Origin of the sequence: Brevibacterium linens, from assembly GCF_003999335.1 — a bacterium.
Taxonomy (GTDB): Bacteria; Actinomycetota; Actinomycetes; order Actinomycetales; family Brevibacteriaceae; genus Brevibacterium; species Brevibacterium linens.
The window spans coordinates 401,310-516,652 of the sequence record NZ_CP026734.1 but is presented as its reverse complement, the minus strand read 5'-3'; the positions used below and the strand labels follow the sequence as shown (position 1 = coordinate 516,652).

The 115,343-nt window shown below is 63.3% G+C and carries 88 protein-coding genes, 1 pseudogene and 2 riboswitches (2 of these 91 cut by a window edge); of the genes and pseudogenes, 36 read left to right on the top strand and 53 right to left on the bottom strand.

Annotated features, from left to right (window positions below; genetic code table 11):
* Positions 1–246, bottom strand: the 5' portion of a protein-coding gene (locus tag CXR29_RS02145; RefSeq protein ID WP_127363755.1) for a hypothetical protein. Its footprint begins 603 nt before the window's first position; the window shows 246 of its 849 coding nt (coding positions 1–246); its start codon is at positions 244–246; its stop codon lies off the left edge, out of view.
* Between the two features lie 1,521 nt (positions 247–1,767).
* Between CXR29_RS02145 and CXR29_RS02140 the strand changes: the two genes are divergently transcribed.
* The 3 genes from CXR29_RS02140 to CXR29_RS02130 all read left to right on the top strand — a co-directional run bounded on the left by CXR29_RS02140 (position 1,768) and on the right by CXR29_RS02130 (position 8,468).
* Positions 1,768–3,006 (top strand): hypothetical protein, encoded by a 1,239-nt coding sequence (locus tag CXR29_RS02140; RefSeq protein ID WP_127363754.1) that lies wholly within the window; start codon positions 1,768–1,770, stop codon positions 3,004–3,006.
* 432 nt (positions 3,007–3,438) lie between these two features.
* A complete protein-coding gene (locus CXR29_RS02135; protein WP_127363753.1) occupies positions 3,439–4,719 on the top strand; it encodes an ISL3 family transposase in 1,281 nt (426 codons plus the stop codon).
* 74 nt (positions 4,720–4,793) lie between these two features.
* Positions 4,794–8,468, top strand: coding sequence for a bifunctional glycosyltransferase/CDP-glycerol:glycerophosphate glycerophosphotransferase (locus CXR29_RS02130; protein WP_127363752.1), 3,675 nt, complete (start codon positions 4,794–4,796; stop codon positions 8,466–8,468).
* Between the two features lie 89 nt (positions 8,469–8,557).
* Here the strand turns inward: CXR29_RS02130 and CXR29_RS02125 are convergent, their stop codons facing one another.
* The 8 genes from CXR29_RS02125 to CXR29_RS02090 are packed head-to-tail and all read right to left on the bottom strand — an operon-like array spanning position 8,558 to position 21,089.
* Positions 8,558–12,076 carry a bifunctional glycosyltransferase/CDP-glycerol:glycerophosphate glycerophosphotransferase gene (locus CXR29_RS02125; RefSeq protein ID WP_127363751.1) on the bottom strand — a complete coding sequence of 1,173 codons (3,519 nt, stop codon included), beginning with the start codon at positions 12,074–12,076 and terminating at the stop codon, positions 8,558–8,560.
* Positions 12,073–12,954 (bottom strand): DUF6270 domain-containing protein, encoded by an 882-nt coding sequence (locus CXR29_RS02120; protein WP_277601927.1) that lies wholly within the window; start codon positions 12,952–12,954, stop codon positions 12,073–12,075. Before CXR29_RS02120 ends, CXR29_RS02125 begins: the two co-directional genes overlap by 4 nt.
* The gene (locus CXR29_RS02115; RefSeq protein ID WP_127363749.1) at positions 12,951–14,261 is read right to left on the bottom strand and encodes an ABC transporter ATP-binding protein; all 1,311 of its coding nucleotides are present in this window, start codon (positions 14,259–14,261) and stop codon (positions 12,951–12,953) included. Before CXR29_RS02115 ends, CXR29_RS02120 begins: the two co-directional genes overlap by 4 nt.
* Positions 14,248–15,144: an ABC transporter permease gene (locus CXR29_RS02110; protein WP_164742751.1), complete on the bottom strand. Its 897-nt coding sequence runs from the start codon at positions 15,142–15,144 to the stop codon at positions 14,248–14,250. The genes CXR29_RS02115 and CXR29_RS02110 overlap by 14 nt, the downstream gene beginning before the upstream one ends.
* Complete coding sequence (locus tag CXR29_RS02105) at positions 15,141–16,877, bottom strand: glycosyltransferase family 4 protein (RefSeq protein ID WP_127363747.1); 1,737 nt, start codon at positions 16,875–16,877, stop codon at positions 15,141–15,143. Before CXR29_RS02105 ends, CXR29_RS02110 begins: the two co-directional genes overlap by 4 nt.
* The gene (locus tag CXR29_RS02100; RefSeq protein ID WP_127363746.1) at positions 16,874–18,199 is read right to left on the bottom strand and encodes a glycosyltransferase family 4 protein; all 1,326 of its coding nucleotides are present in this window, start codon (positions 18,197–18,199) and stop codon (positions 16,874–16,876) included. The genes CXR29_RS02105 and CXR29_RS02100 overlap by 4 nt, the downstream gene beginning before the upstream one ends.
* On the bottom strand, positions 18,196–19,233 hold the full coding sequence (locus CXR29_RS02095) for an MraY family glycosyltransferase (protein ID WP_127363745.1): 1,038 nt from the start codon (positions 19,231–19,233) through the stop codon (positions 18,196–18,198). Before CXR29_RS02095 ends, CXR29_RS02100 begins: the two co-directional genes overlap by 4 nt.
* On the bottom strand, positions 19,233–21,089 hold the full coding sequence (locus CXR29_RS02090; protein ID WP_127363744.1) for a polysaccharide biosynthesis protein: 1,857 nt from the start codon (positions 21,087–21,089) through the stop codon (positions 19,233–19,235). Before CXR29_RS02090 ends, CXR29_RS02095 begins: the two co-directional genes overlap by 1 nt.
* 335 nt (positions 21,090–21,424) lie before the next feature.
* Between CXR29_RS02090 and CXR29_RS02085 the strand changes: the two genes are divergently transcribed.
* Positions 21,425–23,317 (top strand): glycosyltransferase family protein, encoded by a 1,893-nt coding sequence (locus CXR29_RS02085; RefSeq protein WP_241241548.1) that lies wholly within the window; start codon positions 21,425–21,427, stop codon positions 23,315–23,317.
* Positions 23,318–23,344: 27 nt separating this feature from the next.
* On the opposite strand, the gene CXR29_RS02080 is transcribed toward CXR29_RS02085, so the two are convergent.
* The 3 genes from CXR29_RS02080 to wecB all read right to left on the bottom strand — a co-directional run bounded on the left by CXR29_RS02080 (position 23,345) and on the right by wecB (position 28,057).
* Entirely contained in the window at positions 23,345–24,568 is a 1,224-nt protein-coding gene (locus CXR29_RS02080) for a glycosyltransferase (RefSeq protein WP_127363743.1), read from the bottom strand.
* Positions 24,568–26,793, bottom strand: coding sequence for a glycosyltransferase family protein (locus CXR29_RS02075; RefSeq protein WP_127363742.1), 2,226 nt, complete (start codon positions 26,791–26,793; stop codon positions 24,568–24,570). The genes CXR29_RS02080 and CXR29_RS02075 overlap by 1 nt, the downstream gene beginning before the upstream one ends.
* A gap of 112 nt (positions 26,794–26,905) precedes the next feature.
* Positions 26,906–28,057 (bottom strand): non-hydrolyzing UDP-N-acetylglucosamine 2-epimerase, encoded by a 1,152-nt coding sequence (gene wecB / locus CXR29_RS02070; RefSeq protein WP_241241547.1) that lies wholly within the window; start codon positions 28,055–28,057, stop codon positions 26,906–26,908.
* A gap of 160 nt (positions 28,058–28,217) precedes the next feature.
* Between wecB and wecC the strand changes: the two genes are divergently transcribed.
* From wecC to CXR29_RS02035, 8 genes and pseudogenes are all read left to right on the top strand, one after another.
* Complete coding sequence (gene wecC, locus CXR29_RS02065) at positions 28,218–29,477, top strand: UDP-N-acetyl-D-mannosamine dehydrogenase (RefSeq protein ID WP_127363741.1); 1,260 nt, start codon at positions 28,218–28,220, stop codon at positions 29,475–29,477.
* 85 nt (positions 29,478–29,562) lie between these two features.
* Positions 29,563–30,465 (top strand): UTP--glucose-1-phosphate uridylyltransferase GalU, encoded by a 903-nt coding sequence (gene galU / locus CXR29_RS02060; RefSeq protein ID WP_127363740.1) that lies wholly within the window; start codon positions 29,563–29,565, stop codon positions 30,463–30,465.
* A 249-nt stretch (positions 30,466–30,714) separates the two neighbouring features.
* On the top strand, positions 30,715–31,080 hold the full coding sequence (locus CXR29_RS17435; protein ID WP_206516249.1) for an acetyl-coenzyme A synthetase N-terminal domain-containing protein: 366 nt from the start codon (positions 30,715–30,717) through the stop codon (positions 31,078–31,080).
* Between the two features lie 6 nt (positions 31,081–31,086).
* A complete protein-coding gene (locus CXR29_RS17430; RefSeq protein ID WP_277601933.1) occupies positions 31,087–31,806 on the top strand; it encodes an AMP-binding protein in 720 nt (239 codons plus the stop codon).
* Positions 31,728–31,922, top strand: coding sequence for a universal stress protein (locus CXR29_RS17975; protein ID WP_420897585.1), 195 nt, complete (start codon positions 31,728–31,730; stop codon positions 31,920–31,922). The genes CXR29_RS17430 and CXR29_RS17975 overlap by 79 nt, the downstream gene beginning before the upstream one ends.
* A gap of 125 nt (positions 31,923–32,047) precedes the next feature.
* Positions 32,048–32,998, top strand: a complete 951-nt coding sequence (locus CXR29_RS02045; RefSeq protein WP_127363739.1) for a universal stress protein — start codon at positions 32,048–32,050, stop codon at positions 32,996–32,998.
* A gap of 24 nt (positions 32,999–33,022) precedes the next feature.
* Positions 33,023–33,416 (top strand): annotated as a pseudogene (locus tag CXR29_RS17970) (universal stress protein); the annotation flags it as partial.
* 9 nt (positions 33,417–33,425) lie between these two features.
* Positions 33,426–33,980 carry a universal stress protein gene (locus CXR29_RS02035; RefSeq protein ID WP_420897594.1) on the top strand — a complete coding sequence of 185 codons (555 nt, stop codon included), beginning with the start codon at positions 33,426–33,428 and terminating at the stop codon, positions 33,978–33,980.
* On the opposite strand, the gene CXR29_RS02030 is transcribed toward CXR29_RS02035, so the two are convergent.
* Entirely contained in the window at positions 33,900–35,048 is a 1,149-nt protein-coding gene (locus CXR29_RS02030; protein WP_127363737.1) for an amino acid permease, read from the bottom strand. The two genes, CXR29_RS02035 and CXR29_RS02030, sit on opposite strands and share 81 nt — an antisense overlap.
* A 267-nt stretch (positions 35,049–35,315) precedes the next feature.
* Between CXR29_RS02030 and CXR29_RS02025 the strand changes: the two genes are divergently transcribed.
* A complete protein-coding gene (locus tag CXR29_RS02025; RefSeq protein ID WP_101555652.1) occupies positions 35,316–35,843 on the top strand; it encodes a hypothetical protein in 528 nt (175 codons plus the stop codon).
* A 99-nt stretch (positions 35,844–35,942) separates the two neighbouring features.
* Here CXR29_RS02025 and CXR29_RS02020 read toward each other — a convergent pair whose 3' ends face one another.
* From CXR29_RS02020 to CXR29_RS01975, 10 genes are all read right to left on the bottom strand, one after another.
* Positions 35,943–36,431: a PIN domain-containing protein gene (locus CXR29_RS02020; protein ID WP_127363736.1), complete on the bottom strand. Its 489-nt coding sequence runs from the start codon at positions 36,429–36,431 to the stop codon at positions 35,943–35,945.
* Positions 36,432–36,574: 143 nt separating this feature from the next.
* On the bottom strand, positions 36,575–37,012 hold the full coding sequence (locus CXR29_RS02015; RefSeq protein ID WP_101555654.1) for a helix-turn-helix domain-containing protein: 438 nt from the start codon (positions 37,010–37,012) through the stop codon (positions 36,575–36,577).
* Positions 37,013–37,317: 305 nt separating this feature from the next.
* The gene (locus CXR29_RS02010) at positions 37,318–38,724 is read right to left on the bottom strand and encodes an FAD-dependent oxidoreductase (protein WP_127363735.1); all 1,407 of its coding nucleotides are present in this window, start codon (positions 38,722–38,724) and stop codon (positions 37,318–37,320) included.
* Positions 38,725–38,796: 72 nt separating this feature from the next.
* Positions 38,797–39,123, bottom strand: a complete 327-nt coding sequence (fdxA, locus tag CXR29_RS02005; protein ID WP_127363734.1) for a ferredoxin — start codon at positions 39,121–39,123, stop codon at positions 38,797–38,799.
* The gene (cobA, locus tag CXR29_RS02000; protein WP_127363733.1) at positions 39,120–39,932 is read right to left on the bottom strand and encodes a uroporphyrinogen-III C-methyltransferase; all 813 of its coding nucleotides are present in this window, start codon (positions 39,930–39,932) and stop codon (positions 39,120–39,122) included. The genes fdxA and cobA overlap by 4 nt, the downstream gene beginning before the upstream one ends.
* On the bottom strand, positions 39,929–41,308 hold the full coding sequence (locus CXR29_RS01995) for a sulfate adenylyltransferase subunit 1 (protein WP_127363732.1): 1,380 nt from the start codon (positions 41,306–41,308) through the stop codon (positions 39,929–39,931). Before CXR29_RS01995 ends, cobA begins: the two co-directional genes overlap by 4 nt.
* Positions 41,308–42,273, bottom strand: coding sequence for a sulfate adenylyltransferase subunit CysD (gene cysD / locus CXR29_RS01990; protein ID WP_101596827.1), 966 nt, complete (start codon positions 42,271–42,273; stop codon positions 41,308–41,310). Before cysD ends, CXR29_RS01995 begins: the two co-directional genes overlap by 1 nt.
* A complete protein-coding gene (locus CXR29_RS01985) occupies positions 42,270–43,070 on the bottom strand; it encodes a phosphoadenylyl-sulfate reductase (RefSeq protein WP_127363731.1) in 801 nt (266 codons plus the stop codon). The genes cysD and CXR29_RS01985 overlap by 4 nt, the downstream gene beginning before the upstream one ends.
* The gene (locus CXR29_RS01980) at positions 43,067–44,794 is read right to left on the bottom strand and encodes a nitrite/sulfite reductase (RefSeq protein ID WP_127363730.1); all 1,728 of its coding nucleotides are present in this window, start codon (positions 44,792–44,794) and stop codon (positions 43,067–43,069) included. The genes CXR29_RS01985 and CXR29_RS01980 overlap by 4 nt, the downstream gene beginning before the upstream one ends.
* 128 nt (positions 44,795–44,922) lie before the next feature.
* Entirely contained in the window at positions 44,923–45,798 is an 876-nt protein-coding gene (locus tag CXR29_RS01975) for a sirohydrochlorin chelatase (protein ID WP_127363729.1), read from the bottom strand.
* A gap of 395 nt (positions 45,799–46,193) precedes the next feature.
* On the opposite strand from CXR29_RS01975, the gene CXR29_RS01970 reads away from it, so the two are divergent.
* Complete coding sequence (locus CXR29_RS01970; RefSeq protein ID WP_127363728.1) at positions 46,194–47,102, top strand: sulfite exporter TauE/SafE family protein; 909 nt, start codon at positions 46,194–46,196, stop codon at positions 47,100–47,102.
* A gap of 75 nt (positions 47,103–47,177) precedes the next feature.
* Here the strand turns inward: CXR29_RS01970 and CXR29_RS01965 are convergent, their stop codons facing one another.
* Positions 47,178–48,449 carry an MFS transporter gene (locus CXR29_RS01965; RefSeq protein ID WP_127363727.1) on the bottom strand — a complete coding sequence of 424 codons (1,272 nt, stop codon included), beginning with the start codon at positions 48,447–48,449 and terminating at the stop codon, positions 47,178–47,180.
* A 684-nt stretch (positions 48,450–49,133) separates the two neighbouring features.
* Here CXR29_RS01965 and CXR29_RS01960 point away from each other — a divergent pair.
* Complete coding sequence (locus tag CXR29_RS01960) at positions 49,134–52,688, top strand: SIR2 family protein (RefSeq protein WP_127363726.1); 3,555 nt, start codon at positions 49,134–49,136, stop codon at positions 52,686–52,688.
* 41 nt (positions 52,689–52,729) lie between these two features.
* On the top strand, positions 52,730–55,258 hold the full coding sequence (locus CXR29_RS01955) for an excinuclease ABC subunit UvrA (RefSeq protein WP_127363725.1): 2,529 nt from the start codon (positions 52,730–52,732) through the stop codon (positions 55,256–55,258).
* An 81-nt stretch (positions 55,259–55,339) separates the two neighbouring features.
* Here CXR29_RS01955 and CXR29_RS01950 read toward each other — a convergent pair whose 3' ends face one another.
* From CXR29_RS01950 to CXR29_RS17885, 6 genes are all read right to left on the bottom strand, one after another.
* Positions 55,340–55,684, bottom strand: coding sequence for a hypothetical protein (locus tag CXR29_RS01950; RefSeq protein ID WP_101555665.1), 345 nt, complete (start codon positions 55,682–55,684; stop codon positions 55,340–55,342).
* 50 nt (positions 55,685–55,734) lie between these two features.
* Entirely contained in the window at positions 55,735–56,550 is an 816-nt protein-coding gene (locus CXR29_RS01945) for an ABC transporter ATP-binding protein (RefSeq protein WP_101555666.1), read from the bottom strand.
* Positions 56,543–57,400 carry an ABC transporter permease gene (locus CXR29_RS01940; protein ID WP_101555667.1) on the bottom strand — a complete coding sequence of 286 codons (858 nt, stop codon included), beginning with the start codon at positions 57,398–57,400 and terminating at the stop codon, positions 56,543–56,545. Before CXR29_RS01940 ends, CXR29_RS01945 begins: the two co-directional genes overlap by 8 nt.
* Positions 57,401–57,471: 71 nt before the next feature.
* A complete protein-coding gene (locus CXR29_RS01935) occupies positions 57,472–58,776 on the bottom strand; it encodes an FAD-dependent oxidoreductase (RefSeq protein WP_127363724.1) in 1,305 nt (434 codons plus the stop codon).
* 210 nt (positions 58,777–58,986) lie between these two features.
* A complete protein-coding gene (locus CXR29_RS01930) occupies positions 58,987–59,772 on the bottom strand; it encodes an acetoin reductase (RefSeq protein WP_101555668.1) in 786 nt (261 codons plus the stop codon).
* A gap of 280 nt (positions 59,773–60,052) precedes the next feature.
* The gene (locus CXR29_RS17885; protein WP_338142534.1) at positions 60,053–61,024 is read right to left on the bottom strand and encodes a pyridoxamine 5'-phosphate oxidase family protein; all 972 of its coding nucleotides are present in this window, start codon (positions 61,022–61,024) and stop codon (positions 60,053–60,055) included.
* Between the two features lie 305 nt (positions 61,025–61,329).
* On the opposite strand from CXR29_RS17885, the gene CXR29_RS01920 reads away from it, so the two are divergent.
* From CXR29_RS01920 to CXR29_RS01905, 4 genes are all read left to right on the top strand, one after another.
* Positions 61,330–61,659, top strand: a complete 330-nt coding sequence (locus tag CXR29_RS01920) for a rhodanese-like domain-containing protein (protein ID WP_101596644.1) — start codon at positions 61,330–61,332, stop codon at positions 61,657–61,659.
* 233 nt (positions 61,660–61,892) lie between these two features.
* Entirely contained in the window at positions 61,893–62,189 is a 297-nt protein-coding gene (locus tag CXR29_RS01915; protein WP_101596645.1) for a hypothetical protein, read from the top strand.
* A 119-nt stretch (positions 62,190–62,308) separates the two neighbouring features.
* Positions 62,309–63,949: a phosphoglucomutase (alpha-D-glucose-1,6-bisphosphate-dependent) gene (gene pgm, locus CXR29_RS01910; protein ID WP_101596647.1), complete on the top strand. Its 1,641-nt coding sequence runs from the start codon at positions 62,309–62,311 to the stop codon at positions 63,947–63,949.
* Between the two features lie 550 nt (positions 63,950–64,499).
* The gene (locus tag CXR29_RS01905; protein ID WP_101596648.1) at positions 64,500–64,970 is read left to right on the top strand and encodes a hypothetical protein; all 471 of its coding nucleotides are present in this window, start codon (positions 64,500–64,502) and stop codon (positions 64,968–64,970) included.
* Between the two features lie 175 nt (positions 64,971–65,145).
* Here the strand turns inward: CXR29_RS01905 and CXR29_RS01900 are convergent, their stop codons facing one another.
* The gene (locus CXR29_RS01900) at positions 65,146–66,189 is read right to left on the bottom strand and encodes an LCP family protein (RefSeq protein WP_127363723.1); all 1,044 of its coding nucleotides are present in this window, start codon (positions 66,187–66,189) and stop codon (positions 65,146–65,148) included.
* Positions 66,190–66,511: 322 nt separating this feature from the next.
* Between CXR29_RS01900 and CXR29_RS01895 the strand changes: the two genes are divergently transcribed.
* The 3 genes from CXR29_RS01895 (at position 66,512) to CXR29_RS01885 (ending at position 69,112) form a co-directional block, all read left to right on the top strand.
* Positions 66,512–67,753: an MFS transporter gene (locus tag CXR29_RS01895; RefSeq protein WP_127363722.1), complete on the top strand. Its 1,242-nt coding sequence runs from the start codon at positions 66,512–66,514 to the stop codon at positions 67,751–67,753.
* A gap of 574 nt (positions 67,754–68,327) precedes the next feature.
* Positions 68,328–68,540, top strand: a complete 213-nt coding sequence (locus CXR29_RS01890) for a helix-turn-helix transcriptional regulator (RefSeq protein ID WP_025776737.1) — start codon at positions 68,328–68,330, stop codon at positions 68,538–68,540.
* Complete coding sequence (locus CXR29_RS01885) at positions 68,537–69,112, top strand: hypothetical protein (protein ID WP_127363721.1); 576 nt, start codon at positions 68,537–68,539, stop codon at positions 69,110–69,112. The genes CXR29_RS01890 and CXR29_RS01885 overlap by 4 nt, the downstream gene beginning before the upstream one ends.
* Positions 69,113–69,237: 125 nt before the next feature.
* Here the strand turns inward: CXR29_RS01885 and dld are convergent, their stop codons facing one another.
* From dld to CXR29_RS01860, 5 genes are all read right to left on the bottom strand, one after another.
* Positions 69,238–70,944, bottom strand: a complete 1,707-nt coding sequence (gene dld, locus CXR29_RS01880) for a D-lactate dehydrogenase (RefSeq protein WP_127363720.1) — start codon at positions 70,942–70,944, stop codon at positions 69,238–69,240.
* Between the two features lie 146 nt (positions 70,945–71,090).
* On the bottom strand, positions 71,091–72,158 hold the full coding sequence (locus CXR29_RS01875; protein WP_127363719.1) for an IS110 family RNA-guided transposase: 1,068 nt from the start codon (positions 72,156–72,158) through the stop codon (positions 71,091–71,093).
* 308 nt (positions 72,159–72,466) lie between these two features.
* Positions 72,467–73,825 (bottom strand): MFS transporter, encoded by a 1,359-nt coding sequence (locus CXR29_RS01870; RefSeq protein ID WP_240812008.1) that lies wholly within the window; start codon positions 73,823–73,825, stop codon positions 72,467–72,469.
* Between the two features lie 8 nt (positions 73,826–73,833).
* On the bottom strand, positions 73,834–74,505 hold the full coding sequence (locus CXR29_RS01865) for a GntR family transcriptional regulator (RefSeq protein WP_164742749.1): 672 nt from the start codon (positions 74,503–74,505) through the stop codon (positions 73,834–73,836).
* Between the two features lie 114 nt (positions 74,506–74,619).
* Positions 74,620–76,377 (bottom strand): FAD-dependent oxidoreductase, encoded by a 1,758-nt coding sequence (locus CXR29_RS01860; RefSeq protein WP_098731160.1) that lies wholly within the window; start codon positions 76,375–76,377, stop codon positions 74,620–74,622.
* A gap of 103 nt (positions 76,378–76,480) precedes the next feature.
* Here CXR29_RS01860 and CXR29_RS01855 point away from each other — a divergent pair, with 103 nt between their 5' ends.
* Entirely contained in the window at positions 76,481–77,434 is a 954-nt protein-coding gene (locus CXR29_RS01855) for a LysR family transcriptional regulator (RefSeq protein WP_127363717.1), read from the top strand.
* A gap of 10 nt (positions 77,435–77,444) precedes the next feature.
* Here the strand turns inward: CXR29_RS01855 and CXR29_RS01850 are convergent, their stop codons facing one another.
* Entirely contained in the window at positions 77,445–78,431 is a 987-nt protein-coding gene (locus CXR29_RS01850) for an LLM class flavin-dependent oxidoreductase (protein ID WP_101595794.1), read from the bottom strand.
* A 202-nt stretch (positions 78,432–78,633) separates the two neighbouring features.
* Between CXR29_RS01850 and CXR29_RS01845 the strand changes: the two genes are divergently transcribed.
* Entirely contained in the window at positions 78,634–79,842 is a 1,209-nt protein-coding gene (locus CXR29_RS01845) for a PQQ-dependent sugar dehydrogenase (protein ID WP_127363716.1), read from the top strand.
* Between the two features lie 158 nt (positions 79,843–80,000).
* On the opposite strand, the gene CXR29_RS01840 is transcribed toward CXR29_RS01845, so the two are convergent.
* Positions 80,001–80,648, bottom strand: a complete 648-nt coding sequence (locus tag CXR29_RS01840) for a copper resistance CopC family protein (RefSeq protein ID WP_241241546.1) — start codon at positions 80,646–80,648, stop codon at positions 80,001–80,003.
* A gap of 65 nt (positions 80,649–80,713) precedes the next feature.
* A complete protein-coding gene (locus CXR29_RS01835; RefSeq protein ID WP_127363715.1) occupies positions 80,714–81,229 on the bottom strand; it encodes a low molecular weight protein-tyrosine-phosphatase in 516 nt (171 codons plus the stop codon).
* Between the two features lie 52 nt (positions 81,230–81,281).
* Between CXR29_RS01835 and CXR29_RS01830 the strand changes: the two genes are divergently transcribed.
* Entirely contained in the window at positions 81,282–83,252 is a 1,971-nt protein-coding gene (locus CXR29_RS01830; RefSeq protein ID WP_127363714.1) for a M13 family metallopeptidase, read from the top strand.
* A 108-nt stretch (positions 83,253–83,360) separates the two neighbouring features.
* Here CXR29_RS01830 and CXR29_RS01825 read toward each other — a convergent pair whose 3' ends face one another.
* On the bottom strand, positions 83,361–85,100 hold the full coding sequence (locus CXR29_RS01825) for a DUF1684 domain-containing protein (RefSeq protein ID WP_241241545.1): 1,740 nt from the start codon (positions 85,098–85,100) through the stop codon (positions 83,361–83,363).
* Between the two features lie 134 nt (positions 85,101–85,234).
* Here CXR29_RS01825 and CXR29_RS01820 point away from each other — a divergent pair, with 134 nt between their 5' ends.
* The 4 genes from CXR29_RS01820 (at position 85,235) to CXR29_RS01805 (ending at position 91,208) form a co-directional block, all read left to right on the top strand.
* A complete protein-coding gene (locus CXR29_RS01820; RefSeq protein ID WP_127363713.1) occupies positions 85,235–86,539 on the top strand; it encodes a M18 family aminopeptidase in 1,305 nt (434 codons plus the stop codon).
* 74 nt (positions 86,540–86,613) lie between these two features.
* Positions 86,614–86,722, top strand: a riboswitch (TPP riboswitch).
* Positions 86,718–88,541 (top strand): phosphomethylpyrimidine synthase ThiC, encoded by a 1,824-nt coding sequence (thiC, locus tag CXR29_RS01815; RefSeq protein WP_127363712.1) that lies wholly within the window; start codon positions 86,718–86,720, stop codon positions 88,539–88,541. Its footprint overlaps the riboswitch before it by 5 nt.
* 98 nt (positions 88,542–88,639) lie before the next feature.
* A complete protein-coding gene (locus tag CXR29_RS01810; protein WP_127363711.1) occupies positions 88,640–89,431 on the top strand; it encodes an amidohydrolase family protein in 792 nt (263 codons plus the stop codon).
* A 31-nt stretch (positions 89,432–89,462) separates the two neighbouring features.
* Positions 89,463–91,208: an ABC-ATPase domain-containing protein gene (locus CXR29_RS01805; protein WP_127363710.1), complete on the top strand. Its 1,746-nt coding sequence runs from the start codon at positions 89,463–89,465 to the stop codon at positions 91,206–91,208.
* A 10-nt stretch (positions 91,209–91,218) separates the two neighbouring features.
* Here CXR29_RS01805 and CXR29_RS01800 read toward each other — a convergent pair whose 3' ends face one another.
* Positions 91,219–93,690 (bottom strand): thioredoxin domain-containing protein, encoded by a 2,472-nt coding sequence (locus CXR29_RS01800; protein WP_127363709.1) that lies wholly within the window; start codon positions 93,688–93,690, stop codon positions 91,219–91,221.
* A 189-nt stretch (positions 93,691–93,879) separates the two neighbouring features.
* Here CXR29_RS01800 and CXR29_RS01795 point away from each other — a divergent pair, with 189 nt between their 5' ends.
* Positions 93,880–94,341 (top strand): pyridoxamine 5'-phosphate oxidase family protein, encoded by a 462-nt coding sequence (locus CXR29_RS01795; RefSeq protein ID WP_127363708.1) that lies wholly within the window; start codon positions 93,880–93,882, stop codon positions 94,339–94,341.
* Positions 94,342–94,365: 24 nt separating this feature from the next.
* On the opposite strand, the gene CXR29_RS01790 is transcribed toward CXR29_RS01795, so the two are convergent.
* Positions 94,366–95,226: a glycerophosphodiester phosphodiesterase gene (locus CXR29_RS01790; RefSeq protein ID WP_101554811.1), complete on the bottom strand. Its 861-nt coding sequence runs from the start codon at positions 95,224–95,226 to the stop codon at positions 94,366–94,368.
* Positions 95,227–95,566: 340 nt separating this feature from the next.
* Here CXR29_RS01790 and CXR29_RS01785 point away from each other — a divergent pair, with 340 nt between their 5' ends.
* On the top strand, positions 95,567–97,060 hold the full coding sequence (locus CXR29_RS01785) for an alanine/glycine:cation symporter family protein (RefSeq protein ID WP_101554810.1): 1,494 nt from the start codon (positions 95,567–95,569) through the stop codon (positions 97,058–97,060).
* Positions 97,061–97,201: 141 nt separating this feature from the next.
* Here the strand turns inward: CXR29_RS01785 and thpD are convergent, their stop codons facing one another.
* The 10 genes from thpD to CXR29_RS01735 all read right to left on the bottom strand — a co-directional run bounded on the left by thpD (position 97,202) and on the right by CXR29_RS01735 (position 110,131).
* Positions 97,202–98,110 (bottom strand): ectoine hydroxylase, encoded by a 909-nt coding sequence (gene thpD / locus CXR29_RS01780; RefSeq protein WP_101554834.1) that lies wholly within the window; start codon positions 98,108–98,110, stop codon positions 97,202–97,204.
* 204 nt (positions 98,111–98,314) lie between these two features.
* Positions 98,315–99,028 (bottom strand): hypothetical protein, encoded by a 714-nt coding sequence (locus tag CXR29_RS01775; RefSeq protein ID WP_127363707.1) that lies wholly within the window; start codon positions 99,026–99,028, stop codon positions 98,315–98,317.
* 264 nt (positions 99,029–99,292) lie between these two features.
* On the bottom strand, positions 99,293–99,700 hold the full coding sequence (locus CXR29_RS01770; protein ID WP_101554808.1) for an ectoine synthase: 408 nt from the start codon (positions 99,698–99,700) through the stop codon (positions 99,293–99,295).
* A gap of 171 nt (positions 99,701–99,871) precedes the next feature.
* Entirely contained in the window at positions 99,872–101,176 is a 1,305-nt protein-coding gene (gene ectB / locus CXR29_RS01765) for a diaminobutyrate--2-oxoglutarate transaminase (RefSeq protein ID WP_101554807.1), read from the bottom strand.
* A 162-nt stretch (positions 101,177–101,338) separates the two neighbouring features.
* On the bottom strand, positions 101,339–101,833 hold the full coding sequence (ectA, locus tag CXR29_RS01760) for a diaminobutyrate acetyltransferase (protein ID WP_025778552.1): 495 nt from the start codon (positions 101,831–101,833) through the stop codon (positions 101,339–101,341).
* A gap of 516 nt (positions 101,834–102,349) precedes the next feature.
* Complete coding sequence (locus tag CXR29_RS01755; protein ID WP_127363706.1) at positions 102,350–103,834, bottom strand: L-serine ammonia-lyase; 1,485 nt, start codon at positions 103,832–103,834, stop codon at positions 102,350–102,352.
* A 232-nt stretch (positions 103,835–104,066) separates the two neighbouring features.
* Positions 104,067–104,465: a glycine cleavage system protein GcvH gene (gcvH, locus tag CXR29_RS01750; protein ID WP_025778548.1), complete on the bottom strand. Its 399-nt coding sequence runs from the start codon at positions 104,463–104,465 to the stop codon at positions 104,067–104,069.
* Between the two features lie 113 nt (positions 104,466–104,578).
* Positions 104,579–105,841 carry an aminomethyl transferase family protein gene (locus CXR29_RS01745; RefSeq protein WP_127363705.1) on the bottom strand — a complete coding sequence of 421 codons (1,263 nt, stop codon included), beginning with the start codon at positions 105,839–105,841 and terminating at the stop codon, positions 104,579–104,581.
* Complete coding sequence (gene gcvP, locus CXR29_RS01740) at positions 105,841–108,774, bottom strand: aminomethyl-transferring glycine dehydrogenase (RefSeq protein WP_127363704.1); 2,934 nt, start codon at positions 108,772–108,774, stop codon at positions 105,841–105,843. The genes CXR29_RS01745 and gcvP overlap by 1 nt, the downstream gene beginning before the upstream one ends.
* Positions 108,775–108,873: 99 nt before the next feature.
* Positions 108,874–108,988: riboswitch (glycine riboswitch) on the bottom strand.
* Between the two features lie 324 nt (positions 108,989–109,312).
* Positions 109,313–110,131 carry an SDR family oxidoreductase gene (locus CXR29_RS01735; RefSeq protein WP_101595822.1) on the bottom strand — a complete coding sequence of 273 codons (819 nt, stop codon included), beginning with the start codon at positions 110,129–110,131 and terminating at the stop codon, positions 109,313–109,315.
* 165 nt (positions 110,132–110,296) lie between these two features.
* Between CXR29_RS01735 and CXR29_RS01730 the strand changes: the two genes are divergently transcribed.
* The 4 genes from CXR29_RS01730 to fabG all read left to right on the top strand — a co-directional run bounded on the left by CXR29_RS01730 (position 110,297) and on the right by fabG (position 114,750).
* Positions 110,297–111,025 carry a DUF1990 family protein gene (locus CXR29_RS01730; protein WP_101595824.1) on the top strand — a complete coding sequence of 243 codons (729 nt, stop codon included), beginning with the start codon at positions 110,297–110,299 and terminating at the stop codon, positions 111,023–111,025.
* 235 nt (positions 111,026–111,260) lie between these two features.
* Positions 111,261–112,496 carry a CaiB/BaiF CoA transferase family protein gene (locus CXR29_RS01725; protein WP_127363703.1) on the top strand — a complete coding sequence of 412 codons (1,236 nt, stop codon included), beginning with the start codon at positions 111,261–111,263 and terminating at the stop codon, positions 112,494–112,496.
* A gap of 152 nt (positions 112,497–112,648) precedes the next feature.
* A complete protein-coding gene (locus CXR29_RS01720; RefSeq protein WP_127363702.1) occupies positions 112,649–113,812 on the top strand; it encodes an acyl-CoA dehydrogenase family protein in 1,164 nt (387 codons plus the stop codon).
* A 128-nt stretch (positions 113,813–113,940) separates the two neighbouring features.
* A complete protein-coding gene (gene fabG / locus CXR29_RS01715) occupies positions 113,941–114,750 on the top strand; it encodes a 3-oxoacyl-ACP reductase FabG (protein ID WP_127363701.1) in 810 nt (269 codons plus the stop codon).
* 109 nt (positions 114,751–114,859) lie between these two features.
* Here the strand turns inward: fabG and CXR29_RS01710 are convergent, their stop codons facing one another.
* Positions 114,860–115,343, bottom strand: the end of a protein-coding gene (locus tag CXR29_RS01710; protein ID WP_127363700.1) for an acyltransferase family protein. Its footprint extends 830 nt past the window's final position; only the last 484 of its 1,314 coding nucleotides appear in the window; the start codon falls outside the window, past its right edge; its stop codon occupies positions 114,860–114,862.

Genomic DNA, 115,343 nt, shown 5'->3' with positions numbered 1-115,343 from the left:
AACGTCGGGTTCGATAAGCCAAATAAAATCGAAATCGACCGCCTCACTCACTGCCAGATAACAATAATCACCACAACGCCACCCGACATCCGCACCTGGGCTAAAAAGGTAGTTTCGGTCCATGAAGCTCTCATTCATGGCAATCACATTATAATCACTATTCCATGAATACTGCTTATCCGAAGTCTCGTCGGCAACAATGAAGATGTTCTCAGCCGAAAATGCTTCACGAACCCAGCTATACATTCGGTCCACCGACGGACCAGGCCGGTGTGAACGGATGGCAACTACACTACGAGAAGGATTCTCAACGAGATCGGAACTACGATCTACCTGGTGCTGCAAGACAGAACTTCCTCTACATTATCAATCAATTCCTGATGCGAACCATTGCGTAATAGTTCAATTATATCACGGCTACTATAATACACTCTCATCCAAAAAGATGACTAGGCCGCACAACTGCGAGACTTGATGGATTGAAGAAATCTGTGGCCTTGCACCAAGGACATTTCCACTCAATAAACGTTACTCCTCTCCCCATCGTCAGACTCGAAACCGTGATAAGCAGAAAGGTGTCAAATTCGCGTCAGACGGAGCAGCGCAACCAATACAATTGACACGGACACTGAAGCTCTTACAATATTCGGGTTCGACAGCACACTCATTTTATATAATCATATAAATAAGTGACTCATTGAGATGAGTAGAAGTCAATTCTGTCACCAGCGAAGATAAAGCAGCAGCTCGAAACCTAGAATCTGCTCTAGGGTCACGGAAAACCAACTGACCATCGAATTGGCCAAGGCACAGATTTGCAATTCTGAAGACATACCAGACGTGAGGTACGCAAACTTCAGAACATTCCGACCAGTGCAGCTGCACTATATGAAGACTGGCTCTACGCCGATGATGCCCATACAACACTTCCGTACAAGCAATCCGACAGCTACGCAGCAACTGGAGAATCAAAGCCAATCTACGGTTGTTCCGTCTTCACGCCCCATACCGACTTTGGCTTCGACACCATCACCGAAACGCATTGCAAAGCTATCCCGCTGGTTCGATATTTCCCAGGCACTCAATGCGCTTATGCCTGACGTACCGCACCACGCGTCGCGCCTTCGGATGCCGACACGTGCCCACAGAGGACCTCTGCTCAGTGTCAGAATCCCGTGCTGACACGACGCCATGCACGCTTCAGGATTTTCCGCTTGAAACTCAATCCCGCTCGCTGTGGATGTGTAGCAGCCTGCCTGGACAAATTCCTTCGACCGGGAATTTTGCCTGCAGAGAATTTGATCTGCAGTTGGAAGCCCGTCCAATCGACGACTGCGGTCGAGTTCAGACCTAGGCATAAACTTGCTTACCAATCGTGGGCGACAAGTTGTTTCCCTTACCCGATGAGCGCCCAAACACGTGGTCGTTGCGGCGTGACCAGAGATGACAAACGAAATAAGCTGTCTAGGCGAGCCGGACGGCGGCAGCGCCCCCAGATCAGACCAGTGCGTCGGATACACGACCTCCACAATAACTACCTGCTCAAATTGCCAGTTTCAGCGGATGCACCAGCCAGCCACCCCCTGACCAGAGGCCCCCAAGAGGATCTAAATCATGAAAGTTCCCAACTCCACCGATGGGCGCGCGAAGGCCTCGAACTCCAGCAGTCCTAGACTCGGTCGGACAGACTTCAGTTAATATACTGACCGAAGAGGAGGCAAGGACTACACCGACGAACCTGTATCATGCTGAACTAGAACTCTTGGCGTGTTCACGAAACGGGCTGCTTTGACGGCGCAATACGTCCAGACTCTCACCAGATACGGCCGTATTAATATGATGGAGACAGACGATATGTGGGGCGCCATTGACGACGCGAGTTCCGCCTTAATTAGCCTTCATTTGGCCCTTGTCGAACGACTTGCTGACTATACATGGCAGAGAATACAAATTTGGAACAGCACAATAAGCGTTCACGAATTCATAGTTTGCGGAGCAAGTTTGGCTTTTGACCTCAAAGAAGGCGCCGAAGGCTACCAATTGACTCTGGTTGTAAGAAAACGGGAACTCACAGACGCAATTAAAGAATCGCTCAAACTTGAAAACAAGCATTACACCATCAATTCAAAGCAACCGAATCGTCTGGAGCTAAAGACATACGAACGTGCGAAGACTGGACTGGCGCGCGATGTTGCGGAGCACATCCGAGACTATAGAAATGCCATTGCAAGGGCTTTCACTGATACGCAAATATGGCACGACCTGGAAACCGGACTGACTCTATCTTACACTACGAAACCTGAGCGCCGTGAGTCGCCCTACCTTGTGTTCATGTTCACGTCGATAAGAACAAAACCCCATTGGATAGATTTTGACGGCCCGAATGGATCGGGCCTGCAAAACATTCGAGCCCGAATTGTATTTGTGAACGATGACCTAGCAGAAGAATATACATATAATTTTGCAAACGACGGTAAGACTAGTCCTGCCAAGGCGACTCTGAATTTCATACAATCCTACATATCTGAAAATGAGTACGCACGCGAAAAAGTCATTCTCGCAGGCATGTCGAAAGGCGGAACAAGCGCAATTCTTGCGGGCTCCCATCTCAGTGGATGCACGATACTTACGCTAGCGCCCCAACTTGCACCCGGCAAATACCTAGAAGACTCTAATCGAATCACCCTATTGAATCAAATGGCAAGCCGCCAGGCAACCAATAAGTCAAACGACATCGATTCGCTATTTTGGAACTATCTAGATAACTCTGAGATCGCCAGCGGCAGGCAGTCAGTGTACGTTCTTACATCGGATTACGATCCTCATTGCACATCTGGTCTCGAACGATTTAGACGGCTGATATCAGAATACAAACGCAGCACTTTATACGTGCATCAAACATCAGAAACGCAAGCTTCCTCGCATCTAAAAACCGTGCATCATATGATGCCACTGTTTGTATTTTTACTCGGAAGTTTAACGATGGGTCTTCGGCCACGATTTTGAGCCCAGATTCTGCCGCAGCAATATGCAATGGAAAAGTGATACCCATCGCGTTCAATGTCGGGCCCGCTCTTCAGAAAAATCGATAGCATGGAACCCATAACGGGTTAGAAAACATACACTAATATCCAGATTAACGACGAGCCCCAACTCCGAGCAAGGCAACAACGCTCACGGTACGATTCTGGGTCCTGTGTACACATCATTCTTCGAAATGCCCGCAGTCAACAACGGGGGCGACGCGGAGGACACCGAGGTAAACTACCGTTGCACAAAGTTGGCGCTAGGGCACATAGCAACATCGCATCTGGCTCCTGATATTAGGCTCTTCATAGATAGGGCGGTGGGGAAGAGTTGAATCCGGCGTCGATGACAACGGGACCCTGGGTGCAATGATGTAGGTGTTCAAGACTCCATCACGACCCAAGGTCCCTCGTGTACGACTTTACCCCGCCCTGCCTCGATACCACACTCTCCCTGCCGGAACTCGGACTCACCGCGATCGGGCAACACCACACTGGTCGGCATCTGACCGTGCTGTGCCTGATCACCGACAACGACAGGTCCTGCCCTGTCTGCCGTCAACGCGGACTCGTCCGGGCCACCAGGATCCGCAAACTCGTTCATCCCCCGATCGGCCTGACCGCGGTGACCTTGGCTATTCGCATCCGCACCTACACCTGCCCTTCCTGCCACCAGCGCTGGTCCCAAACACCCCAGCGAGCCTGCGCCGGCAGATCGAAACTCTCGACGACAGCACGCTTGTGGGCATTGAAGTCCGTGGTCATCGACAAGATGAGCATCCACGTCATCGCTAAGAACCTCTCCACCTCCTGGAACACTGTGTGCACGGCTGTACTCGACCTCGGCCGATCTCTGCTCATCGCTGATGCCACCCGGTTCGAGGGTGTATCCACAATCGGTGTCGATGAGCACTGCTGGTCCCACCGCGGCATCGACAGGTGGGTGACTGTCATCGTCGACCTCACCCACCGGCCAGCACGCCTGCTCGACATCGCCCCCGGCCGCTCCGCCGACGTCTTCGCCGACTGGTTGAACAACCAGCCCGATGCTTTCCGTGACGGCATCGAGCATGTCGCTATGGATGCCTTCGCCGGCTATAAGAAAGCTGCCACTGACGTAGTGCCTGATGCCACCACGGTCATGGACCCCTTCCACGTTGTCGCCCTCGTCGGCACGAAGCTCGATGAGACGAGGAGGCGGCTACAAACAGAGCTGCACGGTCGCAGGGGACGGTCGGGTGATGACCTGTACGGGATCCGCAAAACGGTTCGCACCCGCGTCGGTTTGCTTACCGGCAAGCAGAAGCACCGCCTCAACTCGGTCTTCGCCGCCGACAATCATGCTGCCCTGTTGGTGTGTTGGCAGTTCTATCAAGACACGATCGCCGCCTATGCTGCCCCACCGAGCAAAGGTAAGAAGCTCATGAACCGACTCATCGACACCCTGACAGGAACGATTCCTGATGAGCTCAAAGAACTCCGGAGCCTGAGGACAACCTTCCAACGTCGTCGGGCCGATATCCTGGCCTACTTCGATCATCCTGGAACCTCGAACGGGCCAACCGAAGCGATCAACGGCAGACTCGAACATCTGCGCGGTATCGCACTGGGGTTCCGCAACCGGGGCAACTACCTGATCCGTTCTCTGCTCCACGCTGGAGGACTGGGACCTCTTCTACAGCCCTATTTATGAAGAGCCTGATATTATTGTTCGCGGAGAGTCAATGCACCCGCAGGATCCAACACGACAATGGAGAAACATAACTTATGTCCGCGAAAACAACTATTGCAAAAGGTATTCGGAGACTAGGCTTGGGTCCAATTGTCGATTCTCCGGCACTCCGCCGCCTCACCAGAACGCCGATATACAGTGAAAACGAACAAACTTCGACGGATTCTGGTCGCATGGTCGAACATCAGGGGCCGGTCCTTACCGTGGTAGTTCCTGCATATAATGTCGAGAAATACCTTAAGGCCTGCCTCGATTCGATCCTTAGTCAGTCCTACTCTAATTTGGACGTGCTTGTCGTCGATGACGGGTCAGTAGATCGCACCGCTGATGTTGCGGATTCCTTCGCTGCGAAACATAAGCGGCTTCGGGTGATTCACCAGGCCAACGCCGGTCTGGGCGCGGCCCGAAACGTAGGATTGCAACATTCGACAAGTGAATTCATTACGTTCGTGGACTCAGACGACATTGTCCCTCCGGGCACTTATGAACGTGCGATGGATTCACTACTGCAAACAGGCTCTGATGTTTGCATCTCTTCAGTTTCCCGTTTCGACTCAAAGAATCGTTGGGTGCCGTTCTGGGTTGCCCTAGCCCACGAAGAGGATAAGTATGGCATCCTCGGGTCCGATTTCCCCCCAATTATGTGGGATGTATTCGCTTGGAATAAGGTTTATCGACGTAACACCTGGGATAGGCTGGTAGGCGAATTCCCGGAGGGTACGCTCTATGAAGACCAAGAATGTACCGCGAAACTATTTGTTGGTAATGCAAGATTAGATATTTTGACCAGTGTCGGATATAACTGGCGACTTCGCGATGACAATTCCTCCATAACGCAGCAAAAATCTAATGTCGATGATCTAGAACAGCGCCTGAATGTTATCCGCAGGGTACGTGACATTATTAGTGAATGCAATTCTGATTACGTAGATTATTGGTATGTCAAGACGCTCGGAGAAGATCTATTCTATTATATTCGTGAGATTCCACGAGCTTCCGACGAGTTTTACATGGTGTTGTCACACACCACGAGGGAACTGTGGGATGCAGCCTCCGAGGAAGTCTTTTCCCGAATAGAGCCCGTAAGACGTCTGCTCGCATATTACACTGCACATCGGTCCCGGGACTCAGTCGAAGAACTTCTTGTCCATCTCGATCGCACCAAGAACGCGTTCCGTGCAGTGCCGACCGATGACGGTATTGCATTCTCTATATACGAATCCGAGGGCTGTGAGTTTAATATACCAGAATCCCTACGCATGGTTCAGTTTGATCACTTTAAGCCTACGTCGCTAATGGATGGCTATTCGACTAGTCCGGACGGTGACGTTCACTTTACCGGTTATAGTTTTATTCGGAACCTGGACGCCGAATTCGGATTATCAGCCGATCTTTACGATTCCATGTCGGACGAAGTAGTTTCCACCTTGCAGATTTCGACATCTACAGGGCACGTCCCTTGGAACTTGGCCGACTCCTACCAGGACTATTCGGGCTGCCGCTTCACACTGTCGATTCCTAATTTCATCATCGATGATCTCGGCGTCCGCTTGCCAGGCTCTCAGGGCAACAACTTGGATTTGAGGCTGCACCATCATTTGAACGGACACACCTGGACCGTCGACAGTATCAAACGCGATTTGCATTCATCTGCAGGTTACCCATCCGCCTCTCCTGTGACGCTTCGTGGTTCTAGGATCGCATTTCAGGGCGATCCTCGTGTAGATACCAAGGTCGTCGTGTTGAAGCCGAGAATTGTCGCGAGAAGTATTGAAAGTTCGTCCGGTGAACTGAATGTTGTGATCGATCCCCCCGTATTCGATACCGCCAGTGGTTCAGATCAACATTCTGAGCTCTTTCTTACTGCCTCCTCCGGAGGCAAAGAACTGTGTCGTGCTCCTTTTGATGACTCGGGCTCCACCGTAAGCTCTACGCTAGTCCTACACGACCTTAGCTCCTCGATGTCGAAGACGATAGACCGTTTCGACCTTCACGTAGTTTCCGGCTCTGGAATGCGTTGGGCGATCGCTATTGATCGTACTCAAGCCTCACGTCGTCGAGATCAAGATTTTGCCGTTGGAATGACGGGATATGGGTTTGCGGCTCTCGACAAGCCAATTCAAGCTGCAACCGCCGACTCTGTGACGCTCTCTCCGGATGGATCTACTCTTTCAGTTACAGGATCGTACTACCTCGATCCGGATGCGGCGAGGACAGTTACACCGACATTTGCTCTCGTTGGCTCGCGAATCGTTGTCCACCCACACACAACCACCGTCGACCACCAGATGCGGACCTTTTCTGCGAGGTTTTCTCTCATTGTCAATGATGCCGAAGGAACCTCATCTGCATTACAAGCAGATCGCTATATCCTCCAGCTCCTTTTGGCGACAGGCAAGTCACATCCAGCGTCCGCTTGGGTCGCAACCTCGCTAGATTTTGAGGCTATGTGTCCAGCGCAGACTCTAACGCCGTTTCATTTGGTCACGATCAATGCCGTTGGAACAAGTCGATCCGTTCGCGTTGATCTAGCTGCGCCACTCGATCCAGGCTCCGAGCTAGGCCGCTGGAATCAGAAGCGGAATGCTGCTGTCTTCCTTGCGCCAAGTCGTTCAGTTTCCCCGGTCAAAGCTTTGTTTGAGAGTTTTTCTGGAACCGCTGTCGCTGACTCGCCACTCGCGATCGACGGTGAAATCGCACGAAGATACCCCGACGTCCAAAGGACATGGACAGTACGCGATCCTCTTACCCCAGTGCCTAAAGGGGCTCGTGCTGTGGTATTCGGTAGCAAGGAATGGTATGACGCCGTTGCGACTTCCAAGTTGCTCGTCAATAACAACAATTTCCCGTACTTTTTCCGGAAGCATCCAGATCAGTTCTACGTACAAACTTGGCACGGTACTCCACTCAAAAAGATCGGTAACCACGTACCCCTCGGAAATCTGTCTCTTAGCTATAGAGAGCTCATGCGTAGAGAGGCCTCCGATCACTGGGATGTACTGCTTGCTCAGTCTGCGTGGGCTGGCTCAACCTTGAAAGAAGCCTTCGGTTTTGAAGGCACCGTACTCAATCTTGGATATCCTCGAAACGATGCGCTAACGGACAGTACCGCGGCTGACGCAGCGCGGCAGAGAACTCGCCGACACCTCGGCATCAATTCTGAACAGAAAGTTGTTCTTTATGCTCCGACTTGGCGAGATAACCTCAAGGAAGCATCTGGACACTACAGCATTGTCGACTTGTTAAATGTCCAGAACACTGTAAAGAAGCTCGGGAAGAGGTTTACCGTCCTCTATAGGGGCCACTCGAATTCTCTCAACGCGGGGCGACGAAAACTCAGCGGTCGTGCGATTGATGTGAGCACCTATCCGAATGTAAATGACCTGATGCTAGCGTCGGATGTTCTCATTACTGATTATTCTTCGATTATGTTCGACTATGTCGTTACTGGTCGCCCCATCATATTCCTCTGCCCAGATCTCGACGAGTATCGAGACTCCGTGAGAGGATTCTACTTTGACTTCGAATCGACAGCGCCCGGACCTATTGTCAGATCGGCTTCGGAAATAGTCGACTGGCTGAGATCTGACCAAGCATTTTCGGTTGATTCAACAGATCGCTATCTATCGTTTGTGAATCGTTTTGCTAATCTCGACGATGGGAATGCGTCGAAACGCGTAGTCGGGCAGATCGGCCACGTTCTTACCTAAAGGCACTACCGGTCAGATCTATCTTGCCTCGATTTTAGGGCCGCGTTCCGCTTCTAGGCATCCGCCTTATTGCGGAGCGCGGTCCATTTTCACTCTTCGATCTGCCGCCAGATGCCTAATTTGCTAGTTTTTGCAAATTCAGCAAATTGCGAAGATATGTATTCTATCTCCGTTTGTCTTCTTTCCGTTTGAAGATGGCCAGTAGTTTCCGAGAAATAGCTTTTGACAGCCTGAATAAGTTTCGAAAAATTTGATGTTATAGTTGAATTTTGGGGCCAGTGTCCATAAAGACCTCGCTCCTTCGAATATGAAGGGAGGTCAGGGAGAAAGTGAACAGTTGGTCGGCCGGTTATTTGAAAGTCGAATGCTATGGATGAGTAGTCTGTGACCAATACGTCGGTGATCGCGAGGAGGTCTTCCACATGAGGCTCGTTAGAAACATCGATGATGCCGGCGTAATCGCTCGACTCTGATTTGGTGACGTGATGGGCTCGAACCATCACAGTTGAGTCAGTTAGTTTTGCGAGCAGTTCCAAATCGAGGTGCTCGTCCCACGTTATAGTATTGCCCATCCTATGGCGCTCGCGCCATGTAGGAGCGTAGAGCAGTATCTTTTCACGAGGGCTAAAGCCCCATTTCTGCCGAATAGAAATTCTTGATTCCACAAGTCGTGCGAGGCGTTCGTTCCGTGGTGCCTCGCAAATGAGTACTTCGCCCGTATACCCTAGACCGGAGCACAGATCCGTTGCCGCATGTGTCGACTGAGCAAGCAATAGATCCCACTGATCTACTTGTCTACTCATAGTCCTACGGTAAGTCAAAGATGTACGTCGGCGAGGGAGGTCCCACAGCAACTTTTTGATTGGTGTCCCGTGCCATGTCTGGAGGTAGTACTGCCCGGGCCGCTTTTCTACGTAGTACGGGAAATTGTTGTTGTTGACCCATACTCGACTCGTAGCCAGAGCTCGGAACCAGTCCACCGTGCCCTCGACAATTGGGATTCCGCCTTCTGGCACGTCCACTCTACGATCACGGACCGACCAGTAGAGGGGAATCTGGTGTGATCCTGCCCTGATTGCATCGAAGAGTGCTCGTGGATTGTCGTTCGCCGATTTCCCGTTGTATGACTCAAAGACGATCCCGGGTTGCAACGGCCCCCAGTCTTGCGTACGTAGCGCAAATCGTCCGACTTTGGTCCTTTCTTTTGCAGACCAGGGAGGTGAGGCTGTGATCGCCACAGCCTCGGACGGTCGGGCCTCCACTCGGAGAGTATTCCACTTCGTGAAGCAGTCCACTGGACGGATAGCGAGCCTTTCGGCAGCACGCGCCCAGTCGTCTGCGGACTCGGCAGTATTGCCGAACCTCACGTGATATCCACCGGACATCGATGCGACCGTACCGCCTTCGGCTCCAGTAGTCGTGAGGTCGTAGACAGCGGTGAAGCTACCATCCCCATGCCGGGCGTACTCAGTAGGTGCCACGGTGTGATCTGACGATCTAAGAACGACAGACAGGTTGGCTGGTGGGTCGATTCGTCCTGTCAGTAGCAGGCGGCCCCTGTCACTCGATGCTCCGGTGATACTGACTCGCCTGAATCGCTGAGTCAGTTGTACAGCACCGGCGATATTGGGTGACAGTCTTACGCATGAGGTGTCAGGAAGCAGGTAATCGACTGCCGCATGATGGACAGGGACAGTCTGGTTGTCCACCGTCCGCGCCAAGGCTGACCACAAGCGTTCGCCGCCGGCAACGAACTTTTCAGGAAGCTCCGGAAGAGTACCCGTAAAGATGGACCGTCCCTGTGCCTTTAGTGTGGCCGTCATGCCCGCTCCGTGCAGGGTGAGACTCCTGATATCGACAAAACCGTCCAATGTGATCGTTACGTCTCGTCCACTACAACTCACTTGTTTGGCCAGAACAGGATGTGCTGTCATCCCCACGGCTTGGATGGACAGTTCATCATGCTCATTGGCGATCACGGTGACCCTGCCGTTGTCGACGACGGGGCTTGGGGCAATCATTGCCACGACGGCAGCCGACAGCGCCGGTACGTTGAACTGCCTGTCCTTGATGTCGAACCGTCCGACAAGTGCAATCCCCCGGGGAGAGTGATCATCAAGCTCGGAGAGGTCGATCCTTGCTCTGAAACCACCCTGGCCGTAGCTTCGCCACGGGTCGCCGACCTCGAGATCCACTCGATTGTCGTTGACGTGCTCGACGGCTTCGTCGGCGACAACTGCCCCGTCCATGACACTTTGGATGCGCACGTCGACCTCGCTTGGGTCGATTCCAGGAATGTAGGCACATCCCTGCAGCTCGATGACTCGATCTTCGACCCAGCGTGCATTCCTGATCTTCATTTGAGGGACGAAGTCGACGTCTCTCGCTCGCACCAGGCGTTGGGGCACCTTCGTCTCGAGCCGCTCGAGGTAGGTAGGAGCGACGAGCCAACGGCCATCGACGTACACGAGCGGCACGGATCGCGTCTCTTCGGCTCGAGTCCCGAGTATCTCTTCGATATCGTCCAGGCGTCCGGCGGCCACGATCCACATAAAGAGGCGCTCCTGCGCAGGGATAAGCTTCCATGCGCCTCGGGGCATAGTTCTCTTCATGTCTTTCGCGGCACTGCACAGTGTCTTCCGGAACCGCTTGTTCACAGTGTCCAAGAACTCCGCATGCATGGCCAAGTCCGTGCCCATCCAGACGGAGTAGGCGTGTTCGAGCACGTTCTCCGGAGCATTATCCAACGTGGAACGCAGAGCATCGATGACTTCCAGCTTGGCCTGCAGATCGGTCAGCTTAGCCTTCCGCTGTGAGCGAGTGTCACGACCGTCGGCCAAACGCCAGGCGTAGACGTCATTAGTGAGCACATCGACTTCTGAGGCTGCGACCAATGCCCGATAGACCGGCTCTTGGTCTTCATAGTTCGCGAACCCCCGCATCTCGCCGACGTGTCTGTTCCAGAAGTCGCGACGATAGACTTTGTTCCACAGGACCGGTTCTTCCAGCAGCTCAGGCATGTCATCCAAACGGACGGCAAGGCGTTGCCTCGAATGCACCCGCGCGGTGAGCTTTGGACGACTTCGACCGCTCTTCCCGATTCGGATGTACGAACCCGTAGCAATGTCGGAGCCCGTCCGTTCGAGCGAATAGATCATCGATGAATAGGCGCCTGGCAGAACTTCGTCGTCCGCATCGGCGAAGGCTAAATATTTCCCACCAGCTGCGTCGACTCCCTTATTACGAGCGCGTGCGGGTCCCTCGTTGTCCCCTTGGAGAATTGAGACGCGGGAGTCACCGCTCGTGAAGGCGCGAATCTTTTCGACGGTATCATCGGTCGACCCATCGTCGACGATAAGGACTTCGAGAGAGACACCCTTCTGGTTGAGGACGCTGCGTATGCACGCTTCGATGTGGTCGCTCGCGTTGTACGCGGGAATGACAACACTCAAGTTGGTGGGGTCAGCGTATACATCCTGGCTCGGCGCCATAGCGACATCCTGAGCTGAGCCGATCTCGGACTTCGCTCGACGCCGGAAGTCCTTGAAGCCTTCGACCCCGCCGTTGCGCAGATGCCACAGCGCCTTGCGCCACCGCTGTCCACTCACGGGGTCTCACTTCCGTTCATCGTCACTTTCTCGCGAATGCTTCTGACGATCGATTCGTAGTCGGCATTGCGGTAGTGGAAGGGCTGTGGTCCCCACTTGTGGTCTCGTGCGATTCGAACGTCATTGCTTGCTCTTACCACGGACGACTCTGTCAGTGATTGTGCATCTCTACGATACCGGATGTAGTCGGCATTCGCGGACAGAGCGCGATCGGCATATTCCTCCGCCTCTGTCGGTTTCACAGCCCGGAGGCTCTGCCATGCTTCGCCGACTCCGCGACCGTTTGAGAGACCACGGCCGGCCTCGCGCGCTCCACGCTGCAGCCGTCGCCAACTGCGACCCAGCTTCGCTAGGCCGTCGTTCTGGGGATGAGGGGCCCCGTCGACAGCGCCGGCCCATTCTATGTCGAGCAGAATGGTGCGTTCCAACAGGCTGACTTCTTTGAGTTCGGCCATGAGTTGCTCGAATCCGGCCTTCCAGGCGAAGAAGTGCTCGTCGGTACCGAATTCGACGAGTCGCGCACCGACGCGTCGGGCCTCACGCGCAGCACCACATGATTCGATCTCCAGTGAGTTCGTCATGGTGGTGCCGTCGGGGAAGCGCCAGAATCCCCGTCGCTCGTCGACGAGATCAATGAGCACGAAATCGAGGTCGTTTGCCTTTTCGACAATGCGCCGTGCGCCAGTTCCTTTGAGGTCGCTCGTCACCATACGCTTTTGGAATGCCGATGTCAGACCGCTGATGTCGAGTCCATCGGTACCGTGGGGCGACTGCAGACTGGTGACCGAGTGCCGTGCGACATAGGCGACGACCTCGACTTCCGGCATGAATTCCGCGGTATCTCGACTGACACAGGAACCGAATATCGCTGCCTTCATTGCGAAGTGTCCTGATGAACTGCAGCGGCGTTCTCCGCCTGGCGGAGTCGCTCGCGCTCTTGGTATCGCTCGTCGGCGATCTTGCGAGCCCGCGACGCCAGACGACGGCCAGTGAAATCATCGGCAGCAGCGACTGAAGACGCTCTGTCGTCGGGATTCGCTGCGCGGAGGACTACTCGTCTCTTGCTCGGGCTCAACCTCAAAGGCGGTGGTCCATCGTGGAGAGGAGGCGCGCTGACAGCCTGAGACGCGGGTTTCGGAAGCGCCGGGAACTTCGCCTTCGGAGGTGCAGACTCAATAGTCTCGGGCCATACTTGGGACTCAGCCGCAGCCAAGAGCGGTGCCGGAGTTTCCTCGACCTCATCGACCTCCACCCGTCGTTTGACGTGTCTCGCAGAAGCCTTAGTCTTCTTCACCGGTCGAGCCGCATGTCGAGGGATCGGATCCTTGATGAGTTCCGGTTCAAGGATGTTGATCTCCTCCTTGACCGCATTGCTCACGACGTCGTGGAGGAGTTTGTCAGCGATGTCCTCTTTGCCCTTAGCGACGTTCCAGGCCCACCAGCGGTACTTCTCTGCCACGGCCTCGGCAGGACCATTCATGAGGATCTCCCCGCGGTGCATCCATACCGCGCGGGTACAGAGTTCCTGGATCACCTTGGCTGCGTGATTGACCAGCAACACCGTCCCAGCTTCAGCGAGGAGTTCGTCCATGGCTCGTTCGCTGCGTTCGGCGAAGGTGGCGTCACCGGTCGACAGCGCTTCGTCGATGAGGAGGATCTTAGGTCGCGCGGCCAGGGCAATCGCGAACCTGAGTCGAGCGCCCATTCCCGAAGAGTACGTCCCCATTGGCCGGTGAATCGCAGCGCCTAGAGCAGAAAGTTCGACAACACGGTCGAAGGCTTCGGCCGCCTCATCCGGTGAAAGGCCCATGGCCAGGCAGCCGAGTCGCACGTTCTCACTTCCGGACAGTGCAGGCTGCAGGGCCGCGCTGACGCCGAGGAGCAGTGGTTGATAACGGACGAGGATTCGACCGCGATCGGGCTGTTCGACACCGGCGACGTTTCGGAGGAACGTCGACTTGCCAGAGCCGTTGGCGCCGACGATGCCGACCATCTCTCCTTCTCGCGCAACGAAGTTCACTCCGCGCAGCGCACGGACCGTGGTTTGGCTCTGCCGACCCATCGCGGCGTTGGCGATGCGGCGTAGTCCTTTGGTTCTCTGCCCAGGGTCATTGGTGTTGACTGTGTATCGAACCTGAACGTTTTCCGCGACCACGTTGGGTGCCTGGAGTTCATAGTCGGCCATAGTTCTCCTCTCCTCGCCAGAAGTAGAGGAATCCGATGATGAGAATTCCAAACGCCCACGCAATCGCCGATACCCACATCCACCACGGAGAGTCGACTCCGTACAGCAGTGAGTTCCGCGTGAGTTCCAAATAGGAATACATTGGATTGATCCGCATGACTGTGAGCAACTCGGGATGACTGCTCAGCTTGTCGTCGATGACGAAGAATACCCCGGATCCGTAGAGCCAGAAGCGGCTGATGATCGACATGAGGTTGACGATGTCGGGGATCTTGTGGCCGATCCGTGCGAGCATGCACGCGATGCCGACGTTGAAGATCGTTTGCAGACCGATGACGGGAATTACTAGTACGACTCTCCACGTCAGCACTTCGGCCGGAGGGATCACCACTAGGAGCACAATCATGACGGCGACGCTGGGAATGAAGTCGAGGAAGTTGCGCACAACGGTCGAGATCGGAAGTGCCGCTCGCGGGAACTGGAAACCCTTGATCATCGACGCACCGGCACGAATCGATCCGGTGCCGCCGGTGACCGACCGGCTGGTGTATTGGAAGAAGAAGACACCGATGACGAGGTATCCGATGAAGTTGTCGACGCTCTTCTGAGTGCCCAGGATGAAGCCGAAGATGAACCAGAAGGCCAACACGGATAGAAGCGGGTTGATGAAGAGCCACCCATAGCCGAGCAAATTCTGCCGGGTCGATCCGCTGACCTTCGCACGTGATTCGGCCAGGATGAAGTGCCGGCGACTCCACAGTGCCGCGAGGTAGCTGCGCAGGCTGGTGCGTCGGCCAACGGGGACGAGGCCTTCGCTCGAGACCGAAGGGATCGTGCTCAGGCCGAGCGGGTTAGTCGCCTCAGCTGTCTTCTTCTCACTCACCGCGCGCCCACTCCTGTGAGTTGCGAATAGACCTGACCATAGCGGCGACCGATGTCCTTCCACCTCCGTGTCGCGAGTACATGTTCACGTCCATTCTGTCCGAATCTCCTTCTTACGCCTTCGTCGCTGGCGAGCCCCGACAGCGTATCGGCCAATTCTCTCGGATGACCTGGACTCACGCGCACTCCTGCCGTCTCCGGCACGAGTTCCCGCAGAGCAGGCAGGTCGGAGACGACGACCGGTCGGGCCAACCCCATGGCTTCGATGGGCTTGATCGGGGTGACGAGACGGCACACTGGCTCGTCCTTCCGAGGGACAACGATAGCGTCGAGCGCGAGCTGGTGCTCGATCGCCTGCGCCTGGGAGACACGTCCGGTAAAGACCGCGTGTTCGCCCAGCTCTCGCGCACGCTCACGCAGAGCGGGCAAGGCAATACCGTCACCGGCGATGAGCAGTCTGAGGTCGATTCCGTGACTTCGGGCGAGGATGACGGCATCAACGAGGTCGTCGAGTCCTTCGTAACCGACGATCGAGGCAGCGGTCCCCACCCACGTTCCCGATTCGGGCAGGCCCAGACCGGCCCGCACCTCGGCGGGAGTACGAGCAACGTCAGCGTCGACGACAGCTTCGGACACAGAGTTCGGGATGAGAGTGATCGAATTCTCCGGGACTCCCCCGGCAATGAGGTGGTCCCGCATCGTCTCGCCGAGCGTAATAACCGCGTCAGCGGCCGAGGCCACCTCAATTTCCTTGGCCCGCATGAGTTGGAAGCGCTGACTGGCCCGACGAGCCCCACGTTCTGCTGGGCTGCTTCCGGCAGCGACCCAGGTCTCTTCGAGGACACCACGGACTTCGTAGACCCACGGCAATCCGACCGCTCGTGCGGCAGCACCGGTGGCCAGCCCGTTGACATAGTGCGTGGTCGTGTGAAGGATCTGCGCGCCGCGGTTCTGCGCCTGAGTGGCGAGCCAGCGCGCCTGGTCGTCGAGGCGGGCCGTCGGAGTCGACAGCGGGCGGAGGGGAATCTGCCGGAGATAGTCGACGCCGTCGACGGTCTCGACCGGTCCTGAACTCACCCGCCCGATCGTCACCGGGTAGGAGGGCCTGGTCGCTGCAGCAACCTCGTGACCGGCGTCCTTGAGAGTGGTGAGGATGGCATGCGAGCGGTAGGCGTATCCCGAGCGGGTGTGTGGCAGAGAGTTCGTCAGTACATGAAGGGCCGCGGGCAGCGAACCAGGCTTTGTTCCTCGCACCGGGCGGGCCGTGATGTGGCTGTCCGTCTCCGGCCACCAACCTGGCTGCAGGCTCCGTCGCTCTTCGATGAGTCGGGTTCGGCGTGCGCCTGCGGGCAGCACGGCGATGGCTCCGTCGATGTCTCCTTTGGTCCACCGGATGCGCGAGGACAATGCCGTGGCGCGAGGAACCGCCTCGGCGATGGTCTCGGCCTCGTCGAGCAGACCGAGGTTGAGTGCGATCTCTCCGAGCAGTCGGGAGGGCGATTGCGAACCGACGACGAGATTTTCTGCGATCGCCTCCTGACCGAGCAGCCAGGCAGATGAGGCCCTAGTGGCGTCGCCGGGCAGTCGGCCGAGTGCTCGGCCGACAAGCCTCGAGACCGGTCCCGGCAGGCGACGGGCGAGCTGCATGCCGAAGAAGACGCGGTCATCGGTGATGTGGGCCGCGGTAGTTGCGACGACGTTCGTGATCTGGCGAGCGAGGAAGGTGAGGTTCATGAGATCACCTGCTTAAGGATGCGATCGTAGCCATATCCCATCGCCGCCGCCGAGGCGTGGCGGATCACCCATTCTCTCGGTTCCATGCCGCTGGGGGCGTTCTGGCCGAAGGCGTCTCCGGATTCGATGCGATCGCGCATCACCGTCATGGCTGCGGCCACGGCATCGACATCTCCGGGGCTCGCGACCTCGCCGGCGGCCGTCCCGGTGATGATCTCGGCGGCCTCACCGGCGACGACGCCGAGGACGGGAATCCGGCGGGCCATGAGCGAGTAGAGCTTCGACGGCACCGTGCATTCATAGGAGTCGAGCGGGCTGAGGCTGACAAGTCCGGCATCCGCCCACTCCCAATGAGCAGCGAGCTCCGCGCCGGCATGCTGGGGGTAGAACTCGACGGGAACTTCGTTGATCTCGGCATCGTCCTTGAGCGCCTCCGCGTCGACGCCGCCGCCGACGATGCGAAGACGTACTCCTTCGGTGCGGGCCAAAGCCCGGATGGAGGTCGACAGGTCTTGGGACCGGCCGACGGTGCCGACGTAGAGGAGGTTGAGTCCGCTGTGCTTGCTCGGCTCTTCGGCCGGGGCGATCACCGGGATCGCACCGGTGGCCGTCAGCCCGGATGCCCCCTCGAGCTCTGCCGGTGAGACGCCGCTGCGAACCACCTCGGCGGTCACTCCGCGCTGTTCCAGACGGTGCTTGAAGCCGTCGGTGGTGACGACGACGACCGCGGCCCTGCGCTGGGCACGGGTGAGCAGATCCGGCAGGAACCGGTGTTCGAGCGTTTCGGTGAGCGCATTCGGCAGATACCGGCCGAGCGCACCTGTAACCAGATTCATCTCCGAGATGAGATCCGGCCAGGCGTCCCTGACCTCTGCGACATGCGGGACACGCAGCATCCGTGACAGTGCGTCCCCGGCGAGCAGAAACGGCAACGCTGGGGTCGTGGAGACGATGACATCGGGTTTCATCTTCCCGCGCAGCCGGTCGACGACGGCGGACATGGCTCCGGTGGCCGAGACCGTCTGGTCGAGCAGCTGCCGGGCCATCGAGGATCCGCTGTGCAGGTAGGGTACGCGCAGGATCCGCTCTCCGTCGACTCCGGTGTCCCACGTGCCGCCGAGGCGCACATCGACTCGCTTCCGCCCGCGACCGACCCGGGATCCGAAGAACCTGTCCCGGTTCGGATACGGATAGTGCGGATGCGGGGCGACGGTGATGACGTCATGTCCGGACGCACGCAGGTGATCGTTGAGGATTCGCCACCGACGCTGCGGGGCACCGACTTCGGGGTAGTAGTAGTGACTGAGCAGGACGATCCTCATGCGTGCACCACCTGTGCGGAATTGCGGCGGCGCAGCCACAGCGGTACGAGGGCGTAGAGCGCGAGCAGGAAGACCCAGAACACATGGGCGGGATACGTCGTGTCCGTGTTGCCGCTGACCAGTGTCGGCACGGAGAGGATGCAGGCCAGGACGCTCAGCGCGGCATGAAACAGAGAGACGGAGCCGTGCGGCCAACCGGCCTGTTGGATGCGCTGGTAGATGTGTTCGCGGTGGGGCAGGAAGATGTTCTCACCGCGGAAGAGTCGCAGTACGAGGGTGAGCCCGACGTCGAAGAACACGAAGATCAGCGGGGCGATGATGACGACGATCGGCACCCCTTGGACGAACAGCCATACGGCGAGGACGAACACGGCCGCTCCGATCCCGTAGCTGCCGGTGTCACCGAGGAAGGCCTTGGCTTTGCCGAGGTTGAAGGGCAGGAAGCCGACGGCGGCTCCGGCCAAGGCCAAGGCGAGGAGGGCGAGGTCCTTCTCGCCGATCCACGAGCCGACGAAGGCGTACCAGCCGGCGGTGACGATCGTCCATTCGGTGACGTAGCCGTTGAGTCCGTCGACGAAGTTCACGGCATTGACGGTGGCGACCCCGATGACGGCGAAGGCCAGGGCGTGGGCGATCCCCTGAGTGGAGAACATCGCGATGATCGCGCTGAAGAGCAGTGCCAGGACGATCTGCCCGACGAGGCGGCCGGCCGGGCGCAGCGAGTCGAGGTCATCACTCATCCCGATCGCCGAATAGCACCAGGTGAGCACGAGAAATCCGATGGGCAGGACGATCCGGCCGATACCGAAGACTCCGTGTTCATCCATGCTCCACACCATGGCGAGCACAGTGGCCGCGGTGATGCCGCAGCCGATGGCGATTCCTCCGCCGCGCACTGTCGCGAGTGTGTGGGAGGACCGGTGCGAAGGGACATCGACGATGCCCGCACGGCGCAGCAGGGGGAAGACGATGAGGGCGCTGACCGCCGTGACCACCGCGGCCACGACGAGGATCACCAGCGACTGCAGATCCATCAGTGGCCGGCTCCGGTGTCCAGCGGTTCAGAATCGAGCAGACCCGTCAGCCGCGCTTCGAGGGCCGCCCTGTTGGTGAAGACGTGCGGGTCACGTGATTCGGCCACAAGGTCTTTGAGCGCGGTGAGGTCGATCGGGGTGATCGGCACCTGAGTGATGAGCGGGTGATTGGGTCGATCATCGACCTCTCCCGGTGACAGGAGCGCCTCGGCGAGCTTCTCCCCCGGTCGCAGACCCGTGTAGACGATCTGTGCGTCGGTTCGTCCCGACAGCGCGATGACACGTTTGGCGAGGTCGTCGACCCTGATCGGCTCGCCCATGTCGAGGACGAGTGTCTCCCCCGGACGGCCGATAGCCGCGGCCTGCAGCACGAGTTCGCAGGCCTCATCGGCGGACATGAAGTAGCGGGTGACCTCCGGATCGGTCACGGTCACCGGATCGCCCGCCGCCACCTGAGCGACAAAGGTCTCAAGCACAGAACCGCGGGAGCCGAGCACATTGCCGAAGCGCACGGACATGTACCGGCGCCCGGTCTCCTGCGCCACTGTGGCGATGGCGCGCTCGATCGAGAACTTTGTGCGCCCGAGCACGGAGGTCGCCCCGGCCGCCTTGTCCGTGGAGATGTGGACGAAGGATTCGACATCGTTGGCCACCGCAGCGTCGAGGAGGTCGAGGCTGGCACCGACGTTGGTGCGCACGGCCTGTTCCGGGAAGCGTTCGAGGAACGTCAGGTGTTTGAGCGCGGCCGCGTGGAAGATGATGTCCGGCTTCACCTCGGCGACGAGGGCATCGATGAAGGCAGGGTCGCGCAGGTCGCCGAGGACGAGGTCATCGCTGGTCAGCAGCGCGGACCCCTCGAGGCCGAGTTCGGTCGCGTGGAGTCCGGATTCGTCCCGGTCGGTCATGACGAGCCGGGCCGGGTCAAACCGGGAGACCTGACGGCACAGCTGCGAGCCGATGGATCCGCCGGCACCGGTGACGATGACGACCTTGCCCGTGATCGCCGATGCGATGTCGTCGATGTTCGTCGAGATCGGCTTCCGACCGATGAGGTCCTCGAGGCTGACATCGCGGAAACCACGGTGCCGCAGGTCCGCGACGTCATGGGAGTCGGGTTCGGGCCGGGTGTAGTCGGAGTCCGAGAGCCGCGGCATGATCTTGATTTCGACCGGCCGCGATTCGAGATTCGAGGCGATGCGGGAGAGTTCTTCCGGCTCCAGGTCCGCAATGGCGATGATGACGACGCCGGCGCCCGTACGATCGACCTGCGCGGCGATGTCACTGATCGGCCCGAGCACGCGAGTGCCGTTGTAGCGCAGGTGCCGTTTGGCCGGATCATCGTCGAGGATGCCGACGGCAACGTATTCGTTCCGCGCGTCCTGCGCGATCATGTCCAGCGCCAGCATCCCCTGGTCTCCGGCACCGACGACCAGCGTCGGCCGGGAGGATCCCGAGGTGGTGAGGCTGCGCTGTCGCATATTGCGGCGTGCCCAGTTTTCAAGGCTCTTGGCCACGACCATGAGCGCGCCCGCGGCGATGGGGACGCTGGTGGGAATGAGCAGACGGCTGGCGAACGCGAATTCGGCGACCCACATGAGCCCGACACCCACGGCCACCGTTCCCACGATGGCGGCGAACTGGTCGGTCGACCCGCGCCGGTAACGACCACGGTAGATCGCCAGCGGCCCTCCGATGAGGAAGACAACGAAGCCGATGATCGCGCACACGAGCATTCCGGGAACATTGACGCGGTGAGCCTCGAAGTCGTATCGCACAAGCGTCATCGCCATGACGAGGAACGCGAAGACGAGACCATCGATGAGGGAGAGCGCCATGGCTCTGCCGTGCCGTCTCATTGGGGTCCGTGAGGGAATGGGCCCTGAGTTGCTTCCCACTGTCCTCTTTTCGTCCGCTTTCACATGGCCGCTCCTGCTGGTCTGCCGTGCTGGTGATCAGCACCACTTCGACCTGCATGGAGTCTTCTACAACGTCCCGATTGTACTATTGGGATTAACAGGTTTCATTCAGAATGAACGCTGCGCACATTAAGAATTGGTTGCATTCGACACGTCTCGACGCTGTCACTCACTCGGCACGAATCGAGCTTCTAACAAGGACTCTTGCACCGTTCGGGTGGGCTGTCGCCCGCTGCTTCGCACCGTTCCCGCCACCGCTTGGAGGACTCGACACCGTGCCCCGAACACCGCTTCGCACTCTGAGGACCGCTCTGTGGCATCTGCGCAAGGGCGGTGTCTCACAGGTGACGAAATGGCGTCGCCGCCGGACCGTCTCTCAAGGTGCTGCGGAGACCTCGGCCGCGGTGGCCACCGGCAGCCTGTCAGCCGAAGTCCTCGCCGAGCTGTTCCCGCCTCTGCCGCTGTCGCAGCGCGCTCCTATCTTCGATCAGCTCCAGGTCGGGGTCATCCTCGATGAGTTCTCGGCCGAGAGTTTCGGTTTCGAATGGTCGACCCGGGCTCTGTCGCCGACCGGGTGGGCTGAGGAGCTCGACGGCCTCGACTTCGTCTTTGTCGAATCGGCATGGAACGGCAATGCCGGGCAGTGGAAGTTCAAGCTCACAGGCCCGTCCGGCCCGAGCACTGAGGTCACCGACCTCCTCACCGCGTGCCGCCGCCGCGGTATTCCGACGGTCTTCTGGAACAAAGAGGATCCCCCACACTTCGAAGACTTCCTGCCGTTGGCCGGACTCTGCGATGTCGTGTTCACCAGTGACATCCGGCTGGTGCCTGAGTATCAGTCGAGGCTCGGCCATGACCGTGTCGCGGCTCTGCCGTTCGCGGCCCAACCGGCAATCCACAATCCGTCCCGGCCCTCGCGCAATGTCGCCGCTCGTGACATCGCCTTCGCCGGCATGTACTTCGCGCACAAGTACCCCGAACGTCGGGAACAGATGGATCTGCTGCTCGGCGCCGCCGAGGCCGTCTCGGGCCGGATGCAGCACGGGCTGGAGATCTTCTCCCGCTTCTTAGGCAACGACGAGCGCTATCAGTTTCCCGGGACGTTGGCCGAGCGGGTCGTGGGATCGCTGCCCTACCGGAACCTGCTCACCGCTTATAAGCACTACAAGGTGTTCCTCAACGTCAACTCCGTGACCGACTCCCCCAGCATGTGCGCCAGGAGGATCTTCGAGATCGCGGCCGCCGGCACTCCCGTCGTCACCACGCCCAGTGCGGCCACCCGGGAGTTCTTCCCCACCGACGAGGTGCCGCAGCCGGAGACGAAGGAGGAGGCAGAATGGACGCTGCGTGCCTATGTGCGCAGTCCTGAACTGCGGGACCGCAGTGTGCATCTGGCACAGCGGCGCATCTGGGCCGAGCACACGTACACGCACCGGGCGATGACGGTGATGGCTTCCTTGGGACTCGACTATGCGCGGCCGTTCCCGACCTCGGTGTCAGCGGTCGTGTCGACGAATCGGCCGGACCACCTCGGCGAGGTGTTGACCACGCATGCCGCTCAGCTGCATTCAGACAAAGAACTCGTGCTCGTTGCGCACGGTTTCGAGGTGCCCGCGGATCTGCGGGCCCGGGCGGCGAGCGCAGGCATCGAACACCTGCAGATCGTTCAGGTGGACTCCGACCAGCCCTTGGGTGTCTGCCTCAACCGGGGAGTCGAGGCCGCGTCCGGGGAGGTCATTGCGAAGATGGACGATGATGACGTCTATGGGGCGCACTACCTCGGCGATCAGCTGGCCGCGCTGCGCTATTCGGATGCGGATCTCGTCGGCAAGCAGGCTCATTACCTGCATATCCGCGCACGCGACATCGTCATCTGCCGGTTCCCCGAACGGGAGCATCGGTTCACCGATCTCGTCATGGGTCCGACGTTGATGACGCGGCGGTCGACGCTGGTGGACAATCCCTTTGCCGAGCGCACCCTCGGCGAGGACACCGAGCTGCAGCAGCGCCTCATCGCCTCGGGGGCTCGGATCTATTCGGCCGACCGGTTCAACTTCGTTCAGGTCCGCGGCGATCATGCGCACACGTGGAGTGTCGATGACTATCTGCTGCTGGCGAATGGGGACGTCCATGCGTTCGGTTATGCGCCGGGGCACTACTGTTTCTGAGGGATGCCCGTACTGAGGAGTCGCCGGTCAGACTTCGGTGATGCTCAGTGAGTCCAGGCGGATGTCGCCGTCGAAGCTGCGTGAAACCCAGACCGAGACCTCTGTCAGGGTGCAGGTGTCCGCGATGCCGAGAAGCTGAGCTCTGAAGCTCATGGTGGGCGTGGTGACAACGAATCCGACGGCGAGGGTGTTCGCATCGATCTCGACCCACCGTCCGGTGACCTCGGGGCGTGTGCCCGGGGCGAACTTCAAGGCGATGATCACGCGGCCTTCTGTCTGTGCGGCGGCGGCCGTCACCTCGGTGTTGATCGCCAGAGGTCCGTGAGCGGAAGCCGGGATTCGAACTGGTTCGGTGCTCAATTCGGGCAGGTCGGTGAGGAGATCGCGAGTGCCTTCTGCGATGGCGCCCGAGTGAAGGACGTGGGAGAATTCTGCCTCGAGTTCGTCGAGTGCCTTGATGTCTTTGGTTCCCTGTTCTTTCTCCACTGCGGCCAGCGCCGAGCCAAGGTCAAGGTGGGCACGCCCGTCCTGGAGCGGATGGACGACCGTGATGAACGAAGGATGACGCGAGTCGAGGATCGTCGGCGCGAACTGGTCGATGATCGCGTGGTTCTGACGCGGGGGCTCGATGAGGGACTGACCGTCCGTGTCGAAGGCGCATAGGTAGAGCTGGCCGATCGAATTCTTCGGCCGGTAGTCCAACCGCAGGTCCCACAGCTTATCGTCGGAGTAGATCATCGAGTACCCCAGCCCGAGGCTGACCACACGACCAGGTGGATCGGTCTCGACATAGCCGGTGACCCGGTCGAAATAGCGGTCGGAGACAATGTCGTCATCGTCGAGGCGGAACCAGGCGAGTCGAGCGTGCGGTCGATCCGCCTCGGCGATCATGTCCCGGAAATTATCGGCCACGGAATCGGCGTGGGTGCGGGGGTCATCGCTGCACAGAACGGTGAGGAAGTCATATCGTTCGGCCAGCTCGGCCAAGGCTGTCTGGTACTTCTCCGGCAGGGATGATGAGTGCTGGACGATGTGGCAATAGTTCCGTCCCGCTGAGCCTGCTGCCAGCTGCGGCAGGGAGAGTTCGGAGAAGATCCGCAGTCGGGAGTCCAAGCGGGCCGGGTCATAGAGCGCCTCGGCGTAGGAGCGCTGCGACTCTGCCTGGGCCGAGAGCTTCCACTGTGAGGAGTTCGGCAGCAGCAGAGAGAATCGGGTGACGCCGATGAGGTAGGTGTCGGCTTGATTGGGCATCAGAGTTCGATCTGTCGGGGGTCGTTGCCGATGTGTTTGAGCACTCCGGTGCCCATGAGGTTCGTGTCGGTGGCGGCCCAGGTGTGGCGGGTCTTGTCGGCTTGCCGGTTGACGACGTAGTTGAAGCGGTCTGAGCTGTAGATTCGACCTCCGCCTTGCCTGAGTCGGGTAATGAAGTCCGAGTCCTCGCCAGTGCGCTGTTCCTTGAACCGGTAGGTGGCAAACGTTTCGCGGGGGCCTGCGAAGGTGGCTCCGCGGACGAAGTCGGTGTCGCGGTGAGCCTTCCCGGGGAAGGTGAGGTAGGTGGCGTCCTCGTCTTCGAAGTACATGTATGTCTCTGCCTTGCCGACGAGGTCTGCTCCGCTGAAGCGGATCGCGTTGAGCTGGTCGCGGACGTAGTTGGCTCCGTAGAAGTCATCATCGTCCATGCGGAACAGGAAGTCGCCTCGGGCAGCGTCGAATCCGCGGTTGAGGATCTCACCGAGGGTGGCCTCGGCTTCGGCGGCAAGCGTGGTCACGGATACGGAGTCTGCCGTGTTCGAGGCACCTGCGCGGTGCTCGTCGATGAGCGACTCCAACAGTTCAGGGTCGATGGAGAAGCCGTGCGAGACGATGATGAGTTCGAGATCGTCGATTGCTCCAGCGATGTTCTGGCGCAGGCAGTTGCCGATGATCAGTGGAAGGTTGTCCGGTCGATTGGTGCACACGACGATCGAACAGTGTGCCGAAGGAGCCTGTGCTTCGAGCCCCAATGCGGCCATGACGTCGAGGGCACGATGAGTGTACGTGTCGTTCTCCCAGATTCTGCGCTGGGCCAGGTGGACACGTCGTTCCCGGAGTTCGTCGGAGGCGACCAGAGTGCGCATCCGGTCGAAGGCGTGTGCCTCGCCGTTGACGAGGGTGAGCAGGTCATCGTCGAAGAAGTGAGTAATCGCCGGGGTCGGTGTGGTCACGACGGCCGCGCCGCAGGCGGTGGCTTCGAAGACGCGCCGGGCGCACATGGTGTCAGACGTCGTCACCGAGTTGACGTTGATGACGACTTTGAAGCCGTGGTAGGCCGAGATCATCTGTGGGTAGGGGATCCCCGGTCGCACGGATTCTGCGAACCTGTCGGGGAATTGATACCGCGGTTCCTTGGTGTTGCGGCAGAAGATATCGAGCCCCAGCTTCTTCGCCGCGGGCAAAAGAATGTCGAGCTGGTCGCGGCGTTCCGGGTATTTGTCTCTGAAGTACATGCCGCCGAAGACGACGGCCTTATCGCGCTCGACGCCGCGGATGCGCCCAGGGTTATGGATCGCCGGTTGTGCTGCGAACGGCAGCAGGTGGACCCTGTCGTGCCCGAGGCGGTCGACGTAGTCCGGGATCTTGTCTCCGTCGGTGGTGAATACGTGGTCGAAGAGACGGGCCGTGTCGAGGAAGTCCTCGAAGTGCGGCGGGTCCTCCTTGTTCCAGAAAACCGTGGGGATGCCCTTAACACGGCAGTAGGCGGTGAGTTCGACGATTGCCGGACGTGGAGCGGTCACACCGACGAGGTGGTACTTCCAGCTGCCGCCGTTTCCCTCCCATGCGCTTTCTGTGAATACGAGATCTGGCGTTTCGATCTCGATGACCTCTCGCCAGTTGTCGGGTGTGGCCGTGACCACGGTCCATTCGTGGGCAAAGGCCCGGAGAGTGAACTCGTCGGCGATCATCAGGACGGTGAGTCCGGCGAAAGTCGGGGTGCCTTTCGTCTCCGGGGCGTTGGGAAAGCTGATCGCCTGCAGATGGGGCGTGGAGACTGCGGTGCCGGGCGATACCGCCGAGTTGGCCGTGCTTCCCGTCGGTGCGCCACCTACTTGGGCGCCGCCGGTTGCCAGGGCGAGGACGGAGGCGTCGATCCTGCGGACGAGGGGCGAGCTGCGTCCCACCGATCCGGCGGTGTTGTTGAGCACCCGTTCCATTCTCTTCGTCCGCTTCTCTACGCTCGTGACCGCCTCGGCGAGGTCACGCACGGCCGCCTGCGCTTGGCGTTCCGACTTTGCAGCGGCATTGCGGGCGACGATCGCCATTCTCTCGACGGCGAGGACGAGTACGATGAGCAGCGCCGCTGTGAGCAGCCCGGTAAAGGCGTAGAGAGGTTCCGTGGACAGAGCGCTCACCAGCAGTCCTGCCGCTGCGGTGATGAGAACGACCGCGACGGTCAACACGAGCATTCGGCTGATCCGCCGGGGTCTGACTGATGACATGACCACTATGTTGTGGTCTGCAAATGAACTGTTCGGGAACGGATCGGAACCGGGCGGTGGACGGAGGTTGACGCTTTCCGGTCCCCGTTTACCTCTCGGCGGTGTCTGAGCCTCAGTCCTGTTGGGTGGGTGTCAGGAGTTCGTCGATGATGTCGGTGCTGCGCGTCGCGGAGTGCCCGTCACCGTACGGGTTGACCGCATTGGCCATGGTTCGGTAGGCGGCGTCATCATCGAGGAGGTCAGACACCTCGGCGATGATCCTGTCCGTATCGGTGCCGATGAGCTTCACGGTTCCGGCATCGATGGCTTCGGGGCGTTCGGTGTTCTCCCGGAGCACGAGTACAGGTTTGCCGAGACTCGGTGCCTCTTCCTGGATCCCGCCGGAATCGGTGAGGACGATGTCGGCCTTCGCAATGAGGTGGGAGAACTCACCGTAGCCGACCGGCTCGATCGAAATGACATTGTCGAGGTCATCGATCTGCGGAGCGATCGCCGCGCGCACCTTAGGGTTCTTATGGGCCGGCCACACGATGAGAAGGTCGGGGTAGTTCTGCGCCAAGGTCCGCATAGCCCGACCGATGCTGATCATGTTCTCGCCGAGGTTCTCCCGACGGTGGGCCGTGACCAGGAGGATTCGCCTGTCATCGTTCTCAAGGTTCTGCAGCTCGGGGACGGAGTATTCGACGGGGGTGGCGACTGCCCAGTGCAGGGCGTCGATGACGGTGTTGCCGATGACGTGGATGGTCTCGTCAGGGACACCGTCGGCGAGGAGGTTCTTTCGGGAGACCATGGTCGGGGCGAGGTGGATGCGGGCGATCTGTGAGACGATCTTACGGTTGGCCTCCTCGGGGAAGGGAGAGTTGATGTCTCCGCTGCGCAGTCCCGCTTCGAGGTGGACGACGGGGATCTCTCGGTTGAATGCCGCGATCGCTGCGGCCATCACGGTCGTCGTATCGCCTTGGACGACGACGGCATCGGGGCGGTGCTCGTCGAGGACGGCGTCTACTCTCGTGATGACGCTGCCGGCGATGCTGTTGAGCGTCTGGTCGTGGGACATGAGGTCGAGGTCGACGTCGGGGGTGATGTCGAAGACCTCATTGACCTGGTCGAGCATTTCACGATGCTGGGCGGTGACGGCGACGATCGGAGTGAGCCGGGGATGGGCTTCGAGGGCCTTGACCACCGGGGCGACCTTGATCGCCTCGGGGCGGGTGCCGTAGATGACCATGACCTTCGCTTCGGCAACGCTCTGATCGGCGCTCATGCCATCTCCTTCTTCCGGGTGCCCGCAAACAGCGAAACCATAGCACCACGTCGTAGCTGGTCGATGAACGAGTCACCAGAAGTTCACTCTAATCATTTTTCGATAATGAATGAGTTCACTACTATTCTATTTGTCCCACAGAACAGCCTGGAGCTAATAAATGAACGCCTTTCCCAACAGTACTCGACCTTCGGTCGCCGTCATCGGTCTTGGCTATATCGGTCTTCCGACCGCCGCGGTTCTGGCCAGTTCTGGTGCGGATGTGGTCGGTGTCGACATCAACGCCGATGCCGTGGCGACGATCAACGAAGGCAAGGTCCCGTTCGTCGAACCGGATATGGCGACCACGGTGGCCGGTGTCGTGTCTCAGGGATATCTGCGGGCGACGACCGAGACCCCGCATGCGGATAACTACATCGTGGCGGTGCCGACTCCGTTCAAGGAGGGTCATGAGCCGGATCTGTCGTTTATCGAAACCGCGGGCAAGCAGATCGCTCCGCTGCTCGAGGGCAATGAACTCATCATTCTCGAATCGACTTCGCCTCCCGGGGCAACGGAATTCCTCGCCGAGACGATTCTGGCGGCTCGACCGGATCTTTCGCTCAAGTCGGGCAGTGCGCAGACGATCTACTTCGCGCACTGCCCCGAGCGTGTGCTGCCCGGTCGCATCATGATCGAGCTGCGCACGAACGACCGCATCGTCGGCACGCTCAACGGCAATGCCGGCGAACGGGCACGTGACCTCTATGAACTGTTCTGTGAGGGCGAATTCCTCATGACCGATGCTCGCACCGCGGAGATGGCGAAGCTGACGGAGAACGCGTACCGCGATGTCAATATCGCCTTCGCCAATGAGCTGTCGGTGATCTCCGACGGGCTCGACATCAATGTGTGGGAGCTCATCAAGCTCGCCAACCACCACCCGCGGGTGAACATCCTGCAGCCCGGCCCCGGTGTGGGCGGCCACTGCATCGCCGTGGACCCGTGGTTCATCGTCGCCACCGCACCGGACCAGTCATCGCTGATCCGGACCGCTCGTGAGGTCAACGATGCGAAGCCGGGGTATGTGCTCGACAAGCTCCTCCCCCAGGCGCGTCGCATCCAGGATGTGCAGATTGCCGCTCTTGGGCTGGCGTTCAAGCCGAATATCGATGATCTGCGCGAGAGTCCTGCCCGGCAGATCGTCGGTCAGCTTGCCGACGAGCTCCCTCAGGCCAACATCTTGGCCGTCGAGCCGAACATCGACCGGCTGCCAGCGGAGCTCGCGGAGCGCTCGAATGTCACTCTCACCGAGGTGAACGAAGCCATTCGCGCGGCCGATATCGTGCTGCTGCTCGTCGACCACAACGAGTTCACTCGCATCGACCGAACCCTGCTGACGCAGAAGATCGTCCACGATACGCGTGGGGTGTGGGGCTGAATACCCAGTAGGCGGAAAGTTCAGTTACATCACCGACTCCTCATACCGTTTTAGGACTACATTCGGTATTCGATAACATCAGTCTATGAATGTCGAACAAAACAATAGAGTGCGCAAGGCCGTGATCCCCGTTGCCGGCTTGGGAACTCGGTTCCTCCCCGCCACGAAGGCCACCCCCAAAGAGATGCTCCCCGTCGTCGACAAGCCGGCAATCCAGTACGTCGTTGAAGAGGCGACAGAAGCTGGTCTTCGAGACGTCGTTATGATCACTGGGCGCAACAAGCGACCACTCGAGGATCATTTCGACCGGGTTGACGGACTTGAGGTGGCGCTGGCTCAGAAAGGCGATGAGAAGAAGCTCGCCGCTGTTCAGCATTCGACAGATCTCGCCGACATCCACTACGTGCGGCAAGGCGATCCGAAGGGCCTCGGCCATGCCGTGCTCAAGGGACGCCAGCACGTCGGCAACGAGCCGTTCGCCGTCCTCCTCGGCGATGACCTCATTGACGAACGTAACCCCATCCTGCCGAAGATGATCGAGGTTGCCGAGAAGACCGGCGGCAGTGTCGTCGCGCTTATGGAAGTCCCCAGCGAAGCAATCCACCTCTACGGCTGCGCCGCAGTCGAGACCACCTCGGACGATGAGGTTGTCAAAATCAATAACCTGGTGGAAAAGCCTGCCACCGAGGATGCCCCCTCGAATCTGGCCGTCATCGGCCGTTACGTGCTGGCGCCAGAGGTCTTCGATGTCCTCGAGACCACGCAGCCGGGACGCGGCAACGAAATCCAGCTCACCGACGCCCTCCAAGAGCTCGCCGGAAACGCGGACGGGAATGGCGTCTACGGGGTCGTGTTCAAGGGTGCCCGCTACGACACGGGCGACAAGCTCGATTACCTCAAAGCTGTCATGCAGATTGCCTGCGATCGGGAGGACCTCGGCGACGACCTCAAGGCGTGGCTGCGCGAGTTCGTGCCGACACTGGACTGAGCAGGCTCTGCTCGCGCAGAAGATCGTCCACGACATCCGGGGCGTGTGGGGCTGAACCGAAACCCACCTCCCTGTCGACTGCGCCGCTGAGAATTCTCAGCGTCACAATTGCGTTCCGGACTGTCTGCAATGGCCGCTGGGTCGGCGGCGTATGGTGGACTCAACGTCTCCGCTGCAAAACGAGTTCGCCTCGTTTCAGCTGGTGGAGACCGCTATAGCTACCGCCCACCGAAGTGCTGAGGAGAAGAATTGACCGCTGAACCGATCTGGCTTCCCGACCCTGACCAGACCCCGCGACCGCAGATCGCCGACTTCATCGACTTCGCCAACAAACGCACCGACCAAACAATGGCCGACTATGACGATCTGTGGAACTGGTCGGTCAGCGACCTCGACGGATTCTGGGGCGCGGTCTGGGACTTCTTCGACGTCATCGCCGATGAGCCCTACTCCGAAGTCCTCGCCGATCGGTCCATGCCCGGGGCCACCTGGTTCCCCGGGACCCGGCTCAACTACGCCGAACACGCACTGCGGGCCGGCCTCGATGACAAGCTCGCCGACGAACCAGCGATCATCACCATCAAAGAATCCGGCGAGTGCACTGAAACCACTTGACGCGAACTGCGCCGCCAGCTCGGGTCCGTCGCCGCCTGGTTGCGTGAGCAAGGAGTCGAACAAGGCGACCGTGTCGTCGGATACCTCCCGAACACCCACCACACTCTCATCGCCTTCCTCGCCTCCGCCTCGCTCGGTGCCATCTGGTCCGTCTGCGCCCAGGACTACGCCGCCGAAGGTGCCGCGACGAAGCTCGGCCAGCTCGAACCGACGGTGCTCTTCGCCGCCGACGGATACCTGTGGAACGGGCAGGCTTTCGACCGCCGCGACCAGGTCGCGGATCTGGCCAACCGGATGCCGAGCCTGCGGGCCGTGGTCGGGGTGGGCAACCTCGGCGAGGAATTCATCGATGAACACGGGCGGATCACGAACCTCACCACCTGGGACGATGTCGCTTCCGGGGATGTCGAACCCGAGTTCGTCCGGGTCGATTTCGATACCCCGCTGTGGGTGCTGTACTCCTCGGGCACGACGGGGATTCCCAAGGGGATCGTGCACAGCCACGGCGGGGTCGTCATCGATCACCTGCGCCTGCTGGGTCTCCACCTCGACCTCCGGCCGGGTGACCGGTTCTTCTGGTACACGAACACGAATTGGATGATGTGGAACCTCGTCGCCTCGGCGCTGGTGGGCGGTGCGACCACGGTGTGCTTCGACGGCAGCTTGTCGAAGGCTCGGCAGCCGACGTGCTTCTTGACGCCTCGCGCAGCGCAGCACTCATCGTGATGGGCAACCGCGGTCGCGGCGGTCTGGCCGGCCGGTTGCTGGGTTCGGTCAGCCGGAGTATGCTGAACCGGGCGGGGTCGCCCGTGCTGATCGTGCCCAACAAGACCGCGCAGTGACGAATCGACCGCGCAAAATTCTACATAGTGTAGAAACAGGCTATAATGGATCCTGACGATGGCGCTTTCGCTGCGGGGTTGTCGCCATCGCTCGGAATCTGTGAAACCCCGGCAGGAGGTTCAAGATGTACGACGATGTCACCGCCGCCGACATGCGCTCCCGTGACCTTGGGGTCCTGGTCGGCTTCGACGGCTCCGACCATGCCAAAGCGGCTCTGCAGTTCGGCGCGACCGAAGCGCTTCGCCGGAAGACGGTTCTGACCGTCGTCACCGCCTATACGGTTCCTGTCCCGGTCTATCCCAATATGGCTTCGCTGCAGGCGCAGCCGGATGACCGTGCCAAGCGGGAGCTCGCCGAGGCGACACTCGATGTGGCCAAGGAATTCCTCAGCGACTACTCGGGTGAACTCATCCTCGGTGTCGCCGAGGGCAACCCCGCCGGCACCCTGGCCGATCTCACCAGGCGCGCCCAGCTGGTCGTCGTCGGTGCTCGCGGACGCGGCGGCTTCGTCGGCCGCGTGCTCGGCTCGGTGTCCTCAGCCCTGCCGGCACACGCCCACTGCCCCACGATCGTGTTCCCCGGCACCGACTCCGCCGAGGCGGACGCCGAGCCCGGGAAGTTCGTCGACCACCAGCAGGACGGTCCTGTCGTCGTCGCGATCGACGGCTCAGCCCAGAGCGCCGAGGTGCTCAAGCAGGCCGCGCACGCAGCGGAGGAGACGGCCGCGGAGCTGAAGATTCTCATGATCATGCCGCTGATGGAGGAGTGGCTGTACTGGTACCCCGACGTTCGGCTGCAGAACGAGTCGAGCCAGCGGCGCAAGAACGAACTCGAGAAGATGATCAAAGACGACCACGCGTGGCTGTTCGACGATCACCCGAACCTGGACATCTCCATCGATGTCGAGATCGGCGAACCCATGGACGTCATCGCCGACAGGACCGCGACAGCGCGGCTGACCGTCGTCGGCAGCAGGGGCCGCGGCGCGGTGCGCAGCGCACTGCTCGGTTCCGTCTCCCGCGGTGTGCTCAACAACGCTCAGGGCGCGGTGATGATCGTGCCCCGCAAGTCGTGATCATCTAGAGGAGAGGGTCCTGTCATGAAGGGCACGGTTCCCTTCGCTTCGGCCGATCGCGATGCCGGTGTCCTGGTGGGCTTCGACGGTTCGGAGCCCGCCCGGTCCGCACTGCGCTGGGCCGCCGTCGCTGCGCAGAGCAGCGGTTCGGCTCTCACGGTCGTCACCGTGTATCGGCTCCCGCCGATGATGTACACCGGTGAGCCCGCGGTCCTCGTCTCGCCCGAAGCTCGGGCCGAGCGGGATCGGGCCAACCAGCTCCTCGATATCGCGCGGGAGCTTCTGCGCGACTACCCGGGTGAGGTGACGTTTTCAACGGCCGAAGGGCAGCCCGGCCGGAGTGCTCGCCGCTCTCAGCGCCCGGGCGCAGACGCTTGCCGTCGGCGCCCGCGGCCGCGGCGGTTTCCTCGGTCAGCTGCTCGGTTCGGTGGCCGCGGCCCTGCCGGCCCATGCGCAGTGCCCCACCGTCGTCGTCCCCGAGGAGAGCCGACCGGCTGGCGGGCAGGATCCGGAAGCCTCCGCCCCCGTGCGGACCGCCGCACCGGTGGTCGCGGGAGTCGATCTCTCCGAAAGCAGGCGCCCGGTCCTGCTGCTGGCCGCGCAGCACGCGCAGCGTCTCGAGGCACCTCTGCAGGTGCTCACGGCGATGCCGCTCCTGCGGGAATGGAGGTACTGGTACCCGGACCTCGAAGTCTACGACACGGCCACAGAGCTTCGTCGGAGCAATCTCACGGGAACGCTGGAGAAGTCGATCGACTGGCTGCGTCAGCGCCATCCCTCCCTCGACATCACGGTCGAGGTCGAACTCGGCGACCCGGGTGATGTTCTTGAGGCGATGACCCGCACGGCGCAGCTGACGGTGCTCGGCACGCGCGGTCGCGGCGCGGTCAGGTCGGCACTGCTAGGTTCCATCAGCCGCGAAGTCCTCAACCGCGCGCAGGGGCCGGTCATGGTGGTGCCGACCGAACAGGCAGAGCGATAGCCGCGCCCGCGGCGCCGCCTGCGGGCGTCCGGTTCGGGGAAGGCGATGATCTCTGTCAGGGGAGGATGAGGATCCGACCCCGCACTCGTCCGGCCTCGAGGGCCCGGTGGGCTTCGGCCGCCTCGGCGAGGTGGAAGGTCGCGCCGATTCTGCTGCGCAGAGGATGATGGCCAGCCACATCGCACCCAGCATGATCGCGATCTCCGCCCACGGACCGGCCGAGTTCGAGAACGACAGTCCGCCCCAGCCGTCTTGGAGCAGCTCGGTGGGGACGGCTCCGATGAAGGCGACCTGCAGGAGGATGTAGATGATGCCGGTCAGGACGATCGAGCCGATCACGGCGAACGGCATGTTCTTCTGCGGGTCCTTCGTCTCACCGGCGAACTCGACTCCCTGGCGGAATCCCAGGTAGGAGAAGACGATGCCGGCTGCCGGCAGTGCGGCGAAGATCGGCGCGAGCCCGTTGGGTGCGAATCCGCCGAACTCGGCCATGTGGAAGTGACCCGGGTTGAACGCCAGCAGCGCCAGTCCCACGAACACGAGGACGATGACCAGCAGCTTCCACCACACGAGCACATTGTTGAAGTGGGCGAAGAACTTCACGCCGAACATGTTGATGATGCAGAAGACGGCCACCATGGCGATGCTGACGAGGATGCCGGGGCCGGTGAGAACCAGCACCCCGTCCTTGGACTCCATCAGCCACGGCAGATAGCTCGAGGCGTATTGGATGGCAGCGAGGACTTCGATGCCGACGGTTCCGGCCGCTGACAGCCAGGTGATCCACCCGCTGGTGTAGCTGGCGAACGATCCGAAGGCGTAGTGCGGGTAGCGGACGACACCGCCGGCGACCGGGAACATGACTCCGAGCTCAGAGTAGTTCAGCGCCACGAAGATGATGAGAATGGCGCCGATGGCCCACGACAGGATCGCGGCCGGACCAGCCATGCTGGCGGCGTCGAAAGCACCGAAGAGCCAACCCGATCCGATGATCGCGCCGACTCCGGTGAACAGCAGACCGGTCTTGCCGATATCGCGCTTAAGACCTCTGTCATGGACGCCTGTCACGCTCGTATGCGAGCCCGATGACAGCGGATTTGTTGAGGGCACCTTCGCCTCCCAGATTTGTGAAGGCAGAATATCCGCGGTCAGTCTTCTCTTGAGAGTCGGTGATGTCAATTACGTAGCCGGGTTATCAGTCGAGGTCATGGCTTTACAGGGCGACGCGGAAGGGTTCTCGACCAAACGGTCGAATAATGGAAGGTTTCGGGCCACTATGTGGCCGCCGGCGGCTTCTAACCACCCAAGCACCGCTTACGCAGCTACTGTGGAAATATGCGACAGACGACATCTGACCTGAGCCAGCAGGATCTCGAGGACGCACGCGTCATACTCGAGGTCCTGAAACTGGTGCACCAGCAGAGAGGAAATCGAGGCGCCGCCGGCCGCAAGCTGCTCAGGCATGCGACAGATGCCTTCTGGGACAAGCCGCGCGAAACTCGTCAGGGCCACCGGAGACGAGTCGACGGCGCCCTGTGGTCTCCCGCAGCGTTCGCACGTGCGAACCATCCGGAACCACGCCTTGTGGGAGAGCATGTCTACCCGATGAAACTCCGCATCGCCGGCTGGTATGAACGACTCGACAATCAGGAAGTGCCAACGGCCGCTGAAATCGCAGCCGACCTCCTTGCCACGCCATGGGCAATCATCACCGGAGAAGAGGACGAGAAGCTGACACGGGCCAAACTGCGGGACAGGATGCCAGAGGACTGGGACGGCCATGATCTTTGGGCGCGATATCGGCATCCAGACGTCGCCCTCGACGTCGATGGCTTCCGCCCGTTTCCTCAGCAGAAGTCATGATCTGCATAAGCTCCTGAGCGTCCCGAACCAACCGTTCTCCACCCCACCGGAATAGTGTTGGATCGAGACGCCGCCGTCTCGAGAGTTGCCAAACAGGTGTCAATAGACGGTCTGCGCCAACCGGCTCAGCGCCGCACGCACGCGCAAAGCGAATTGCTGACATCCGGCTCTCTCGAGCGCGTCGTCGAGCTGTCGATGATTCGGCTTCGTTTTCCAATAGTCGAACTGGAGGCGGACAATCGGCAGAAGGCACGTCGGCGATGAATCGACAACGAGCATGAAGAAATCGTCCGGAGAGATGATTTCGTACGGTTGGGCATCTGGCGTGGTGGTGATTCCGCTCGGCTTATCAGCAGTGACGACGAGGTCCGAACGGGCTCCCAGCGCCGCCGCATGGACATGGTAATCCTCCGAGTCTGTACCGGTGAACTCGGCATCACCGGGGAAGTCCTGAATCACCTCATCGATGCACTCTTGCATGAGCTCCAAACGATGTCGTGTCACATGCCCAGGCGCAGTGGGATCCTTCTCTCGCATATTGGCCAGCACTTCGGCGAAGACGTCCTCAGTCGAATGCAACTGAAACATGCCCTCGTTGGCTCACCCAAATAGTACAGCCAATCGAGGAGGGTCCTACTATAGAAGATGTTTGCGTCAACAAAAACTCGCTGGGGCATAACAGAAGACTGGCTGGAGTGGGACTTCCCACTCCAGCCAGTCGATACTGCCTATCAGTCGGCGAGGAACCCTTCGTGCTCCTCATCCAGGCTGCGCAGCTCTTCGAAGGCAGAACGGCGAGCAGCCGCATTTCGTTGGCGCAGGTCCAACACTTCATCCCTGTTGAAACGCGTATGCGACCCCTTCTTGTAGGAGCCGATTCGGCCTTCGGCCACCCACTTCATCAGAGTCGGCCTCGAAATGCTGAGCAGATCTGCCGCCACCGTGCTGGTCAGCTCCACTGGCAATTGGCCAATAGAAACAGAACCCTGTTGCGCAATCAACTTCAGAGCATGCAATAGTGTCTGTTGAATGCTGGTCGGAAGCTCCACTTCTTCCCCATCGGCGAGGCGCAGCACAAGCGAGGCCCCTCCAGGAATGACAGTGTCTCGGGCGTCCTTGACGGTCTGATCGCTGATCGTGATCCGCTCGGAAGAAGCTAAGGCTGACATAGTCACCCCTTCCCAGGTCTACGTTCATAGCTATACGAAGAGGATAGCAATGTTTCACTTATAAGTGAAGCGGGTTGTGCCTAGCTTCGCCGCTCACCGGGTCGAACAGAGGAACGCTTCGAGCTGTTATCTGAGCCTCAGCGGCTGACGGTCCAGAAACGCACGAGTCCCGCGAGCCTCGATCAGCGGCGGATCAGGTTATCGATACGAGGCAGCGTCGAAAACCTGATTCGTCGTTGAACGACGGGGAGGCCGAACCACAGCCGGCGCCACGGCCTCAGTTCCCCGCAGCCGCCTCGGCGAAATCAGCCGGCGTTCGCGCCCGCGGTCAGGTGGGCGCGCGCCTCGGCGAGCATGGCTTCACGGGTCGCGATCTTCACGCGCTCACGTCCCTCGGCCTCACCGAGGGCCTTCTCCGCGGCCTCGAGCCGGTGATAGCCCTCCCAATCGGTGAAGTCGACGCCCTTCGACTCGAGCAGCTCGATGATCGAAGACTCCTCCGGGTAGAGGGGTTCGGTGAGCGCACCGGCGGCCTGGTCGTCGAGAATATGCCCGATCGTCTCGAGCGCATCACCCTTCGTGTGACCGATGAGCCCGACGGGGCCGCGCTTGATCCAGCCGGTCGTGTATACGCCGGGGATGACGTCCGCCTCGGCGGCCTGGCCCTGATCATCGGCGTCGACGACGCGACCTTCGTGATTCGTGATGACCTTCTTGACCTCGTCGAACGGCAGCTGCGGCAGCTGCGTTCCCGCATAGCCGACGGCACGGTAGACGGCATCGATGTCCCAGTCGTGGAACTGCCCCGTGCCAACGACGCCGGCCGAACCGTCGAGTTCCTGACGTTCCGTGCGCAGCCCGGTTACCCGATCCTCGCCGAGGATGGCCACCGGCGCGTGGAGGAAGTGCAGGTGCAGTCGCCGCTTCGCTCCCGTCGGCTCCCGCAGGGTGAAGTCGGTGAGCGTCTTCGTCACCTGCTTGGTCTGGTTGTTCGACCGGATCGCCTCCTCCGAGGCCTCGTCGAACTCGAAGTCCTCGGGGTAGACGATGACGTCGACGTCTTTGACCTGTCCGAGCTCACGCAGCTCCAGCGGAGTGAACTTTGCCTGCGCGGGACCACGCCGGCCGAACACGTGGACGTCGGTGACCTTCGAGGACTTCAGGCCCTCGTACACGTGGTCCGGGATCTCCGTGGTGTGCAGGTCATCGGCCTGCTTCGCGAGCACCCGAGCCACGTCGAGGGCGACATTGCCGTTGCCGAGCACGGCGACCTTCTCCGCATCCAGCGGCCAGGTCTGGGCGACATCCGGATGGGCGTCGTACCAGTTGACGAAGTCGGCTGCCCCATAGGAACCAGGCAGGTCGATCCCGGGCAGCGACAGCGGTGCATCGATGAAGCAGCCGGTGGAGAAGATCACCGCATCGTAGCGGTCGGTGAGCTCGCCGAGGTTGATGTCAGCCCCGTATTCGACGTTTCCGAACAGGCGGATGTCACCACGGTCGAGGACCTTGATGAGCGCGTTGATGATGCCCTTGATCCGCGGATGATCGGGTGCGACCCCGTAGCGGACGAGCCCGAAGGGTGAGGGCAGGCGTTCGAAGAGGTCGATGCTCAGTTCCAGGTCGTGTTCGGCCTTGGTCAGCAGGTCGGCGGCATAGATGCCGGCGGGACCCGCACCGATGATGGCCACTCTGAAGGGAATAGCAGGCATGAGTTTCCTTGATCAGTCGTCGTGGTGGAGCGAGGAGTTGCTCGTCAGAAGGGAGCGTGGAGTCGCTGAAGTTCAGTCGTCGGTGTTCTGCGGCGGCAGTGCAGCGATGAAAGGATGGTCTTTGGCGACGACCCCGTGGGCGGCTGCTCCGCCCGGGGATCCGATGTCGTCGAAGAATTCGACGTTCGCCGCGTAGTAGGCCTCCCACTCATCGGGCACATCGTCTTCGTAGAAGATCGCCTCGACGGGGCACACGGGTTCGCACGCCCCGCAGTCGACGCATTCGTCGGGGTGGATGTAAAGGGAGCGGGTGCCTTCGTAGATGCAGTCGACCGGGCATTCCTCGATGCAGGCTCGGTCCTTCACGTCCACGCACGGCTGGGCGATGATGTAGGTCATGGGTTCCTCACGAGTTCGGATGCGTGCGCTGCGGCAGGCTCGGTCGCCTGGGTGAACGCACCATCGGCGTAGGGGCTCAGGGTCACGACATCACCGGCGACGATCACGGCCGGTGACCGGACGCCTCGGCGAGCCGCGCGGAAGGCGATGTCGCCCAGGGTTCCGATGGTCACCCGCTGGTTCTCACCGAATCCGTCTTCGACGATCGCGACCGGGCAGTCGTCACCGCGCCCGGAGCGGGCGAGCACCATCGCCGAGTTGATGAGCGTGCCCACTCCCATGAGCACGACGACGGTGTGATCGCGTCCCCCGCCGATCTCGGACAGCTGGTCGTGACCGGTCACGACCGTGTACGAGGTGGCGACGCCTCGGTGGGTGAGCGGGATTCCGGCGACTGCGGGAACGGCGTTCGCGCTGGTCACCCCGGGAACGACGCGGACATCGACTCCGGCGGCCCGGCAGGCGATGACCTCCTCTCCCCCACGTCCGAGGACGAACGGGTCCCCGCCTTTGAGACGGACGACCCGGTGGCCCATCTTCGCCTGTGTGATGAGGATGTCGTTGATCCCGCTCTGCGGCACCGGATGGTGCCCCGGCTGCTTGCCGACGTCGATGATCCGGGCATCCAGGGGTGCGCCGCGTTCGGTTTCGAGCTGATCGATGACCGATCTGGCACCGAGGCGGTCGGCCACGATGACGTCGGCGCGTTCCAATGCGCGCAGACCGGTGACGGTGAGCAGTCCGAGATCGCCCGGTCCGGCACCGACGAGCAGCACGGTGCCGGGCTGCTGTGGGAGGAAGAGTGTCATGGCTGGTCCTCGGTTGCTGGGATGGGCTGGGTTGGTTCGGGAGTGTGGATTCCCGCGGCAAGGGTGTTGCCCGTCTGCGGGTCGATGACGACGAACGCTCCGGCCGTGCCGTGGTCGCGGAAGTCCGGGACCGGCAGTTCGGCGGACAGCTTCGCCCGGGCCAGGCCGATGTCGTTGCCGGCGAGCACCTCGGCGGCCTCCAGCCCGGAGGTCTCGAGGTTGCGTTTGGCCTCGATGGTGACGATCCCTTTCACGGTCGTCGTCCCCGTCTTGATGAGCACCCGATCCCCCGTGCGCAGGCCCTCGGCCGTGAACGGGAACACCTCGGCGCGCAGTTCCCGGCGCGGAGTCGGCAGGGTGCCGGCCGCGGCGATGACGCTGCCACGAGCGGTATCGACGTCCTCGGCCAACCGCAGCGCCACCGACAGCGGCGCACTCGCGGTCTCGAGGGGACCGGTGGCGGTATCGATGCCCGTCACCGTCGTTTTCAGCCCGGCAGGATGGATCTCGATCTCATCGCCGAGGCTGACCCGCCCGGCCGTGATCTGTCCGGCCACGGCCCGGTAGTCCCGGAATTCCTCGGGGTCGAGTCCCGGTGCCAGTCCCCCTTGCGGACGGAGCACGGTCTGCACGTCGAGGCGGAAGGCCTCGAGGTCGGCGGTGTCTTCGTCCGCACTCGGCAGAGTCTCGAGCAGCTCGAGCAGCGCAGGCCCCTGATACCAGGGGGTGTTGTCCGAGGCGGCGGCGATATTGTCCCCGGCCAGTGCAGAGATCGGGATGAGGTGCGGGGTCTCGAGTCCGATCTCGGCGGCGAGGGTCTTGATGTCGTTCTCGACCGTCTCGATCCTCGCCTGGTCGAAGTCGACGAGGTCGATCTTGTTGACGGCGATGATGACGTGGCGGATGCCCAGTCGGGAGACGACGGTGAGGTGCCGGCGGGTCTGCTCGGTGGCACCGGTGCGGGCGTCGATGAGAACGACGACGGCATCGGCGGTCGAGGCGCCTGTGACCATGTTGCGCGTGTACTGCACGTGTCCGGGGCAGTCGGCGAGGATGAACGAGCGACGGTCGGTGGCGAAGTACCGGTAGGCGACGTCGATGGTGATGCCCTGTTCGCGTTCGGCCCGCAGACCGTCGGTGAGCAGAGCGAAGTCGAACTCTCCGCCGAGGAATCCGCGCTCCCGACTCGTCGCGGTCACGGCGGCGAGCTGGTCGGCGAGGATCGCCTTCGCATCGTGGAGGAGTCGGCCGACGAGTGTCGATTTGCCGTCGTCGACGGATCCGGCAGTGGCGAAGCGCAACAGAGTCTTCGTCGTCGTGTCCAACGTCGGCGTCGCCTCGGTGGCGGTTGTTTCGGTGGTGGTTGTCGTCGTCATCAGAAGTACCCGTCCTTCTTGCGGTCTTCCATCGCCGCGGCCGAGATCCGGTCGTCGGCGCGAGTGGCCCCGCGCTCGGTCACAGTGGTGGCGGCCACCTCGGCGAGGATGGACTCGAGGTCATCGGCGCTCGATTCGACGGCACCGGTGCAGCTCATGTCTCCGACGGTGCGGTAGCGGACCTTCTTGGTTGTGACGGTCTCGCCGTCGCGTGGGGTGGAGAATTCGCCGGTGGCCCACCACATGCCGTCGCGTTGGAAGACTTCGCGTTCGTGGGCGAAGTAGAGCTCGGGCAGTTCGATGCCTTCGCGGGCGATGTAGCTCCACACGTCGAGTTCGGTGAAGTTCGAGATCGGGAACACGCGGACGTGTTCGCCGGGCAGGTGGCGGCCATTGAAGAGGTTCCACAGCTCGGGGCGCTGGCTGCTGGGGTTCCAACCGCCGAATTCGTCGCGCAGGGACAGAATCCGCTCCTTCGCGCGGGCCTTGTCCTCGTCGCGGCGGGCGCCGCCGAAGACGGCGTCGAACTTCCCGCCGGTGATGGCATCGAGCAGCGGCTGGGTCTGCAGGGTGTTCCGGGTGCCGTCGGGGCGTTCGCGCAGGCGACCGTCGTCGATGTAGTCCTGGACCTTCGCCACCGTGAGGTCGAGGCCGTACTTCTCTGCGGTCTCGTCTCGGAAGCGGATGATCTCGTCGAAGTTGTGTCCGGTGTCGACGTGGAGGAGTCCGAACGGGATCTTCGCCGGCCAGAACGCCTTCGCGGCGAGGTGGAGGACGGTCACGGAGTCCTTGCCGCCGGAGAAGAGCAGCACGGGGCGTTCGAATTCGGCGGCGACCTCACGGATGATGTGGATCGCTTCGGATTCGAGGACGTCGAGGGTGGACAGGCTCGCGCCCGGGTTGTGGGTGGGTGCCGCCTCGGTGGTGGTGTGGGTGTCGTGGTTGTACTGGGTGTCGATGCTCATGTGTGGAGTCCGCATTCTGTTTTGGTCGATCCGGCCCAACGGCCGGCGCGGGGGTCTTCCCCTTCGGCGACGGGGCGAGTGCAGGGCTGGCAGCCGATCGACGGGTATCCCTGCGACAGCAGCGGGTTGACCGGGACGTCGAAGGCGCGCGAATAGTCGAGGAGGTCGTCGAACGACCATGCGGCCAGGGGGTTGACCTTGACGAGGCCGTTCTTCTCATCGAAGGTGATCAGCGGCGTGTTCGTCCGGGTCGGGGCCTCGTCGCGGCGGACGCCGGTGAACCAGAGTTCGTAGCCCTTCAGCGATTTCTTCAGTGGTGCGACCTTGCGGCGGGCGCAGCACAGGCCGGGGTCGCGGGCGAAGAGGTCCTTGCCGAATTCGGCGTCCTGCTCTTCCACGGTCTGCTCCGGGAGGACGTCGACGATGTGGACGTCGACACGGCGGGCCACCTCGTTGCGGGTGTCGTAGGTCTCGCGGAAGTGGTAGCCGGTGTCGAGGAAGAGGACGTCGACGCCGGGCTGGTACTGGGCGACGTAGTGCGGCAGGGCGGCGTCGGCCATCGAGCAGGCCACGGCGCAGGCCGCGGTGTCGAAGTTCCGGGAGACCCAGCGGATGACGTCGGCGGGGTTGGCCTCGGGAACACCGCCCGCCGGGTCACCGGCGAGTTCACGGGCTCCCGCCTCGGCGAGGGTTTTGAGCTCCTCGACGGGACGTGGTTCGGGGCGGGACCGCGTCGGTGTCTGAGTTGTTGCTGCCGGGTTGGGGGATGCGGTCGGGGTCGGGTTCGTGGTGCTCATTTCAGCTCCTCTTCGTCGACGCGGTTGGCCCATTCGGAGAATGTTTCGGTCACCCCGCGTCCGGCGAGGAAGCGGCGGACGAGGGTTTCGACGTATTCGGTGAGGTTCTCGGCGGTGACCTTGAGTCCGCGGACGGTACGGCCGAGGCCGGCTTCGTCGCGGTCTTTCGAGGCCAGGCCTCCGCCGACGTGGACCTGGAATCCGGGGACCTGTTCGCCTTCGTCGGTGGTGACGATCTGGCCTTTGAGTCCGATGTCGGCGGTCTGAATGCGGGCGCAGGAGTTCGGGCAGCCGTTGAGGTGGAAGCTGATCGGGTGCGGCAGCTCCTCGATGTCGGCCAGCCGTGCTTCCAGTTTCTCGACGGCGTCGGCGGCGGTCTGCTTGGTCTCGACGATGGCGAGTTTGCAGAATTCGATGCCGGTGCAGGCGATGGTCGAGCGGCGGAAGAGGTCCTTGCGGCTGGACAGGCCGAGGGCGTCGAGTCCGGCGACGACGTCATCGACATCGGCTTCGTCGATGTCGAGCAGCAGGACCTTCTGGTGCGGGGTGGTGCGCAGGCGGGTGGATCCGTACTTCTCGGCGAGGTCGACGAGCTGGCCGAGCAGGGTGCCCGAGGCGCGGCCGGCGATGAGGGTGACGCCGATGTAGTAGCGGCCGTCGGCCTGTTTGTGCACGCCGACGTGGTCGCCTGCGGTGATCGGTTTGGCCGGTGCCGGGCCGTCGGCGAGCTTGTAGCCGAGGTATTCGGTCTCGAGGACCTCGCGGAACTTCTCCGGGCCCCAGTCGGCGAGCAGGAACTTCAGTCGGGCTTTGTTGCGCAGGCGGCGGTAGCCGTAGTCGCGGAAGATCTGGGTGACGCCGAGCCAGGTGTCGACGACCTGGTCGGGGGCGACCCAGGTGCCGAGGCGTTCGGCGAAGCGGGGGACGACGGACAGGGCGCCGCCGACCCAGAGGTCGTAGCCGACGCCGTGTTCGGGGTGGTCGACGGCGACGAAGGAGCAGTCGTTGATCTCGTGGACGACGTCCTGGCTGGGGTGGCCGGTGATCGCGGTCTTGTATTTGCGCGGCAGGTTCGACAGTGACTGGTCGCCGATGTAGCGGCGGGAGATCTCTTCGATCGCCGGGGTCGGGTCGATGAGTTCGTCGGCGGCGATGCCGGCCACGGGTGAGCCGAGGATGACGCGGGGGACGTCGCCGCAGGCTTCGGTGGTCTGGAGTCCGACGGCTTCGAGGCGGCGCCAGATCTCGGGCATGGACTCGATCTCGACCCAGTGGAGTTGGATGTTCTGGCGGTCGGTGAGGTCCGCGGTGCCGCGGGCGAACTCGTTGGAGATGTCCGCGATGACCCGCAGCTGCTCGGTGGTGAGCTTGCCGCCGTCGATGCGGATGCGGAGCATGAAGTATTCGTCTTCGAGCTCGTGCGGTTCGAGTTTCGCTGTGCGGCCGCCGTCGATTCCGGGTTTGCGCTGGGTGTACAGGCCCCACCAGCGGAAGCGGCCGTGCAGGTCGTCGGAGGCGATCGAAGAGAATCCCTGCTTGGCATAGATGGTTTCGATCCGGGCGCGAACGTTGAGGCCGTTGTCTTCGGCTTTGTCGATCTCGTTTTTGTTCAACGGTTCATGGCCGTCGATCTTCCACTGCCCATTGGACTTCTTCGGGCGAGCAGGCCGCTTTGCGGCTCGTTTACCTGCTGTTTCCTTGTTCTCTTCCACCTGAGTGGACATTGCTGTCTCCAAACGCTGAGGGGAACCAGTGATGAGTCACGCTACATGAATGCCAGATTGCTCAACAACTCATCGGAGGGTTTGTGTCACGGAGTGACATCTGGCGTCACGGCCTGCCATGGGCGCCGTTAAACGTTGAGCTTCTGCCGCGCGGACGCGTGGGGTTGGGTGTGAGGTTGGACGTAGGCAGGACAGCCGCCTTCGACATGGGCGCCACCGGGGCCACTGTTGCGGCCGGCCGCGAGAACACCGTCACGAACTTGGCCGCGGATTCCCTCGCAGACTCGGTCGCGGACGATGTCGACGAGCTTCGGCGGAACGGCGGACGTGGTGCCGCCTCCGGTGAGAATCGGCGGGGCGAGGACGCCGGTCGAGTCAGTGCCGCCCTCGACGTGCTTTCGGGCGAGGTCGTCGAAGAAACCGGGGGCCAGCAGGTAGTTCGCGAGCACGGGTCGGGCGCCGCGACTCCGACTCTCCGCGACGAGGTCCTTCAGGGCCACTCCCCCGCCGGCGAGGAAACCGACCTCGACCGGACGCTCAAGCTCTGCAGCCAGCAGCCGGTCCATCTCGCGGCAGGACTCGTTCGCCCGTTCGTCGCTCGAACCGGCAGCGGCGAGGATGACGTCGTCGCTGCCCTTCAAGGGCGGAAGTCGATCGGAGAGGATCTCTGCGAGCCTCGGGTCGGGCCCGAGCGTGGGGGTTCGTCGAACGTCACGGCCCGATTCAGCGGCACGGCCGGCCGCCTCGGCGAGGTCGACATGGACGTGATACCCCGGCGAAAGCAGAAGCGGCACGAGAATGACCGGACGGCCGGCGGGCAATCGGGCGATGACCTCGTCGACGTCGGGTTTCTGGACGTCCACATGGCCGAGCATGACTTCGTCGGCAATGCCCCGAATACGCAGGTCCGTGGCGACCTCCGCCGCGAGTACCTCGATGAGGACCTGGCCGGTCGGCGATGAGGTCCCGTGGGAGATCAGGCCCACGGACGGCAGCCCCGTCATAGCGCTCCTTCCTCAGCGATTCTCTGCGTAAGCCTCTGAACCCGTTCCCGCACCTGCCCCGGGGCCGTCAAGGTCACTAGGCAGACTGATTGCTCAACGACTGAGCAATCAGGGCGAGCAGTGATCGTTCGGATTGAATACACTCGCATAGCGTAACCCATCCGCATCGGCGCCGCATACGGGCTGTTCATCGGCGAAATTTCGCCATCTGGCGTCATCTTTCGACACACGGCGACCGAGTTCGTAGGATTGCCGTGGATTTCCCAATCTGCTCAACAGTTTCGCTAGTGTGTGATGTCAACGCACTTCTGCGCGTCCGACACGTCCGCTGAGTCGACGTCGTCCTCACCGTCTGCGCCTCCACCTCCTTCGCGTCATCCACGAAAGGCAAGCACATGCGTCAGCTCATCATCCTCGGGATCGTCGGCCTCATTGCGCAGCTCATCGACGGCTCCCTGGGCATGGCCTATGGGGTCACCTCAACCACGTTGCTGCTCGCGGCGGGGACGGCACCGGCGGCTGCCTCGGCGGCGGTGCATTTCTCCGAACTGGGCACAAGTCTGGTGTCGGGGATCTCCCATCACCGGTTCGGCAACGTCGACTGGCGGACGGTGGGCATTCTCGCCGGGCCCGGCTTCATCGGCGCGGTCCTCGGGTCGACGTTCCTCGCCAGTCTCAACGGGGAGGCTACGACCCCGTGGGTCTCGGGGATCCTGCTCGCGCTCGGGGTGTACGTGATCTGGCGGTTCCTCGCCTTGGGTGGGAAGTGCCCGGAGTTCAAGTCACGGCCAAGTGCGGGGATGCTCGTGCCGGTCGGTTTCGTCGGTGGAGCGCTCGATGCCATCGGCGGTGGCGGCTGGGGTCCGGTCGGGACGACCACGCTGCTCTCATCAGGCCGTTTGGAGCCGCGGAAGGTCATCGGGTCGATCGATACGAGTGAGTTCGTCGTCGCCGTCGGCGGTTCGCTCGGGTTCCTCATCGCGTTGGGATCGCAGGGCATCGAGTGGCAGATCGTGGCGGCACTGCTCATCGGCGGCGTCATCGCAGCCCCCTTTGCCGCGTGGCTGGTGAAGCTGCTGCCGGCCAAGGTGCTTGCGGTCGCCGCGGGCGGAATCATCATCCTCACGAATATCCGCACCATCTTGCTCACCTTTGGTTTGGATGCGTCTGCTGTGTGGCTGACGCTCGCCGGCTTGGCTCTCGTGTGGTTCGCACTACTCGCTCACGTCATCCGCATCGAGCGGGTTGCTGCAAAGGCGCGGAAGGTCGAGGAAGCCGGCGCCGAGGTGCCCGTCGGCGGGTGAAGCTCGGCAGAAACACGCGAACAGACCCGACTCCGCACAATGGCGGGGTCGGGTCTGTTCGGATTTGTTGTACAGTCAGCGCTGGCTGTAGAGCTTCCGGGCCATGATCACGCCGATGAGGGACAGCAGCGACAGGCCAGCGTAGTAGAAGCCGGGCACGGTCAGCAGACCGGTCGCGCCGAGCAGCGCGGTGAGGATGAGCGGGGCGAAGCCGCCGAATATCGCGACGCCGAAGCTGTAGGCGATGGTCATGCCGGAGCTGCGCACCTTGACTGGGAACAGTTCGGACAGCAGGGCAGGCATCGGGCCGAAGTAGAAGACCATGAACAGGCCGACGATCGCCTCGCACAGGGTGAGGACGCTGATCGACGGGTTCGCGGTCAGGAGGATGAACATCGGCCAGGCGACGATGATGCCGACGATGGTCGTCGGGATCATCACGGTCGTCGGACCCACGCGGTCGGCCAGGCGGCCGGCGAACGGGGCGCCGATGAGGGTGATGAGGCCTGCGACGACGGCACCGGGGAACGCCGCCCACGGTTCGAGTCCGAGGTTGCCGACGGCGAACTGCGGCAGGAAGGTGATGAGGTAGACCGAGATCGTGGCCATCGCGATGATGAGGAACGCGGAGAACAGGCGACCGAAGTTCTCACTGAGGAGGACACGCAGCGGGTTGTCGGTCTTCTCTGCGGCCTTGAACTCGGGCGTATCGTCCATCCTCGAGCGGATGTACCAGCCGACGGGTCCGATGAGCAGGCCGAGGGCGAAGGCCACGCGCCAGCCCCAGGAGTGCAGGGCCTCTTCGCTCAGGGTCGAGCTGAGAATCCACGAGATACCGGCGGCCAGGAACATTGAGATGCCCTGAGTCGCGGTCTGGAAGGAGGCGTAGTAGGCCTTGCCGCGTTTGGCGTTCTCAGTGAGGAAGGCTGTGGCGGATCCGAATTCGCCGCCGGCGGAGATGCCCTGGATGATGCGAGCGATGATCAGGCCGATCGCGCCCCATATGCCGATGGTCGCTTCGCCGGGCAGGACGACGATGATGAACACGCCGAGGGTCATCAGACCGATCGTCAGCGACAGGGCGGACTTGCGGCCGTGCTTGTCCGAGTAGCGGCCGATGAGGATGGCGCCGAGGGGACGAACGACGAAGGTGATGGCGAAGGTTGCCCAGGTCATCAACTGCGCGGACAGGCCCGCGCCCGGGTAGAAGACCGCGGTGATCGAGGTGGCCATGAACCCGAACAGGATGATGTCATACCACTCGAGGGCGTTGCCCAGTCCGGCCGCAACTACGGCCTTGCGGGCCCGCGACTTGTCTTCGCGGGACTCGACGGGTGTCTCAGTCATCGTGTGCCTTTGCAGTCGGTATTGTGTTCATTCTATGGAGAGTGGACCTCGTCGCTCGGCTTCCGAGCTCCCGGTACCCGATTGGTCGCGGCTCGGCCCGAAGATGAGCGTAGTACACGTGCATCGAACTCAACGTCACGTCTCAAGGAACGACCCTGCCCTTAAGCCGACAGTACGGTAATCGGAAGACCTTCTCTCCATTCAGAAGTGCGCGAACTCGCTGGTGAAAAGCCCAGCTGAACACTTTGCAGGAATCAGACTGAACAGATTGCAGGTGCTCAGTGCGACGACCAGGCCTACACAAAGGGCGTCACTAATTGCTTCCGGCCGCTGGTCTCCTCGTCGAGACCTACGACTGACTTCAATATTGACGGCCACACTGGCAACAGTGACACTTCATACTTGCAGACTGACAAATGACGAGTGTGAGTTTCCGCGGTGGAGCCGACAAGGAGCTGTCGTCCAAGCTGACAAACGACATGCTTCTGCCGTCAATATTCATGTGTTCACTCCCGCCGGATGGGTTCTCATCAACGGCCAAAGGCTGATGGTGGTCAACCTGTAGCCGTGGGCGCGCACCCACGTCAGTACCGGTTGTTACGATCACAATATGTCGACTGAAACCCGGAACTCCGCTCCAGCCACACAACCTGCACCCCAGAAAAGCTGAGGACTGGTGCACCTATGAGGATCACCGACGAAGTTGACATTCCCGAAGAGCTGATTTCAGCCGCTGCCGACGGCGACTTAGTCCTTTTTGTAGGAGCAGGCGTATCCATGAATGCGCCCTCTAATCTTCCCTCATTCAGCAAACTAGTCGAACAAGTTGCTGAGTCAATCGGAGCCACGGTCGACGAACGACTGGAGCCGGATGCAGCCGTCGGGCGCTTATGCAACTCGGACCCGTCTGCCAGAGTGCATCTCCGCGAGATAATCGCCGACACAGACTCCCACCGCAACGACTCTCACCGAGCAATAGTTAGATTGGCCAGCGCATGCGGCCGCATTCGAATAGTTAGTACCAACTACGATGAGCACCTTGTTGCAGCAGCCGACGAGCTCTCGCTTGAGCTAGGGGACACCTATTCGGGCCCGGCGGTGCCACTCGGCCGCGACTTTACAGGCTTGGTGTATTTGCACGGCCGCGTTTCTAGGGACCAAGCTGAACTTGTCGTCACTGATGAAGACTTCGGTCGAGCTTATCTATTCGACGGCTGGGCAAGGCGGTTCGTCACCGACCTATTTCTGACGCGAACTGTCCTATTCATCGGCTACAGTCACGAAGACGCAGTGATGAAGTACCTTGCCCGCGGACTTCCGCCCAGCACAAAGCGGTTTGCGCTTACCCACGAGCCACGTGACCAGAAGTGGAAAGACCTTCGCATCACCCCTGTCGAGTATCCCAGCAAACATCATCACGCGGCACTACCAAAAGCACTTAATGCTTGGTCACAACGTCTGGAAATGAAGCAGTTAGACCACCGCGCGAGAGTCCAGGAAATCGCTGCTGGTGGTTCGCCAAAAATGCCTGTAGAAGACGACTATCTTGCGTCGGCGCTTTCCACGCCAACAGGAGTACGAGCATTCAGTGAGATTGCGCGTGGACACGAATGGCTTCCGTGGATCGAGCAACAGCCTGCATTCTTGTCGCTATTCACTCCGGAAGTGCAGCGCACCGACACAAGCCAGATTCTCGCGCGCTGGTTTGCAGACAACTACGTGGCAGATACCAGGCTCTCCGATCTAGCTTTAGCCACTCTGACTAGGCATGGCCCCGTGGTCAGTGCTCAACTACTCGAAGAGGTGGCATACGCGGCCTTCAATTTGCGGGACACCTCTGTCGACCTTTCGTCCAAGTGGTCGGTGATTGTGACTCATGCGTTGCAGACGCAGTACAGAACCTTTGGCCCAGCATGGGCAATTGCGGCGAACTCCTCTTTGTCCAACGCTTCGGTACTACCGCTACTGAGACAAGCTCTACAACCCCGCCTACAATTAAGCGTCGATCAACCCTGGTACCTCGATGAGAAAGAAGCAGGCGAAAGAGTAAACATCGGCATCAATTGGGCAGGCTCGGATCAAGATCTCGACGAACTCCTGGAACACGCGCGGAAAAATCCGTCAATTAGCGCGACCTCCATGCTTCACATCGTTGAACAATGTATGACCGGTGCTCACGAACTGCTTGCGGCTTGCGGAATAAACATGCCCGGGGCCAACTGGTCGTACAGGCGCTCGGCCATTGAACCGCATGCGCAAGATCAAAATGGTGCCAACTATTTCGAGAACAAACTGATCGACATTCTCCGCGACGCGAGTACTGAGCTAGTAAACCGAGACCGTACAGTCATGCTCCGTTGGCTGCACAGTGATTTCATTCTATTCCGCCGTATTGGACTACATCTCATCACTGAAATTTCAGCACTCGGTGCACACGAAAAGCTCGATCTTTTCCTCGAGGGCCCCCACCTCTACGATCTACTTTGCAAACATGAGACTTTCCGACTGCTTGCGGCGATTGCTCCCAATTTAGATGAGAATGATCGCAGCCGACTCCTGAGCCAAGTCCTCGAAGGACCCCCGCAATCCGGTGGTGACAACGATGAACAAGGCGAACTTCACGACCGACGGATCTTCGACATCGTTGATTGGCTATCCCAGCACGTGAATGGATGGAGCGAAGCTGACGAATCTATTCATGACATTCGAAAACGTCGGCCAACATTCAAAGCCCGCCTTCATCCCGATTTCAACAGCTGGACAGAGTCTGGCTGGGTAGAAGATAACGCACCTTTCACTGCCCAGGAGCTCATTGACACTTATGCTCAATACGGATCCCACCACGCAATCTCAACCATCAGCGAACATGAATATGATGTACATGGTTTTGCTGGACCAACTTGGCGTGGCGCCTGCATCACCATCCGCGATGCCGTTAAGAATCGCCCCGATGTCGGACTAGGACTACTTAAGGAAACTGCGGTCTTCGAACCAGCGTCCAGGACTGAAGACTTCAACAGCGCGCTTATTGCTGGACTCAGCGACGCAGAGCTGGATGATGAAGACCTCCTTAGAGTCCTAAGTCACCTCTCGAGCTTAGCGGCCAATCAACAACTTGCACGCGTAATCAGTGACTTCTGTCTATCAGTTACATCTGAGAAACGAGCACAGCTCCCTAACTGCATAATTCAGCAAGTCGATGCTCTAGCAGAACAGCTGGTTGAAAATCATATTTATGACGAAGAGGGATACGAATCCAATGACTGGCTGATGCTTGGGCTGAACAGGTGGCCCGGCGTACTAGCTCAGTACTGGCTAGAACGAATACGCGTTAGGTGGAAAGCTGAAGGAGCCAACTGGCAGGGGATCCCCGCCACCATTCGGATCGCAATCACAAATCTCCTGAAACCAAACAGCAGAGCAACACACGCCAGTAAAGCGATCATTTCTTCCCAGGCCTACTTCATTTTTGGCGCTGACTCTGAGTTCGCCACGAATGCAGTTTTCCCTCTATTTGACGAAGCCCTCGGTGAACCCGCTGCTCAAGCCTGGAAGAGTTACCTTAACCATCCACGAGTCGACGATGCCATGCTTGAGTCGGGATTTTGGCTATTACTGTCTTCGGCCCGCGGGCAAATAGCAAAATTGGGCTCAGACTCGTATGAAGCGACACAGTATTGGCGTCTAGTATCTCTAGTCTGCCTTCGCTCCACTTCTGAGATTGTCGATTCCGCAGATTTTTTCAACCAGATTTCATCGCTAGACCAAAGATGCGCGATCATTAGCTCGCTGGCGGATCTATTCCAGCAAATCGACGAGACTGAAGCTACGATAGCCTGGGATCGCTGGGTGTCCGAATTAGCAAGAACACGACTCAGCCGGCCCTCTTCCTTGATACCCATTCAGGAGCGCACTTGTTGGGGCGATTTGGCTCTAAGGATGCCCACTTCACGTAGTATCGAGGCTCTTGAAATCAGCAATATTTCACCAGGCCCACTTGGGAATAGCTCCACGTTTGTAGATTTACCACCTGAAACTATTCAGGCGAATCCCGATTGGATCGCAAGGTTAGTTATTCGGCGGCTCCAGGAGATGACACAATCCGACTGGGCTATTGCACGCGAACTAGAGCGGTTGGTCGATTCGCTTCGGCAGAACGGCGTGCAAGATGAAACACTCAGAGATCTTGCCGAACAAGCGATAGAAATTGGTATTCACTCAGCAGCCAAGTGGTTATAATCCTTTGAAGTCACGTCAGTGCCAGTTGTTACGATCACGATATGTTGACCGAAGCCCGGAACACTGCCCCTGCCACAGCGGTCGAGGTGCGCGGCGCCCGCGTGCACAACCTGCAGAACATCGACGTCGACGTCCCTCTGAATACCCTCGTCGCCATCGCCGGCGTCTCCGGTTCGGGCAAGTCCTCCCTGGCCATGGGAGTTCTCTACGCCGAAGGTTCGCGGCGCTATATCGAAGCTCTGTCGACGTACACCCGTCGACGCATGGGTCAAGCCGCCCGTGCCGATGTCGAAACCGTCCGCCACATCCCCGCCGCCCTCGCCCTGCGACAACGGCCCGGAGTCCCCGGGGTCCGCTCGACGTTCGGCACCTCGACCGAGCTGCTCAACGTCGTCCGCCTGATGTTCTCTCGGCTGGCCTCCCACCTCTGCCCGAACGGGCACCGGCAGAAACCGACTCTCGATGTCGCTGCCGAGGAGCCGTTCGACTGCCCCGAATGCGGTGAGACCGTCCACGCTCCCGGCGCCGAGGAGCTCGCCTTCAATTCCGGTGGAGCATGCCCCCGCTGCGAGGGCATCGGCACCATCAGAGAAGTCGACGATACCTCCCTCATCCGCGACCCCGACCTGTCGATCGACAACGGCACAGTCATCCCCTGGCAGATGTTCGGCTTCAACGTCCAACCGCAGATCGCCCGCGAATTCGGCGTCCGCACCGATGTGCCCTGGCGCGACCTCGAAGACTGGGAACGCGAGATCGTCTTCGCCGGCCCCGAAGAGAAGAAGCACATCACGGTCACCTCGAAGAAGGGGCTCCACGATCTCGACTTCACCTTCCGCAACGCCCGCCTGACGGTGACCGAAGAACTCAAACGTGCGGACAACGAGAAGCGCTTCGCCAGGGTCAGCCGGTTCCTCTCCGAGCAGGTCTGCCCCGACTGCGAGGGCACCCGCCTCTCCCCTGCCGCCCGTGCACCGCGCATCGGTGACATCGGCCTCGCCGAGGCGACCGCCAAGACCCTCGACGAACTCGTCGACTGGGCCGCGGACGTTCCGGCCGGCCTTCCCTCATCGATGCAATCCATGGCCAGATCATTGGTGGACACTCTGCTCGGCATGGCCCGTCGGCTGCTCGATCTCGGCCTTGGGTACCTCGCACTGGACCGGGCCGGTTCGTCCCTGTCGACCGGTGAACGCCAACGCGTGCAACTCGCTCGCGCAGTGCGCAACGAGACCACCGGGGTCCTCTACGTCCTCGACGAACCCTCGATCGGCCTCCACCCCTCCAACATCACCGGCCTCCAGGGCGTCATCACCGACCTCCTTGACGAGGGCAACTCCGTCGTCATGGTCGACCACGACCCGCTGGTCCTCCGCGAAGCCGACCATCTCATCGAGATCGGCCCCGGGTCCGGCCGCGACGGCGGCACGGTCGTGGCCACCGGCACCGTCGCCGGCCTCGACAGCCACCGCGAATCTCGCATCGGCCCCTACCTCACCGGACGCGCCGAAACCCTCGTGCGCACTCCCACGGCCGCCTCGGCGACCTTCGAACACGGTCGGATCCGGCTGCGTACCGCACCGATCCACACGGTCCATACCCTCGACGCGGAGATCCCCAGGCAGCGGCTGACCGTCGTCACTGGTGTGTCCGGATCAGGCAAGACCACCCTTGTCCTCGACAGCCTCGTTCCCGCGCTCAAGGCCGCGGACGACCGTTCGCGACCCGATCATGTGCGTGAGATCGACGCCGAGGGGATCGACCGTGTCAACGTCGTCGACGCCACCCCGATCGGCATCAATGTCCGATCGACCGTGGCGACCTATTCTGGCGTCCTCGACGACCTCCGGCGTACGTACGCGCGACTCGATTCGGCGAAGAATGCGGGACTCAAAGCCGGAGACTTCTCCTACAACACGGGTACGCTGCGCTGCCCGAAATGCGAGGGAACCGGCGAGATCACGCTCGACGTCCAGTTCCTCCCCGATGTCGACATCCCCTGCCCCGACTGCGAAGGGCGACGGTTCAGTCCCGATGCGGATGAGCACTGTCGTGCCTCGGATGCCGACGGCCGGCCGCTGTCACTGCCGGATCTGTTGGCGATGACCGTCGCCGAGGCGCTGCCCCACCTCGGCGACATACGCAAGGTCCATGCCCGGCTGCGGGCCCTGCAGGATGTGGGGCTCGGGTACCTCACCCTCCACGAGGCGACCCCGGCACTGTCCGGCGGTGAGGCGCAGCGGCTCAAGCTCGCCACCGAACTCGGGAAGTCGCAGCAGCACACGCTCTTCGTCTTCGACGAACCGACCGTCGGGCTGCACCCCGAGGATGTGCGTGTGCTCGTGCGCGTCTTCCAGCAGCTGCTCGATCAGGGTGGAACGGTCCTCGTCATCGAACACGACCTCGACATGATCGCCAACGCCGACTGGATCATCGACCTCGGCCCCGGCGGCGGTCACGACGGCGGTCGGATCGTGGCGACCGGAACCCCGGGGCAGGTCGCGGACGCCGCACACAGCGTGACCGGTGAGTACCTCAGAGCCCACCTGCAACCTGACTCCGCCGAATAGAGCATCGCCACCAGGCCACCGCTGAGGGAACCCTCCGACGTCGGGTTCGGCCCCGCGTCCACGTCGCGGGGAGAATCCCGGTCAGGCTCCGCCGGCGGCAGCGCCCACGCACAGGACGAGCCCGACGAGCGAGGCAACCGCCATGCCGATCATCGCTGCGGCCATGACCCACAGACGCGCTCTGCCCGGCCGAACGGTGAACCGGGCGATGAGCAGGACGAGGTAGAACACCACGGCGATGACGAGCGTGGTGATCGCTGTGGGTACCGCCGGACCGCCGGAGAAGATGATCACTGCGAGCACGCCGACGATGACGACGAGGAAGATCCCACCGGCCACGATCCAGATGGTGCCCGACGAACTGCGCAGCGAAGGCTGATCACTGATGCGCCGCGACTCGATCGGTTCGCGTGAACTGTTGTCCATGTCCCCGAATGTACCGAGCGAGACGGGGCGCGGCTAGGGGGTGCGGTGCCTCAGCTCGGCTCCTGCTCCGCTTCCTTCGCCACCTTGTTGAAGGCCTGATATTCCCTGATGACCTCGAGGGCCGGGCCGTCGGCACGCAGTTCGCCCTTCTCGATCCACAGGGCACGATTGCAGGTGTCCTTGATCGAGCGCATCGAATGCGAAACGAGGAAGACGGTGCCGGCGTTCTCGCGGATGGAGCGGATGCGGCCTTCGGAACGGTCCCGGAACTTCTTGTCGCCGACGTTGAGGGCCTCGTCGACGATGAGGATCTCGTGCTGGACCGAGGTCGCAATGGCGAACTTCAGCCGCTGGGACATGCCCGAGGAGTACGTGCGCATCGGCAGGTCGATGAAATCCTCGAGACCGGTGAACGCGACGATGTCATCGAACTTCTCGTCGATCTCGGGACGGGTGAGCCCCAGGGCCAGGGACCCGAGAATGATGTTGCGGGCACCGGAGAGGTCCGGGATCAGAGCGGCACCGACGCCGAGGAGGTTCGGCCGTGACTTCGCAAAGATCGCTCCCTCGGAGGTCGGGGTCAGCCCGGTGATCGAGCGCATGAGCGTCGACTTACCGGAACCGTTGCTGCCGATGATGCCGATGGACTCGTTGCGGTGGGCCACGAAGCTCACGCCCTTCAGCGCGTGGACCTCCCGGAGGCCGCGCTGACGTTTGAGCATGCCTCCGCCGCCGCCGAGCTTGAGCTTCTTGCCGGTGGCCAAGGTCTTGTAGCGGACGTGAACGTTGTCGCAGATGACGACGGGGTCGTTGGACTGAGTGGCCTCGGCGACGTTTCCGGAATCGTGCTCGGTGTTCTCACTCATCGCGACCGTACCTTTCCTCGGCCTGCCAGAAGAAGATGAAGCCGAAGATGAAAATGCCGAAGGCCCAGATGGCCAGGTGCCAGAAGTAGTCGTAGGGGACGACGCCGTCCTTCATGAGGATGCCGCGGGCGATCGAGAGCACGTTGTTGATCGGCTGCCAATCGGCGAAGGGCTGCAGGGCCGGGTTGATCTTCTCGACCATGACCTTGAGGTCGAAGAAGACACCTGAGGTGTAGAAGATCATGCGGGAGATGAACGGGGTGACCTGCGACAGGTCCCGGAAGTGGACCGTTGCGCGGGCGAAGATGAACGCCACACCCTGGTTGAAGACCCAGAACAGGAACACCAGCGGGATGAAGAGGAACCAGTCCCAATCAGGCCTGGCACCGAAGATGATGACGATGAGCGCCATGAAGATGAGCGTGGGAATGAAGTCGAGCAGGTTCTGGAACACCTTGGCAATCGGCAGAACTATGCGCGGGAACGGCAGAGATTGCACGAGCGACGCGTTCGAGATGATCGACTTCGCACCGCCATTCATCGAGCTGTTGAAGAACTCGAGGACGAAGACGCCGATGATGACGAAGGGGGCGAAATCGTCGGGCCGGGCGGTGGCGCCCCGCATGATGAAGCCGAAGACCGTGCCGTAGATCAGCGCCGAGAACGACGGACGCAGCAACACCCAGGCCATGCCGAGGCGGTTGCGCTCGTTCTCGGACTGCATCCGATACTTCGCAAGCGTGTACGTGAAGTCGCTTCGGCTGAGAAGCTGTTTGACGTACTGGGGCAGAGACGGCCGCCCACCCACTCTCTCGAGCCCGTGCTCGGCAGCAAGCCTGGCCATATCCATGAACAGAAAATTCTCTCGTCGGCGACTGGGGATAGAACAGAAAGAGTCTACGGGATGAGACTAGCGCAGACTCACAGTCGGCTGTGAGCCTTGAAGTCGAATTCCGGGTCCTCCAGCTGGGCCCGAGTGGGGATGTGGTTACCGCCGAGTACTCGCCGGGCGGCGGCCTGCATGGGCGGCCAGTTGAATGTCTCGACGCCGATGAGCTTCGACTCCGGTGCGGTGCCGTCGAAGTGGAAGACCTGGAATTTGGCTCCGCTCGGGTCGTGTCTGATGATCGTGTCGGTGGCATCGGGGCTGGTCAGGCCCGCCGTGAACACCTTATGAGGGCCCTGGAAACTCCAGTGCCAGGGCACCTCCGACCAGATCTTCGCCGCCGTGTCTGCCGGGTTGTCGGCGGGAGCGTCCTCGCTGGTGCCTGAGGGCTCGTCGGCGATGGTGGTGAGGTATTCGGCGAGGAACTTCCCATGGCTTTCGGCCACCGGTTCGCAGGCCCACGGATGGTCGAGAGCGTAGGGTCCGGCGGTGACGATCGCGCAGTCTCCGGCGGCGAAGATGCCGGGATGGGATGTTGCCAAGCTCTCATTCACCTCCCATGCCTCGGCGGGGCGATCGCCGTCGATGGGAATGAGGCGGGGCCGGGCTCCGACACTGGTGATGAACAGATCGTGAATATTTGCGTCGATGTCGTCCGGGCTCGACGTGTGGGTGACGAATTCGACGCCTGCGGCCTTGTGCGCTTCGAACAGCGCCTGCCTGACCGGCGCGGACAGCTGTTTGCGCAGCGGTTCGCCTCCGCGCAGATAGACCGTGGCCCGGTGCCCGGCCGCGACCGCCGAGGTGGCGACCTCCATTCCGAGATAGCCGGAGCCGAGGACTCCGACGTTGAGCGGCTGTGTGGCCTCTTCGACCCGAGCGAGGATCCATTCGGCGTCGCCGAAGTCGTAGACCGGCAGCGCATCCGGGTATTCCGGGATCCGCGGCCGGTTGGCTTCCATTCCCGTGGCGAGGATGCAGTGGGTGAAGTCGATCGACTCCCCCGAGGCCAGGTGGACGGTGCCCACGGTCGCGTGGTCGTCGGTCAGCCGTTGGGGGTGGAGCTGGGTCTCTGCGGTGTAGCGGGACTCGGCGGCCGCCTCGGCGAGGGTGATCTCCTCCGCCCAGTCGCGGACGAAGGTGATGTGCTCGGTCGACTCGAGGTGGTAGGGCAGGTGGTGGCGGGAATTGTCGAAGAGGTGCTTCGACAGCGGCGGCCGTTCGCAGGTGTCCCCTGCCTGCGGGTCGATGACGGTGACCGCCTGACCGCGCTCGTTCAGCTCCCTGGCCGCTGTGGTGCCGGCCAGACCCGCACCGATGATGACGATCCGCTTGCTCATGTCTCCCATGCTAGTGCTCGGGTCGGGCATTCGCTGACCGAGGGATGGTTGGGCGATCGGCGGATGGTGACGGGGCGCGCGGTCGCGGACGGTTGGGTGGTGCCCGGGGAGAATTGTGATCTCCCCGGGCACCTCACCGCGTCGCTCCCATTGCCGATGGTCGGCACGGTCACCGTGTGGCGAGCGCAACCAGTTGGCCCGCGCGAGCGGTCAGTTGTAGAGCATGCCGCCGTCGACCAGCAGGGTCTGACCGGTGACGTAGTCGGCGTTGTCGGAGGCGAAGAAGGACACGACTCCGGCAACGTCTTCCGGGGTCTCGATACGCCCCAGGGCTATGCCTTCGACATTGTCCTTGAGGTTCTCGCCCTTGGCTTTGCCGTTGAGCTTGCCCATCTCCTCGTCGATGGTGTCCCACATGCCGGTGCCGACGATGCCGGGTGCCCAGGAGTTGACGGTGATGTTGCGTGGAGCCAGTTCCTGGGCGGCCACCTGGGTGATGCCGCGCACGGCGAACTTTGTCGCCGAGTAGGCGCCGAGAATCGGGAAGCCCTTGATGCCGGCGATCGAACCAGCGGAGATGATCTTGCCCTTGTCCTTGCCCAGCTCCTCGAACTTCGCCGAGGCGGCCTGGATGCCGTAGATCACGGAGTAGACGTTGATGCTGAAGATCTTCTCGAGGTTCTCTGTCGTGATCTTGTCGACCGGCTCAACCTGCACGATGCCGGCGTTGTTGGCGATGACGTCGAAGCTGCCGAGCTGTTCGGCCGTGGCGTCGACTGCGGCGAACACTTCATCGCGCTTGGAGACATCGGCCGCGACCCAGATTGCTCTGCGACCGAGATCCTCGATCTCCTTGACCACCGCGCGAGCCTTCTCCTCTTGGAACCCGAGGTCGGCAACTGCGACGTCGAATCCATCTGCTGCCAGTTTGAGCGCAATGGCACGACCGATTCCCTGGCCGGCTCCTGTGACGAGGGCTGCTTTGTTGTCAGCCATGGTCTGTCACTTCCTCCCTAATCGTTGACAGCTCAATAGTAACGCCGTTTCACGCGGTTGAACCCGTGTCGGCAAGTGAGATGCGAGACAGCACAGGAGCGGGTCTGCACAGCAGAGGTGCATCGCTGCAAACAGGCGGACGACGAGGCCGAGCCCGGGCGTGGCCGAGCCGTGGTTTCAGGCGAAGATGCAGGCGGATGGGACGCCCGGGCCGACGACATGGCGCCCGGGGAGAAACGGGATCTCCCCGGGCGCCTCGTCGTCCTGGGCGGCCTCAGGCTCAGAGTTCCGTGGTCTTAGTGCCGCCGGCGGGACGGTCGCCGGCGATCTTCGACTTGACCATGCGGAACAGGCCCGATGCCTTTCCGCCGGGCAGACCCCAGTGCTGGGCGGAGTGCGTGATGACCTTGACGAGCCCGAGATTCGGGTCCCGGCGGTCATCGAACCACGCCTTGGCAGAATCCGACCACAGATCATCGACCTTGGCCTCGTCGTCGACGAACTCGACGCGTCCGGCCACCGACAGCCAGTTGCCCGCCTCGGCGAGGTTGATATTGACTTCGGGGTTCGCTCTCAGCGCCTTCGCCTGGTCGCCGTCGAGGGCGAGGAAGAACCAGACGTCGGCGTCGTCGGTGACCTCCTGAGGTGCCATCGGGTGGGCGAGGATCTTGCCGTCGGCGAGCGTGGTCGAGAGCATGACGGAATCACCCCCGCGCAGGATCTTGACGACATCGGCCTGATCGAGCTCATCCGTCGCCGCCTCGCCTGCGGGCTTCTGCCCGTCGCCGGCGTCCGAGACTTGGCCGGCTTCCGTGTCGTCAGTGGCGGAGACTGCTGTTTCCGTGCTCGCGACGCCGCCTTCCGTCGTGCTGCCGACCGCGTTGCCCATCCCTGGCGCACTGTAGATATCGCCCGGCTCGGACGTGGTGCCGACCGAGGCGCCCATGCCCGGGGCGAGGGAAGCGTCAGTGGCTCCGGAGTTCTCGGTTCCTGAGCTCGGAGTCACCTCGGCGGCCTTCGATTCGTCGATCGCCGTGTGCGAGCCGTCGGGATTGCGATGCAGTGTCACACCTTCTTCGTCCGCGGCCTTTTGGGCGCGTTCCTCAACGTTCTGCTCGGTGTATCCGACTTCGGCGTGAGATTCCATGTCCGAAGTCCCGGCCAGCGGTTCTGCGGTCTCGTCCAGTTTTGCTGCGACGTCACGGGCCTTCTCCTCGGCCGGCGACTCGTCACTCTTGTCTCTGTTGTTCATGACCGTTTCCCTTCGCAGACGGTTCCTGGCGCTGCAGAGGCCCTCGCGGACCGGATTCGGCGAGCGCGACAGCGACTGCACGGTCATTCTTACACGGCTCTCCGATCGGCAACAGCCCCCTTGGAATCGGGTCCGAGACATGGGGTCCGGAACCGTTCGGCCAGTGTGCATGGGGTCGGGCACAGGCGCGAGCGTGGTCGCGAGGCGGCGCGGCTTCGGAGGCCTCGGGCAGGTGCGGCGTCGCGTGCGGCTGCGGACCTCTCGGGCAGGTGCGAGCACTGGGTCTGCGTGCCTACACTGAAGTCATGGATGAAGAAACGACCGTCACTGTCAACGACATCCCCGAAGGGGCCGCCATCATCGACGTCCGCGAGGACGACGAGTGGGAAGCTGGGCACATCGAAGGCGCGATCCACGTGCCGCTGGGTGAACTGCCGGGCCGCCTCGACGACCTTCCTCTCGACGACGACATGTACGTCGTCTGCCGCACGGGCGGACGCTCGAACCGCGCGGTCGCCTGGCTCAACCAGAATGGCTTCGATGCCTTCAATGTCGACGGCGGCATGGGGTCATGGAACCTCGACAACGGCAAGCCGATCGTCTCCGAGACCGGCGAAGAGCCCTGGGTGAAGTGAGCAGAAAGCCACCTGCAGTCGGCCAGCCAGCAGTCAGCGGATTGATCCCACCATCCGCGAGAGTCGCTCCCATCGTCGCGAGGTCGACCGGAGGAGCCGCAAGACCGAGTCCCCTTGCTCCGTTTCCACGATAGGTCTACCGTCGAGACCACGGATCACTCCCGCACCTCTTGTGATCCTCAATCCTCCGTCGAACGGCGTGAGCGTGTTCAACTCCGAAGGGAGCAGAAGTCATGAGTGACGAGACGAAGAACCTGCCGGAGAACGCAGCAGAAGAGCAGACCGAAGACGAGCAGGAGATCGAGAGCTCGACCGTCGGAGTCGGCCCCGATACGGATGCCGAAGGCAGTTCCCAGACTCCTGAAGACAGGCTCGAGCGCATCGCCGCCGAGCACGATGTCCCGATCGATCGGGACCCTGAGGAAGCCCAGGCCAAAGCCGAAGGGGCCTCCTCCCCCGACAAGGACCGGGATATCAGCGGTGGAGACACGAAGGAAGAGGACGACGACTCGGTGGAGCCGCCGGACTGAGTCTGCGGCAGCGCGGGCTCGGTCATGGAAATCCGATCCGTCGTGCCTGCAGAGTCCACGATGCAAGAACTCCGTGGACACAACTGTGACGGGTGGCCCGGATTTGGCAAGGTAGAAGAATGACAACACGCGCCGGCCAGTTGGCCCAGGACAAGGATCTCGTCGACGTCCCTGCCCTTCTCGATTCCTATCACGACTTGGTTCCCGACCCTTCGGTGCCTTCGCAAGCAGTGAGCTTCGGGACCTCAGGCCACCGCGGTTCGAGCTTCAACCGTTCCTTCAACGAGGCGCACATCGCGGCCATCACCGCGGCCATCGTCGACTTCCGCCGAGACAAAGGAATTCGCGGACCGATCTTCCTCGGCCGCGACACTCACGCACTGAGTGAGCCCGCATTCCTCACCGTCCTCGAGGTGCTCGCCGCCGCCGAGGTTCCTGCGCTCATCGACGAACGTGACGGCTTCACCCCGACCCCTGCCGTCTCCCACGCGATCCTCGGCTTCAACGCCGGGAAGTCACGCGATGAGGCGCAGGCCGACGGCATCATCGTCACTCCCAGCCACAATCCGCCCGCCGATGGCGGCATCAAGTACAACCCACCGCACGGCGGACCCGCCGGCACCGAGACGACGATCTGGATCGCCGAACGCGCGAACCGGTATCTGGCCGAGGGGTGGGAGAAGATCCCGCGTACCCCTTTCCAGCGGGCATTCCACCTGGAGAACACCGAGAACTTCGACTACGTCTCGAATTACGTCGACGACCTCGAGTCGATCATCGACCTCGATGTCATCCGCTCCTCCGGGCTGAAGATCGGCGCCGACCCGCTCGGCGGAGCCAGCGTCGACTATTGGGCGGCGATTGCCGAGGACTACGACCTCAACCTCGACGTCGTCCACCCGGACGTCGACCCCACCTGGTCATTCATGACCCTGGACTGGGACGAGAACATCCGCATGGACTGCTCCTCCCCCTATGCGATGGCCGGCCTCATCGCCTCACGCAATGACTTCGACATCGCCACAGGCAACGACGCCGACGCCGACCGCCATGGCATCGTCACCCCCGATGCGGGCCTGATGAACCCCAACCACTATCTGGCCGCGGCCATCGACTATCTGCTCGACTCCCGCACCAACTGGCCGACCGGCACCGGGATCGGCAAGACCCTGGTCACCTCGTCGATCGTCGACCGCATCGTCGCGGCCCACAACCGCACCCTCTTCGAAGTCCCCGTCGGCTTCAAATGGTTCGTCCCCGGCCTGCTCGACTCGACCCTGGCCTTCGGAGGTGAAGAATCGGCCGGCGCATCGTTCCTGCGTCGGGACGGCAAGGTGTGGTCGACGGACAAGGACGGCATCATCCTCGCCCTCCTTGCGGCCGAGATGACTGCGAAGACCGGACAGACTCCCTCGCAGCGTTATGCGGGACTGGCCGCGAATCACGGCACCAGCTCCTACGCCCGCCAGGATGCCCCGGCGACACGCACACAGAAGGAACGACTGGGGTCACTCGATGCCTCTCAGGTGGGCACGAAGACCGTCGGCGGTGAACCCGTGAAGGCGGTGCTCACCTCGGCGCCGGGCAACAACGCCCCGATCGGCGGACTCAAGGTCACCACGGACAACGCATGGTTCGCCGTCCGGCCGTCGGGCACCGAAGACGTCTACAAGATCTACGCCGAGTCCCTGCGCGACGAGGACCACCTGCGCCAGGTCCAGCACGACGCCCGAACTCTCGTCGACGGGGTGCTGGAGTAAGGACCGCGCGTTGCTGCGGAAGTCCGCTCAGGCGGCGAGTCCCGCAGCGTCGCCTCTCAACACCTGCTTCCGCGGGCTCGAAGTGTGGGCGTAGGGATCTGATTCGCTGCGCCCACACTTCGAACACGCGGATGCGGGAGAGCAGATTCGTGCGCGCGGGATTCCGTGTGCGGGCAAGTGCGCGGGTCACGATCGCGTATCGCTGCTCAAGCAGAACTGTTGCACAAACGCGCGCCACCAGCCGGATGGCCGCGCCGGCCACCACCGCGCCGGGCCTGCGAGCTGCGCCGGCCGCAGCGTCCGCACAGAGCGCTGACCACAAGGTTAATCTGCAAGACTTCTTGTCTTCACCGGTCGAGCACTCCTCATGTAACAACGACCGCCGCACAGCTGCAACGTTCCTGTGTTCCGGCCGTAATCGGCTCCAAGTCGGCTTTCAGTCTCTGTTGCCGCGGCCTCATATTCGGTCGCAATACTGTTCTGCGTCAGATGACATACCGCCCCGAAATGACCTCGCAGAGGCGGCAGAACAGCAGAAGGGATCGACACAATGACGTCCACCATTCGCAACCGCACAGCAGCCATCGGAATCGCCACCGTCGCCGGACTCGTCGGCCTCGGGCTCGCCACAGGACCGGCCATGGCCGCCGACGCGTCTCTGGCCGACTCGTCCAGCCAGTCCACTGACTCCGATGTCGGCACGCAGTCCGTGTACTATCCGACCGATCCGGTCACCTACGCCGACGAGCTCGTCCGAGCCTGGGGACAAGGCGATACTGACCGAGTGGAGGCCTTCGCTTCATCCCAGGTCGCCGCGAAGCTCAAGGCCCACAGCGACGACGAAGCCACCCACTGGACCCGCGTCGGCGCAGAGGGGGCCGCCGGCACTACCTACGTCGACTACGAGAACACCGTCACCGGCGAGAAGATGTGGCTTGGGATGCCCACCGAAGCCGTCGTCGATCCTGACGACGAGTGGGGCACTCCCAACGCGGTGCACAAGGTCAACTTCGAAGGCTGAAGCTCCGGCCCTCGAGCCGCAGATACATGGAACCGCAGATGCATCGAGCCCCGCACCAGGAATTTCCTGGTGCGGGGCTCGGTGCGTGACCCAGCGACGCTGGGCGTCGGCGTCTGCGGCTGCGGTGGGCCACCTCGGCGAGGGATGGCCGGGGATGGGCCGCCTCGGCGAGGTTCTAGAGGTGGGCTTCCGGGGCGTTCTGCACGTAGTCGGCCACGGTGTCGTTCTTGAACGCGTCCTGGACCTTCTTCAGCTCATCCTCATCGACGTTGACGATCGACTGACCGTCGGATGAGGTGCCGACGCCGGCGACGGGAGCGGTGAAGAACTCGATGTCGCCGGGGCGGACGTCGCGCATGTTGAACGCGGTCGAGGAGATGTACTTCGCATCCAGGCCCGAGTCGACGTACATGTACGGCGCGAAGTTCTTGACCATATCCTGGATCTTCTTCGGGTTCGACAGAGTATCGGCCGAGATCATCTCGTTCGTCAGCCCGCGGATGAACGCCTGCTGATTGCGCGCACGCTGGAAGTCGCCGTCCTGGAACTGCTTGCGCTCGCGCACGAAGGTCAGCGCCTCATCGCCGTTGAGGACGTTCTCGCCCTTGGTGAACGTGTAGCCGTTCTTCTCGAACGCCTGCTCGGAATTCACGGTCACCCCGCCGAGGCTGTCGGTCAGAGCCTTGAACCCCTCGAAATCGATGATCGCCACGTGATCGAGGTCGCTGCCGATGAAGTCCGAGACCGTCGACACGGCCAGCGGCAGACCGCCGTAGGACAGGGCCGCGTTGATCTTCGCCTTGCCGTGGCCCTCGATGTCGACGTAGGTGTCCCGCGGGATCGACATGATCTGGACGTTGCCGCCGGACTCGGGCAGATGCATGACCATGATCGTGTCCGAGCGCAACCCGCGAGAATCGTTGACGTCGACATTGCCCATCGGCTCATCCGAGCCCAACAGCAGGATGTTCGTGCCGTCGCCTTCCTTGCCGCCGGCGCTGTCCTTGCCGAAGACCTGCTCATCGCTGAGCTGGTTCGCGTTCTCGTCGAACGACCGGCCGACGCTCCAGACGTAGAGTCCGATGCCGAGCACGCCGAGGATGACGATGATCAGCAGGGCGACGAGGACCTTGCGCCACACGCGCTTCTTCTTGCGTGGGCGCTGCTGTTCCTCATTCTGGTGGTCGAAGAGATCGTCGAAAGTGGTGTTATCCGTCATCGGCACTCCGGGGTTTGAGCTGTCGGCGCCGGGCGCCGGGGTCACTGGGCAATCCCGCCCATTGTATAGCGACCGAGGTGACCCAATTCTCAGCCGCGCGGCGCACCCCGCGCGTAAGCGCGCGGGCGAACGGCAGGGCAGGGCCGCCTCGGCGAGGTGTTCTGCCTTGTCAGACGTTGTGATATTCGGTTCCGACCGGGACGACCGGGACCGATATCCGTTCGTGACCGACGGATGATCCCGGCGCCGAGGTGAGGCGACTCACCAGCAATTCCGCAGGCTCGACATGGTCGGCCGGGTCAGGGCTGGATAGACTTTCCTGGTGTTCAATAACTATCGGGAGATTCTGTCGCTTCCCGGTGCTCTCAAGTTCTCCTTGGCCGGTCTCGTCGCCCGGATGCCCATCGCGGTGCTGGGGCTGGGCATCGTCCTCTTCATCCAGGGCGTGACCGGGTCATACGGCATGGCGGGCATCGTCTCCGCCGTGTACATGATCGTCCAGGCACTTGCCGGCCCCGGGATCGCTCGCCTCGTCGACCGCCTCGGCCAGGCGAAGGTCATGGTGCCCATCGTCATCACCCACCTCATCGCGTTGGCCCTGCTCATCGTCTCCGTGTACGAGGAATGGTGGACGGGATTCGTCTTCGTCTTCGCCGGCATCGGCGGCGCCACCGTCGGCTCCGTCGGTTCGCTGGTGCGTTCGCGCTGGTCGCATATCGTCGACACCCCGAAGAAGCTGCAGACCGCGTTTTCGTGGGAATCGGTCGCCGATGAGCTGATGTTCGTCTCCGGGCCGGTGCTGGCCACGGTGCTCGCGACCGCCGTATGGCCGCCGGCCGGAATCATCCTCTCGATGATCACCGTCGGCGTCGGATCACTGCTGCTCTACATCCAGAAGTCGACCGAACCCCCGCCGGTGGAGCGGACCACCGACGCGAAGGGCCACGTGTTCTCGAACCCGGGCATCTTCGCGATCATCGTCGTCAACATCTTCCTCGGCGTGAACTTCGGCGCCATCGATGTCATCGCCGTCGCCTTCGCCGACGAGCTCGGTGTGAAGTCCTCGGCCGGTGTCCTGTTGTCATGCCTGGCACTGGGATCCCTGATCTCCGGGGCGCTGTATGGGGCGAGGAACTGGCGGGCCGCCGTCCACCACCGCTACGGCATCGCGGTGGCCGGCCTGGCCGTGGGTGCCTGCCTGATGCTGTTGGCGAATTCGATGGTCACCTACGGCATCATCCTCATCCTCGTCGGATCGGCGATCGCACCGAGCCTCATCGGCGCGAACTCCGTCATCGAGCAGCTCGCTCCCCCGCGCAGGCTCACCGAGGCGTTCGCGTGGCTGGGCACCTCGCTGGGCTTCGGCGTCGCCTTCGGATCCGCGGTCGCCGGCAACATCATCGACGCCTTCGACGCGAAGACCGCGATGCTCCTGCCCGCCGGCTGCGCTGTGCTGGGGGCGATCATCGCGCTGTCGCTGCTGAAGCTTTTGAACCCGTCGCGGTCGAGCCACGAGGCGCGGCTGGAGAAGGACCGCCGGCGCGAGAAGGTTGTGGAGGCGTAAGACGGCGGCGGTTGTCGCGGTGGGGCGACGCGGTTGTTGCGGCGAGGGCGGCGTGGTTGTTGCGGCGGGCCGACGCGGCGGTTGCAGTGAGGGCGACGGGTGGTGTGGGTTTGGTCGCCGGCACGCACCCTACCGCGCAGAATTCCCCGGTAGATAAACGTAGATTTCCGACGAGGATTTCTACAGAAACCTCCCTCAGAATTCGGGCCGCACCGAGACCAGCTCCGGGCAGCGTCGAGATCACCCGCTGCCTCAGCGTCCCTCAGCGTCCCTCACCATTAGCGCTACGCCCTCCCGCTATTCCTATACCGCACGGTTACTTGCACATCCCTCACCTTTGGCGCGAAAACATCCCGTTGCAACAGTGTGTTTTGATGTTTGCGTCGAGGGGCGAGAAAGCTCGGCACCCATCCCGCCTCGAAGCTCGCTCACTGCACTGCTCCGCCACCCCGCGATCGGTCCCGCCTGCGAACGAAACTGCGAGCCACCTCGGCGATGTCAAAGATCATTGACATAAACATGTCAAGCATGTTTTACTTTTAGATGTAAAGAGAAGTTGACATCAAGGAACGGCATGGAAGTTCAGACCTCGGACCTCAAGCAGGTTCGCAAGGCTGCGGGGCTGACGCAGGCACAGTTAGCCCAGCTCACCGGGGTGTCGCGGCAGACGATCATCGCGACCGAGCGCGGCGACTACGCCCCCAGCGTGTATCTGGCGCTGCGCATCGCCCGGGCCTTGAACACGACAGTCGAAGAGATCTTCTCGCTCCAGGAGGAATCCCCATGAACAACGTCAGTGACAGAAAGAATCGACCCAACGCCTTTGCCGATCGAATCGCCGGTTTCGACGACCCCTCGATGGGCGATGAACGCGAACGGGACATCATCCTGCGGGCGTACACATTGGGTGCCGTGGTCTCCACCTACGTGTTCTTCGCGCTTGCGCTCGTCTTCGCCGTACTCGGCGCGGGAATGTGGAGTGTGTTGATCGTCCTCGGATCCATCGTGACCAGCGGTGTCATCTCGGGGTATTGCAAGCGCGAGAATGTGGACTTCTCCATGGCTATGGCCCGTGTTTCGCCGAGGCGGCTGATCGTCGGCAACATCGTCGGAGCGGTGTTCGCGATCGTGTGGGTCGGTGCGATCGTCTTCCACATGAGTGAGGGCTATCCGCTCATCGATGTCGGAATGGGCAATCAAACGATGCCAAGTGCTCCCCCCAGCACCTATTCCATCGCGATCGGCGCAGCGTTCGGCTTCATCATCGCGCTGACCCTCATGACGATCTCCCGAGTGCGCAAAATCAAGCAGGCCCGCGCCGAGGCGGCCGCCGCGGCCTACATTGAGGACGAGGACTGAGTCATTGCACTAAACTGGAGAGCGAAAGCCCCGGAATGATCCTTGGTCTGAAAAATCGACCACATGACCGGGGCTATTGCAGTCCCAGTGCTGAGTGTCCACCAAGATGATGGGATCCGAGATATCTAAGCCCAGTCCTTCTTCGCAGACGTCTCGCCGACACCGGCGTTGAAGACGTTGTGCGGGTCGAGTTCTTTGAAGTGCGCTTCCATCTTCGGCGGCACGGGGTAGAGCCTGCCGTAATTGTGTTCGGCGGGAACGGCCGCACCCCGGGCCTCGAGCAGCTCGGTCATCTGCTTCTTCAGCGCCACCGGGTCAACGCCCTTCTTCGCCACGTGGTCCTGGTGGAGGACGTGGCAGAAGAAGTGCCCGTAGTAGGAGCTGATGTGCAGCTGGTCGGCGATCTCGTCGGGCAGCACCTCGAGCCAGTCCTCATCGTCGCGGCGCAGCGCCACGTCGAAGGTGATCATGTCCGAGGAGTCCTCACGGTTGAGGTTGAAGTACCGGGTCGCAGCACTCGCGGCACCGAAACGATGCAGCATCGCGGACTGAGCTTCATCGGCGCTGCACACGAAATAGTCACCGTGGTGGGCCGCCTCGGCGAAGAAGTCGTCGAGGAACGCACCCATCCGGTTCTTCTCCTCGGCACTGACGACGAGGAGAAGATGATGCTCGAAGCGGTCGCGGTACTCGAGCATCCGCGTGGGCAGCTGCTGCGGGAGCAGGCCGAACGCGTTCTGCGCGATCGTGTCGGCGACGGTCTCGCCGAAGAACGGCAGCTTCGCGAACACGCCGTTGGCCCAGTTCTTCAGCGCGAACAGCTTGATCTGCTCGCGGCTGCCGGCGTGCTTGATCGAGACGAATGTGTCCTTGCCGTACTTCTCGGCGAGGTCGAATGAGGGGCGACCCATGTATTCGCCCGAGATCGGCAGCGGCATGTCCGAAGTGAGGATCGCCCGTCGCAGGTCTTCGAGCTCGGCGGGGGAATTCGTACCGATGTAGAACGTCGTCGCTCCCTCTTCCTTCGGGAAGGTGCGGGTGCGCACGGCGAAGACCATGAGCTTGCCGGCCGAACCGGAGGCCTCGTACAGGTAGTCGGAGTTCGCGTTGAACCGGGCCGGGGAGTCGACGATCCTGCGGACCTGCTCGCCGTACTCGGTCTCCGTCGTGTCCTCCGGGGCGGGCGTGACCCCCGCAGGGTCCCAGTCTCCGCGCTGGAGTTTGTCGAGGATGTGGGCGGGGTCGTCGCCGAGCTCCACGCCGAGGTGGTTGACGAGCTCGAGTCGCCCCTCCTCGTTGACGCGGGCGAAGATCGCGTGCTTCGTGAACGCCGGGCCCTTGCGGATCTGGGAGCCGCCGGAGTTGTTGGCGATGCCGCCGATGACGGAGGCGCCGATCGACGATGAGCCGATGACCGAGTGGGGTTCGCGGTGGAACGGGGCGAGCGCCTCGTCGAGTTCGTACAAGGTCGACCCGGCCAGGCAGATCGCTTCGCGGGCGTCGTTGATGAGATAGATCTCGTTGATCCGCAGGGTGGAGATGATGACGATCGGACGATCGTAGTCCTGCGCACCGGGGCCGGAGCCGCCGGTCAGGCCGGTGTTGGCCGACTGCGGAATGACGATGAGGTCATTGTCGACGCAGACCTGCAGTGCCCGCCACATGTCGACAAGGCTGCCCGGTCGCAGCACGGCCAGCACATTGCCGCCGCCGAAGCGGTTGCCCTTGGCGTACGGTGCGGTCGCTCGCGCGGAGGTGAGGACGTGGCGCGGGCCCATGATGTCGATGAACGCGTTGACGGCTGGGGACTGGTGATTTGTCTTGCCGGGCATATGGTCGATCCCTATCGGTAGGCGACGGTTGTTCTCATGGTAGCTGTCTGGGTTCGCACTCCGCATCCCCTCTCAGAACTACCTGACGGCGGCCCAGCAACCTGGCGCCAGGTTGCTGGGCCGCCGTCAGGATCCTTCTATGTCTGTCAAGCGGCTTGACCGATCGGGTTCGTGGCCTCGAGAATCCGATACACCGAACGGGCCAAGGCACGCTTCATACACCGGATCGTCTCCTTCTTCGTCTTCCCCTCACTCAGCCGTCTAGCCATGTACGCCTGGGACTTCTTATGGTGAGAAAGCCGCGTGACTGCCACCATGTACAACGCAGAATTCAACCGACGATCACCACTGCGATTCAGCCGGAACCTCACCACATTCCCCGACGACGCCGGGATCGGACAGACCCCCGCCAACTTCGCGAACGCAGCCTCGGAACGCACCCGCCCATGATGCGACCACGCCAGGTAGAACACAGCCGCAGTGATCGGACCAATCCCCGGCTCAGCCAACAACACCGCCCCCGGACTGGCCTTGACCAAGGCCTCGATCCGGGCGGCGTAGTCCCTGATTTCGGCATCGAGCTCGACGACACGTTTGGCTAACCGGATGGCTTCCCGACGAGCCTCGGTCAGTGCCACAGACTCGTCCCTGATCCGCCACTTCGCCACCGTCTGAATCGTGACCATCGACAATTTCCGACGCGCATCGACACCGAGGTCCTGACCACGCAACAGCGCAGTGAGCGCATTGATCGTCCGGGTCTTCTCCCGAGTCATGGACTCCCGCGCCTTGACCAAGATCCGCAGTCCCTGACGCGGCCCATCAGCCTGCCGGGGAAACCGCAGCCGCGACTCATCCATCGACAGGACCGCGCCAGCGATCCGTCGGGCATCGATCCGGTCGTCCTTGCCCGTGGCATGCCGGTCGCGAGCATTCATGCTCGCGGCCTCGGCGACCGTATAGCCTGCCTCGGCGACATGATCGGCCAGGATCGCTCCGTACGTGCCGATACCCTCGATCACCCACAGGGTCTCGAGGTCCCCGCCGGTACGACGCCCGGCCCACGTCAGGGCTCGTTTGATGCCGGCTTTGGTCGTCGGGAACGTGGCAGTATCGACGTGCTCACCAGACTTGGTGAGCACACTGTAGACGTGGTTCTTCGCGTGGGTGTCGACGCCAACGACAAACGCGTATAAATGCGAGATGATAGTCATGACGGTTCGTGCTTCTCCTGTGTCGGAACGGATGAGGTCCGACCGTCGAACGGTCGGCTCCGGTCCGGGAGATAGTCACGTCGAAACACTACTGTGATGAGTCACGTTCGGTCAGGAACGGACAACCTTCTGATCAAGTTATCGATGTGGGCCGAGCCGGTGCCGACCGCCCACCAATCATCAGACAAATCCCGACGAGGACATCGTTGGAGTCAATAGCAATTAGAGTCATGATGATCGATGAGACGGTCAGTTCCTACTCTGCCAGCCAGTCCCAGACCAGCCACTATCAATACTCACAGTAGCAATTAGGGGTGTTTGGTGGATATGGCGACTGCTGAGAGGCAGACTAGGCAGATGACGGCCACGGCCGCCAGGGACACCGTGTACGACAGCACGGGCAGCAGGGCGGCGAGCACCGTGGGCAGCAGGAACCCGGAGTATGCCAGCGAATAGTAGACCCCGGTGATGCCGGCGAGCTCCTGCGGTGAGGCGATGGCCTGGACGATGATGAGCCCCGAGACCACACAGATTCCGTAGGCGACACCGAGCACGATCGCCACGATGAACGCGAGGATCGGGTCCGCCAGAAGTGCGGCCACCGCCCCGAGCCCCATCCCCACGGTCATCAGCGCCAGTCCCACGACGAGCGCCCGCCCGCCGGTCAGTCGGTTGATCCACGGCACGATGTTCTGCACCAGCGCACCGGCTCCGAGCGTGACGACGGTGAGCACCGTGGCGTACATCGTCGTCCACTCCCCCAGCTCTCCCTGCACGATCGCCGGCATCACGGCATAGGCGACCCCGGCGGCACCGAACACCCAGGGCGCGGCCGGCACGATCAGTCGCAGGAACGTCCGATGCGCGACGAGCGGAACGCGCAGACCGTGCCACCAATGACCGCGGGCCCGACTCTCGCGCGGCAGCGATTCGGGCGCGAAGACCACGATGACGAGCGCTGCGAGATTGAGCACCCCATGCACGGCGTAGGGCACGACTTCGGGCACCGGTCCCCATTGGGCCAGGCACCCGGTGACCGCCGCGCCCATGGCAAACCCCAAAGTCAGAGTCAGTGAAGGACGCCGGGCACCGGCGGTGATTCCGGCCTGGTGATCGAACGGCGGGGCCGAGAGCTCCTTGATCCAGCTCGTGCCCACCGACATCGCCACCCCGACGCCGATCCCCGCGAACACCCTGCCCAGGCAGAGCAGCCAGAACAGATCGAAACCGATCCCGAGCCCGAGACTGCCGGCGATCGCGGCGAGCGATCCGGCAATGAGGACCGGTTTGCGTCCATGCCGATCCGACAGCGCCGAGGCGACCAACAGTCCCGGAATGAGTCCGCCCACGTACATGCCCAGCAGCAGGTTCGCCTGCCAGATGGCGTAGCCTCCGTCCTCTTCATACATGTGGACGAGGGGCGTGAAATGATTGCCGCCCCACGCGAGCAGGAACATCGCCGGGGCCACCATCAGCCACGCCCGCGCCCGCCGTCGCCGTTCCGGCCCACGATCGGGATCCACCTCGCCGAGGCGGGACCGGGCAGGGTTCGGAACCTGCGTTTCGACGTCGGTGGCGGGGGCCGCCTCGGTGCGGGTATTCCTGTCCCCGGTGGGGACTGTCTCGGCGGCGGTGTCGTTCGTGGGGGTCGAGGGGTAAGCGGTCATGGTCCTCCTCAGCGGGACTGCGGGAAGTGGGAGCCTTCGATGTGGGCGCGGACGAGTCGGGCGAAGCCTTCTGCGTCGCCCGACTCGGCGCGGTCGGTGAGAGTTTCGTGCTCGGTCAGGAGCGTGTCGAGGGTGTCCGGCGCGTCGATGGCGACCTGGAAGGTCAGGCGGGCCAGGCGCGGGCCCATGGTGGTGAGCATCTCGGTGACGATGGCGTTGTCGCCGCTGCGGATGAGGCGGGCGTGGAAGGCGTAGTCGGCGCTGGCGAAGCCGAGCGGATCGCCCGCGTCAAGGGCCTTCCTCTGTTCGCCGAGCAGGGTGCGCAGATCGGCGGCCAGAGCGGTGAGGTCGCCGCTGTCGGACAGTGTCTCGACGGCGTCGATCTCGAACATCGAGCGCACGGCGAGCAGGTCGCGGCGCTCCTTGCCCGTCACGGTGGTCACGAGCGCGCCCTTCTTGGGGACGAGGCGGACGAGGCGCCAGCGTTCGAGCTGGAGCATCGCTTCCCGAGCGGGGGTGCGACTGGCGTTGTGCGCGGCGGCGAGGTCGGACTCGACCAGGAGGTCGCCGAGTCCGTGTCGGCCTTCGATGATCTCCCGGGCGGTCGCCGCGGCCATCCGAACGGCAATCGGAGCGGAGTCGTCGATGCGCTGCCAGGGCAGTGTCAGCAAATCATTCACGGACCCACGATAACAGATGCATACATTGATGCATGCATCATGTCCTGGCTCAGACATACCTGACGGCGGCTCAGCAACCTCGCGCGAGGTTGCTGAGCCGCCGTCAGGTAGCAATTATTCGACGAGTTTGCCTTCTTGGCTGATTTCGCCGGAGTGCATGAGGGCCGCGACGTCTGCCGAGACCGCTGGGATCGACTCGCGGACGACTCCGGCAGACGGCGACCAGACGAGGTTGACCGTGAGCTCCGGGTCGATCTCGGGGTAGTCGCTGCGGTTGTGGCAGCCGCGGGTCTCCCTCCGCTCCAGAGCGCATTCGAGCGTCGCCCGGGCCGCAAGCACCGACGACTGCAGGTCGAAGGCATGGGAGAGGTCGGCGAAACCGGCGATGTCGGGATGAATTCCCACAGACCCCATCCGCGCCTCGATGCCGGAAAGCTTCTCCAGTCCAGCCAAGAGTCCGGCCTCGTCACGGACGACTCCGGCGTGTTCGGTCATGAGATTGCGGACCTCGCGCTGCAGGGCACGCACGTTCTCCGTGCCCTCGGATGCCAGCAGATCGGAGATCTCGGCTCTCGCCTCGTCGACCGCGGCATGCGACCGCACTTGGGCCTCCAGCGAATCGGAGTACGCGACGGCGGACCGTCCGACGATGCGGCCGAAAACGAGGAGCTCGATGAGCGAGTTCCCGCCCAACCGGTTCGCCCCGTGCAGACCCGACGAGGCCTCGCCGATGGCCCACAGTCCCTCGACGTCGGTGCTGTGATCGACCGGGTCGACCCACACTCCGCCCATCGAATAGTGCGCGGTCGGGGCGATCTCGATCGGCGAGGCCGTGATGTCGAGCATCTGCGTCTCCATGAGTGTCTGGAACACCCGCGGCAGACGGTTCATGATCGTCTCGCGCGGCAGATGGGAGACATCAAGCCACACTCCCCCGTTTTCGGTGCCGCGGCCCTCGGCGATCTCCGTGTAGGCGGCCAGAGCCACCCGGTCGCGGGTCGACAACTCCATCCGCTGCGGGTCGTAGCGTTCCATGAACCGCTCCCCCAGTCCGTTGCGCAGGATCCCGCCCTCACCGCGGGCCGCCTCGGAGACCAGCGTGCCGGCGGCGTTCTCGGGTTCGAGGATTCCCGAGGGATGGAACTGGACGAGCTCGGCGTCGCGCAGCCGGGCACCGGCTTCGACGGCCAGGCGGAAGGAGTCGCCGGTGTTCTCGTCCCGGCGCGAGGAGGTCCGTCGCCAGATCCGGTTGTGTCCGCCGGCGGCGAGGATGACGGCGTCTGCGTAGATCCGGTAGCCGGTGCCGTCGATGACGTCGAAGCCGTAGGCGCCGAAGATGCGGCCGTCGGCCACCAGCAGCTTCGTGATGTAGACGCGGTCGAGGATCGGGATGTCTAAGGCTTCGGCGCGACGAATGAGGGTGCGCTGGATTTCCAGCCCCGTGTAGTCGCCGGCGAAAGCGGTGCGACGCCAGGTGTGGGCGCCGAAGAAGCGCTGAGAGATCCGACCGTCGTCCTCCTTCTGGAAGTCCATTCCATATCGCTCCAGGTCAGCGATGCCTTCTGTTGCTCCCTGGGTGACGATTTCGACGGTGCGGGGGTTGGCGAGGTCATAGGATTCCTTGATCGTGTCGGCCGCGTGCTGGGCCCACGTGTCGTCCGGGTCCATCGTTGCCAGAGCTGCGTTGATGCCGCCGGCGGCCAGTGAGGTGTGCGCGTCTTCCTTCGGCCGTTTGCCGACCGCGAGGACATCGGCGCCTGATTCGGCGACCTCGATCGCGGCCCGCAGGCCCGATCCGCCGGTTCCGATGACCAGCACCGAGGTGGAGATGGAGTGTTCTTTTCGGCGGGGTCCGCCCTGTGCGGTGTTCATGGATTCCACTATGAAACCGCCCACTCCATACGTCCAATGCATTGTTCGAGTCACCTCGATAGAGATATGCTATCGGTATGCCTGACCTGCACGGAGACCGCTCATGAACCTCGAACAGCTGAGAAGCTTCGCCGAGGTGGCCGCCACCGGCCATTTCACGAAAGCCGCCGCGACGCTCCACCTGGCACAGCCCTCACTGTCGCGGCAGATCTCGACACTGGAGAAGGAGCTCGGGGCCGAGCTCTTCCACCGCGCGCACGGCCACATCACGCTCACGGACGCCGGAGCGACCCTGCTGCCGACGGCGAAACGCATGCTCGCCGACGCCGAGGCGGTCCGCCGTGACATGGATGAGCTCGCCGGTCTGCGGCGCGGCCGCGTCCGGCTGGGTGCGACCCCGACCCTGTGCGTGAGCCTCGTGGCCGAGGCGATCAGCCGGTTCCACACCGCCCATCCCGGCGTCGAACTCGAGTTGGTCGAGAAAGGCTCCCGTGAGCTCATCGAATCCCTGGCCGGCGGCGAGCTCGACCTCGCGCTCATCACCCGCACCTTCGATCTCGCCCCGCAGATGCCCAGGCTCAGCCTGCGTGGGATCCTCGCCGAGGATCTCGTCGTCATCGCCGCCGCCGGTTCCGATCTGCTCACCTCGGACCGTGCGCAGGCCGATCGGATCACTCTCGCCGAGGTGGCCGACCGTCCCCAGGTCCTGTTCCATCACGGCTACGACTTGAGAGAGGCGACCTCCGCGGCGTTCGACTCAGCCGGCCTGAGCCCCCGGGTCGTCGTCGAGGGCGTGGAGATGGATGCGGCGCTGCGATTCGTCGAACGCGGTCTCGGGGTCGCGATCGTCCCCGCGATGGTCCTCGTCGACCGGCCATTGCTGGATTCGGTGCCATTGGTCGACCCGCGCCTGCCGCGAACGGTCAGCCTCGCCACGCGCGCGGACGTGCGAGCGACGAAGGCCGCCTCGGCGATGGAGTCGACGATCCTGTCAACCGCCCACACGCTCACCGACACCGAACCCGGACTCTCCAACTATGTTCGGGTCCTCGACTGACCGCCGAGCCTCAGAACCAGGCGTCGGCGAGCAGTTTCAGCGACCGGCGCTGCACCTCGGGGTCAAACGCATAGGTGACGGTGATGAGTTCGTCGGCGCCGGTGCGCTGCACGAATTCGGCCATCTGCGCGGTCGCGGTGTCGGGTGAGCCGACGGCGCTGATGGACAGCATCGGGCTGGTTCCGCCCTGCGCATCGATCTCGGCCGGGTCGACCGGGGGCTGCAGATTGCGGCGGCGGCCGGTGCGCATGTCGTTGAACATCTGCTGGACCGAGGTGAACTGGCGGGCCGCCTCGGCGTCGGTGTCGGCGACCATGACGTTGATCCCGGCCATGACATAGGGCTGCTCGATCTGCGCGGTCGGGGCGTCGGTGGTGAACGAATCCCGATAGGTCTTGATCGCGATGTCGATCTGGTCGGGCGCGAAGTGCGAGGCCAGGGAGAACGGTAGGCCCAGCTGACCGGCGATCGAGGCGCCGTTCATCGTCGATCCGAGCACCCAGATGGGCACGTTCATCCCCGCCGAGACCGCGGACTTGATCGGCATGGTGTGTGCCTGCCCGGTCTCGGAGAACCAGCCCTGCATGTCATAGATGTTCTGCGCGAAGTCCTGCGGTTCGGCCGAGGACCGGGCGAGCGCCTGCGCGGTCATCCCGTCCGTGCCGGGGGCGCGTCCGAGCCCAAGATCGATGCGCTCACCGTGGATGTTCGCGAGCGTTCCGTACTGTTCGGCGACCATGAGCGGGGCATGGTTGGGCAGCATGACACCGCCGGATCCGACCCGGATCTTCTCCGTCACCGAGGCGGCCTGCGAGATGAGCAGGGCCGTGGCGCTGGCGGCCAGGCCCATCGTGTTGTGGTGTTCGGCGAACCACAGACGCTGATATCCCAATTCGTCGGCGAGCTGCGCCGAGGCCATCGATTCGGCGATGGCGTCGCGGGCGTTCGATCCTTCCCGGATGGAGACGAGATCGAGGATGTTCAACGGAACGGACAAGGCGGGGGCTCCTTCGGTGGGGACGCAGTGCGACCGCGGACCGCGGTCTCACGACTTCAGTCACCTGTGGCAACAGTCCGGGCAGACGGTTCTATTCCTGGTCTGCTCCTGGGCTGACGGTCACAGTCGCCGGCAGACGGTTCATTTCGAGGGCTGCCGGCGGATAGTCTTGTGGAACCGGACTCCCCTTGAAGGAGAGAGCATGAGCACCTCAGCACTGCGCCGAACCGGGCGGCTTCTCACCGGTGCCACACTGTCCCTGGCCGTCGTCCTCAGCGCCTGCTCCTCGGATTCGGACTCCGGCGAGACCAACGGACGGGGCGGGTCGGACTCGGGGGCCGCCTCGGCGAGCGCCGGGTCCGGATCAACCGACGCCGGGTCCGCGGCGTCCGCACCGGGAGTGAACTCCCCCGAGGTTGTCGCCACCGGGCTCGAATCCCCGTGGTCGATCGCCTTCGTCGGGCAGACCATGGTGGTCAGCGAACGCGATTCGGGTCGCATCCTCGAAGTCTCCGCAGGTGGAGACGTTCGTGAGGTCGGCCGGATCGATGATGCCTCGGCCTCGGGTGAGGCCGGCCTCCACGGTCTCGCCGTCGACGATGACCGTCTCTATGCCTTCTTCGCCGCTGGGACGGAGAATCGGATCGTGCGGTTCGACCTCCTCGGCGAGGCCGGGGACCTGTCCCTGGGTGAGGAGGAGACGATCCTCGACGGACTGCCGACGGCGAACTTCCACAACGGCGGGCGGTTGGCATTCGGCCCCGACGGGATGCTCTATGCCACGCTCGGCGATACGGGCGATCGCGACAGTGCACAGGATGAACAGGCGCTGTCGGGAAAGATTCTGCGCATGACGCCCGATGGCGAGGTGCCCGACGACAACCCGTTCGGCGACTCGCTCGTGTACAGCATGGGACATCGGAACCCGCAGGGCATCGGGTGGGACGACGAGGGCACGATGTATGCCTCGGAATTCGGGCAGGACACGTGGGATGAGCTCAACGTCATCGAAGCCGGCGGCAACTACGGCTGGCCCGAGGCCGAAGGCATCGCCGAGGATGACGGTGCAGGTGACGGCTCGGGCGGCGGTGGCGCGGGTGGCGGCGACCCGGGTAGCGGGGCTGGTGATTTCATCGATCCGGTGCAGCAGTGGTCGCCCGACGAAGCGAGCCCGTCCGGACTGGCCGTCACCGAGGACAGCATCCTCATCGCCGGACTCCGCGGGCAGCGGCTGCACCGGGTGCCGCTCGATGACCTGGCGTCATCGTCGCAGCTGTGGACCGGCGAATTCGGGCGACTGCGCGATGTGGTCGAGGCTCCCGACGGTTCGCTGCTCGTACTGACGAACAACACCGATGGCCGCGGAGATCCCGGCCCGGACGACGACCGCCTCCTGCGCTTCACGTCCTGACGGCGCTAGCCCGGTTATCGCTGCGTAAACCGGCCGACAACCGGACACACGCGTAAACGCCGGGCCCGCCCGCCCCGCAGATACGACCGAGGCCCCGAACGCTCTTCGCGTTCGGGGCCTCGTGACAGACGTGCTGCGTCGGTCGCCGGACTGCTCGCTCAGTTGTCCTTGGTGCCGGGCAGGCCCTGGGACTTGCGGCGCATGAGCAGGACGACGATGACGATGATGGCCAGGCCGCCGACGGAGAGCAGCACGATCATCGGCGTCGACATTCCGGAGTCGCTGCCGGTGGACTCGCCGATCTCGCCGCGATCCTCTGCGTCCTTGCCCGGCTCGTCGACGACTCCGCCGCCGAGCCCAGCCTTCGTCGACTCGCCGGACGATTCCGTGACCTCACCGCCGGCGCCTTCGGCGTCCTTGATCGAGAACGAGTAGTCGCCGGAGATCGGGTGACCGTCCTGCGACACCACGCGCCAGGTGACCTTGTAGTCGCCGGGCTTGAGGTCATCGGGCAGAGCGACACTGAGCTTCTTGCCCTCAACGGTCAGCTCACCTGCGGAGACATCTTTGCCGTCGACGACGACCTTGGCCTCGGAACCGACTTGCTGGATGTCGCCGGAGAAGGTCATCTCGAGCCATTTGGGCTGCTGGTCGAGCTCGGCACCGTCCTCGGGGTTCGACGACACCAGCTGATCATGCGCACTGGCGGCGGGAGCGAAAGCGAACACGCTCATCGCGGCCACCAGCAGGGCGGCGAAGCCCAGCCTGAGAGCGGACCAGTTCTGTCGGGTCATGAGACGAGTCATGAGAGTTTCTCCTTCGAGGCGTACCTGCGATTTCGATCGTGTCAGCGAGCTTGTGCTTACCAGTATCACTGAGATTTCGCGGCCAGCGTGCGCAGACGATCCGTGATTCCCGGCACGGATACTTCAATTGTCTCAAGAGTTTCTTCGAAATGCTTGAATTCCCCGTACCAGGGATCCTCGACATCGGGCGCCGGAACACCGTCGCCCTCGACCCCAGCCACCTGCGGATCGAACTCGCGCAGCATCCGCAGCTCCGGGGCCGCCTCGGCGGGAAGGTCTGCGATCATCCACTCCAGGGCACGAAAATGGCGGGCGGTCATCGCCACCGCCAGATCGCGGTCGGCCAACCATTCGGGGGTGATCTGCCGGGCGACGTGATCGTCGGTGCGGTAGCCGGCGGCGGCGAGCACACGCGCCTGACGTGGGTCGATGGGGTTGCCGGCCTCCTCATCGCTGATCCCGGCGGAGTCGACAACCGCCTCGGCGCCGGTATCGGCCAAGTGATGCACGAGCACACGTTCGGCGGTGACGGATCGGCAGATGTTGCCGGTGCACACGAAGACGACGGATGCCAGACTCATATCTCCTCCTCGGGCGGGGCGTGCGGGGCACTGATCACGATACTGTGGGGCCATGACTTCTGAAACCTCACAGACCTCGATCAGGCCGGCCGACGACCTGTACCAGCACATCAACGGCGAGTGGATCGACTCGTTCACGATCCCCGATGACCGGGCCGGCGACGGAGCCATGCGTGAGCTCTTCGACACCGCCGAGACCAAGGTCCGCGACATCATCACCTCAGTGACCGACAGCCCGCAGGAGCCCGGCTCCGAGGGACAGAAGGTCGCCGACCTATTCACCTCGTTCATGGATGTCGATCGCATCAACGACCTCGGCGTCGCCCCGCTGACCTCGACGTTCGCCGCCATCGACGCCGCCGAGGACAAGTCCGAACTCGCCGCAACGCTCGCCCGACTCGAGACCGAAGGCATCGGCGGAGTGCTCGGCGGGTACGTCACCGCCGATGCGAAGGACTCCGACATCTACGCCCTCTACCTCGTCCAGGCCGGCATCTCCCTGCCCGACGAGGACTACTACTTCAACGACGACCACGCCGAGGTGCGCGCGAAGTTCCTCGCGCATGTGCAGAAGATCGCGGCCCTGGCCGGTCTCGGGGAGAAGTCCGGGATCACTGATACCGAGGTGGCCGCCAAGGTGATGGCGTTCGAGACCGAACTCGCCCGGCACCACTGGAATCGGGTGGCCTGCCGCGATGCGGAGAAGACGTACAACAAGTATTCGATCTCTCAGCTGCGCGACCTCGGCCCCGAGTTCGACTTCGACTCGTACCTGGGGATCCTCACCGCCGAGGCGGCCGATCTCAAGTACCTCGTCGTCTCGCAGCCCTCGTTCGTCACGGGCATGGCGAAGGTGTGGGCGGCCACAGATATCGAGACCATCAAGACCTGGCTGCGCTTCGTCGTCGTCTCCGACACCGCCTCGCTGCTGACCGATGAGTTCGTCGAGGAGAACTTCGACTTCAACTCCCGGACTCTGTCGGGCACCCCGGCACTGCGGGAGCGCTGGAAGCGCGGGGTCAGTCTCGTCGAGGGCTACCTCGGTGAGGCCGTGGGCAAACTCTACGTCGCAGCGGAGTTCCCGCCGTCGTCCAAGGATGCGATCGACCATCTCGTGGGCATGCTCATCCAGGCCTATGACAAGTCGATCCGCGAACTCGACTGGATGAGCGAGGAGACGAAGGAACGCGCCCTGGTCAAGCTCTCGAAGTTCACTCCGAAGGTCGGCTATCCGGAGGTGTGGCGGGAGTACCCGGCCGCGATCGACTCCTCCGACTTGGTGGGCAACGTGCGTCGCTGCTCGCAGGCCGAGCATGTGCGGCAGGTCAAACGGATCGGCGGACCCATCGACCGCACCGAATGGCTGATGACCCCGCAGACGGTCAACGCCTACTACCACCCGGTGATGAACGAGATCGTCTTCCCGGCCGCGATCCTCCAGCCGCCGTTCTTCGACGCCTCCGGTGATGTGGCGGCGAACTTCGGAGCCATCGGCGCGGTCATCGGCCACGAGATCGGTCACGGCTTCGACGATCAGGGTTCGCGCTATGACGGCGACGGCAACCTCGTCGACTGGTGGACGTCTGCTGATCGTGAGCGCTTCGAGGAGCGCACGAATGCGCTGATCGCCCAGTACGAGGAACTGGTTCCGGCCGGTCTCGAGGCCAACCAGCATGTCAACGGAGCGCTGACGGTCGGTGAGAACATCGGTGACCTCGGTGGTCTGTCGATCGGCTGGAAGGCGCTCGAGCTCGAACTCGGCGAACGGGCGGGCACCCCGGGTGTGCCGGTGGCGCCGTCGGCTGATCAGGCGAAGGCGTTCTTCTCCGCGTGGGCGAAGGCGTGGCGGTCGAAGATGCGCACCGAGGAGCGTGTGCGGCGGCTGTCGATCGACCCGCATTCGCCGGAGGAGTTCCGCTGCAATCAGGTCGTGAAGAACATGACCGCCTTCCACGACACCTACGGCGTGACCGAGTCCGACGGCATGTACTTAGCCCCCGACTCCCGAGTCGCCATCTGGTAATTACTACCTGACGGCGGCCCAGCAACCTCGCGCGAGGTTGCTGGGCCGCCGTCAGGTAGTCCTGGGAGGAAACGGGCGCTGGGAGCCCGGGGATCCGAGTGGAGTGACTCAGCGGTGGTGGCGGATGAGGGCGACCATGCGGTAGTCGAATTCCTGCCAGCTCGAGATCGAGGCACCGGATTCCATCGCCGCCTGGAAGTCCTCGACCTCGGTGCGATCGGATTCGAGCGGAATGTCGAAGGGCATCTCCACGTAGAGCAGCCCGCTGGCGTCGGTGTGGACGATGTCGAAACCGGCCTGCTTCGGATCGAGTTCGTTGTTCATCACGATGAGCAGCCGGTCCTCGGGAGCCGAGTATTCGGTCTCGATGCCATCGACATACCCCTGCTGCGACCGCAGCTCACGCTGGGCCTGGATGACGAACGCGGAGTATGCGCCGATGCCGATGACCGGAATCCGCGAGGTCAGCGCCTCCGTGGCGACATCGATGAGCCGCGACCGGGCCTTACGCCCCAGCGGTGACAGATCCCCACCGGACATGGCAACCCCGTCGAATCCGACGAGCGAGATCCGCCCATCGTCGTGGTTGGGGTTGAGGATGGTGATGTCGAGGCCGAAACGCGAGTACCAGGGGCGAGTCACCTCAGCGCTCTCTTCGTCCCACCACACGTAGAAGAGGAACGGCACGTTGATCCCGGCCTCCGAGTAGAAGAACGGAGGACGCCGCTCACCTGCGGTGACGTCGAAGGGAACGACGTTTCCCTCGATCGGGGCCGGGCAGGTGGCGAACGAGGTGAACGCGAACGGGTAGTTCACCGCACGGTTGAAATCGACGACGAGCGACCCGTCCTGATTCGGCACTCCGAGATCGATGGTCCGCCACGCCGAGGTGGTGCTCCCGTTCGTCGAATCGTGGAAGTCCAGCTGGAGCCCGGTCTTCGGACACCCGGTGGCGAGCAGGTTCACCTCACCGTGCTGAGTGTCGAACGTGACGATTCCCGCCGCCTGCGTCTGCAGCTGCAGATCCTCTTGAGCGGTTTCGATCGGGTAGGTCCGGAACGGGTCGAACCGGGTGAATCGGGCGAGGAAGACGAAGTCCGGGTCCGGGTCGAAGACCGGAACCTCGAAGAACTTGCCCAACAGCGGGGACTTCGAATTGCGCACACGCACACCGAGGCGGCCGGCCCGGTCGATGAGTTCGTAGAGGACGTTGCCGACGGTGAACCAGTTGAGCGATCCGCCGGTCGGAATTTTCGCGCTGAACCCGTTCTCTTCGACGCGGACCTGAGGTCGGGCGGGCACGGCGTCGTGTCCGCCGGTCGCCTGTGAACCGGCACTCGCACCTGCTTCCGCACCAGCAGAACCATCCGCACCAGCCGCAGAATCAGCGCCCGCACCGGCCGCGCCGGTCTGGTCCGTGACCCTCGGCAGGGTCGAGGTGTCGCTGGGCACGGCCGGGCTGGTCGCCCGGGTCGGCCCCGAGTTGGTCGCAGCCGCGCCGTTTGTAGCCGCGCCGTTCGCACCTGCGCCGTTCACCCCAGAGCCAGCCCCATTCCCAGGACCAGTCCCGGATCCAGCCCCTGAACCAGCCGGATCCGACCCGTCTGGGCCGTCGCCGACCGTGCTGAGCAGGTCAAACGTCTCCGCCGCGGGACCGGCCTTGATGCCGGGATCCAGGGACACGGTCACCCACCCGTCGTCGACGGTGAAGGTGCCGGGAGCGTCGGCCCAGGTCGATTCGTCATCGAGCCAGTGCAGGCCGACGACGCTGAGCCAGCCGAACGGTTTCGCCAGTGCCGAGTTCCGTGAGTCGCGCCAGGTGTTCCACTCCGTCACGAACTGGTTCACGTCGAACACTCCTTGCCGTCGCTGGTGCAGTTGCAGGGTCGCCGCCCCGCCTGATTCTCGGACGCGGTGGCAACCCGGCGCCTGAGACCTGATCTTCTTCACCTCCAAACTACCGCAAACGATAGGCTGGGGAAATGAATGAATCACTCCCGCGACCGGACCGGGCCGCGACGACAGCGGCCGACCTCGGCGACTTCGTCAGCGCCTCCCCCAGCTCCTATCACGCGGTGGCCACCGCCGCGAAACAACTGGAAGAGGCCGGATTCTCCCGCCTCGACGAGTCCGCCCCCTGGGCGCTGACGCCCGGGACCGGGCACTACGTCATCCGCGACGGCGCGCTCATCGCGTGGATGAATCCCACCGTCACCGAGGCGGCTGACCGGTTCCGTGTGTTCGGTTCCCACACCGACTCCCCGGCGTTCAAACTCAAACCCGGCGGCGAGTACACCGCTGAGGGCACCCGCCAGGTCGGGGTGGAGGTCTACGGTGGGCCGCTGCTGAATTCGTGGCTCGATCGTGAGCTCGCCTTCGCCGGTCGTCTCGGCCTCGCCGACGGCCGCATCGTGCTCGCCCGCACCGGACCGATCGCCCGCATCCCGCAGCTGGCGATCCACCTGGACCGGCAGGTCAATGAAGGTCTGGCCTTGGACAAGCAGCGTCATACCGCTCCTGTCATCGGTCTGGCCGATCTCGCTGAGGCCGACATCATCGAACTGCTCGCCGCCTCCGCCGGCGTCGATGCCGAAACTGTCGTCGGTCACGACGTCTACACCATTCCCACTCAGGAGCCGGCCCTCTTCGGTGCCGCCGAGGAATTCTTCGCCTCGCCGAGGCTGGACAACCTGCTGTCCGTCCACGCCGGTGTCACCGCGCTCACCCAGCTCGATGCCGATAGGCTCGACGGCATCCCCCTGTTGGCGGCCTTCGATCATGAGGAGATCGGGTCGAATTCGCGTTCGGGTGCGTGTGGTCCGTTCCTCGCCGATGTCACCGAGCGCATCGTCGCCTCATTGCTGCCGCAGTCGACGCGCAGCGATTATCTCGCATCGATGGCCTCCTCGGTGTGTGTCTCCTCCGATGCCGGGCATGCTGCCCATCCGAACTATCCGGAACGTCATGATCCGCATGTGCGCCCCCGCCTCGGCGGCGGTCCCCTGCTCAAGCTCAATGCTCAGCAGCGCTACGCCACGGATGCGGTCGGCACCGCGGTGTGGTCGCAGGCGTGCGCGGCCGCCGGAGTCGAATACCAGGATTTCGTGTCGAACAATGCGATGCCCTGCGGTTCGACGATCGGACCGCTGACCGCGACCCGTCTGGGAATGACCACCGTCGACGTCGGTCCTGCCCTGTACTCGATGCACTCGGCACGCGAAATGGTCGCGGTCTCCGATGTGCTCGCCCTCGGTGCCGTGGCGAAGGCATTCCTCCAGGGCAGCTGACCTCGCACCCCCGGCGGGACTCGATTCCGCCGACACCGCGGTTGTCCTCACCACGACAATCGTGATACGAATTACACGACCCCACGGGAGCCCTCTGCACGGGCTGAGATCGGACTGCATCGTCCGAGACCGTAGAACCTGATCCGGTTGATACCGGCGTAGGAAGTGAGGACTGCAGATGACTGCATTCACCCCGGAAACACCTACCCCTGCCACAGCTTCGCCTGACGCGGTTTCGTCTGCCGCAGCGGCGGACGACCAGTTCACCCTCGAGCAGTATCCGACGCATTCGCCGGCATGGGTCGACGACACGGACCACGGCATCCGCGTTCCCGTGACCCGCATCGAACTCGAGGACTCGAACGGCCGGGCCAACGATCCCGTCGACGTCTACCGCACCGTCGGACCGGGCAGCATTCCGGAAGAGGGACTGCCCGCTCTGCGATTTCCGTGGATCGAGAACCGTCTCGACACCGAAACGTATGACGCCCGCGGCCACCGCATCGCCGATGACGGTCGTGCCGCCGTCCGCCGAGGGGCCCCGTCACAGCAGTGGAAGGGACGCAAACCGGTTCCGCGTCGGGCCAAGACCGGCCGCACGGTCACCCAGATGCACTACGCAAGGCAGGGCATCATCACCCCGGAGATGCGGTTCGTCGCACTCCGCGAGCAGTGCGATGTCGAGCTCGTGCGTGCCGAGCTCGCCGCCGGTCGGGCGATCATCCCGAACAACATCAACCACCCCGAATCCGAGCCGATGATCATCGGCAAGGCGTTCCTCGTCAAGATCAACGCGAACATCGGCAATTCCGCGGTCACCAGCTCCATCGCCGAGGAGGTGCAGAAGCTGCGGTGGGCCGCGAAGTGGGGTGCCGACACCCTCATGGACCTGTCGACCGGCAATGACATCCACACCACCCGAGAATGGATCATCCGCAACTCCCCCATCCCCATCGGCACCGTCCCGATCTATCAGGCGCTGGAGAAGGTCGACGGTGATGCGAACGCGCTGACCTGGGAGATCTATCGCGACACGGTCATCGAACAGTGCGAGCAGGGTGTCGACTACATGACCGTCCACGCCGGTGTGCTGCTGCGCTACGTTCCCCTCACGGCCGACCGGGTCACCGGGATGGTCTCCCGCGGCGGGTCCATCATGGCCGGCTGGTGCCTTGCCCACCACGAGGAGAACTTCCTCTACACCCACTTCGACGAACTCTGTGAGATCTTCGCCCAATACGATGTCGCGTTCTCACTCGGCGACGGACTGCGACCAGGGTCCATCGCTGATGCCAACGATGCCGCCCAGTTCGCCGAACTCGACACACTGGCCGAACTCACCGAACGCGCGTGGGCCCACGACGTCCAGGTGATGGTCGAAGGCCCCGGGCATATTCCCCTCCACCTCGTGCGGGAGAACGTCGAACGCCAGCAGGAGCTCTGCCACGGCGCACCGTTCTACACCTTGGGTCCGCTGGTCACGGACATCGCACCCGGATACGACCACATCACCTCGGCGATCGGGGCGACCGAGATCGCCCGCTACGGCACGGCGATGCTCTGCTACGTCACTCCGAAGGAGCATCTGGGCCTGCCCGACCGCGACGACGTCAAGACCGGAGTGATCACGTACAAGATCGCCGCGCATGCCGCCGATGTCGCGAAGGGCCACCCCGGTGCGACGGCCCGCGACGATGCGCTGTCGAAGGCTCGGTTCGAGTTCCGGTGGCGAGACCAGTTCGCCCTCGGCCTCGATCCGGAGACTGCTGAGGCGTTCCACGACGAGACCCTGCCGGCCGAACCGGCGAAGACCGCGCACTTCTGTTCCATGTGCGGGCCGAAGTTCTGCTCGATGCGCATCTCCCAGGACATCCGCGACACCTACGGCAGCGCCGAAGCTCAGGAGGCCCTGGCGGGAATGCAGCAGAAGAGCCGCGAATTCCTCGCCTCGGGCGGAGAGGTCTACCTGCCCGATCCGACCGTCGGCCTCAAGGCGGACTGACCGTCGTTCAGGGCGTGGCGCGTCTATCGCAGTGTGCACGATTCGACAGACGCGCCACGCCGTGACCGAGCGTTGCGGAGGCGATGTAGGTTGACGGCATGAGCGAACTCCAGCGTGCCTTCGACGCGCATCTGCACATCATCGATCCGACCCATCCGGTCATCGAGAACAACGGCTATCTGCCCGACCCATTCACGGTCGCCGACTACCGCGCGAGGCTGCAGAGCCTGCCCGAGGTCGGAGTCGACGTCGCCGGAGGTGCCGTCGTCTCTGGCTCGTTCCAGGGCTTCGACCAGGGGTACCTCGTCGAGGCGCTGGGCCAGCTCGGCGACAGCTATGTCGGTGTCACCCAGCTGCCGGATGAGACCACCGATGATCAGATCCGCCGCCTCGACGAGGCCGGCATCAAGGCGCTGCGCTTCAATATCGCCCGCGGTGGTTCGGCCACTCTCGATGCCCTCGACAGCTTCGCCCGCCGGGTCCATGACCTCGTCGGATGGCATGCCGAGCTCTATATCGACGCCCGCACCATCGACGCCGACCTCGCCGCACGCATCGCCGCACTGCCGGCGGTGAGCATCGACCACCTGGGCATGCACGAGGACGGACTGCCCACCCTGCTGCGCCTCGTCGAGGCCGGGGTGAAGGTCAAAGCCACCGGTTTCGGTCGCGTGGAACTCAACCCCGCCGAGGCGGTCCGTCGCATCGTCGACACCGACCCGACCGCGCTCATGGTGGGCACGGATCTGCCGTCGACGCGGGCGCGTCGCCCCTTCGCCGATGCTGATTTCGCCCTCCTCCGCCAGGTGCTCACCCCCACCGAGGCGGACGCCGTGTTCTGGTCGAATGCGGCGAGGTTCTACGGCCTCGAACCGTCATCCGCTGAGTAGACGTTCATCTCCGCCCAGTAGCATGAGTGAGATGAGTTCACGTCAGTCGAATCTCGCCTCCACTCTGCACACCCTCGACGGTCGCAGCTACGGCAATCTCAAACAGATCCGCGGCCGCTACACCTTCGGACCGGTCACCGTGTTCATCGATCGGGTCCAAGCCGATCCGTTCGCCTCCCCGTCGAAGGTCCGGGTCCGTGTCGATCGTGCCGATGCGAAGGTTCCGCTTGAGCTCACCACCGAGCACGCCGATCGCATCGCGGCGGCCGACTACCTTCTCCGTGCCGGCAACGAAGTACTCGCGAAGCTCGATCAGCGGGCACTCATCCTCGGCCGCCCCGGGCAGGAGATCCTCGAACGGACGAACATCCTCATCGACGACGCCGGGCTCGAGGCACGTCTGCTCGTCAACCTTCCGGCCCGCGGCCGCCGCATCCTAGGCCACCAGGCCGCCGACATCCTCACTCGCGATCTGCCCGAATTCGCCGAACGACTCTTCCTCTTCGACCGCTGGTCGGACGCCCCGGCAGGCAGGGGAGGGAACACTCCCGCCCCATCGGCCCACGGGCTCGCCGACCACGTCCAGCTGCACCGGGATCAGCTGGAACTGCGCAGCCGCCTCGGCGAGGCCGGACTCATCGGGTTCATCGGCAACGGGGCGATTCTGCCGCGGAAATCCGGGGATTCGGACCTGCCGATGACATCCTCCGATGCGGTGGCCTTCACCTCCCCTCCCGAACTCGAACACACGGTCGATCTCTCCAGCGGCCACAGCGTCACCGGCATGGGCATTCCCCGCGGGGTCACCGTCATCGTCGGAGGCGGCTATCACGGGAAGTCGACGATTCTGCGCGCGCTCGAACGCGGCGTCTACCCGCATATCGCCGGCGACGGGCGCGAATGGGTCATCAGCGACCCGACTGCCACCTCCATCCGAGCCGAGGACGGTCGCGCCGTGACCGGCGACGACATCTCGGCGTTCATCAACAACCTACCCTCGGGCACTGACACGAGATCCTTCTCCACCACGAACGCCAGCGGATCGACCTCGCAGGCGGCCAACCTCGTCGAAGCGATCGAGGCGGGTGCACGCACCCTGCTCATCGACGAGGACACCTCGGCGACGAACTTCATGATCCGCGACGAACGCATGCGCGCGCTCATCCCCGCCGAACGGGAACCGATCACCCCGTTCGTCGACCGCGTCCGTCCTCTGCTGACCGAGCAGGGCGTATCCACGGTGCTCGTCGCCGGCGGATCGAGCGCGTTCTTCGAAGTCGCCGACCACGTCGTCGCCCTCGACGCCTATGTCCCCCGCGAAGCCACGAACCAGGCACACGACCTCGTCGGAGTCACCGCCACCGACCTCAGCCCTGACTCCGGTTCAGACTCCCCAGCTGCCCCCGCTTTCACCGCCGCACCGCGTGTGCCGACGGCGAAGGCGCTGCGACCGTCGTCGAAGACGAAGACCGCCCGAGCGAAGGGATCCGATCGGATCCAGTTCGGCCGCGAATTCATCGACCTCATCGCCATCGCTCAACTCATCGACACGCAGCAGGCGGCGGGCGTGGCCGAAGCCCTCGAATACCTCGCGGAGATCTTCGACGGACGCACCTCACTGACCGAGGCGTTGGCCGAGATCGAGGACATGCTCGATGCCGAAGGCCTCGACGGAATCACGGGCCACCGCGACCATCCGGGCCACCTGACCCGGCCGCGCCGGCAGGAGATCGCCGCCGCTCTCAACCGCTACCGCGGGTTGAACCTCGAACGCTGACGAGCGCGACCTACCTATCCAACAGTCCAACCAGCTCGGCGTTTGTACCCACCGGCAGTGAGCAGGAGGTCCCTCGGCACACGATCGCCGTCCCCGCGGGGACGGCGACCTCCCGACCGTCCGGTCCGGGCACCCCGGTCGAAGCGGTGAGCAGAGTGACCGCTGGATGCCGGGCAGCGATGGTCCGCAGCGCCTCGTCGCCGGTGGCGACCCGCACGGGCGACAGCGCCCGCTCGGCCTGCCACAGCGCGTGCCCGCACCCGCGCGGCGCCTGCCCGGCCAATGCCCGATAGACCCCGAGCAGCCGATCCCTCACTTCCAACAGCCGTCCGGTATCCAGCGCGGCCGCCTCACCTGACGACTCTGCCGCACTAGACGTCGCACCGGATTCGGGACCACCGGACGTGGCAGCGTCGACGCCGAGCTCGGCGAGCAGCAGCACCGCCTCGGCGGCCGCCGATCGTCCAGACGGCACGGTGTTGTCGACGGGGTCCGCCGACTTCACATCGATGATCCCGTCGCCGAGCGAATCGACCGCCTCGAGGACCCCGTCCCCGCGTTCGGCGGTGAAGAGGTCGAGCATCGTCGCCGCGAGGTCGACCAGATCCCCCACCTTCACCAAGGCGGCCCCGCCGGACAGCTGCCCGACCGTGATCCCAGCGGTGATCGTCTGCGCCCAATCGGCGAGCCCGCCCCGCCCGGGGCCGGCGACTCCGCCGGTGAAGCTGCGCCGCACATCGAACGAGGCCGAGCCAGTCTGCTCCATCGGTTCGGCAGGCTCCGCCGAACCGGCGCTCGCTCCTGCCCGCTTGATTCGTTCGTCCATCGCCGTCCAGAACCGCACGGCGGTTTCTGCCCATCGCGCCGAATCGGCGGATCCGGCGTTCCCTGTGATCGCACCACCGGTCGACTCCGCACCAACCGCCGAATCGGCACCACCGTCGGACTCAGCGCCCGCACCGGAGTACAGGGCCGCCTCGGCGAGGGCGGTGACGGCTAGGGAATTCCATTCGGTGATGATCTTCTCATCACGGGCCGGCTGGGACCGGCGAGCGCGCAGCTGCTCGAGCACCTCGCGCTGACGTCTCGTCGCCTCGATGTCCCAGGGCGCGGGGTGTTCGGCGTCGAAGGGCACGTCCTCCATGCCGAGCCAGTCGATGATGCGCACGGCCGCGACGACCTGGCCGGACAGCTCGCCTCCGGCCGGCGAATCGACGAGCCCGAGCAGACCGGCCTGCCCGGCTTCAGCGAATTCTTCGGGAGTGAAGACATACGCCGCGCCCTCTTCGGAGACTCCCGCCGGGTTGAGCGAATCCGCGTCGAGCGCGGCGATGAACCCGTCATCGGTCGACAGGTCGCTGATCAGGAAGTTCGCAGTATCGGCGATTTCCCGTTCGGCCAGGGCGAGCCATTTCGACCTCGGGTCCAGGGCGCGTTCGACCTTCGCCCAGGCGACGACGGCACGCAGGTAGAGGGCATTGTCGTAGAGCATCTTCTCAAAGTGCGGCACGAACCACTGCCGGTCGACGCTGTAGCGGGCGATCCCGCCGCGCACCTGGTCGCGCATGCCGCCGGAGGCGATTCTGGCCAAGGTCGAGCGCACGGCGATGAGGCAGTCGAGGACGAGCTCACCGGTCAGGTGCCCGTCGGCGCCGAGCCAGCCGAGCCGTCCTTCGGCCCGGACCCGATCCATCGGGTGCTCCCCGTCCCCTCCCTCGTTCGCCGAGGCGGTCCCACCGGTTCCCGGGCGCGCCGAAGCACCGTCGCCGGATCCCTCACCCGCCGAGGCGGTCCCGCCCAAGCGCACGAACGCCGCGAGGAGCTGGAGGACGTTCATCATCGGCGGGAACTTCGGGGCACCGCCGAACCCGCCCCAGGCCGGATCGTAGGAATCGAGGAGCGCCGCGGCGGCGGAATCGAGTTCATCCGGGGTCAATGACTCCGCGGTTGCCTCGGCGGGAAGAGCACTCGTCACGGCATCGGCCATTTCGGCCAACCCGCGGTCCATCCGGGACGTCATCTGGTTGACTTCGTCGCGGCGGTCCGTCCAGGTCGCCGATACGGCCGAGAGCACCTGCGTGAATGCGGGCAGGTTTCCTCGCGGCGCGGGCGGGAAATAGGTGCCGGCGTAGAAGGGGCTGCCGGCAGGTGTGGCGAAGATCGTCATCGGCCAGCCGCCCTGTCCGGTCATCGCCTGCAGCGCGTTCATGTAATAGGCGTCGATGTCCGGCAGTTCCTCGCGGTCGATCTTCACGGGCACGAACCGGTCGTTCATCAGCGTCGCGACTGCTTCGTCCTCGAAGGATTCGTGCGCCATGACGTGGCACCAGTGGCAGGTGGAGTATCCGATCGAGATGAGGAGGGGGACGTCACGGCGGGCCGCCTCGGCGAGGGTGTCCTTCGTCCACATCCGCCAGTCCACGGGATTGTCCGCGTGCGCGCGCAGGTAGGGGCTGGTCGAGTCGGCGAGTTCGTTCGGCATGTCCCCAGCGTCTCACTTCGAGCGATCACGCGCGAGGTCGACTGTCACGTGCGAGGTCGACTTCTGAGACCGCATCGTCCGGTCCTCGATCAGCCCTTCCCTCGCATCCGACCCTCTTCTACACTATGTAGAACTCAGTGGAGAGGGAACCGATCCCGGTGCCCGCCGCTGGGAGACAGGAGAACGACAATGAACGCCGAATCACCCTGGACGCTCGACGCCACGGACTGCTGGGACCTCCTGCGATCCGCCTCCGTCGGTCGCCTGGCTGTCATCGTCGATGGTGCCCCGGAGATCTTCCCGGTGACCTTCACCGTCGAACATTCCGCACTCGTCATCCGCACCGGCGATGGCACGAAGATCGACGCCGTCCGGAGCCATCCTCGCGTCGCCTTCGAAATCGACGGCCTCGACGGCCTCGACGGGCAGACCGCATTCAGCGTCGTCGTCAAAGGCGATGCGAAGGAGATCAAGGCTCCCGACGAACTGCGCGACACCGTCTCCCTCGACGTCTCCCCGCTGCAGGCCGGGACGAAGAATCATTTCGTCCGGATCCTCGCCGAGGAGGTCACCGGCAGGAGCTTCCCCGTGACCGATCCCGCGACGTGGAAGTCAGCGCTGCGCGACGTGGCACGCGCACCGCACGAGTGACCCCGTCGACCGGTTCCTCGTCGATCAGAGTGCTTCGACGACCTCGACGAGGCGGTCGGGGGCGTTGGTGATGATGCCATCGGCGCCGACATCGATGGCCCGTTCCATCTCGCCGATGTCGTCGACGGTCCACACCAGACTCGTCATTCCGAGCTCGTGGATGGCGGTGAGGAAGTCCTCGTCGGCGGCACAGAATTCCGGGTTGACCTGGTCGACCCAGTCGGCGAAGTCCTGGAGTTCGTCCGGGCACGGACGCCCGAGCACACCGACCGGGATCTCCGGGGCGAGCGCGTGGAATTCGGCGACGAATGCCCAGTTCGCGGACTGGACGACGAGCATGCCGGCGGCCAAAGCCCGCTCGAGGTAATTCGGCACGGCGCGCAGGGCGGACAGGACCGCCTCGGCGATTCCGGGATAGACCTCGGGATGCTTGACCTCGAGCAGCAGGCCGGTGCGGGTGTCGTGGGCGAGGGTGAGCACCTCGGCGAGGCGGGGCACCCGGACACCTGCGAACTCCTCACCCTTCCAGCTTCCGGCATCGAGCGTGGCGATCTGGGCGGCATTCATGCCGGCGATTCTGCGGTCTTCGCGATTCGGGTACAGGGTGCGGGCGTCGGTCGTGCGATCGACGGTGGTGTCGTGCATGATCACGAGCTCGCCGTCGGCACTCATGTGGACGTCGGCTTCGATCATGTCTGCGCCCTGGTCGATGCCGGCGATGAACGCGGGGATCGTGTTCTCCGGCCACTCGGCGGACGCACCTCGGTGTGCGATGACCAGGGGCGGAACCCGAACGCGGGCAGGATCGATCACGGTGTCGGCGATGCCGGTGCTGAGATCTCTGGGCGAGGGATCGGACGTGGGGGTGGCGAGGGTGATGGGCATTTCAGAACTCCTCCACGGAGACTGCGGGTGGCGTTCGGGCACCGGATCCAACTGCTGCTTAGGCGACCGAACGATGAGTACTAGGCCGCCCAGACTAGGCGGCCCGAGCAAGGCCCGGGTGATGCGCGAGTGGACGGGACATGAATCCTGCCGGTGTCGGCACTGGCCGTCGCCTGAGCCGATGCTGACTCGGCTGCGAACCACCGGCATCACTCACAGCAGGGGCCGATGCCACACCGGCAGGGGGTGGGGTGGCAGACTGGGGATAACCCCGGACGGAGTTCTCGCTTTCCGCACCTCCGATCCTCTCCAGCACGATTGCCGAAGGAGGCGCAGTTCAATGGAGATGCTCCAGAGTGCATTCGACAGTGTCAGCACCGTATCGTCATACATCCTTGTAGCTGTTCTCATCCCCACTGGTCTGTATTTCACGATCCGCACGGGAGTGGTGCAGATCCGCCTGCTGCCCGAGATGCTCCGCACCTTGACGGAGCCGGGCGGACGGGATTCCGAGGGCAACCGGAACATCTCGCCGTTCCGCGCCTTCTCGATCTCCGCGGCCTCGCGAGTGGGGACGGCGAACATCGCCGGTGTCGCATTGGCGATCTCGCTCGGCGGTCCGGGGGCGATGTTCTGGATGTGGCTGACGGCCATCGTCGGCGGGGCCACGGCCTTCGCCGAGTCCGCCCTCGGCCAGCTGTACAAACTCAAGGACGGCCCGAACTTCCGCGGCGGCCCCGCCTATTACATCAAGCACGGGCTGAACATGAAGTGGCTCGGATTGCTCTTCGCCGTCATCGTCGCCATCACCTACGGCGTCGTGTTCAACTCCGTGCAGTCGAACTCCATCGTCGACGCCGTCGGCGCATCCTTCGGAGTCGAGAATTCGGACGGCGTCTTCGCCGCGGTCGCCGGTGCCATCATCGCCGTCGCCGCATTCGCGATCTTCGCCGGCGGTGCCAAGCGCATCTCGAACATCTCGGCTTATCTGGTGCCGATCATGGCCGGTCTCTACCTCATCGTCGGCATCATCGTCGTGGCGATGAACATCGGTGCCGTTCCGTCGATGATCGCGACGATCTTCGCTGACGCGTTCAGCATGCATTCGCTCGCCGGCGGCACGTTGGGTTCGATCATGCTCATCGGTGTGCAGCGCGGTCTGTTCTCCAACGAGGCCGGTATCGGTTCGGTCCCGAACGCGGCAGCCACCGCATCGGCGTCGCACCCGGCCAAGCAGGGCTTCGTGCAGGCGCTGGGCGTGTACTTCGATACGATCCTCGTCTGCTCGATCACCGCGTTCATCATCCTGCTGTCGAACCCGGAGTACGGCAGCTCTGCCGAGGGCATCCAGCTCACACAGACGGCTCTGAGCGGTCAGCTCGGGCAGTGGGCGATCCACTTCCTCACTTTCGCGATCTTCCTCTTCGCGTTCTCGTCGATCCTCGGCAACTACTACTACGGCGAAGCGAACATCGAGCATCTGACGACGAACCGCGCCGCGTTGCGGGTGTATCAGGTCATCGTCATGGTCTCGGTATTCATCGGTGCGATCGCGGCGCTCGACCTGGTCTGGACTGCCGCGGACATCTTCATGGCGATCATGGCGCTCATCAACCTCTTCGCTCTGCTGATGCTCTCGCCGCTGGTGTTCTCGCTGCTGAAGAACTATCAGCAGCAGCGTCGAGCCGGCTTCGAACCCGTCTTCCACCGCGGCGATCTGCCCACGTTCAAGCGCATCAACACCGATGTCGACGCCTGGGACGGCACCGACGAGGTGACCACCGCAAAGTTCTGGCAGGACCGCGGGAAGAAGGTTCGCGAAGACGGACAGTGACAGGGTGCTCTCCGACAGCGAGCGACGTTGTCGGTGCACACCGCGCACACGACTGTGGGGCCCGGCACCATCTCGACGGTGCCGGGCCCCACTGTGCTGGTGCGCTCACCTCATCGGGAAATCCGGTGTGCGCGTGAGTCGTCAGCGGCCGGCAGGAGTGAAGTCCGTGCTGCCGACGAACTCCGGACGCGGTTTCGGCGCTGCGAACGGTTCCACACACGTGTTCTCCACCGAGTTGTACACGATGAAGATATTCGAGCGCGAGAACGGAGTGACGTTGCCGTTCGACGCATGCATACAGTTGGAGTCGAACATGATCGCTCCGCCGGCCGCTCCTTCGAGCACGTCGATGCCGTATTCGTCGGCGAAGTCACTGAGAGTCTGACGATCCGGGGTGCCCGCACCCTGCATGATAAGTGACTTCCGATAGTTGTCCTCGGGAGTGCCTCCCACGCAGCTGATGTAGCGCTTGTGCGAACCGGGCATGATCATCAGCGGGCCGTTGAATGAGTAGTTGTCCGTCAGCGACAGCGAAAGACTCACCGCGCGCGGAGTGGGCATTCCGTCCTCAGCATGCCAGGTCTCGAAGTCCGAATGCCAGGAGAACTCTTTGCCCACGAATCCCGGTTTGTAGTTGATCCGGCTCTGATGAATATAGACATCGGTTCCGAGGATCTGACGTGCACGGTCGACGAGGCGCGGATCGTTCGCGATCTTTCTGAAGATCTCATTGGTGCGATGGATGTCGAATATCGACCGGACCTCGTCGGACTCGGCTTCGACGACGGTACGCTCATCGGCCTTCACTTCCGGGTCACGCGAAAGCCTTTGAAGCTCGTCGGTGAAGAGTGTGAGCTCTTCGCTTGTGATGAGCTGATCGATCGTCAGATAGCCCGTGTCCTCGAAGTGCTTGAGATCAGCCGCCTCGAGGGGGCCGTCTTCGGGAGAGCCGAAGACGATCGGACCCGTGCGCGGGAGAACCTCTGTGGTCTCACCGGAGCGAGTCGGATAGAGATCTGTGGTTGCGGTCGCAGCTGATACTGCTGTCATCATTTCTCCTTCCTTCGCTATGTGCCGTCTGCCGGGCCGGTGGCGTAACTGCTCATCGGCCCCGCAGATCGGGTTGTGCGGCCACCGTAACAGGAAGACATCGTCCCCGGTACCCCGGTCAGAACCAGGACAGAGAGACCGGCACCCTCGGTGCGATCCAACAGAGATGAATCGCCTCCAAAGGTGCCGGTCATTCTTTGGAGGTCAGCGTTTGACCGACTTCGAGGTCGCTCCGGTTGCCCAGCTGACCTGGCTGAAGGTGACACGGTAGTACTTCTTGCTCTTCGACTTCACTTTGTAGGTGGCCTTGCCCTTCTTCGCGGAGACCGTCTTCAGCGTCTTCCATTTGCTGCCGGACTTGACCTGGAACTTCACCTTCGGGCTGTACTTGATCTTCCCGTAGCGCTCCGGGTGGTAGACCTTCGACGACGAGGTCAGCGTGACCGTGCTGCCGCTGCGCTTTGCAGAAAGCGAAGCGTAGGACTTGCCGCGGACGTAGAAAGAGCCCTTGGTGTAGTCGGCACGCTCGACTTCGCCGTAGCTGTTATAGCTTGAGCCACCGTAGTAATAGGCCCTGACTTCTGAAGGTCCGAGGGTGTACTTACCCAGGCCATCTGACGATGGGCAGATCATGATCCGGTCCTTCTTGGAGCCGCTGTAGTCCGAGAACCACGCCGTATCGGCCCAGCCGTGACGACCCCGGATATCAGTGTCAACGTCCCAGTCATCAATCCTGGACTTCTTATGCTTCATGTAGACGTTTGTATATTTGCAGTTCCAGTCGGACACAACGACGCTGTCTCCCCAGAGCTTTGTAACGTCGAATGATGAACTCGCCGCCTCGGCGGAGACGGCGGGACCGACGGCGAGAGCAAGAGCAGCAACGGACGCCACAAGGGCGCGCTTGAGGAACTTCATGGAGGCTCCAACTGAAGATGGGATGGAAGAGGATGCCTGAGTCGGAGTCAACGAATGTGTAATCGGCAACGAGAAGTCACGAACTTGAAAGTTGTATGGCCGAAGATTACCACACCTGCAGTCCATCCGGCCCCCGCTCAACGGTGCCGTTCACCCGGAAGCCTCAACCACACGCGAAAAGGCGGCCCGAGCGCAATGCTCGGGCCGCCTCGGCGAGTGAAACTCAGTCAGCTTCCGCCGATCCAGTCTTCGACTGAACCTCGATCAGTTCGCGGGTGCGGCTTCATCCTCGACGATGAGCGGGTACACGCCGTTCTCGTCGTGAACCTCACGGCCGGTGACCGGCGGGTTGAACACGCAGGCCATGCGCAGCTCTTCCTCGGCCACGACGGTGTGCTTCTCGTTTCCGTCGAGCAGGTACATGACGCCGTCGTGGAGCGGGTATTCCTTGCCGGTCTCCAGATCGGTCAGCGTTCCCTTGCCCTGCACGCAGTACACGGCTTCGACGTGGTTCTGGTAGTGGAACGTCGAGGTGGTTCCGGCGTAGATCACGGTGTCGTGGAACGAGAATCCAACGCGCTCCTTGCCGAGCACCATGCGGCGTGAGCGCCAGGTCTCGGACTTCACATCGCGATCGGTGTCGTTGAGGTCATCGCGGTTGACTACGTACATCTGTGGTCCTTTCGCAAAAGGTCGGTGAAAGTGTTCAGGGGGTGGGCCGCGAAAGTCCGTCTCATTTCAACGGCTCCCGTCGGCCCGGGTGGACGATCGAACCAGTGAGCTCGATTCCGCCCACAGCTCGGGCCGGCGCCACAGCTGCGACGCCGGCCCGGCAGAGGTGGGTCAGGCCAGCGCGGCCGTGGTTGCGGCGGGAGCGAATTTGGCCACTCCGGCCTCGATGATGTCCAGACCCGCCTGCAGATCGCGCGAGTCGATCGTCAGCGGCGGCATGATCTTGATGACTTCGTCATCGGCACCCGAGGTCTCGAGCAGGAGACCGTTGTCGAAGGCGTAGGCGGCAACCTTCTCGGCCACCTCGAGGTCCTCGAAGCACAGCCCGGCCAGCAGGCCGCGTCCGCGGATCGATGCGCCTTCGGCCTTCTCGACGATTCCGTCGAGGCGCTGGTGCAGAGCGGCGATGGTGTCGGCAAGCTGGTTCTGGAACTCGTTGTCGGCCCAGAAGGTCTTGATGGCGGCGGTGGCAGTGACGAACGCGGGGTTGTTTCCGCGGAAGGTGCCGTTGTGCTCGCCGGGCTCCCAGACGTCGAGCTCGGGGCGGAACAGGGTCAGTGCCAACGGCAGACCCGAACCGGAGATCGACTTCGACAGGCAGACGATGTCGGGCTCGATGCCGGCTTCTTCGAAGCTGAAGAACGAACCGGTTCGGCCGCAGCCGGCCTGCACGTCATCGACGATGAGGAGGATGTCGTGCTTCTTGCACAGGTCGGACAGAGCGCGCAGCCATTCGGCACGTGCGGCACGGAGCCCGCCCTCGCCCTGCACGGTCTCGACGATGACAGCGGCAGGCTTGTCGACACCCGAGCCGGAGTCCGCGAGGACCTTCTCCAGCCACAGGAAGTCGGGCACCTCGCCGTCGAAGTAGTCGTCGTAGGGAATCTTCGAGCTGTTGGTCAGCGGGATTCCGGCGCCTTCGCGCTTCATCGAGTTGCCGGTCACCGACAGCGAGCCCAGCGTCATGCCGTGGAAGGCGTTGGTGAACGAGAGCACGTGCTGACGTCCGGTCACCTTGCGGGCGAGCTTGAGAGCCGCCTCGACGGTGTTGGTGCCCGTCGGCCCGGGGAACATGACGGAGTAGTCGAGTCCGCGCGGCTTGAGGATGAGGTCCTGGAAGGTCTGCAGGAACTCACGCTTGGCCGGGGTCTTCATGTCCATCGAGTGCAGCACGGCACCCGACTGCAGGTATTCGATCAGCGGGTTGATCACGGCCGGGTTGTTGTGGCCGTAGTTGAGTGCACCGGCACCGGAGAAGAAGTCGAGGTATTCGTTGCCGTCTTCGTCCCACTGCTTGGCGCCCTGCGACCGGGCGAAGGTGGCCGGCCAGGAACGGCAGTAGCTGCGAACCGCTGATTCGCGAGTTTCGAAGATGTCGGGCTTGTCAGTTGGTGTGGGCTTGGCGCTTTCAGTCATGACTTGAGTCCTTTCGACTTCCAAAGTTGTGCGTCTGCATCGGATGCAGTCGCCGAGGCGGTGACCGCCGCCGCTTATTGCGGGCGATCTCTTCCGCCTCCTGGCACCTGGCGCGTCCGCTCCCTTGCAGCAGGGGTCCGCGCGGCGCCGGGGTGGGGCTCGTTACAGGGGTGCGATCTCGTAGAGGTACTCGGTGTCGTGGCCGTCCGGGTAGAGGTCCGGGGTGAACAGCGGGCGACGGTCGAAACCGGCCCCGCGCTTCTCCGCGAACGTCTGGAACAGACGGTTGGACGCCGCATTGTCATCGGTGATCGTCGTCTCCATCCTCAGAGCACCGGTGCGGTCGGCCAGCTCGTTGAGCATGGTCGATGCGAGTCCGTGTCCGCGGAAGTTCTCGTCGACGGCGACCTGCCAGATCATCAGGGTGTCCGGATTCTCCGGACGGGTGTAGCCGGTGACGAAGCCGGCGGGCTCTCCGCCGATCCGTGCGATCACCGAGGTGTCCGCGAAGTCACGGCACCACAGCAGGTACGAGTACGAGGAGTTCAGATCGAGCACGGCTGTGTCTTTCGCGAGCCGCCATAGATGTTGCCCGTCCTCCAGCTCAGGAGTCCGGACGTCGATTTGCGTCTTCGGTTCAGCGAGTGCGTTAATCACGCCAACAAACCTAGCGGGATGAGAATGAGCGTCAACCTCGAAACTGTCGATTCCGGGCCACTTTCACAACGCTGCCCCCGGCCTGCCGACATGTAACAGACCCGACTTTCCCCATGGCATCTCTGGGATGCGTCGGGGCGCTTCTTCGCGCTCATACCGCGCCAGAGGTTCGTTATCGTTTCGTTACATTTGCGCGGAGTTGAAACAAGGGTTCCACGTGTTCCATGTCACTTCACCCGAATTGGGACAGCAAGGAGGCCTGTTGGTCCGCAGGGCATCCGAGGCTCTGTGAGCGGCTTCGCGTTGGTTTCGGAGATCAGGTCGCCTCGGCAGTGCGATGGGCAGTTCGAAATGTGGTCGCTATCGGATGCCTGCACCCAAACAAAGGTCGCTATCGGATACTTTTCAGCGTTGAAAGTATCCGATAGCGACCTATTGGCTGTGGGCTTGTCTATGGGCAGGCAGCCTCAGCCCCTCGTCCCAGGTGCCAGCCCCACACCCCAAGACGCACCCGCCTCAGCACTCGACGACGTTGACGGCGAGGCCGCCCATCGCCGTCTCCTTGTACTTCGAGGACATGTCCGCCCCGGTCTGGCGCATCGTCTCGATCACCTCGTCGAGGCTGACCCGGTGCTGGCCGTCGCCCCACAGTGCCATGCGGGAGGCGTTGATGGCCTTGCCGGCGGCGATCGCATTGCGTTCGATGCACGGCACCTGCACGAGTCCGGAGATCGGATCGCAGGTCAGGCCGAGGTTGTGCTCCATCGCGATCTCGGCGGCGTTCTCCACCTGCTCGGGCGTCCCGCCCATCACGGCGGCCAGTCCCCCGGCGGCCATCGACGAGGCGGATCCGACCTCACCCTGACAGCCCACCTCGGCGCCGGAGATCGACGCCCGCTCCTTGTACAGGACGCCGATGGCCGCCGCGGTGAGCAGGAAGTCGACGATGGCCCGGTGCTTCGCGGACTCGCCGCCTTCCACCACCGCTGGAACGTAGTTGAGCGCATAGTGCAGCACGGCGGGGATGATGCCGGCCGCCCCGTTGGTGGGTGCAGTGACGACGCGGCCGCCCGAGGCGTTCTCCTCGTTCACGGCCATTGCGATGAGGTTGACCCATTCGAGGTGGTAGCCGGGGTCCCGGTCGGGGTCCTCGGCCTTGAGTTTGAGGTACCAGTCGTGTGCGCGGCGACGCACCTTGAGCCCTCCGGGCAGATAACCGGACCGGTCCAGGGACGCCGAAGCGCATTCCTCCATCACCGAGTAGATGTGGAGCAGGCCGTGCCGGATCTCGTCCTCGTCACGCATCGACAGTTCGTTGGCGTGCATGATCTCCGCGATCGACAGGTCGTTCTCGCGGCAGCGTTGCAGCAGTTCGACACCTGAATGGAAAGGATAGGGCAGCTCGTCGTCGTAGGACTCGAGTTCGGCATCGACGACAGAATCCGCGACCGCGAACTCGACATCGCTGCCGCCGTCGCCGCCCCCGCCGGCGCCAGCCTCGGCGGTCTTCTCCTTGTCGAGGAACTCGGTCTCCGAGGTCACGAATCCGCCGCCCACGGAGTAGTAGGTCTCCTCAGCGAGGGTCTCCCCCGCGGCGTCGTAGGCGGTTACGGTCATGGCGTTCGTGTGGCGCGGCAAGACGGTCAGGGGGCGTTTGACCATGTCATCCTCGGTGAACTTGAGTTCGACGCCATTGCCGGTCGAGTCGCCGAGGATGATCGTCCCGGTCTCGGACATCCGTGTCCGCCGGGCGGTGAGTTCGTTGGCTTCGATGAGGTCAGGGCGGCAGCCTTCGAGACCGATGAGGATGGCGTCGAAGGTTCCGTGACCGGCTCCGGTGGCGGCCAGGGAACCGAATACGTCGACGCGCAGATCCGCCACGGATCCAAGCGTTTCGCCGAGGAGGTCGATGAAGCTCGCGCCGGCACGCATCGGCCCGACGGTGTGGGAGCTCGACGGTCCGATGCCGACCGTGAAGAGGTCGAAGACACTCAATGGCATGGCAATCACTTCGTTTCTGATGAGATGACGACGGGGCCGACCGAACAGCCGTGCACTCACGTGCAGGGCGAGCCGGTGCCGACAATGCGTCGGCACCGACCTCGACCGACCCCGCTTCAGGGTTTGCATCCTCCACCCGGAGGATCCGCCTCGAAAGGCTGTCCCGTTAGGCAGCCCCGCAGGGCTGTCCACACCGGGACGGGTGAGACTCATGCGAGCCTCACAACGAGTCTCAGAGAGAGTTCGCCTCGGCGTAGGCGGCGGCGTCCATGACTTCGCCGACCTCGGTCACGGCGACCTCGAACAGCCAACCCTCGCCGTAGGGGTCGGAGTTGAGCAGTCCGGGTGAGTCCACGGCCGCCTCGTTGATGGTGACGACCTCGCCGGTCACCGGGGTGTAGAGATCGGACACGGACTTCGTGGATTCGACCTCGCCGCAGGTCTCACCTGCGGTGATGGTGTCGCCGACCTCGGGCAGGTCGACGTAGACGACCTCGCCGAGGGCATCGGCGGCAACCGCGGTGATGCCGACCTTGACGGTCTTGCCGACGAGTTCATCGGCGGCGCCGTCGACCCATTCGTGCTCGGCGGAGTAGGTGAAGTTCTGTGGGAGCGGGGGCAGCTGTGCCATGTGTCTTCCTTACTGCGACCGCCGCCGGAAGCGGCGATCACGACGTTGTTGTGCCAGGTGAGACCAGTGTACGAGTCACCGACCCCACCTGGGATGAATTGTGGGTGAGAGCTTCAGTCGGCCTGGCGTTTGTAGAACGGCAGGGCGGTGACGGTGAAGTCGTGGGCCTTGCCGCGGATGTCGACGGTTACGGCGGTGCCCACCTCGGCGCGATCCCGGTCGATGTAGGCCAGCGCGATCGGGTGGCCGAGCGTCGGTGCGGGCTGACCGGAGGTGACGGTGCCGACTTCGGTGCCGTCGACGGACACGGCTGCTCCCGAACGGGCGGCGCGGCGTCCTTCCGAGGTCAGGCCGACGAGCACGCGCGGAGGTTCGGTCTGACCGAGTTCGGCAAGCTTCTCGCGGGCGAAGAAATCGTCCTTCGTCTTGAACCCGATCATCCGTCCCAGTCCTGCATCGAACGGGGTGGTGTTCTGGTCGAGTTCGTTGCCGTAGAGCGGCATTCCCGCTTCCAGGCGCAGCGAATCGCGCGCGGCCAGACCGCAGGGCACGAGCCCGTAGTCGGCTCCGGCGGTCACGAGCGTCTCCCACAGGCGGGCGGCGCCGCGGCTCGGCAGGTAGAGCTCGAATCCGTCCTCGCCGGTGTATCCGGTGCGGGCGAGCATGAGGTCGATCCCGGCGATCGTCAGCGGCATCCACGCGTAGTACTTCAGCTCGCGCACTGCCTCACCGATGGTGATCGTCTCATCCCCCGCCGAGGTGGCTCCCCCGTTGGCCTCGTCCGTGACCTGGGCCTTTGCCACGTCACCGGCGCCGGTGCGGGGTCCGAATTCGCCGTTGGCGGAGTCGTCGAGGGCGCGCAGGATGATGGCTTCCGAGTTCGGTCCCTGCACGGCGATGAGCGCGGTGTCGCCGGATTCGTCGGTCAGGCGCACATCCGATCCGGGTGCCACGGCCTGCAGGAAGTGCTGCAGACGCTCGGTCAGCGCCGTAACCACGGCAGGCGTGTTCGAGGCATTGGGGACGATGAAGAACTCTTCGTCGCCGATGCGGTAGGTGATCAGGTCATCGAGGAGTCCGCCGGCCTCGTTGACGATGACACCGTACTTGGCTTTGCCGATCTTCATCGTCGAGTACTTCGCGACGAGCGCGTAGTCAAGGAAGGCGGCGGCATCGGCTCCGCTGATGCGCACCTCACCCATATGGGAGAGGTCGAACAGGCCTGCGGCCTCGCGCACGGCACGGTGTTCAGCGAGTTCCGAACCGTACTTCAGCGGCATGTCCCAGCCGCCGAAGTCGGTGAAGGATGCGCCGAGGTCAGCGTGGACGCTGTGCAGTGGAGTCTCTTTGGGGGCGTTGGCAGTCTGATCAGTCATCAGTTGTCCTCTTCCTCGAACTCTTCGAAGGCCTCTGGCGGCGGGCAGGAGCACACCAGGTTGCGGTCGCCGTAGGCTCCGTCGATACGGCTGACCGGCGGGAAGTACTTCGTCAGGCGCAGTCCGGGAACGGGGAACACCGCGGTCTCGCGGCTGTATTTGCCATCCCAGTCGTCCATCACCACGGTCGCCGGGTGCGGCGCAAGCGCCAGCGGCGACTCTTCGTATGCGTACGACTTGCCGATCTCGTCGATCTCGGCACGGATGGCGCGCATGGCTTCGATGAAGCGGTCGAGCTCGTCCTTGTCCTCGGACTCGGTGGGTTCGACCATGAGGGTGCCGGGCACCGGGAAGGCCAGGGTCGGGGCGTGGAAGCCGAAGTCGATCAGCCGCTTGCAGACATCTTCTGCGGTGACTCCCGTCGCCGCGGTGATCGCGCGGAGGTCGAGGATCGTCTCGTGGCCGACGAGTCCGTTCTCACCCGAGTAGAGGATGGGGAAGACGTCGCCGAGCTTCTTCGCCAGGTAGTTCGCGCCCAGCAGGGCGGCCCGCGAGGCTTCGCGCAGTCCAACGGCGCCCATGAGTTCGAGGTAGGCGAAGCTGATGGGCAGGACTCCGGCGGAGCCGAACATCGATGCGGAGATCGGCAGTTCCTTGGCCTCCGGGTCGCCGGCGACGAGTTCCGGCAGCGTGGCATCGCCGGGCAGGTACGGGGCGAGGTGTTCGCGCACCGCGACGGGGCCGACTCCGGGGCCGCCTCCTCCGTGGGGGATGCAGAAGGTCTTGTGCAGGTTGAGGTGGGAGACGTCGCCGCCGAATTCGCCGGGCTTGGCGAGTCCGACCATGGCGTTGAGGTTCGCACCGTCGACGTAGACCTGGCCGCCGGCGGCGTGCACCTTGTCGCAGACCTCCCGGATCTGCGGTTCGAACACACCGTGGGTCGACGGGTAGGTGATCATGATGCCGGCGATTGTGCCTTCGTGCTTGGCGATCTTCGCATCGAGGTCGTCCATGTCCACGGAGCCGTCGTCGGCGGTGCCGACGACCTGGACCTGGAGTCCGGCGAGCACTGCGGAGGCGGCGTTCGTGCCGTGAGCGGACTGCGGGATGAGCACGACGGTGCGGGCATCGTCGCCGTTGGCCACGTGATAAGCGCGGATGGCGAGCAGTCCGGCCAGCTCACCCTGCGAGCCGGCGTTGGGCTGCAGGGACACTCGGTCGTAGCCGGTGACCTCGGTCAGCGAGTCCTCGAGGCGGCCGATGAGTGCGCGCCAGCCCTGGGTCTGGTCGGCCGGGGCGAAGGGGTGGATGGAGGCGAATTCCGGCCAGGTGATGGGTTCCATCTCGGCGGCGGCGTTGAGCTTCATCGTGCACGAGCCCAGCGGAATCATCGTCCGGTCGAGTGCGAGGTCCCGGTCGGCCAGTGTGCGCAGGTAGCGCATCATCGAGGTCTCGGAGCCATGAGCGCTGAAGACGGGGTGGGTGAGGAATTCGGTGTCCCGGTGGAACTTCGCATCAAATGCGGGCTCGGGCACCGCGTTGGCTCCGAAGGTCCCCGCCGAGGCGGATTCGAAGTCGTCCGCGTCGACCCGGGCAAGGATGCCGAGGGCTTCGAGCAGGCCGTTGGCGTCGGCCACGGTGTGGGGCTCGCCGAAGGAGACGCCGACGGTCGAGTCGTCGATGACACGGATGTTGAATCCGGCCTGGTCGGCGACGTAGCGGGCGGCTTCGGCATCGGCGACCCGAAGTGCCACGGTGTCGAAGAAATCCCAGGTGACCACCTCGGCACCAGGGGCGGTGTCCGCGGCCTTCGCAAAGGCGTGGGCCAGGCGGTGGATGCGGGAGGCGATGCGGGTCAGGCCGACCGGGCCGTGGTAGACGGCGTACATGGAGGCGACGTTGGCCAGCAGCGCCTGCGCGGTGCAGATGTTCGATGTCGCCTTCTGGCGGCGGATGTGCTGTTCGCGGGTCTGCAGGGCCAGGCGGTAGCCGGGCTTGCCCTGGGCGTCCTTCGACACTCCGACGAGGCGGCCGGGCAGCTGGCGCTGGAGTCCGGACTTCACGGCCATGAAGCCGGCGTGGGGGCCGCCGAAGAACAGGGGCACACCGAAGCGCTGTGCCGAGCCGACGGCGATGTCCGCACCCTGGGAGGCGCAGTCCTTGAGCAGGGTCAGTGCGAGCAGGTCGGCGTCGAAGGTCACGAGTGCGCCGCGGTCATGCGCGCCGTCGACGGCTTCGGTGAAGTCGCGGATGGCGCCGGTGGTGCCGGGCTGGGCGCAGACGATGCCGAAGATGTCTTCGCCGACGAGGCCTTCGGCGAGGTCGGCAACGGCGACGCGGAAGTCCATGGCCTTGGCGCGGGCACGGACGACGGCGATGGTCTGCGGGTGGAGTTCGGAGTCGAGGACGACGGTTGTCCCCTTCTTCACGGCGCGACGCATCAGCAGGACCGCCTCGGCGACGGCGGTGGCCTCATCGAGGAGGGAGGCGTTGGCGATGTCGAGGCCGGTGAGGTCCTGGACGACCTGCTGGAAGTTCAGCAGCGCTTCGAGGCGGCCCTGGGAGATCTCGGGCTGGTACGGCGTGTAGGCGGTGTACCAGGCGGGGTTCTCGACCAGGTTGCGGCGGATGACTGCCGGGGTGATCGTGTCGTAGTAGCCCTGACCGATGAGCTGGGTGCGCATGACGTTCTGACCGGCGAGCTCGCGCAGGTCGTTGAGAACGTCGAACTCGGAGCGGCCTGCGGGCAGGTAGAGCTCTTCGTTCTGGATGGATTCGGGGACGGCGGCGCTCGAGAGTGCTTCGAGGGAGTCATAGCCGAGTTCGGCGAGCATGGCCTGGGCGTCATCGGCGCGGGGGCCGATGTGGCGGTCGGAGAAGGGGCGCGCGGTGTCCCCTGTTGCCTGCGTCGTATGGGCGAGTGAACTGGTCAATTGCCGTCCTAGGGTCGGTGTCGCGCCCACCGAATTGGAGGACGCAGCGATCGCTGAGTGTCCTCCCCGATCTGTCGGACCGGAGTCCTTCAGATATGCCTGCAATCGGTGGTACTGGGCCTGAGAGTTTCCCGGGGAGGGAATTGCACCTACGGCGCTGCTCGGTGTCCGGCTCGATTCGGCCTGACAGCGGCAACTCTCCCACGTCTTGTCTTAGCGGCGTATGAAGTTATGTGCACAGCCAAGTGGGCCTCGGTGGCCCCGGCTGAGACTGCGCCTCCGATTCTAGTGAATGAAATCACCCCCGACAAACCTCCTGCTGGCCCCCTTGCCGCGACCATTCGTCGGACTGCTGCGAGGCCCGGCTCCCCGCGGCAGCTCCCCCTTGCCGCGTATGCAGAAATAGGTCGCTATCGGATACTTTGCTTGCTCAGAAGTATCCGATAGCGACCTGGATTCGGACCGCAGTATCCGATAGCGACCTATGTTTGAGCTGCCGGTTACCGGCAGTCGACGATCAGCCGCAGGCCACTCAGTCTCAGGCGCTGCCGCCGGCGGTGACGACTCCCCCATCGGCGGTGAGCACCTGGGCGGTGATCCAGTCGGCGTCGTCCGACGCGAGATAGGCGACGGCACCGGCGATGTCCTCGGGAGTTCCGAGGCGTTTGACCGGGTACGCGGAGGCGACCTCTTCCTCTCGGCCCTCGTAGAGCGCGGTGGCGAACTTCGTCTTGACCACTGCCGGGGCGACGGCGTTGACGCGGATATCTGGCCCCAGTTCCACGGCGAGGGTCTTCGTCAGGTGCGAGACCGCGGCCTTCGAGATTCCGTAGAAGCCGATGCCCTCGCTCGGCACCTGCCCGGCCACCGAGGAGATCGCCACCACCCGTCCCCTGTTCTCCCGGAATTTCAGGCCCTGATGACGGACGGCGTCCTGCACCCAGGCGAGAGTTCCGAGGACGTTGACGTCGAAGATCTTCCGCGCCGCATCGAGCTCGATGTCGACGAGCGGACCGTAGACAGGGTTGATTCCGGCGTTGGCCACGAGCACATCGAGGCGGCCGAACTTCTCAGTGATCGTGTCGAACACCTCTGCCCTGTGAGCCGGGTCGTCGGCCTTGCCGGCGATGCCGATCGCCGTGCCCTCGGGGAACTCCGCGACTGCTTCCTGCAGTGCTTCGGGCTTGCGCGCGGTGAGGACGACGGTGGCCCCCTCGGCCTGCAGACGATGCGCGATTCCGAGGCCGATGCCGCGACTGGCGCCCGTGATGACGGCGACCTGCCCGTCGAAACGACGACCGGATTTCGGTTCCGCCGAGGCGACTGTCGGCTGTGCTGCTGAGGTGCTGTCTGACATTGATGAACTCCAGTGTTCGTGCAGTGACATGGTCATTCGGCGCTGACCTGGCGAATCGCCGTAAAGCGAGCGTTCGTTCAGCGATCAGTTCTCATCGTAGGCACAGCCGTCGGAGGAAGACAAGGACTGCGGCACCAAGCGAGCGCACTGGACGAGAATGGAGTCATGAATCATCTCGAGTTCCATCTCGACCTCGGTCCGGCCGCACATTTCCCACTCGCCCGCGAGTCGGTCTTCTCGTGGGCACTCCAGGACCTCGCCGGCGTCGTCGTCCGCCCGTCTCGCCGGGTGGTCGAGGGCCAGATCGTCGCTCTGCGACTCAATCCCGGATGGCCGGCCTCGCCGAGGCGGCTGCGCGGTCGCGATCTGCTCGTGCCCGTGGGTTCGTGCGTCGTGACCCGGGCGATCGATGCGGATGATCGTGCCGGATTCACCTATCGCACCCTGCCGGGTCACCTCGAGGACGGAGAGGAGACCTTCCTCGTCTCCATCGGCACCGACGGTCGACTGGCCGTGACCATCACCGCTGACTCCGTTCCCGCGCATCCGCTGCTTCGCCTGGGCGCCCCGGCGACAGTGGCGGCCCAGGAGATAAAGGCCAGGCGCTATGCCGAGGGCCTGAAACGGCAGCTCAGCGCCGCCGGCAGCAGACGTCACGGCCGCGCCCTCGCCTCGGCCTCGGCCATCTCGTCCCCCGCCTCATCGCCCACACCGCGCACCTGTACAACTCGGCCATCGCCCAACCCGCGAGCCGGGGGCCACGGGGAGTCGACCTCGCCTGGTGCCGTCAGGATCTCGTGCTGCTCGGCTCCCCCGAGGCGGCCGCCGCCTCGACGAATGGAACGCCCAGCTGTGAGCACGTCCGGCAGTCGCCGGCGTCCGAAGTCGAACTGAACGGCGGCAGCATCTGGCCGCAGCACCCGCCGGCCATGCGTCCAGCAGCGATCCGATACCTCAGCAGTCATGAATGCATGTACATTATTGACTGATTCGATATATGGTGGGATGGACCATACGCGCACCCTGCGTGCTCGAGACAGCGTGCTCAACACAGGGTGCACGAGCAGGGAGCTCCGAGCCCGGGAGCACACAGCAGCGCCCCGGCCCGACGAGAGGGAGACATTCGACGATGAAGCAGTCGACCACTTCTGAACACCACGACAGCGGCCCTGGCCACGACCCCAGCCGGTCGCCTGCCCACGACCGCCTCGAGGAGTTCCTCCCGCGCGCGGGTTCAGGTCCGCTGTCGGGGCAGATCGTCGTCGACTTCTCCCGCGTCCTCGCCGGCCCATACTCGACGATGATGCTCGCCGATCTCGGGGCTACCGTCATCAAGGTCGAAGGACCGAAGGGCGATGACACCCGACATTGGGCCCCGCCGGTGCGCGAGGACGACGCCACCTACTATCTGTCGATCAACCGCAACAAATACGACCTCGTCCTCGACTTCACAGACCCCGATGACCTCGCTACCGCGCAGAAACTCGCGGCACAGGCCGATATCATCGTCGAGAACTTCAAACCGGGTGGGCTGGCGAAGTACGATCTCGACTACGACAGCATCGCCACGACCAACCCGGCAGTCATCTATGCCTCGGTGACCGGATTCGGGCGTGAGAACCCGTTGCCCGGATACGACCTCCTCGTGCAGGCGCTGTCCGGGTTCATGTCGGTCACCGGCAGCCCCGACGGCTCGCCGTACCGCGCCGGAGTCGCCGTCTTCGACGTCATGACCGGCCTGCACACGACGATCGGCGTCCTCGCCGCGATCCAGCACCGCACGCTCACCGGTGAGGGCCAGCTCGTCGAAACCAACCTCATGTCCTCTGCGATGTCCGGCCTGGCCAACCAGACCGGCGCCTACGCCGCCGCAGGCGTGAATCCGACCCGGATGGGCAACGCCCACCCGAGCCTCTACCCCTACCAGCCGATGGCCGCGAAGTCCGGCGAGATCATCATCGCCGCCGCCAATGACGGCCAGTTCCGGATCCTCGCCGAGGTGGTCGGACGACCCGATTGGTGCGACGACGAACGATTCGCCCAGGCAAAGAACCGCAACGCCAACCGCGACGCCCTGGAGTCCGAACTTCTCGAGGCCCTGCAGGCCCACACCGCCCAGGAATGGTTCGACAAGCTCTCGGCCGCCGGCCTGCCCTGTGCTCCGATCAACACGATCGCCGAAGGCGTCGAACACGCCACGAGCCTCGGCCTGTCACCGGTCGTGGACACCGGCAGCGGCGAGCGCATCATTTCGACCATCCGCAACCCGATCACCTTGTCGAGGTCGCAGGTCGCCTACGACCTCGCTCCCCCGGAGCTCGGAGCCGACTCCGATCGGGTCAGTGCCTGGCTCGACAGCCTCTAGACCGCACCGCACACCTGCCCAACCGCACTGCACCACCCAGCCAACCGCGCACCGCACACCTGCCCAACCGCACAGCACAGCCCGACTGCAGCGCCACCTCGGCGATGATCTGCACCATTCCTATCCGTCCACCATGTGAAGGAGACACAGCAATGGACAACTCAGAACTCGACGACATCCTGTCAGCCGTCCGCGAGTTCGTCCGTGAGAAGGTCGTTCCCCTCGAAACCCAGGTCGAGGAGACCGACGCCTTCCCCGAGGCGATCATCAGGGAATCCGCGGAGATGGGGCTCTTCGGCTGGGCCCTGCCCGAGGAGTACGGCGGCCTCGGACTGGGCGCCGAACAGGACGCGCTGCTCGCCATGGAACTCGGCTACACGACCCCGTCCTTCCGGTCCCTGTTCGGCACGAACAACGGCATCGCCGGGCAGGTGCTCGTCAACTACGGCACCGTTGAGCAGAAGTCCGAGTGGCTGCCTCGTCTGGCCTCCGGAGAGCTCGTCGCCTCCTTTGCGCTGACCGAATCCGAGGCCGGCTCCGACCCCTCGGGTCTGCGGACGAAGGCCGAACGCGTCGGCGACGACTACATCATCAACGGCTCCAAACGGTTCATCACCAACGCCGAGGCCTCCGATGTGCTCATGGTCTTCGCCCGCACCGATCCGAACGCAACCGGTTCGAAGGGCATCTCGGTCTTCCTCGTGCCCACGAAGTCCGAAGGCGTGACCGTCGGCCCACACGATCACAAGATGGGTCAGGCCGGCGCCTGGACCTCGGAGATCTTCTTCGACGACGTGCGCGTGCCTGCCGCCAACCTCATCGGCGGCGAGGAGGAGAAGGGCTTCTACGCGGCCATGGCCTCGCTCAACAAGGGCCGCCTGCACATCGCCGCGATCTGCGTCGGACAGTCGATCCGCATCCTCGACGAATCCGTGCGCTTCGCCGCCGAGGCGAAACAGGGCGGCGAGCCGATCGCCCGGTTCCAGCTCGTCCAGGCAATGCTCGCCGATATCTACACCGACGTCGCCGCCGCCAAGGCCCTCGTCCTCGCGGCCGCTGGGCGCTGGGACGCCGAGGCCGATCGCAAGCTGGGCCCCTCCTCGGCGAAGCTCTTCGCCTCCGAAGCACTCGCCCGCATCGCCGACAAGGGCGTGCAGATCCAGGGCGGCATGGGCTATATGCGCGAGTCCGCGGTCGAACGCTTCTACCGCCACGCCCGCCTCTTCCGCATCTACGAAGGAACCTCCGAGGTCCAGCGCGTCGTCGTCGCCAAGCAGCTGCTGGGTGGCGCACACAAACCGCAGTTCAACCTCTGAGCTGCACGGACCGTATTCTGCACGACCAATGGCACGGGCCGCCTCGGCGAGGTCCGGCCCCGCCCTGGTCACCCACGACCGCCGGTCACCCACGACCGCCTGGTCATCCACGAACGAAAGGAATCACCATGACCGACACCACCGCAGCGAACTCCGGTATCACCGTCACCGACACCGGAGGAGTCACCGCCGTCCCCGGCCTGCTTGCCGGCGAAGTCGCCGTCGTCACCGGCGGAGCCCAGGGCCTCGGCCTGGCGATGGCCCGCAGCCTCGTCGACTCCGGCGCGAAGGTCGTCCTCGCCGATATGAATGAGGAGACCCTGCAGGCGGCCGTGGTCGAACTCGGCGGAGACGGCGTCGCCACCGGCGCCGTGTGCAACGTCTCCGACCTCCAGGCCGTCGAGAAGCTCGCCGAGGCGGCCACGACCGCATTCGGCGGGGTCGACATCTGGGTCAACAACGCCGGCATCACCCGCGATGCGACGATCCGGAAGATGACCGAGCAGCAGTTCGACGACGTCATCTCCGTCCACCTGCGCGGCACGTGGAACGGGCTCAAGGTCGCCACCGCGCTCATGCGCGAGCAGGACCGCGGCGGCTCGATCATCAACGTGTCCTCGATCAGCGGCAAGGTCGGCAACCCCGGACAGTCGAACTACTCCGCGGCGAAGGCGGGCATCGTCGGCATGACGAAGGCCGTGGCCAAGGAGGTCGCGTTCAAGAACATCCGCATCAACGCGATCCAGCCCGGCTTCATCAACACCGCCATGACCGCGGCCATGCCGCAGCACGCGATCGACTCGAAGCTCGCCGAGATCCCGCTCGGCCGTCCCGGCGAACCCGAAGAGGTCGCCTCCGTGGTGCTGTTCCTGGCCTCCGGCCTGTCGAGCTACCTCACCGGCACCGTCACCGAGATCTCCGGCGGCCGCAACATCTGATCCGGGGCACGTCGATTCGGAGGGAGAAGAATGATGATTTCGGACGAGGAAATCAACACTTCTCTCCCTCCGAATTCCTCGTGCAGCGGATGGGCCGCCTCGGCGAATGTCAGCTCTTCGCGGATCGCCGTCCGGGCAGGCGGACGACGCCGAAGGCGACCATGCCGATGAGCGGCAGCAGCGGCCAGATCCAGGTGACCCCGTGGCCGTCGACCATTCCGGTGTCGGCCATGATCGCCAGGCCCGCACAGATAGCGGCCGAGGCGGCGATCGGCATCCACACGGGCGGTGCGGGACGCTCGTCGGGCGCAGGCCTTTCGAACCGGCCGAAGATCGCCACGAGCACCCCGGTGATCGCCAGCAGAACGAGTGCCCACAGCGGACGGGTGAGCCACCAGATTCCGGACAGCGGAGTCGGCAGCAGGGCATTCGCGTCGAGGCCGATGAGGACGTTGGCCAGGGCCGTCAGTGCCGTCAGGTGCCAGAGGAACCAGGTCATGATGCGCTGATTGACGAGCACCGTGAGGAACCACAGTCCGGGGCTGCGCAGCAGTGCGGCCAGCGGACGCCTAAGCATGAGCACGATTCCGGCC

Coding starts and splice junctions, on each gene's coding strand:
- CXR29_RS01875 (WP_127363719.1), bottom strand. CDS start 72,158: ATGACTATCATCTCGCATTTATACGCGTTTGTCGTTGGCGTCGACACC.
- CXR29_RS01985 (WP_127363731.1), bottom strand. CDS start 43,070: ATGAGCACCACGAACCCGACCCCGACCGCATCCCCCAACCCGGCAGCA.
- CXR29_RS01950 (WP_101555665.1), bottom strand. CDS start 55,684: ATGGACAACAGTTCACGCGAACCGATCGAGTCGCGGCGCATCAGTGAT.
- CXR29_RS01955 (WP_127363725.1), top strand. CDS start 52,730: ATGTTGACCGAAGCCCGGAACACTGCCCCTGCCACAGCGGTCGAGGTG.
- gcvH (WP_025778548.1), bottom strand. CDS start 104,465: ATGGCACAGCTGCCCCCGCTCCCACAGAACTTCACCTACTCCGCCGAG.
- CXR29_RS01800 (WP_127363709.1), bottom strand. CDS start 93,690: ATGCCGAACGAACTCGCCGACTCGACCAGCCCCTACCTGCGCGCGCAC.
- CXR29_RS02105 (WP_127363747.1), bottom strand. CDS start 16,877: ATGAACCTCACCTTCCTCGCTCGCCAGATCACGAACGTCGTCGCAACT.
- CXR29_RS01885 (WP_127363721.1), top strand. CDS start 68,537: ATGAACAACGTCAGTGACAGAAAGAATCGACCCAACGCCTTTGCCGAT.
- cysD (WP_101596827.1), bottom strand. CDS start 42,273: ATGAGCATCGACACCCAGTACAACCACGACACCCACACCACCACCGAG.
- CXR29_RS02130 (WP_127363752.1), top strand. CDS start 4,794: ATGTCCGCGAAAACAACTATTGCAAAAGGTATTCGGAGACTAGGCTTG.
- CXR29_RS01840 (WP_241241546.1), bottom strand. CDS start 80,648: ATGACTCGTCTCATGACCCGACAGAACTGGTCCGCTCTCAGGCTGGGC.
- wecB (WP_241241547.1), bottom strand. CDS start 28,057: ATGAGCGCCGATCAGAGCGTTGCCGAAGCGAAGGTCATGGTCATCTAC.
- CXR29_RS02120 (WP_277601927.1), bottom strand. CDS start 12,954: ATGAAGGCAGCGATATTCGGTTCCTGTGTCAGTCGAGATACCGCGGAA.
- fdxA (WP_127363734.1), bottom strand. CDS start 39,123: ATGACCTACATCATCGCCCAGCCGTGCGTGGACGTGAAGGACCGAGCC.
- CXR29_RS01735 (WP_101595822.1), bottom strand. CDS start 110,131: ATGTCAGACAGCACCTCAGCAGCACAGCCGACAGTCGCCTCGGCGGAA.
- CXR29_RS01890 (WP_025776737.1), top strand. CDS start 68,328: ATGGAAGTTCAGACCTCGGACCTCAAGCAGGTTCGCAAGGCTGCGGGG.
- CXR29_RS02020 (WP_127363736.1), bottom strand. CDS start 36,431: ATGTTTCAGTTGCATTCGACTGAGGACGTCTTCGCCGAAGTGCTGGCC.
- CXR29_RS01860 (WP_098731160.1), bottom strand. CDS start 76,377: ATGAACACCGCACAGGGCGGACCCCGCCGAAAAGAACACTCCATCTCC.
- CXR29_RS01820 (WP_127363713.1), top strand. CDS start 85,235: ATGAATGAATCACTCCCGCGACCGGACCGGGCCGCGACGACAGCGGCC.
- CXR29_RS01725 (WP_127363703.1), top strand. CDS start 111,261: ATGAAGCAGTCGACCACTTCTGAACACCACGACAGCGGCCCTGGCCAC.
- CXR29_RS01965 (WP_127363727.1), bottom strand. CDS start 48,449: ATGACTGAGACACCCGTCGAGTCCCGCGAAGACAAGTCGCGGGCCCGC.
- CXR29_RS01785 (WP_101554810.1), top strand. CDS start 95,567: ATGGAGATGCTCCAGAGTGCATTCGACAGTGTCAGCACCGTATCGTCA.
- dld (WP_127363720.1), bottom strand. CDS start 70,944: ATGCCCGGCAAGACAAATCACCAGTCCCCAGCCGTCAACGCGTTCATC.
- CXR29_RS02080 (WP_127363743.1), bottom strand. CDS start 24,568: ATGCCCAATCAAGCCGACACCTACCTCATCGGCGTCACCCGATTCTCT.
- CXR29_RS02045 (WP_127363739.1), top strand. CDS start 32,048: ATGTACGACGATGTCACCGCCGCCGACATGCGCTCCCGTGACCTTGGG.
- CXR29_RS01900 (WP_127363723.1), bottom strand. CDS start 66,189: ATGACGGATAACACCACTTTCGACGATCTCTTCGACCACCAGAATGAG.
- CXR29_RS01775 (WP_127363707.1), bottom strand. CDS start 99,028: ATGAAGTTCCTCAAGCGCGCCCTTGTGGCGTCCGTTGCTGCTCTTGCT.
- CXR29_RS01995 (WP_127363732.1), bottom strand. CDS start 41,308: ATGACGACGACAACCACCACCGAAACAACCGCCACCGAGGCGACGCCG.
- CXR29_RS01730 (WP_101595824.1), top strand. CDS start 110,297: ATGAATCATCTCGAGTTCCATCTCGACCTCGGTCCGGCCGCACATTTC.
- CXR29_RS02090 (WP_127363744.1), bottom strand. CDS start 21,089: ATGAGACGGCACGGCAGAGCCATGGCGCTCTCCCTCATCGATGGTCTC.
- CXR29_RS01975 (WP_127363729.1), bottom strand. CDS start 45,798: ATGACGGGGCTGCCGTCCGTGGGCCTGATCTCCCACGGGACCTCATCG.
- CXR29_RS01915 (WP_101596645.1), top strand. CDS start 61,893: ATGAGTGACGAGACGAAGAACCTGCCGGAGAACGCAGCAGAAGAGCAG.
- CXR29_RS02115 (WP_127363749.1), bottom strand. CDS start 14,261: ATGGCCGACTATGAACTCCAGGCACCCAACGTGGTCGCGGAAAACGTT.
- CXR29_RS01945 (WP_101555666.1), bottom strand. CDS start 56,550: ATGAGTGAGAACACCGAGCACGATTCCGGAAACGTCGCCGAGGCCACT.
- CXR29_RS01795 (WP_127363708.1), top strand. CDS start 93,880: ATGAACGCCGAATCACCCTGGACGCTCGACGCCACGGACTGCTGGGAC.
- CXR29_RS01980 (WP_127363730.1), bottom strand. CDS start 44,794: ATGTCCACTCAGGTGGAAGAGAACAAGGAAACAGCAGGTAAACGAGCC.
- CXR29_RS01970 (WP_127363728.1), top strand. CDS start 46,194: ATGCGTCAGCTCATCATCCTCGGGATCGTCGGCCTCATTGCGCAGCTC.
- cobA (WP_127363733.1), bottom strand. CDS start 39,932: ATGACACTCTTCCTCCCACAGCAGCCCGGCACCGTGCTGCTCGTCGGT.
- CXR29_RS17885 (WP_338142534.1), bottom strand. CDS start 61,024: ATGAACAACAGAGACAAGAGTGACGAGTCGCCGGCCGAGGAGAAGGCC.
- CXR29_RS01745 (WP_127363705.1), bottom strand. CDS start 105,841: ATGACTGATCAGACTGCCAACGCCCCCAAAGAGACTCCACTGCACAGC.
- CXR29_RS01935 (WP_127363724.1), bottom strand. CDS start 58,776: ATGAGCAAGCGGATCGTCATCATCGGTGCGGGTCTGGCCGGCACCACA.
- CXR29_RS01810 (WP_127363711.1), top strand. CDS start 88,640: ATGAGCGAACTCCAGCGTGCCTTCGACGCGCATCTGCACATCATCGAT.
- CXR29_RS01940 (WP_101555667.1), bottom strand. CDS start 57,400: ATGGATATGGCCAGGCTTGCTGCCGAGCACGGGCTCGAGAGAGTGGGT.
- CXR29_RS01960 (WP_127363726.1), top strand. CDS start 49,134: ATGAGGATCACCGACGAAGTTGACATTCCCGAAGAGCTGATTTCAGCC.
- CXR29_RS01830 (WP_127363714.1), top strand. CDS start 81,282: ATGACTTCTGAAACCTCACAGACCTCGATCAGGCCGGCCGACGACCTG.
- pgm (WP_101596647.1), top strand. CDS start 62,309: ATGACAACACGCGCCGGCCAGTTGGCCCAGGACAAGGATCTCGTCGAC.
- thpD (WP_101554834.1), bottom strand. CDS start 98,110: ATGACAGCAGTATCAGCTGCGACCGCAACCACAGATCTCTATCCGACT.
- CXR29_RS02075 (WP_127363742.1), bottom strand. CDS start 26,793: ATGTCATCAGTCAGACCCCGGCGGATCAGCCGAATGCTCGTGTTGACC.
- CXR29_RS02015 (WP_101555654.1), bottom strand. CDS start 37,012: ATGTCAGCCTTAGCTTCTTCCGAGCGGATCACGATCAGCGATCAGACC.
- wecC (WP_127363741.1), top strand. CDS start 28,218: ATGAACGCCTTTCCCAACAGTACTCGACCTTCGGTCGCCGTCATCGGT.
- CXR29_RS01930 (WP_101555668.1), bottom strand. CDS start 59,772: ATGGCTGACAACAAAGCAGCCCTCGTCACAGGAGCCGGCCAGGGAATC.
- thiC (WP_127363712.1), top strand. CDS start 86,718: ATGACTGCATTCACCCCGGAAACACCTACCCCTGCCACAGCTTCGCCT.
- CXR29_RS01770 (WP_101554808.1), bottom strand. CDS start 99,700: ATGTACGTAGTCAACCGCGATGACCTCAACGACACCGATCGCGATGTG.
- CXR29_RS01835 (WP_127363715.1), bottom strand. CDS start 81,229: ATGAGTCTGGCATCCGTCGTCTTCGTGTGCACCGGCAACATCTGCCGA.
- fabG (WP_127363701.1), top strand. CDS start 113,941: ATGACCGACACCACCGCAGCGAACTCCGGTATCACCGTCACCGACACC.
- CXR29_RS02010 (WP_127363735.1), bottom strand. CDS start 38,724: ATGCCTGCTATTCCCTTCAGAGTGGCCATCATCGGTGCGGGTCCCGCC.
- CXR29_RS02100 (WP_127363746.1), bottom strand. CDS start 18,199: ATGAGGATCGTCCTGCTCAGTCACTACTACTACCCCGAAGTCGGTGCC.
- CXR29_RS02095 (WP_127363745.1), bottom strand. CDS start 19,233: ATGGATCTGCAGTCGCTGGTGATCCTCGTCGTGGCCGCGGTGGTCACG.
- CXR29_RS01790 (WP_101554811.1), bottom strand. CDS start 95,226: ATGCCCATCACCCTCGCCACCCCCACGTCCGATCCCTCGCCCAGAGAT.
- CXR29_RS01920 (WP_101596644.1), top strand. CDS start 61,330: ATGGATGAAGAAACGACCGTCACTGTCAACGACATCCCCGAAGGGGCC.
- CXR29_RS01870 (WP_240812008.1), bottom strand. CDS start 73,825: ATGACCGCTTACCCCTCGACCCCCACGAACGACACCGCCGCCGAGACA.
- CXR29_RS01845 (WP_127363716.1), top strand. CDS start 78,634: ATGAGCACCTCAGCACTGCGCCGAACCGGGCGGCTTCTCACCGGTGCC.
- CXR29_RS01720 (WP_127363702.1), top strand. CDS start 112,649: ATGGACAACTCAGAACTCGACGACATCCTGTCAGCCGTCCGCGAGTTC.
- CXR29_RS02025 (WP_101555652.1), top strand. CDS start 35,316: ATGCGACAGACGACATCTGACCTGAGCCAGCAGGATCTCGAGGACGCA.
- CXR29_RS01805 (WP_127363710.1), top strand. CDS start 89,463: ATGAGTTCACGTCAGTCGAATCTCGCCTCCACTCTGCACACCCTCGAC.
- CXR29_RS01855 (WP_127363717.1), top strand. CDS start 76,481: ATGAACCTCGAACAGCTGAGAAGCTTCGCCGAGGTGGCCGCCACCGGC.
- CXR29_RS01755 (WP_127363706.1), bottom strand. CDS start 103,834: ATGCCATTGAGTGTCTTCGACCTCTTCACGGTCGGCATCGGACCGTCG.
- CXR29_RS01905 (WP_101596648.1), top strand. CDS start 64,500: ATGACGTCCACCATTCGCAACCGCACAGCAGCCATCGGAATCGCCACC.
- galU (WP_127363740.1), top strand. CDS start 29,563: ATGAATGTCGAACAAAACAATAGAGTGCGCAAGGCCGTGATCCCCGTT.
- ectB (WP_101554807.1), bottom strand. CDS start 101,176: ATGACTGAAAGCGCCAAGCCCACACCAACTGACAAGCCCGACATCTTC.